General features: G+C 65.0%; 107 protein-coding genes (1 of these 107 only partly in view). 50 read left to right on the top strand and 57 right to left on the bottom strand.

All coding sequences use genetic code 11. The annotated features are described in order from the left end of the window. The 5 genes from LY622_RS08565 to LY622_RS08545 all read right to left on the bottom strand — a co-directional run. Positions 1-670: the 5' portion of a TRAP transporter substrate-binding protein gene (locus LY622_RS08565; protein WP_234290515.1), read on the bottom strand. The gene continues 407 nt to the left of window position 1, outside the view; only the first 670 of its 1,077 coding nucleotides appear in the window; its start codon is at positions 668-670; the stop codon falls past the left edge of the window. 234 nt (positions 671-904) lie between these two features. Next, entirely contained in the window at positions 905-2,035 is a 1,131-nt protein-coding gene (locus tag LY622_RS08560) for a serine hydrolase (protein ID WP_234290514.1), read from the bottom strand. A 35-nt stretch (positions 2,036-2,070) separates the two neighbouring features. Next, on the bottom strand, positions 2,071-3,162 hold the full coding sequence (locus LY622_RS08555; protein ID WP_234290513.1) for an acyltransferase family protein: 1,092 nt from the start codon (positions 3,160-3,162) through the stop codon (positions 2,071-2,073). A gap of 52 nt (positions 3,163-3,214) precedes the next feature. Next, positions 3,215-3,586 (bottom strand): hypothetical protein, encoded by a 372-nt coding sequence (locus LY622_RS08550; protein ID WP_234290512.1) that lies wholly within the window; start codon positions 3,584-3,586, stop codon positions 3,215-3,217. A gap of 65 nt (positions 3,587-3,651) precedes the next feature. After that, on the bottom strand, positions 3,652-4,311 hold the full coding sequence (locus tag LY622_RS08545) for a LysM peptidoglycan-binding domain-containing protein (protein ID WP_234290511.1): 660 nt from the start codon (positions 4,309-4,311) through the stop codon (positions 3,652-3,654). A 339-nt stretch (positions 4,312-4,650) separates the two neighbouring features. On the opposite strand from LY622_RS08545, the gene glnH reads away from it, so the two are divergent. The 6 genes from glnH (at position 4,651) to LY622_RS08515 (ending at position 9,246) form a co-directional block, all read left to right on the top strand. Next, the gene (glnH, locus tag LY622_RS08540; RefSeq protein ID WP_234290510.1) at positions 4,651-5,388 is read left to right on the top strand and encodes a glutamine ABC transporter substrate-binding protein GlnH; all 738 of its coding nucleotides are present in this window, start codon (positions 4,651-4,653) and stop codon (positions 5,386-5,388) included. Positions 5,389-5,440: 52 nt separating this feature from the next. Beyond that, positions 5,441-6,097, top strand: coding sequence for a glutamine ABC transporter permease GlnP (glnP, locus tag LY622_RS08535; protein ID WP_234290509.1), 657 nt, complete (start codon positions 5,441-5,443; stop codon positions 6,095-6,097). Beyond that, complete coding sequence (gene glnQ, locus LY622_RS08530; protein WP_234290508.1) at positions 6,094-6,822, top strand: glutamine ABC transporter ATP-binding protein GlnQ; 729 nt, start codon at positions 6,094-6,096, stop codon at positions 6,820-6,822. Before glnP ends, glnQ begins: the two co-directional genes overlap by 4 nt. Then, positions 6,812-7,864: a C45 family autoproteolytic acyltransferase/hydrolase gene (locus LY622_RS08525; protein WP_234290507.1), complete on the top strand. Its 1,053-nt coding sequence runs from the start codon at positions 6,812-6,814 to the stop codon at positions 7,862-7,864. The genes glnQ and LY622_RS08525 overlap by 11 nt, the downstream gene beginning before the upstream one ends. Next, positions 7,836-8,759, top strand: a complete 924-nt coding sequence (locus LY622_RS08520; protein WP_234290506.1) for a MurR/RpiR family transcriptional regulator — start codon at positions 7,836-7,838, stop codon at positions 8,757-8,759. The genes LY622_RS08525 and LY622_RS08520 overlap by 29 nt, the downstream gene beginning before the upstream one ends. A gap of 79 nt (positions 8,760-8,838) precedes the next feature. After that, entirely contained in the window at positions 8,839-9,246 is a 408-nt protein-coding gene (locus tag LY622_RS08515; protein WP_234290505.1) for a glutaredoxin family protein, read from the top strand. Here LY622_RS08515 and LY622_RS08510 read toward each other — a convergent pair. Continuing rightward, positions 9,234-10,763, bottom strand: a complete 1,530-nt coding sequence (locus LY622_RS08510) for a PH domain-containing protein (RefSeq protein ID WP_234290504.1) — start codon at positions 10,761-10,763, stop codon at positions 9,234-9,236. The genes LY622_RS08515 and LY622_RS08510 overlap by 13 nt on opposite strands. After that, the gene (locus tag LY622_RS08505; RefSeq protein ID WP_234290503.1) at positions 10,760-11,302 is read right to left on the bottom strand and encodes a PH domain-containing protein; all 543 of its coding nucleotides are present in this window, start codon (positions 11,300-11,302) and stop codon (positions 10,760-10,762) included. The genes LY622_RS08510 and LY622_RS08505 overlap by 4 nt, the downstream gene beginning before the upstream one ends. A 223-nt stretch (positions 11,303-11,525) precedes the next feature. On the opposite strand from LY622_RS08505, the gene LY622_RS08500 reads away from it, so the two are divergent. After that, complete coding sequence (locus LY622_RS08500) at positions 11,526-11,996, top strand: aminoacyl-tRNA deacylase (protein ID WP_234290502.1); 471 nt, start codon at positions 11,526-11,528, stop codon at positions 11,994-11,996. 156 nt (positions 11,997-12,152) lie between these two features. Here LY622_RS08500 and LY622_RS08495 read toward each other — a convergent pair whose 3' ends face one another. Beyond that, a complete protein-coding gene (locus LY622_RS08495; protein ID WP_234290501.1) occupies positions 12,153-13,166 on the bottom strand; it encodes a M28 family peptidase in 1,014 nt (337 codons plus the stop codon). A gap of 133 nt (positions 13,167-13,299) precedes the next feature. Between LY622_RS08495 and LY622_RS08490 the strand changes: the two genes are divergently transcribed. Next, positions 13,300-14,166: an SDR family NAD(P)-dependent oxidoreductase gene (locus LY622_RS08490; RefSeq protein WP_234290500.1), complete on the top strand. Its 867-nt coding sequence runs from the start codon at positions 13,300-13,302 to the stop codon at positions 14,164-14,166. A gap of 85 nt (positions 14,167-14,251) precedes the next feature. After that, on the top strand, positions 14,252-15,373 hold the full coding sequence (locus LY622_RS08485) for a site-2 protease family protein (RefSeq protein ID WP_234290499.1): 1,122 nt from the start codon (positions 14,252-14,254) through the stop codon (positions 15,371-15,373). A 44-nt stretch (positions 15,374-15,417) separates the two neighbouring features. Here LY622_RS08485 and LY622_RS08480 read toward each other — a convergent pair whose 3' ends face one another. The 4 genes from LY622_RS08480 to trxC form a co-directional block, all read right to left on the bottom strand. Beyond that, positions 15,418-16,497 carry a methyltransferase gene (locus tag LY622_RS08480; protein ID WP_234290498.1) on the bottom strand — a complete coding sequence of 360 codons (1,080 nt, stop codon included), beginning with the start codon at positions 16,495-16,497 and terminating at the stop codon, positions 15,418-15,420. Positions 16,498-16,629: 132 nt separating this feature from the next. Further along, positions 16,630-17,139 (bottom strand): hypothetical protein, encoded by a 510-nt coding sequence (locus tag LY622_RS08475; RefSeq protein ID WP_234290497.1) that lies wholly within the window; start codon positions 17,137-17,139, stop codon positions 16,630-16,632. A gap of 81 nt (positions 17,140-17,220) precedes the next feature. Next, positions 17,221-17,349, bottom strand: a complete 129-nt coding sequence (locus LY622_RS22450; protein WP_255762516.1) for a hypothetical protein — start codon at positions 17,347-17,349, stop codon at positions 17,221-17,223. A 33-nt stretch (positions 17,350-17,382) separates the two neighbouring features. Continuing rightward, entirely contained in the window at positions 17,383-17,823 is a 441-nt protein-coding gene (trxC, locus tag LY622_RS08470; protein WP_234290496.1) for a thioredoxin TrxC, read from the bottom strand. Between the two features lie 151 nt (positions 17,824-17,974). On the opposite strand from trxC, the gene LY622_RS08465 reads away from it, so the two are divergent. The 7 genes from LY622_RS08465 to yejK all read left to right on the top strand — a co-directional run bounded on the left by LY622_RS08465 (position 17,975) and on the right by yejK (position 23,832). Next, positions 17,975-18,322, top strand: a complete 348-nt coding sequence (locus LY622_RS08465; RefSeq protein ID WP_234290495.1) for a putative quinol monooxygenase — start codon at positions 17,975-17,977, stop codon at positions 18,320-18,322. Positions 18,323-18,429: 107 nt separating this feature from the next. Beyond that, on the top strand, positions 18,430-18,750 hold the full coding sequence (locus tag LY622_RS08460) for a hypothetical protein (protein WP_234290494.1): 321 nt from the start codon (positions 18,430-18,432) through the stop codon (positions 18,748-18,750). A 104-nt stretch (positions 18,751-18,854) separates the two neighbouring features. Continuing rightward, a complete protein-coding gene (locus LY622_RS08455) occupies positions 18,855-19,133 on the top strand; it encodes a peptidylprolyl isomerase (protein ID WP_234281729.1) in 279 nt (92 codons plus the stop codon). Between the two features lie 251 nt (positions 19,134-19,384). Next, positions 19,385-20,308 (top strand): ABC transporter ATP-binding protein, encoded by a 924-nt coding sequence (locus LY622_RS08450; protein WP_234290521.1) that lies wholly within the window; start codon positions 19,385-19,387, stop codon positions 20,306-20,308. Next, complete coding sequence (locus tag LY622_RS08445) at positions 20,305-21,066, top strand: ABC transporter permease (protein WP_234290493.1); 762 nt, start codon at positions 20,305-20,307, stop codon at positions 21,064-21,066. Before LY622_RS08450 ends, LY622_RS08445 begins: the two co-directional genes overlap by 4 nt. A gap of 438 nt (positions 21,067-21,504) precedes the next feature. Next, positions 21,505-22,731 (top strand): GGDEF domain-containing protein, encoded by a 1,227-nt coding sequence (locus LY622_RS08440; protein ID WP_234290492.1) that lies wholly within the window; start codon positions 21,505-21,507, stop codon positions 22,729-22,731. A gap of 84 nt (positions 22,732-22,815) precedes the next feature. Then, positions 22,816-23,832 (top strand): nucleoid-associated protein YejK, encoded by a 1,017-nt coding sequence (gene yejK / locus LY622_RS08435; protein ID WP_234290491.1) that lies wholly within the window; start codon positions 22,816-22,818, stop codon positions 23,830-23,832. On the opposite strand, the gene LY622_RS08430 is transcribed toward yejK, so the two are convergent. Continuing rightward, entirely contained in the window at positions 23,813-24,562 is a 750-nt protein-coding gene (locus tag LY622_RS08430; RefSeq protein WP_234290490.1) for a glutamine amidotransferase, read from the bottom strand. The two genes, yejK and LY622_RS08430, sit on opposite strands and share 20 nt — an antisense overlap. A gap of 156 nt (positions 24,563-24,718) precedes the next feature. On the opposite strand from LY622_RS08430, the gene LY622_RS08425 reads away from it, so the two are divergent. Further along, on the top strand, positions 24,719-26,494 hold the full coding sequence (locus LY622_RS08425; protein WP_234290489.1) for an ABC transporter transmembrane domain-containing protein: 1,776 nt from the start codon (positions 24,719-24,721) through the stop codon (positions 26,492-26,494). Between the two features lie 102 nt (positions 26,495-26,596). Here the strand turns inward: LY622_RS08425 and LY622_RS08420 are convergent, their stop codons facing one another. From LY622_RS08420 to LY622_RS08400, 5 genes are all read right to left on the bottom strand, one after another. Next, positions 26,597-28,162: a sensor domain-containing diguanylate cyclase gene (locus tag LY622_RS08420; protein ID WP_234290488.1), complete on the bottom strand. Its 1,566-nt coding sequence runs from the start codon at positions 28,160-28,162 to the stop codon at positions 26,597-26,599. A 639-nt stretch (positions 28,163-28,801) separates the two neighbouring features. Next, on the bottom strand, positions 28,802-29,083 hold the full coding sequence (locus LY622_RS08415; RefSeq protein ID WP_234290487.1) for a DUF503 domain-containing protein: 282 nt from the start codon (positions 29,081-29,083) through the stop codon (positions 28,802-28,804). Positions 29,084-29,124: 41 nt separating this feature from the next. Further along, positions 29,125-30,066 (bottom strand): pirin family protein, encoded by a 942-nt coding sequence (locus LY622_RS08410; protein WP_234290486.1) that lies wholly within the window; start codon positions 30,064-30,066, stop codon positions 29,125-29,127. Between the two features lie 134 nt (positions 30,067-30,200). Continuing rightward, positions 30,201-30,821 (bottom strand): isochorismate family cysteine hydrolase YcaC, encoded by a 621-nt coding sequence (gene ycaC, locus LY622_RS08405; RefSeq protein WP_234290485.1) that lies wholly within the window; start codon positions 30,819-30,821, stop codon positions 30,201-30,203. A gap of 72 nt (positions 30,822-30,893) precedes the next feature. After that, the gene (locus LY622_RS08400) at positions 30,894-31,763 is read right to left on the bottom strand and encodes a pirin family protein (protein ID WP_234290484.1); all 870 of its coding nucleotides are present in this window, start codon (positions 31,761-31,763) and stop codon (positions 30,894-30,896) included. A 119-nt stretch (positions 31,764-31,882) separates the two neighbouring features. Here LY622_RS08400 and LY622_RS08395 point away from each other — a divergent pair, with 119 nt between their 5' ends. Then, entirely contained in the window at positions 31,883-32,860 is a 978-nt protein-coding gene (locus tag LY622_RS08395; RefSeq protein ID WP_234290483.1) for a LysR substrate-binding domain-containing protein, read from the top strand. Here the strand turns inward: LY622_RS08395 and LY622_RS08390 are convergent. From LY622_RS08390 to LY622_RS08380, 3 genes are all read right to left on the bottom strand, one after another. Beyond that, a complete protein-coding gene (locus LY622_RS08390) occupies positions 32,803-33,564 on the bottom strand; it encodes a metallophosphoesterase (RefSeq protein WP_234290482.1) in 762 nt (253 codons plus the stop codon). The two genes, LY622_RS08395 and LY622_RS08390, sit on opposite strands and share 58 nt — an antisense overlap. A 70-nt stretch (positions 33,565-33,634) precedes the next feature. After that, entirely contained in the window at positions 33,635-33,985 is a 351-nt protein-coding gene (locus tag LY622_RS08385) for a nitrilase-related carbon-nitrogen hydrolase (RefSeq protein WP_234290481.1), read from the bottom strand. Next, positions 33,985-34,848 carry a sensor domain-containing diguanylate cyclase gene (locus LY622_RS08380; RefSeq protein ID WP_234290480.1) on the bottom strand — a complete coding sequence of 288 codons (864 nt, stop codon included), beginning with the start codon at positions 34,846-34,848 and terminating at the stop codon, positions 33,985-33,987. The genes LY622_RS08385 and LY622_RS08380 overlap by 1 nt, the downstream gene beginning before the upstream one ends. 409 nt (positions 34,849-35,257) lie before the next feature. On the opposite strand from LY622_RS08380, the gene LY622_RS08375 reads away from it, so the two are divergent. The 8 genes from LY622_RS08375 to LY622_RS08340 all read left to right on the top strand — a co-directional run bounded on the left by LY622_RS08375 (position 35,258) and on the right by LY622_RS08340 (position 42,221). After that, positions 35,258-36,139 carry an NAD(P)-dependent oxidoreductase gene (locus tag LY622_RS08375; protein WP_234290479.1) on the top strand — a complete coding sequence of 294 codons (882 nt, stop codon included), beginning with the start codon at positions 35,258-35,260 and terminating at the stop codon, positions 36,137-36,139. A gap of 72 nt (positions 36,140-36,211) precedes the next feature. After that, complete coding sequence (gene abiEi / locus LY622_RS08370) at positions 36,212-36,748, top strand: type IV toxin-antitoxin system AbiEi family antitoxin (RefSeq protein ID WP_234290478.1); 537 nt, start codon at positions 36,212-36,214, stop codon at positions 36,746-36,748. Further along, positions 36,738-37,667, top strand: a complete 930-nt coding sequence (locus LY622_RS08365; RefSeq protein WP_234290477.1) for a nucleotidyl transferase AbiEii/AbiGii toxin family protein — start codon at positions 36,738-36,740, stop codon at positions 37,665-37,667. Before abiEi ends, LY622_RS08365 begins: the two co-directional genes overlap by 11 nt. Positions 37,668-37,748: 81 nt before the next feature. Continuing rightward, a complete protein-coding gene (locus LY622_RS08360; RefSeq protein ID WP_234290476.1) occupies positions 37,749-38,603 on the top strand; it encodes an AAA family ATPase in 855 nt (284 codons plus the stop codon). A 2-nt stretch (positions 38,604-38,605) separates the two neighbouring features. Next, the gene (locus LY622_RS08355) at positions 38,606-39,784 is read left to right on the top strand and encodes a vWA domain-containing protein (protein WP_234290475.1); all 1,179 of its coding nucleotides are present in this window, start codon (positions 38,606-38,608) and stop codon (positions 39,782-39,784) included. A gap of 113 nt (positions 39,785-39,897) precedes the next feature. Then, a complete protein-coding gene (locus LY622_RS08350; RefSeq protein ID WP_234290474.1) occupies positions 39,898-40,545 on the top strand; it encodes a hypothetical protein in 648 nt (215 codons plus the stop codon). After that, a complete protein-coding gene (locus tag LY622_RS08345) occupies positions 40,542-41,300 on the top strand; it encodes a DUF3307 domain-containing protein (protein ID WP_234290473.1) in 759 nt (252 codons plus the stop codon). Before LY622_RS08350 ends, LY622_RS08345 begins: the two co-directional genes overlap by 4 nt. Positions 41,301-41,303: 3 nt before the next feature. Continuing rightward, positions 41,304-42,221 carry an N-acetylmuramoyl-L-alanine amidase gene (locus LY622_RS08340; protein WP_234290472.1) on the top strand — a complete coding sequence of 306 codons (918 nt, stop codon included), beginning with the start codon at positions 41,304-41,306 and terminating at the stop codon, positions 42,219-42,221. 60 nt (positions 42,222-42,281) lie between these two features. Here LY622_RS08340 and LY622_RS08335 read toward each other — a convergent pair whose 3' ends face one another. Further along, the gene (locus LY622_RS08335) at positions 42,282-42,716 is read right to left on the bottom strand and encodes a hypothetical protein (protein WP_234290520.1); all 435 of its coding nucleotides are present in this window, start codon (positions 42,714-42,716) and stop codon (positions 42,282-42,284) included. Between the two features lie 142 nt (positions 42,717-42,858). Between LY622_RS08335 and LY622_RS08330 the strand changes: the two genes are divergently transcribed. The 7 genes from LY622_RS08330 to LY622_RS08300 all read left to right on the top strand — a co-directional run bounded on the left by LY622_RS08330 (position 42,859) and on the right by LY622_RS08300 (position 50,565). Further along, complete coding sequence (locus LY622_RS08330; RefSeq protein ID WP_234290471.1) at positions 42,859-43,452, top strand: GNAT family N-acetyltransferase; 594 nt, start codon at positions 42,859-42,861, stop codon at positions 43,450-43,452. Between the two features lie 241 nt (positions 43,453-43,693). Next, complete coding sequence (locus tag LY622_RS08325) at positions 43,694-45,415, top strand: proline--tRNA ligase (protein ID WP_234290470.1); 1,722 nt, start codon at positions 43,694-43,696, stop codon at positions 45,413-45,415. A gap of 4 nt (positions 45,416-45,419) precedes the next feature. Further along, positions 45,420-46,091 carry a lytic transglycosylase domain-containing protein gene (locus tag LY622_RS08320; RefSeq protein ID WP_439649578.1) on the top strand — a complete coding sequence of 224 codons (672 nt, stop codon included), beginning with the start codon at positions 45,420-45,422 and terminating at the stop codon, positions 46,089-46,091. 88 nt (positions 46,092-46,179) lie between these two features. Next, positions 46,180-46,857 (top strand): methylamine utilization protein, encoded by a 678-nt coding sequence (locus LY622_RS08315; RefSeq protein ID WP_234290469.1) that lies wholly within the window; start codon positions 46,180-46,182, stop codon positions 46,855-46,857. A gap of 9 nt (positions 46,858-46,866) precedes the next feature. After that, positions 46,867-49,209: a putative bifunctional diguanylate cyclase/phosphodiesterase gene (locus tag LY622_RS08310; protein WP_234290468.1), complete on the top strand. Its 2,343-nt coding sequence runs from the start codon at positions 46,867-46,869 to the stop codon at positions 49,207-49,209. Continuing rightward, a complete protein-coding gene (locus LY622_RS08305) occupies positions 49,206-50,066 on the top strand; it encodes a DUF3034 family protein (protein ID WP_234290467.1) in 861 nt (286 codons plus the stop codon). The genes LY622_RS08310 and LY622_RS08305 overlap by 4 nt, the downstream gene beginning before the upstream one ends. A 52-nt stretch (positions 50,067-50,118) precedes the next feature. Next, complete coding sequence (locus tag LY622_RS08300; RefSeq protein WP_234290466.1) at positions 50,119-50,565, top strand: group 1 truncated hemoglobin; 447 nt, start codon at positions 50,119-50,121, stop codon at positions 50,563-50,565. A gap of 76 nt (positions 50,566-50,641) precedes the next feature. Here LY622_RS08300 and LY622_RS08295 read toward each other — a convergent pair whose 3' ends face one another. From LY622_RS08295 to rfaH, 5 genes are all read right to left on the bottom strand, one after another. Then, complete coding sequence (locus LY622_RS08295; RefSeq protein ID WP_234290465.1) at positions 50,642-51,790, bottom strand: GGDEF domain-containing protein; 1,149 nt, start codon at positions 51,788-51,790, stop codon at positions 50,642-50,644. Beyond that, the gene (locus LY622_RS08290; protein WP_234290464.1) at positions 51,787-52,269 is read right to left on the bottom strand and encodes a hypothetical protein; all 483 of its coding nucleotides are present in this window, start codon (positions 52,267-52,269) and stop codon (positions 51,787-51,789) included. The genes LY622_RS08295 and LY622_RS08290 overlap by 4 nt, the downstream gene beginning before the upstream one ends. 167 nt (positions 52,270-52,436) lie before the next feature. Next, on the bottom strand, positions 52,437-52,553 hold the full coding sequence (gene ccoM, locus LY622_RS22550; RefSeq protein ID WP_305038517.1) for a cytochrome c oxidase subunit CcoM: 117 nt from the start codon (positions 52,551-52,553) through the stop codon (positions 52,437-52,439). A 144-nt stretch (positions 52,554-52,697) separates the two neighbouring features. Next, positions 52,698-53,204: an FKBP-type peptidyl-prolyl cis-trans isomerase gene (locus LY622_RS08285; protein ID WP_234290463.1), complete on the bottom strand. Its 507-nt coding sequence runs from the start codon at positions 53,202-53,204 to the stop codon at positions 52,698-52,700. 72 nt (positions 53,205-53,276) lie between these two features. Then, positions 53,277-53,816 (bottom strand): transcription/translation regulatory transformer protein RfaH, encoded by a 540-nt coding sequence (gene rfaH, locus LY622_RS08280; RefSeq protein ID WP_234290462.1) that lies wholly within the window; start codon positions 53,814-53,816, stop codon positions 53,277-53,279. Between the two features lie 165 nt (positions 53,817-53,981). On the opposite strand from rfaH, the gene LY622_RS08275 reads away from it, so the two are divergent. Further along, a complete protein-coding gene (locus LY622_RS08275; RefSeq protein ID WP_234290461.1) occupies positions 53,982-55,349 on the top strand; it encodes an AmpG family muropeptide MFS transporter in 1,368 nt (455 codons plus the stop codon). A 35-nt stretch (positions 55,350-55,384) separates the two neighbouring features. Here LY622_RS08275 and LY622_RS08270 read toward each other — a convergent pair whose 3' ends face one another. Together LY622_RS08270 and LY622_RS08265 are read right to left on the bottom strand one after the other, a co-directional pair. Then, positions 55,385-57,199 carry an SEC-C domain-containing protein gene (locus LY622_RS08270; protein ID WP_234290460.1) on the bottom strand — a complete coding sequence of 605 codons (1,815 nt, stop codon included), beginning with the start codon at positions 57,197-57,199 and terminating at the stop codon, positions 55,385-55,387. 381 nt (positions 57,200-57,580) lie between these two features. Next, positions 57,581-58,825, bottom strand: coding sequence for an ABC1 kinase family protein (locus tag LY622_RS08265; protein ID WP_234290459.1), 1,245 nt, complete (start codon positions 58,823-58,825; stop codon positions 57,581-57,583). Between the two features lie 138 nt (positions 58,826-58,963). Here LY622_RS08265 and LY622_RS08260 point away from each other — a divergent pair, with 138 nt between their 5' ends. Further along, positions 58,964-60,892: a DNA topoisomerase III gene (locus tag LY622_RS08260; RefSeq protein ID WP_234290458.1), complete on the top strand. Its 1,929-nt coding sequence runs from the start codon at positions 58,964-58,966 to the stop codon at positions 60,890-60,892. A gap of 7 nt (positions 60,893-60,899) precedes the next feature. Here LY622_RS08260 and LY622_RS08255 read toward each other — a convergent pair whose 3' ends face one another. Next, positions 60,900-61,103: a DUF3185 family protein gene (locus LY622_RS08255; RefSeq protein ID WP_234290457.1), complete on the bottom strand. Its 204-nt coding sequence runs from the start codon at positions 61,101-61,103 to the stop codon at positions 60,900-60,902. Between the two features lie 197 nt (positions 61,104-61,300). Here LY622_RS08255 and LY622_RS08250 point away from each other — a divergent pair, with 197 nt between their 5' ends. Next, positions 61,301-62,191 (top strand): ketopantoate reductase family protein, encoded by an 891-nt coding sequence (locus tag LY622_RS08250; RefSeq protein ID WP_234290456.1) that lies wholly within the window; start codon positions 61,301-61,303, stop codon positions 62,189-62,191. Positions 62,192-62,427: 236 nt separating this feature from the next. Next, entirely contained in the window at positions 62,428-62,889 is a 462-nt protein-coding gene (locus tag LY622_RS08245; RefSeq protein WP_234290455.1) for a hypothetical protein, read from the top strand. A gap of 305 nt (positions 62,890-63,194) precedes the next feature. Here LY622_RS08245 and ppc read toward each other — a convergent pair whose 3' ends face one another. From ppc to cysM, 5 genes are read right to left on the bottom strand one after another with little or no spacing between them, the layout of a single operon-like run. Next, positions 63,195-65,843: a phosphoenolpyruvate carboxylase gene (ppc, locus tag LY622_RS08240; RefSeq protein ID WP_234290454.1), complete on the bottom strand. Its 2,649-nt coding sequence runs from the start codon at positions 65,841-65,843 to the stop codon at positions 63,195-63,197. Next, positions 65,840-66,730, bottom strand: coding sequence for a nucleoside triphosphate pyrophosphohydrolase (gene mazG / locus LY622_RS08235; RefSeq protein ID WP_234290453.1), 891 nt, complete (start codon positions 66,728-66,730; stop codon positions 65,840-65,842). Before mazG ends, ppc begins: the two co-directional genes overlap by 4 nt. Beyond that, complete coding sequence (relA, locus tag LY622_RS08230) at positions 66,727-69,018, bottom strand: GTP diphosphokinase (protein ID WP_234290452.1); 2,292 nt, start codon at positions 69,016-69,018, stop codon at positions 66,727-66,729. Before relA ends, mazG begins: the two co-directional genes overlap by 4 nt. 4 nt (positions 69,019-69,022) lie before the next feature. Then, positions 69,023-70,441, bottom strand: a complete 1,419-nt coding sequence (locus tag LY622_RS08225) for a TRAM domain-containing protein (RefSeq protein WP_234290451.1) — start codon at positions 70,439-70,441, stop codon at positions 69,023-69,025. Between the two features lies 1 nt (position 70,442). Further along, the gene (cysM, locus tag LY622_RS08220; RefSeq protein WP_234290450.1) at positions 70,443-71,339 is read right to left on the bottom strand and encodes a cysteine synthase CysM; all 897 of its coding nucleotides are present in this window, start codon (positions 71,337-71,339) and stop codon (positions 70,443-70,445) included. Between the two features lie 118 nt (positions 71,340-71,457). Between cysM and LY622_RS08215 the strand changes: the two genes are divergently transcribed. Next, positions 71,458-74,181, top strand: coding sequence for an ATP-binding protein (locus tag LY622_RS08215; RefSeq protein ID WP_234290449.1), 2,724 nt, complete (start codon positions 71,458-71,460; stop codon positions 74,179-74,181). 106 nt (positions 74,182-74,287) lie between these two features. Here the strand turns inward: LY622_RS08215 and pdxJ are convergent, their stop codons facing one another. The 10 genes from pdxJ to rpoE all read right to left on the bottom strand — a co-directional run bounded on the left by pdxJ (position 74,288) and on the right by rpoE (position 84,382). Beyond that, positions 74,288-75,091, bottom strand: a complete 804-nt coding sequence (pdxJ, locus tag LY622_RS08210; RefSeq protein ID WP_234290448.1) for a pyridoxine 5'-phosphate synthase — start codon at positions 75,089-75,091, stop codon at positions 74,288-74,290. 30 nt (positions 75,092-75,121) lie between these two features. Continuing rightward, the gene (gene recO, locus LY622_RS08205) at positions 75,122-75,823 is read right to left on the bottom strand and encodes a DNA repair protein RecO (protein WP_234281659.1); all 702 of its coding nucleotides are present in this window, start codon (positions 75,821-75,823) and stop codon (positions 75,122-75,124) included. 54 nt (positions 75,824-75,877) lie between these two features. Next, positions 75,878-76,777 (bottom strand): GTPase Era, encoded by a 900-nt coding sequence (gene era, locus LY622_RS08200; RefSeq protein WP_234290447.1) that lies wholly within the window; start codon positions 76,775-76,777, stop codon positions 75,878-75,880. After that, positions 76,774-77,466 (bottom strand): ribonuclease III, encoded by a 693-nt coding sequence (gene rnc / locus LY622_RS08195; RefSeq protein ID WP_234290446.1) that lies wholly within the window; start codon positions 77,464-77,466, stop codon positions 76,774-76,776. The genes era and rnc overlap by 4 nt, the downstream gene beginning before the upstream one ends. A gap of 74 nt (positions 77,467-77,540) precedes the next feature. Further along, complete coding sequence (gene lepB, locus LY622_RS08190; RefSeq protein ID WP_234290445.1) at positions 77,541-78,344, bottom strand: signal peptidase I; 804 nt, start codon at positions 78,342-78,344, stop codon at positions 77,541-77,543. A gap of 14 nt (positions 78,345-78,358) precedes the next feature. Then, positions 78,359-80,176 (bottom strand): translation elongation factor 4, encoded by a 1,818-nt coding sequence (gene lepA / locus LY622_RS08185; RefSeq protein ID WP_234281653.1) that lies wholly within the window; start codon positions 80,174-80,176, stop codon positions 78,359-78,361. 210 nt (positions 80,177-80,386) lie between these two features. Further along, positions 80,387-81,820 (bottom strand): DegQ family serine endoprotease, encoded by a 1,434-nt coding sequence (locus LY622_RS08180; protein WP_234290444.1) that lies wholly within the window; start codon positions 81,818-81,820, stop codon positions 80,387-80,389. A gap of 69 nt (positions 81,821-81,889) precedes the next feature. Further along, positions 81,890-82,888: a MucB/RseB C-terminal domain-containing protein gene (locus LY622_RS08175; protein WP_234290443.1), complete on the bottom strand. Its 999-nt coding sequence runs from the start codon at positions 82,886-82,888 to the stop codon at positions 81,890-81,892. Next, complete coding sequence (locus LY622_RS08170) at positions 82,888-83,577, bottom strand: sigma-E factor negative regulatory protein (protein ID WP_234290442.1); 690 nt, start codon at positions 83,575-83,577, stop codon at positions 82,888-82,890. Before LY622_RS08170 ends, LY622_RS08175 begins: the two co-directional genes overlap by 1 nt. Before the next feature lie 199 nt (positions 83,578-83,776). After that, complete coding sequence (rpoE, locus tag LY622_RS08165) at positions 83,777-84,382, bottom strand: RNA polymerase sigma factor RpoE (protein ID WP_234281644.1); 606 nt, start codon at positions 84,380-84,382, stop codon at positions 83,777-83,779. A gap of 301 nt (positions 84,383-84,683) precedes the next feature. Between rpoE and LY622_RS08160 the strand changes: the two genes are divergently transcribed. Then, entirely contained in the window at positions 84,684-85,760 is a 1,077-nt protein-coding gene (locus LY622_RS08160; protein ID WP_234281642.1) for a 3-deoxy-7-phosphoheptulonate synthase, read from the top strand. A 132-nt stretch (positions 85,761-85,892) separates the two neighbouring features. Here LY622_RS08160 and dinG read toward each other — a convergent pair whose 3' ends face one another. Further along, positions 85,893-88,040, bottom strand: coding sequence for an ATP-dependent DNA helicase DinG (gene dinG / locus LY622_RS08155; protein WP_234290441.1), 2,148 nt, complete (start codon positions 88,038-88,040; stop codon positions 85,893-85,895). A gap of 366 nt (positions 88,041-88,406) precedes the next feature. Further along, entirely contained in the window at positions 88,407-89,681 is a 1,275-nt protein-coding gene (gene rhlB / locus LY622_RS08150; protein ID WP_234290440.1) for an ATP-dependent RNA helicase RhlB, read from the bottom strand. A gap of 209 nt (positions 89,682-89,890) precedes the next feature. Here rhlB and LY622_RS08145 point away from each other — a divergent pair, with 209 nt between their 5' ends. Both LY622_RS08145 and xthA read left to right on the top strand, forming a co-directional pair. Then, positions 89,891-90,127, top strand: a complete 237-nt coding sequence (locus tag LY622_RS08145; protein WP_223137300.1) for a hypothetical protein — start codon at positions 89,891-89,893, stop codon at positions 90,125-90,127. Beyond that, positions 90,127-90,957 (top strand): exodeoxyribonuclease III, encoded by an 831-nt coding sequence (gene xthA / locus LY622_RS08140; protein ID WP_234290439.1) that lies wholly within the window; start codon positions 90,127-90,129, stop codon positions 90,955-90,957. Before LY622_RS08145 ends, xthA begins: the two co-directional genes overlap by 1 nt. Positions 90,958-90,973: 16 nt before the next feature. Here xthA and LY622_RS08135 read toward each other — a convergent pair whose 3' ends face one another. The 6 genes from LY622_RS08135 to LY622_RS08110 are packed head-to-tail and all read right to left on the bottom strand — an operon-like array spanning position 90,974 to position 95,882. Next, positions 90,974-92,053: a tetratricopeptide repeat protein gene (locus LY622_RS08135; protein WP_234290438.1), complete on the bottom strand. Its 1,080-nt coding sequence runs from the start codon at positions 92,051-92,053 to the stop codon at positions 90,974-90,976. Between the two features lie 4 nt (positions 92,054-92,057). Further along, positions 92,058-92,825, bottom strand: a complete 768-nt coding sequence (locus LY622_RS08130) for an energy transducer TonB (RefSeq protein WP_234290437.1) — start codon at positions 92,823-92,825, stop codon at positions 92,058-92,060. Next, the gene (locus LY622_RS08125) at positions 92,822-93,229 is read right to left on the bottom strand and encodes an ExbD/TolR family protein (RefSeq protein ID WP_234290436.1); all 408 of its coding nucleotides are present in this window, start codon (positions 93,227-93,229) and stop codon (positions 92,822-92,824) included. Before LY622_RS08125 ends, LY622_RS08130 begins: the two co-directional genes overlap by 4 nt. Further along, the gene (locus tag LY622_RS08120) at positions 93,222-93,755 is read right to left on the bottom strand and encodes a MotA/TolQ/ExbB proton channel family protein (RefSeq protein ID WP_234290435.1); all 534 of its coding nucleotides are present in this window, start codon (positions 93,753-93,755) and stop codon (positions 93,222-93,224) included. The genes LY622_RS08125 and LY622_RS08120 overlap by 8 nt, the downstream gene beginning before the upstream one ends. After that, positions 93,739-95,112 (bottom strand): MotA/TolQ/ExbB proton channel family protein, encoded by a 1,374-nt coding sequence (locus LY622_RS08115; RefSeq protein WP_234290434.1) that lies wholly within the window; start codon positions 95,110-95,112, stop codon positions 93,739-93,741. The genes LY622_RS08120 and LY622_RS08115 overlap by 17 nt, the downstream gene beginning before the upstream one ends. Further along, entirely contained in the window at positions 95,109-95,882 is a 774-nt protein-coding gene (locus tag LY622_RS08110; protein WP_369413780.1) for a DUF3450 domain-containing protein, read from the bottom strand. Before LY622_RS08110 ends, LY622_RS08115 begins: the two co-directional genes overlap by 4 nt. Positions 95,883-96,153: 271 nt before the next feature. Between LY622_RS08110 and LY622_RS08105 the strand changes: the two genes are divergently transcribed. The 7 genes from LY622_RS08105 to LY622_RS08075 all read left to right on the top strand — a co-directional run bounded on the left by LY622_RS08105 (position 96,154) and on the right by LY622_RS08075 (position 106,560). After that, entirely contained in the window at positions 96,154-97,032 is an 879-nt protein-coding gene (locus LY622_RS08105; RefSeq protein ID WP_234290433.1) for an ABC transporter substrate-binding protein, read from the top strand. A 208-nt stretch (positions 97,033-97,240) separates the two neighbouring features. Continuing rightward, entirely contained in the window at positions 97,241-99,337 is a 2,097-nt protein-coding gene (locus LY622_RS08100; RefSeq protein WP_234290432.1) for a TonB-dependent receptor, read from the top strand. 167 nt (positions 99,338-99,504) lie between these two features. Beyond that, positions 99,505-100,698 (top strand): MFS transporter, encoded by a 1,194-nt coding sequence (locus tag LY622_RS08095; RefSeq protein WP_234290431.1) that lies wholly within the window; start codon positions 99,505-99,507, stop codon positions 100,696-100,698. 97 nt (positions 100,699-100,795) lie between these two features. Then, positions 100,796-102,547: an IucA/IucC family protein gene (locus LY622_RS08090; protein WP_234290430.1), complete on the top strand. Its 1,752-nt coding sequence runs from the start codon at positions 100,796-100,798 to the stop codon at positions 102,545-102,547. Beyond that, complete coding sequence (locus LY622_RS08085; RefSeq protein WP_234290429.1) at positions 102,544-103,449, top strand: GNAT family N-acetyltransferase; 906 nt, start codon at positions 102,544-102,546, stop codon at positions 103,447-103,449. Before LY622_RS08090 ends, LY622_RS08085 begins: the two co-directional genes overlap by 4 nt. After that, complete coding sequence (locus LY622_RS08080) at positions 103,449-105,260, top strand: IucA/IucC family protein (protein ID WP_234290428.1); 1,812 nt, start codon at positions 103,449-103,451, stop codon at positions 105,258-105,260. Before LY622_RS08085 ends, LY622_RS08080 begins: the two co-directional genes overlap by 1 nt. Then, positions 105,253-106,560 (top strand): lysine N(6)-hydroxylase/L-ornithine N(5)-oxygenase family protein, encoded by a 1,308-nt coding sequence (locus LY622_RS08075; protein WP_234290427.1) that lies wholly within the window; start codon positions 105,253-105,255, stop codon positions 106,558-106,560. Before LY622_RS08080 ends, LY622_RS08075 begins: the two co-directional genes overlap by 8 nt. Positions 106,561-106,658: 98 nt before the next feature. On the opposite strand, the gene fhuF is transcribed toward LY622_RS08075, so the two are convergent. Further along, positions 106,659-107,450, bottom strand: coding sequence for a siderophore-iron reductase FhuF (gene fhuF, locus LY622_RS08070; RefSeq protein ID WP_234290426.1), 792 nt, complete (start codon positions 107,448-107,450; stop codon positions 106,659-106,661). 44 nt (positions 107,451-107,494) lie between these two features. After that, entirely contained in the window at positions 107,495-109,480 is a 1,986-nt protein-coding gene (gene fhuB / locus LY622_RS08065; protein WP_234290425.1) for a Fe(3+)-hydroxamate ABC transporter permease FhuB, read from the bottom strand. Positions 109,481-109,803: 323 nt separating this feature from the next. On the opposite strand from fhuB, the gene LY622_RS08060 reads away from it, so the two are divergent. Both LY622_RS08060 and LY622_RS08055 read left to right on the top strand, forming a co-directional pair. Continuing rightward, entirely contained in the window at positions 109,804-110,082 is a 279-nt protein-coding gene (locus LY622_RS08060) for a hypothetical protein (RefSeq protein ID WP_234290424.1), read from the top strand. Between the two features lie 18 nt (positions 110,083-110,100). Beyond that, a complete protein-coding gene (locus LY622_RS08055; RefSeq protein WP_234290423.1) occupies positions 110,101-110,868 on the top strand; it encodes an ABC transporter ATP-binding protein in 768 nt (255 codons plus the stop codon). 138 nt (positions 110,869-111,006) lie between these two features. On the opposite strand, the gene LY622_RS08050 is transcribed toward LY622_RS08055, so the two are convergent. Continuing rightward, positions 111,007-111,618 carry a superoxide dismutase gene (locus LY622_RS08050; protein WP_234290422.1) on the bottom strand — a complete coding sequence of 204 codons (612 nt, stop codon included), beginning with the start codon at positions 111,616-111,618 and terminating at the stop codon, positions 111,007-111,009. A 219-nt stretch (positions 111,619-111,837) separates the two neighbouring features. Continuing rightward, a partial coding sequence (locus LY622_RS08045; protein WP_234290421.1) for an FAD-binding protein occupies positions 111,838-112,200 on the bottom strand: 363 nt, incomplete at its 5' end.

The raw sequence follows: 112,200 nt of genomic DNA, 5'->3' as shown, positions 1-112,200 counted from the left end.
TGGCCGAGAACAGCTCGCCGAAGGCCATTGGCGTGGGGTTGGCACCCAAGGTCTCCCAGATGGAGAGATGAACCGGGTTCTCCATGGTGCGTACGCTCAGGCCCCGGACATCCAATCCACCCACGTCTTCCGGCGATTCGATAGGCCTGGCGCTGTTGGTGAGCTGACGATAGCCGTTCTCGGAGAAGGTCAGCGCCTTGATGCCGGTGCCCTCGAAGGCATCGAGCATCTCCTGTGCCACGTCGCTGTTCATCACCGCGATGGCAGCTTCACGGGTCGGCAGCAGGAATGGCAGGTCAAAGACCGCCAGCTCCGACACATAGGTGGTGGCCGGCGATGAAGAGGGGTAGCTCATGTCCAGGGTGCCGGTCTGGAGCATCTCCATCATCTGCACATCGTCGCCGAGCTGGCTGTTGGGGAAGATATTGACGGTAATGCGGCCGTCGGTACGCTCGGCGAGGATATCGCCGAAATAGCGGCTGGAGAGGTACTGCGGCGAGGTCTCGGCCAGGCCGATGCCCATGCGGATGGTATGGCTGCCGTGATCGTCGAGCACGGCGCCGTCGATGGCGGGCGGATCGGACAGCTCCGGTGATTGGGCATGCGCCATGCCGAGAGTGAGCGTGGCCGCGCCGGCCAGGGTGAGCGTGCTGCGCCAGTAGCGTGTCATGGCGAATTCTCCAAGGATTGTCGTTGTTGAAATAGGGTCATCGAAGCGTCTTGCAGAGTGCCTGCGCCTGGTCGAGGTGAACCGTCGACCAGGCCAATCGAATGGCAGGTGACAAATACCTTGTTACCGGTAACATCCGATACATTGAGGCTAGTCATAGCGGCGAAAGGTGTCAACGCTTATAGCGCCAACACCACCTAGACTTTCGTTGCATGCAGGGTGCCAAGCAGCGGCTCAGGGGGCGTCGACAAAGACACCCGACTCGTAGAGGGCCCGCCCCACCGCAGCCAGCATCTGTTCGGAGCGCGCCACGTTGAGCACGCCGCGGGTACAGGCCACGATGACCGCCCGCTGGCGCGCACTACCCTCGCCATGGGTGGCGATACCGGCATCGCAGGCGCGCCGGTGCTGGGTACCGGTCTTGTGGGCGAACCGTATGTCACGGCCCAGCCCCGCCTTTAGCCGCCTCTCTCCGCTGTTGGTGCGCGACAGAATCGTCAATAGCTCGCCCGTGGCGTCGCCTCCCAGCGCCCTGCCCTCGCCCAGTGCGGCGAGTAGCTCGGCGAAGGCATCGAGTCGTCCGGCGTTGAGGTCGGTCCCATAGTAGGCGCGGAAGGCGTCATCCAGCGACGGTAGCTGAAGCGCACCGGGCGCAACACCCAGTCGCCTGGCGAGCCACTGGAAACGATGATCGTCGCTTTCCAGCTTGCGCAGCTCGATGAAGTCGAGCCCGGTCAGCCCGAAGGCGTCGGGGTGGAGTTGGCTGTAGACGTGGCGGCGAACGTCCACCAGGGTAGTGATGGGGCCGAGCCCGGCGGGCTCTGTCACCAATGACTGGGCCCGCCGATTGACGCTGTCGAGGCCGAGGAAATCGATCAGCATGTCGCTGGCCGTGTTGTCGCTGACCATCAGCATGGGTTCGAGCAGTTCACGCAACGAGAGTGCGCTGCCGGGCGAGGCCCAGTTGGTAGGCCCCGCACCGTCGACATAATCGCTTCGGCGCAGCACCAGGCGATCATCGAGCGAGGCACTTCCCGCCTCGATCCGCGCCATCAGCTCGATGGCCACCGGCACCTTGATCAGGGAAGCCAGATACCAGGTCTCCCGGTCACGCCAGCCATATCGCTCATCCGGCCGCTCCTGCCCCAACTTCCATACATGGACACCGAGCTCGCCATCGAAACCGGCCTCCAGCAGGGCCAGGCGCGCGTCAAGCCGCTTGGCCCAGGCCGGTACAGTCGCGGCACTGGCGTCGAGCCGGTCCGTCCAGCCGGTGCCGGGCGAGGCCCACAGCGGTGCCGCCAGCAGCGAGAAGGTAAACAACGCAAGCAGCGGCAAGTGCGGCGGAAAAATCCATCGAGACATGGCGGATACCCGTTGCAAGGCAATGATCGAGCCCGTCAGGCGTACTGGCGGAACCAGCGCGTCAGGCTGATCCAGCCCGCCGTGGCGAGTACCAGCGCCAGGCCAAAGCCCAGCACCTGCGGGTAACTAAACACCTGCCAGTACCCCAGCAGGAAGCGAAAGATCAGGAAGATCACCACGATATGGAAGATGAAAGCCATCAGCGCATCGGAGCCGACCACCGTGATCGGTTTCAGCCAGGCTGCCGCCGCGCCTCCCCCCAGCAGGCAGAGCGCGAGGATGACCAGCGCGCCACCCACGCTGAACAGCATGAAGGGCAGCTCCGGAGGGTGCTTGCCAACGTTCCAGGCCACCGCCACCAGCGCCTCGCCGAGCCCGGGCAGCGACACCGCCACGAACCCCAGCAGCAGCGCCGCCCCGATACCCGCCAGCCCCAGTACCAGCCAGCGACGCGCCGCTGGCTGCCAGTAGCAGCGCAGCACCGCCTCACCGATCAGCAGCCCGACCATCACCAGCGGCAGCCGCGAGAGCTGGCCCCAGGTGTAGTGGTCGGCATCCTCGACCAGTATCGCCTTGAGCGGCTCGATGCCCCAGAAGCCGAAGTGACGCTCGAGCCACCCCGCCAGCAGGGCAACCAGCAGTGGGCTGGCCAGGCGCGACCAGAGTGGCATCCTGCGCCACAGGGGCAGCACCCAGGGGATCCACAGCAGTGCGATGGCGTAGAAGCCAAGGATCTCGACCCAGATGGGAAAACGCTGGTAAAGCAGGGTATCGAGAATATCCTCGGGAGCGTAGAGCGGCATCATCTCCACGACGGTCAGCACCTTGTACCAGAACAGCACCTGCAGCCCACGAAGCATCAGCTTCAGGCGCCGTCGTGACCATTCGGGGCTATCGCTCTTCGGCAGGAAGGCCACGGCCAGGGCGATGCCGAAGACGATGATGAACAGCGACGAGGAGAACTTCGTCAGCAGGTGAATCGGCACCATGCCCCAGTCGGGTACCTGCCGAATGCCAAGCAAGCCGCTGACGGCATGGCTGACGATCATCAGTGCGATGGCAAACCCGCGCGCCAGATCGATCGCCTCGATACGTCCCGGCGACGATGGCAGCACGGGGTACTGCATGAGGCCTTCCCTCAATGCCTTCCCTCGCATGTCACGACTTCCTTATCCGCGCTCACTCCGGCGCGCTCAACGGCTCGACATGTTCCAGTGTCAGCCGGCGCCCTTCCGTCGCTGAATACTCGAAATGGCCGACGACACGCACGCGTTCGCCCAGATGCGGCGCGATCTCCTCATGGGGGAAGATTTCGACGCGGTTGAGATCCTGATCCTCGACCCAGTAGTGCAAGGGCTCTTCAAAGTGACGCACGACGCCCTCGGTGGCAACCGTGGCGCCATCATGGGACGCCGGATTCGCCGCCAGCACGGACAGCGTCACTTCCGACACGCCATCGTCGCTCCCGCAGGCCGCCAGGAACAGCAGGCAGGCGCCGGCCAAAAGCCCGACGCGCCCCTTCGCCACGGTTGGCTTTCGCAGACGATTCATCTCGTCCTCCCTCGGCTGCCGGCAATGCCGACAGCCGAATCGCGCACTGATGACAGCCGACTATCTCAGCGGGGTAACACGAGCGTCAGGCCCGGCCAGACCAGATCCGGATTGCGCAGCACATGGGCGTTGGCTTCATGAATCTCCTCCCAGCGATTGCTGTTGCCATAATAACGCCCCGCGATGCCGGCCAGGGTCTCTCCACGCCGTACCTCGTATAGCGTGTCACCACGGCCACGCGCGACCAGAGCCTGGTCCCGTGCCAGTTCCGCGATGAGCTGGTCGATGCTCTCTTCCAGCGCAGCGTCGCTGCCACCGGCCTGGAGCAGCTCACTGCGCGCCGAACGGATCGCCTCGGCCGTCAGCCGAGCCGAATGGACGGCCGAATCGAGATCCAGATCGCCACCCTCCTCCTGCGGCAGGCGCGCGCGCAGTGCGGTCAGCTCACGCTGTGCCTGGCGCAACTGGGCCTCGCGCTCTTCCAGCCGGGCCGACAGCTCATCGGCTTGCGCATCCGTGGCCTGCTCGTCGGTAGTCTCGTCATCCGTCGTTTCGGCGTCACCGTTCTCTTCAGCGGCCATGTCGGCCGTCGCTTCGGCCGCCTCGTCGTCCTGCTGAGCGATGGCCACGCCAGAGAGGGAGAATACCAGCAGGCCGGCCGCCAGCAAGCTGCTGATCGCCACCTGTCGTTTCGGGCCAGTGGATGTGAAGAATGGGTCAATCATGGCAATACCTCTCTGCAACGGTTCTGTCTGCAATGTCTTGTTCTGAGTCGTCAAACGCCTTTCAGCGAAGGCCAGGGGGCCCCGCCTGCGCAGGCGTGCAAGCGCTGCCTACGGATCCAGTATGGACAGCCATGGCTAAAGTTGCCCGCCGGGACTTCAACGTAAATCAGGTCGGGCTGTTTCAGCAGGGCTGCATTTGCCTCTGTCGAACCCATGCAGGCCTCTTCGTAACATTTATTTACGCAAATATCTTGATAAATCTGGCCTTTCAAACAAATATATTTGCAGGATGCCGGCTCCGATATCCTGCACTGCACAACAACGACAAGGGGAAACATCATGAAACAGCTGCTTACCTGGTCTGCCCTAGGCCTGTCACTGGCTCTCGCCTCTAACGCTGCCGCCGATAAACTGATCGTCGCCACCGATACCGCCTTCGTACCCTTCGAGTTCATGCAGGATGGTGAATACGTTGGCTTCGACATCGACATGTGGGCCGCCATCGCCGAGGACAACGGTTGGGACTATGAACTGCGTCCCATGGATTTCTCGGGAATCATCCCTGCCCTGCAGACCAATCAGGTCGACGTTGCCCTGGCCGGTATCACCATCCGCGAGGACCGCGCCGAGGTCATCGATTTTTCCGACGGTTACTACGATAGTGGTTTCACCCTGATGGTCCCGGTCGATAGTGAGATCGAAACCACCGACGACCTGGCCGGCAAGAGAATTGCCCTGCGCATGGGCACCTCCGCCGCCGACTATGCCCAGGAGCACTTCAGCGAGACCGAGCTGCGCCTGCTGCCCAATATCGACAACGCCTATCTGGAATTGCGTTCGGGTCGTGTCGACGCCGCCATGCACGACACACCCAACGTGCTCTATTACATCGCTACCGCCGGCGATGGCGAGGTCAAGGCCGTTGGCGAACAGATGATGGCCCACGAGTACGGCATCGGCTTTCCCAAGGGCAGCGAGCTGGTCGAGGACGTGAACGCATCGCTTGCAGCCATGCGTGACGATGGCCGCTACGACGAGATCTTTGAAAAGTGGTTCGGTTCCCGTCCGGGTGAGTGAAGCGTTCGCCACACTTCCTCAACGACGCCCCTGACGAGATCCGAGGTATACGATGAATACAGATTGGTCCGTCATCGCCACCTTCATGCCGCAGTTGCTGAACGGTGCCAAGATGACCCTTTTCATCACCCTGGTCGGGCTGTCCGGCGGCATGGTGGTCGGCGCAATAGCCGGCCTCATGCGCACCTACGGCAACTGGCTGCTCAACTACACGGCTATGATCTACATTGAGGTGATCCGCGGAACGCCGATCGTGGTTCAGGTGATGTTCCTTTACTTTGCCCTGCCGGTGCTGGCCAGTATTCGCATCGACCCTCTGACGGCGGCGATGATCGCCATCATCGTCAATGCCGGTGCCTATATTGCCGAGATCGTCCGTGGCTCGCTGCAATCGATCAGCCGAGGGCTTGCCGAGGCCGGTCTGGCGCTCGGCCTGCCGCGCTGGAAGGTACTGGTGCATATCGTCGGTCCGCTGGCGTTTCGCCGGCTGATTCCCCCGCTGGGCAACCAGTTCATCATCAGTCTCAAGGACACGTCGCTGTTCATCGTGATCGGTGTCAGTGAGCTGACCCGGACCGGCCAGGAGATCATGGCAGCCAATTTCCGCGCCGTGGAGATATGGAGCGCCATCGCGGTGATGTACCTGATCATGACGGGTTCCCTCACCCTGATGCTGCGCTATATCGAGAGAAGGATGAAGATCCTATGAGCATCATCGAATTCAAGAACGTCTCCAAGCATTTCGGTGCGCTCAAGGTACTCGACGAAGTCGACCTCAATATCGACCAGGGTGAAGTGGTCGTATTGATCGGACCCTCCGGGTCGGGAAAATCGACCCTGCTACGCTGCATCAACGGCCTGGAAATGATCACCGGCGGCGACCTTCTGGTAGACGACATCAGCGTACTGGCTGGCTATGCAAAGCTGCGCGAAATTCGCCAGGAAGCCGGCATGGTGTTCCAGCAGTTCAACCTCTTCCCTCAGTTGACGGCGCTGGACAACGTCGCCTTCGGGCCCAAGCATGTCCGCGGACAATCCACGCATGAGGCCAGGGCCCAGGCCTTGGCGCTGCTCGACAAGGTCGGGCTCAAGGATCGCGCCGACCATTTCCCCAACGAGCTCTCGGGGGGACAACAGCAGCGGGTCGCCATTGCCCGGGCACTCGCCGTCAAACCCAAGGTAATGCTGTTCGACGAGCCCACATCGGCTCTCGACCCTGAACTGAAGCAGGAGGTGCTGAATGTCATGCGCAACCTGGCCGAGGAAGGGATGACCATGGTGGTGGTGACCCATGAAATGTCGTTTGCCAAGCACGTCGGCTCAAGGCTGATCTTCATGGAAAACGGCAAGATCGCCGTGGATGGCCACCCCCACGAGATCCTGGCCGGTGACAGTAACCCACGGCTGAAGGACTTTCTGCGTCATGTCCATTGATTCCTCCTCCATGGCCACGGATGCGGCCGACCTGCCGCTGGTGTCGATCAGCGGTGGGCCTTTCGAGACCGGCCTGACCCTGGGCCGGCACGGGCACCGTGCGGTACACGACAATCTGGTGAAAAGCGATATCTGGCAAGACGTCACCAGTGAGCGGCATCACCGCCGGGTGGCGCGGATGCTCTACCATAGCCTTCGCCATCATCCCGCCGTGGTGGAGGAGATCCATGGGCTGGCCCAGGGCCTGGAGCTGCCCTTCCAGGCAGTCTTCGCCTGGAACTGCCGAGGCGACCTGCTGGCCAACAGCCCCGACGGCTGCACCACCGTGATGCTGCCCGGCCCCGAACCCTGTATCGCTCACAATGAGGATGGCCTGCCGTTCTTCGATGGCGACAGCTTCCTGGCCAGCGTGAAACCCGATGAAGCCCTCGCTTTCATGGCCTTCTGCTATCCCGGCTCCATCCCGGGACATACCTTCGCGCTGACGGCCGCCGGTATCGTTCAAACGGTGAACAACCTGCGCCTGAAGCGAGTTTCACCCGGCGTGCCGCGCATGGTGCTGGGGCGCGCCATGCTCTCGCTGGCCACGCTGGACGAGATCCGGGAACTCCTGCAGCAAGCCCCGGCCAGTGGTGGATTTCACTTCACCCTGGCTCAGCGCGGCGATCCGCGGCTGCATTCGATCGAGGTCGGTGCCGGCCAGGTGTCGCATCGCCACGTGGACAGGGCCATGATCCATGCCAATCACGCGCTCCATCACGAGTCGCGCCATACACGCCAGATCATTACGCGCTCCTCCCATGACCGCCAAGTGCGGGGAAGTGAACTGATTGACGCCGGTGAGCGAGACCCGATCACCATCCTTACTGACACGGGCGGCAAGGGCCTGCCGATCTACCGGCGCAAACCGGACGACCCGGATCGCGAGAACACCCTTGCGACTGGTATATTTCGCCTGCTTAATGACGGCATTCAATGGGAAGTCCACACCCCCGGGAGATGCAGACCACTCCATGGCACCGACAGCTCGCTCTTCGAATAACGGCCCGGCGCCTCGTACTATCGAGGAACTTCAGGCCCTGTCCATCGCGATCTCTCGCGGCGACGCCGACCTCCATCTGGGCCCCCGCGCCCGTGAGGTGCTGTCGCAGTTGATAGAACTGCGTGGCGATCAGTCACTGCTGTCGATTTCCTCCCTGGCCCGACGCCTGAACGTCAATCCTTCGACCATCTCCCGGCTGGCCCGGATGCTGGGTTACGAGCGTTTCGGCGAGCTGCAGAGCCTGCTGCTGAGTTCGGGTTTGACGCCAGCTCGCTCCTTCTATCGCCAACACGCCACCACGGCGCTGGCGGCCGACAAGCAGGACCTGCAAGCCCAGGCCAGGCAGCTATGCGGGGAGCATCAGCTCAATATCGAGCGTTTCATGGAAGGGCTGACCAACGAGGATCTGGGTGCATTCGCCAATGCGGTGATGGGAGCCCGCCGGGTTCGCCTTCATGGCATGCGCCAGTTCCACGCCTTCGCCAGCTTTCTCGCCTATGGGCTGGGCATGATCCGCTCGGACGTGGGCCTGCTCAGCGATGACAGCGTTGGGGTGGCCGAGGGACTCGCCTCCATGGCGGCGGGCGATGTGCTCATCGCGGCCAGTTGCAAGCCCTATACGCGCCATGTGATCGACGTATGTCGAGCGGCACACGATAACGGGATTCGCACCATCGTCGTGACCGACTACTCCAGCTCCCCCCTGGTTCGCCACTCGGAGATCGCCATCCTGGCGCCCCATGAGTCGAGCTTCATTTCCAACAGCATGGTCACGTTCCTCGGCGCAGCGGAGTGCCTGGTCAATGCCTGCGCCACGGTGGGTGGGGACGGCGCAGCCGAAGCACTCTCCCGCCGCGACAAGCTCATCGACCAGCTCGACATCGAAATCGGCTGACCATGGCATCCCGGCGCCGAGAACGGCATCATGGGCACCCTGAGCCCATTCATTCACGACCGAGACCACCCGACACCCCATGAGAATCCTGATTCGCTACTTTTTTCGCGGCGTGCGCCTGGTGCTATCGCCGATCCTGCTGGCCTCCGAGAAACTGAGCACGCCGACCGCAGTGGCGCGCTCCCCCGAAGCGCAGGCCGACGTCGACGAAGCCTGTACCCAGCTGGCGCTCTACCAGTTCCAGAGCTGTCCGTTCTGCATCAAGGTACGCAAGGAGATCGCCCGGCTGGGCTTGAAGATCGAGCTGCGCGATGCCCGCAACGACCCGGCACATCGCCAGGCACTGGAAACCGGCGGCGGCCGCATCAAGGTGCCTTGCCTGCGCATCGCCTCGGAAGACGGCCATGACGAGTGGCTCTACGAGTCCCATGCCATCAACGCCTGGCTGCATCACCGTTTCGGCGATGCGCAGCATCAGGCCGCCTGACCGACCTCCACGCTGGCCAATAGCCGATTGGCCAGCGTCCAAGCCACCCCCTCGGGCAGATACGGCAGGCCAACCCGGCCATTGGCCAGGTCGAGTTGCAGCGTGGCCACGCCACGCCGCCGCTGCAGCCAGCTCTGCTGGACGCTGACCGATACCAGGTTCTGTAGCGGGAAGATGCTGGTACGCTGGCCCCAGAGCCCCTGCCGGATGCGCATGTGCGCGCCTTCCTGCGCCCAGCCCATGGCCATCCAGCGCAACTGCGCCACCCCGGCCGAGATCACCAGCAGTGTGGCTGCTGCCGCTCCCCAGGTCGCAGGGTGGAGCCCACCCGGACCGACCAGGCCAAGCACAGCCAGCAGCAATAGTGACGACCCCAGCAGCAGACGTAGAAACACCACGCGGCGATAGATGACGTCGACCCGGGCCAGCGGCTGCCCCATGCTCAAGCCCGGCCACAGGACGGCGGTCAGCTCCCTGCCCTGCTCCGTCGCCAGGCCAGGCACCAGGAACCGTCGCGACTCTGCCGCCTCGCCACCACCCATCGCGCCGAACTGATGACAGACCAGGTAGCCTCGACCCAGCAGGCGCCCAAGCCCGGTCTGCACCCACTCCACTACCTGAAGGCGCGACAGGGAGAGGGCCTGCTCCTGACGAGCGAACAGGCCGCTGACCTGCACCTGCCGCTCGCCGTCATCGCGCAGGACATAGCCATGAAAGCGCCACCAGGCAGCCATCACGGCAAGCAGCGCCAACACGGCCACTAACCCCAGCACGCCCAGCACGATTGCCAGCAGCGTCGACTCCGGCAGCCATGCCTGCAGATCGAGCTGAGGCAGGCGGTCGTGCATCCAGCGCTCCAACGGCCGGATCAGCGGCGAAAGCATCGCCGCGATGACGTAGATCGAGCGGCTGGTCAGCCCATGGAGTATCAGCGCTCCCGGCGTCAGGGCAAAACGCAGGACGGCGCCCCTGACACCGGTTGGGTCGCTGTCGCTGCCCGGCGAGCCCTTTTCCTCGGCGATATTCGCAGCCCCCCTCAGCCCGTGGCCGAGCGCTTCGGCAAGCCCGCGGCGTATGCCCGGCAGTTGAATGCTCGACGCCTCGCCGGCCAGCGTCTCCACCTCCCAGAGCACAAGACCGAAGGGGCGCATGTAGGCCGGCTGGTGCAGGGCGATATGCTGCACATGGCGGGCCGCCACCTTGAACTCCCGGTGCTCGAAAAGTCCCTTCTGGACAATCAGCACGTCGCCATCGAGTCGAAAGCGGAAGCGCCGGTAGTAGAGCAGGCTCAGCAGTCCGGCCACCAGCAACAACAGCACGCCCCCCAGGGCAAGCTCGCGCAGGCCGACCCGCTCGACCATGGCCAGGCCCGCCCCGGCGCCTAGCAGCAGCGGCATGTGCTGGCGCACCAGCGTCGCCCCGGCACTGATCAGCAGCAGCCCCACGGCCCAGGGGGAAAGCCGCTGCCAGCCGGACAGCGCCAGCCTCTCGTTGGGGGCGTCCTGCACGGGACTCATGACCTATCGGACTCAGGTGATGTCGCGCCCGGCGTCGCCGCCAGGCGCATCAGCAGATGCTGCTTGACCGCTTCTGCGCGCTCCGCCGATAGCCCCTCGAGCAGCAGGTCGGCGCCCCTGCCGCCGGCCGTGAAGCACGCCAGCCTGACCAGGCCAAAGGCGCGCTCCACGGGGTTGCTCAGGGTCTCGACATGCTGCAGCCGCACCAGCGGCAGTACCTGGATACGGCGCACCAGCAGGCCGCGGCGGTAGATCAGGTCGTGTTCACGCAGGCCATAGCCCCGCCGGCGCGTCTCTAGCCATCCCAGAACGATGACCACCACCCCCAGGCCCGCCACACCTGCGGCAAGCCACGGTTGCCACTGCGCCAGCAGCTCATGCTGCACCGGAAAGATCCAGGCTACTGTCACGATGAAGGCCCAGTGGATGAGTCGCAGCAAGGCCTGGCAGGGAGCCAGGCGGCGAGACACCGGCGTGAGCGGTGCGCGCTCCAGCGCCGGCAGGCATTCGGGGTCCAGCGAGGGGTTATCGAACGTCACGGTGTCTCCTGTTGCTTCAACGACCTGGTTGCCAGCGGCTGTCGGTGGCTCTCACCCGACAACATATCAGAAGCGGGCGAACAGGATTTGGCAACCTGGAGACGGCAAAAGGGTGTAGCGAGCCGGATTTAGGAACTACGCTTTGAGTGTGGAGAACCCATGCATTGAAGGGAGGCATATCATTCGCTGATCGACGGCCCTGGAGGCCGAAGGAGACGGTACCATGTCCATCCCGATGACCATACGGGAGTACCTGAGAGCCTGCGATATCGATTACGAGGAGCTCAAGCACCCCCGTGAAGTCAGTACCAGTCGCATCGCCGAGCAGTCGCACATTACCGGTGACCAGCTAGCCAAGGCCGTCATGCTGCATTGCGACTCCGGCTACCGTGTCGCCGTGCTGCCGAGCACCTGCGATGCCGATCTGGAGAGTCTCGCGCGACTGTTCAACGAAAAGGTCGAGCTCGCCTCGGAAGAGGAGATCATGCGCCGCTTCAGCGACTGCGACCCCGGCGCCACGACGCCGGTCGGTCAGGCCTACGGGCTGCAGGTCTATGTCGATGACATGCTGCGCTACCAGCCGGATATCTATTTCGATGCCGGCGATCACGAGACGCTGCTGCACATGAGCGGCTCGGAGTTCGAACGCCTGATGGGCGACAGCCCCCACGGACAGTTCAGTCGCCACCACTGATGCAGTCGGGCTGTCCCTGCATCCTGCCCAGCCACCCTTTCCAACCATGCTTTTCAACCGTACCTTTCAACTCCCCCGGGCCGCGATAAACCCTATCGCAGCCCGGTTTCTTTCCGGACTCCTGGGGAAACGACGCGAATCGAGGCTGGCCGTGCCTCAGCGCCGGGCCATCGCCTCCAGCGCGCTGGCCAGGCCCTCGGTCACCCTGGCCATGGTGTCGTAGTCGAGCCGCTCGGGGGTGTCTTCCGGACCGTGATAGTGGGGGTTACGGAAGTTGGCGGTATCGGTAATCATCATGGCTGGATAACCCATTTCCCAGAATGCCCAGTGGTCCGAGCGACGAATGTCACCGATCAGCTCGGGAGCCGCCAGCCCTTCCGAGGGCACCCGGGCACTCTCCCGGAACGCGCCGATGACCTGGCGTACCAGTGATCGGGAGGAAAGGTTACCGATGAAGGCGACGAAATCACCCCGGTCAGGATAGAAGTGCCCGAGCAATGGCGGGTGATACTGGCTGCCGGGAGCGTCGGTGTAATACCCCAGCATCTCCAGCGATATCATGCCGGTTATCTCCACACCCTCCTCCCGCGCCTGGCGGGCATAACGCAGGCTGCCCATGGCATCGGTGCCAAAGAAGGGCATCTCTTCGTTGACGAAAGCGACCAGATGCAAGGATCGATCGAGCGTCACATCCTGGAGGAGTCGAGCCAGTTCGAGCAGCACGGCCACGCCGGAGGCATTGTCATCGGCGCCCGGGCTGCCCCGCACGGTGTCGTAGTGGGCGCCGACGACCAGCACCTCCGCCCCCTGGCGCTCACCCGGGAGCCGCACCTCGACATTATGGAACTCCCGGTTGCCGGTCGGGACGGCCTGGCGAAGCGGCTCATGGCCGGCCTCCCGGAAAGCGTGCTCGATGTAGTCGGCCGCGGCATGCAATTCGTCGGGATGCCAGTAGTGGCGCTCGCCAATCTCGCCGGCCAGTTGCAGGACATGGTCGTGCAGCCGGTCACGCAGCGCTCGCGCCCCCTCATCCAGCGCTGGCGGGTCACCTCGATAGGACGCCCCCGGCATGTGCAATATCATCCAGTAGCCCCCTCCCAGCAACATCAGGGGAAACAGCAGGAGCAGCCCAAGCAGCATGCTCATGCGCAGAATAGGGTTACGCTTCATGGCCGACCTCCTGTCCGCCTATCGCTATACCGCTCATGCCAGCTCGCCGCCGATTACCATCGACTCGAACCAGGGTCTCCCTCATGGTATACGCTATCGGCGTATCTCACTGGTCAGGGCAAGGAAAACGTACATGGAAGACACGATGGCCTCGGCATCACCGAGTATCCTCATCACCGGCTGTTCCAGCGGTATCGGCCACGCCGCGGCCAAAACCCTGGCGCAGAGAGGGTGGCGGGTCTTCGCCACGGCTCGACGGGAGCACGACGTTGCGCGACTGCAACAAGAGGGCTTCGACGCACTGCTGCTGGACCTGACCTGCAGTGACTCGATCACAGCAGCGGTCGACGAGACCCTGCGGCGCACCGGCGGTCGCCTCGATGCGCTGTTCAACAATGGCGCCTACGGCCAGCCAGGTGCGGTAGAGGACCTCTCCCGCTCGGTGTTGCGTGAGCAGTTGGAAACCAACCTGCTCGGCACCCATGAGCTGACGACGCGCATCATCCCGGTAATGCGGGAACAGGGCGGCGGACGCATCGTTCAGAACAGCTCGGTTCTTGGCTTTTCCGCCCTGCCCTACCGCGGCGCCTATATCTGCTCCAAGTTTGCCCTCGAAGGCTTGACCGACACCCTGCGCCAGGAACTTTACGGCACCGGTATCCATGTCAGCCTGCTGCAACCTGGCCCCATCGCCAGCCGCTTCCGCGAGAACGCCTACCGCGCCTTTCGCGACAACATCAATGCCGCGACAAGCTATCACGCCGCCACCTACTGCGCCCTGGAGGCCCGCCTGGCCGGGGAAGGGCCATCGGCCCCCTTCACCCTCGAAGCCGATGCGGTGACTCGCAAGCTGATCCATGCCCTGGAGAGCCGTCGGCCCAAGGCCCGTTACCACATCACGGTGCCGACCCACCTGTTCGCGGCCCTGAAGCGGATCCTGACGACACGCGGCATGGACCGGGTCCTGCTGCGGGCGACGCGTGGGGAACGGGAAACGTGAGCCCATCGCCTGTGGAGCCTCACGGCCCCACAAGCCTGAGCCCTACAACAAGAATGTCGTCATAACGCCGTCAGGGAGTTTCAATATGTTCAAATCCGTATGGGTGCTGGGTCATTTCCGGGGCATTCGGCTTGAAATCCATGTCAGTTGGCTGATCATCTTCGCGCTGGTGATGGTCAGCATGACCACCGGCCTTCAGCAGCAGTACCCGGACTGGACCACCGCGGATGCCGCCATTACTGCCTTTGTCACGGTACTGGTCTTCTTCGCTTCCATCCTGGCCCATGAACTGGGCCATAGCCTGGTGGCGATTCGGCGCGGCGTGCCGGTTACCGCCATTACCCTGTTCATCTTCGGCGGCATGGCGCAAATGAGTCGTGACCCGGAGCAGGCCAACGACGAATTCTGGATTGCCGTCGCCGGGCCTGCGGTCAGCTTTGCGCTGGCATTTCTGTTCGGCGTCCTGGCTGGCGTGACCGCGGGCTGGTACGAACCGATTCCCGTGGCGTTTGGCTGGCTGTCCATGATCAATCTGGTCGTGGCGATCTTCAACTTGATTCCCGGATTCCCCCTGGATGGGGGGCGGGTACTTCGCGCCCTGGTCTGGAAGGTCACGGGAAGCACTCAGCGGGGCAACGAAACAGCCATCGCCAGCGGCCGCTTTCTGGCCTATGGGCTGTTTGGCCTGGCCCTATGGAATATGCTGGTCATGGGCAATCTGGTCGGCGGGCTGTGGATCATGCTGATCGCCTGGTTTCTTCTCACCATGAACCACGCCCAGAGTCGCATGTACGTCCTTCGCGATCGCCTGGCAGGTGTCCGCGCCCAGGACCTGGCCGACCCCGACGTGCCCTTCGTTGCTGCCGGCCGACCCATCGAGGCGTGGCTGCGCGAGCAGGTGCTGACCTCCGGCCGGCGCGCTTTCCTGGTGGGAAGCCCCACCCAGGTACTGGGCCTGGTCTCGCTGAGCGACACCCGCCGGGTACCCCAGGCGCAATGGGACCGGACCCCGGTGAGCGAGATCATGACGCCGGCAGACAAGCTTCACCATGTCGCCCCCGATGCCAAGGCCGACGACATCCTGCAGTTGATGAACGAGCACAGCCTCAACCAGGTGCCGGTTATGGCACGGAGTCGCGCCAGCGGCTGGATCGACCGCCAGCGGCTGCTGCGGATGATCGAGCTCCACCTCGAAGTGAAGGGTTGAACGGCGGAGAATCGCAGCCATCGGACCACTCTCGAGGAACCCGCTCAGGCGCCGGCCTGGCCACCTGACCTACTGGCTCGCAGCAGCAGGTTGCGTGGTGTCAGCCCCCGGTCGCAGAAGATGCCGAGTTCGGCATCGAATCCCGACTCCGTCAGCAGCATCATGCGATCCAGGGCCAGCCAGACCTCCAGCGGGCGCCGGAACAGGTGACGCACCAGCTCCAGGCGCTTTACCCGGGCCTGACGTTGCCAACCGGCCTCCTCGAAGCCGGCCCAGTCGACGCCCGATGGTAACGACAGGCCCTTCTGCTGCGCCGCCCAGTGGCAGAAGCCGGCAAAGTCCTCGGGCATGCGCCCATAGGCAAGGCTGGGCAAGGGCAGGTAGGCATCGATGCCGCGCAGCTGACGCTGCAGCTCATCGAAGCCAAGTCGCCAGGCGTTGGCCCGCTCTCGGCTTCGCCGCACCCCGCCTGGTGCCGTCACCGTCTCCTGCACCGACATCGCCAGGTCTTCCCTGGAGAACGCCACGCGGTGAGCCTCGCACAGCTCCCCGGCACGACGGGAGAGCGGCTGATAGACCTCGTCCCGAGTGCGCTGGTAACAGCACGGCGCAAGAGTGACCGAACTACCCGTTTCAGCAGCGATCTCGAGCAGTCGCACGTGAAGATCGCCACAGGCGTGCAATGCCACGATGTGGGCCTGCGGCGTCAGCGGCTCAGCCAGGGGGGAAAGCACGTCCTGCTGATGCATGTCCACGGCCACGCCCTGCCGCTGCGCCAGCTGGCGGCCCTCGTCGCAGAGCGTGGCCTGCCACTCCAGGGCGGTGACATCGACGGCATGTTGCCGTGCCAGGGTGCGGGCCAGGTGCCCCTTGCCGGCACACCACTCCACCAGCGGCTCCCGGGCCCTCAGCCTCACCTGTTCGACGAAGGCTTCGATCTGACGCCACTTGCGCCCACCGACATGCTGCCCCCACGCCGGCGGCAACGAGGCCGGTGAAGCGGCCAGTATCGGCAGGTCAACCAGCGCCTCCAGCTCCGCCACCGGCAGCCATTCGGCCAACGGCGAAGCATGAAAGGGGAAATCCTGTAGTCGTGCGGCGTCCTGCTCGCTCAGCCCCAGCAAGGCCTCGCCAAGCTCTGGAAAGTCGTCGAGCCAGGGCAGATGGGGGTACTGAAACGGCAGCGGGCGCCACAGCGGCTGCCAGCGGGAGAGCAGCTCGGAGAGATGGGCAAGGCGATGATGAGCAGACAGAGACTAATACTCGATACGGGAGGCAGTAACATCGAACGTCACGGCGATCTCGATGCCCTCTTCAAGATTCGGCTCCTCGCCAAGGGCCTCCTGCAAGGCCAGGGTGCCCTTCACGTTGCCAACCACGCGCGCAACGCCACCCTCCACCGCGAAGGTATCGAGGATCAGCCGCACATCGGTCCCTTCCGAGGTGTATACGGGCGGCATGGCCGAGGTGCCGATCAGGTTGAGTATATCGTAATGAGCCACCTCGCCGTCCTTGAGTGCCATGCTGATGGAGAGCGAGTCGCGGCTCCTCCTGCCATCGGGGTCGACGAAGCCAACGATGTCGATATGAAAGTCACCTCCACCCATATCGGTAAAGGTGGCGCTGGCATCACCGTCCTCACGCAGGATGAACCACTCCCGCTCGGCGCCATCGAGCTCGCCCTCCAGGCGCTCCGCCATGGCCGGTGCCGACCAGAGTCCAGCGGCCAGGATGGTGCCCAGCCAAATCGCTCGCCATTGCCTCATGCGTTCCCCCCTTGCCTGAATCCGGCGCCTTGCGCCATCGAGCCCCGTGCGCACCTGGAAGCCAGTCCAGGCCTGATAAGCTCAGCCCTGTCGTTCGTGCCAAAGGACACGCCCTATCAGGGTAACCGGAAAGCCCTGGTCCTGCCCTTTCACGTCGATTTCCATCGCTTCGATTTCTATCACTTCGATTTTCACCCCATCGATTTCCATCGGCCTCCCCATTCGTTCGAGCGGCGACGCCGGTCATGTCAGCAGGTAAGGCTTTAGCCATTGGCGCAGTTGGGGCCCCTGCAACAGGCCGGGCTGCCGTGCCAGCTCCTGGCCGCCCCGAAACACGATCAGGGTGGGAATGCTGCGAATGCCGAAACGGCCGGCCAACGCCTGCTGGGCTTCGGTATCCAGCTTGGCGAATCGCATCCGCGGTTCGAGCTCCTTCGCCGCCTCGGCAAATATCGGTGCCATCGTCTTGCAGGGGCCGCACCAGCTCGCCCAGAAGTCCACCACGACCGGCATCTCGCTGCGCTCGACCACGGCACGAAAATTCTCCTGGGTCAGCTCGGCCGGCTCGCCGGCAAATAGCCGATTCTTGCAACTGCCGCATTTCGGGCCATCGCTCAGGCGCGCCTGGCTGACGCGGTTGACGGCGCCGCAGCTGGGGCAGCCAAGAATGAGTGAAGCGGACATGGAGGGAGCTCCTCATCGTGGGTTTGATGACAAGATGATGCCACAGCCCGTGCCCATCAAGCCCGGCTGATTCGTAAGTAACGGTCGACCTGGCCGCCCATGAGGCCTGAGTGTTATCGTCTGCGCTCCAATGATTTCGCAGGGGCGTTCCATGTCACAGAAGATCTACTGCACCGCCAGTTTCCGTCCCAAGCCCGGTAGGGAAGTGGCCGTGTTCAAGGCGCTTCAAGCGCTCGAGCCCAACGCCCATCGTGAGGATGCCTGCCTGCTCTATACCGTCACCCGCCAGATCGACAACCCCTTCGCCCAGGGGGAGAGCTACCCCATCGTCTTCCATGAGATCTGGGCCAACCGCGAAGCCTTCGAGGCGCACTGCCAGCGCCGCGAGATCCAGCAGTTCTTCCAGGCACAGGTCGAGTCTCCCGAGGGTGATATCGAAGCGGCCAATGTCTGCGTCTACACCGACGAACCGATCGATTTCGATGCCCCCCAGCTGTAGCGGTTGATCGCGCACTGTCGCGAAGCGGGTGGGAGCCGCGGCTCTCGCCTGCGGTAGACCTGTGGTATAACCACGCCAGCATACCGCCAGCCTTCAAGGAGATCCCCATGGGGCGCCTGTTTTCCCTTATCGTGATTGTGAGCCTGGCCTATGGCGGGCTCTACTTCTACTACGGCGTGGCGATGAAGCAGGTCATCGAACGGCAGATCGATGACCGAGGCCTGGCTGCTCTGGAGGTGGAAAACATCCATTATGGCCCCCTGGCGCCGGTCAGCTCGGACGCCAGGATCTCGGCCACCGTGAACTACCGCGGCGCCGAGGCCACGCTGAACATCCGGGTCATTGGCCACCCGATCTTTTCGGACGAAATGCGGGTCGAACTCGATGGGCTTCAGGCACTGCGGCTACGGATTGGAACCGGGGAGTGAAGACACCGGCGAAACCGAACCCACCGGTAGCGCCGCCTGGCTTGTCGGCATGATAGAATTGGTCCTCCTTTCATCGGCAAGACGCCAATTTTGGAGAGTGCAACATGGCCAGGGCAACCGCGCGTCATATTCTGGTAAGCAGCGAAGAGAAGTGTGAGGCCCTCAAGGCCGAGATCGAGGGCGGTCGCGATTTCGCCGAGGTGGCGAAAGAGAACTCCTCCTGCCCTTCCAGCGCCCAGGGCGGCGATCTGGGCAGCTTCGGGCCGGGCCAGATGGTTCGTGAGTTCGACGAGGTCGTCTTCTCCGGCGAGCTGAACAAGGTTCACGGCCCGGTGAAGACCCAGTTCGGCTACCATCTGCTGGAAATCACCAGCCGCAGTTGAGCCCGCACGGGGACAGAGAGAAGCCGCACGTGCCCGTCACGGCGGCTTTTTTGGTTCTACAGCCTGTGCCGGGTGACATCTCGCGTTACGATGGTACCCATTGGTTCGTTCTCCAAGGAAGCACTGAACAGAGGTGCGGTGCTTCCCTACGGAAACAGGGACGACGCATGACAATATCATTCAATCACCTGCCCACGGCCACACCGGAAGCTGGCGCTGCCTTGGGAGAGGCCGAAGCCACCGGCTCCCCGATGATCCAGGTGGAGCAGCTCGACAAGGTCTTCGAGGGCGGCTTCCAGGCGTTGAAGAACGTCAGCCTGGAGATCCAGCGCGGCGAGATCTTCGCCCTGCTCGGCCCCAATGGCGCGGGAAAGACCACCTTGATCAGCGTGATCTGTGGGCTGGTGCGGGCGAGCAGCGGCACCGTCAGGGTGGATGGCCATGACAACGTGGCCGACTATCGCCAGGCACGGGCCATGATCGGCCTGGTGCCGCAGGAGCTGACCAACGAGGCCTTCACCACGGTATGGGATACGGTGAGCTTCAGTCGTGGGCTGTTCGGCAAGCCCAGGAACCCTGTACATATCGAGAACGTCCTGCGTGCCCTGACCCTGTGGGAGAAGCGCAACAACCGCCTGCTGGAGCTCTCCGGTGGCATGAAGCGTCGGGTACTGATTGCCAAGGCACTGGCCCATGAGCCCAAGGTGCTGTTTCTCGACGAGCCCACCGCCGGCGTCGACGTGGAACTGCGCCGCGAGATGTGGGAGGTGGTGCGCCAATTGCGCGACCAGGGGGTAACCATCATCCTCACCACCCACTACATCGAGGAAGCCGAGGAGATGGCCGACCGCATCGGCGTGATCCTGCGTGGCGAGCTGGTTCTGGTGGAAGAGAAAGCTGCACTGATGCGCCAGCTTGGCCGCAAGGAACTGACTCTTCACCTGGACCATGCGCTGGAGCAGGTACCCGCAGCACTGGCCGGCCACGACCTGGCGCTATCGGAGGATGGCCATGCCCTGGTCTACACCTATGACGTGACGCGCCAGGAAGAGGGTACCGGTATCGCCGGCCTGCTCGCCGACCTGGAGGCCACCGGCATCCGGGTGAAGGACCTGCATACCCGGCAAAGTTCGCTGGAGGAGATTTTCGTCAGCCTGGTCAGGGAGAGAGCATGAACCTGCAGTCCGTCAAGACCATCTACCTGGCCGAGATGTCGCGTAGCCTGCGCACCGTACTGCAGAGCATCGTCTCGCCGGTGGTGTCCACGTCACTCTACTTCGTGGTTTTTGGCGCCGCCATCGGCTCACGCATCAGCGAAGTGGATGGCGTGAGTTACGGCGCCTTCATCGTGCCCGGGCTGATCATGCTGATGCTGCTGACCCAGAGTGTCTCCACCGCCTCGTTCGGCATCTTCTTTCCACGCTTCTCGGGCTCGATCTACGAAATCCTCTCGGCCCCCATCTCCTACCTGGAGATCGTCCTGGGCTTCGTCGGTGCGGCGGCCACCAAGTCGCTGATACTGGGCCTGATCGTGCTCGGCACGGCACGCCTGTTCGTACCCTTTACCATCCAGTACCCGCTGGTCATGCTGCTCTTCCTGGTGCTCACCGCCCTCACCTTCAGCCTGCTCGGCTTCATCATCGGCATCTGGGCCGACGGCTTCGAGAAGCTGCAGCTCGTGCCGCTGCTGGTGGTCACGCCGCTGACCTTCCTCGGCGGCACCTTCTACTCCATCGACATGCTGCCCCCCTTCTGGCAGACGGTGACGCTGCTCAACCCGATGGTCTACCTGGTCAGCGGCTTTCGCTGGAGTTTCTACGGCAGCGGCGATGTCAGCATCTGGGCCAGCGCGTTCATGATCGTGGCCTTCCTTGGCGTCTCGCTGGCAGTGGTGAACTGGATATTCAAGACCGGCTATCGCCTCAAGCCATGAGCCTGCATCACCTGCCCGAGGAGCCTGTCGGACTTAACGCTGATCTACTGCGAGATCCGGTCTTTCGGCCAATTTCATTCGATCTGATTCGTTAAATAGCGGGCTATTCGCCTCATCAGATCGATAAACTTGTCTCGAAATCCAAATCTCTCGTGACGATCGGTCAAATCCGACAGGCTCCTAGAATCCGCTTGCTGGAGACCTCGGCCGTTTCTTGCGGCCTGCTTGCAACTTTTTACGACTACCGTGTAATTTTGTGTATCGAATATGCACAGGAGCCGCTGGTAAAGTGCAAGACTCGCGTCCATGCTTGATGTGTGCAACGAAGCGGCGCATCCAGGGAACCGGCTCCGCGGACAATAGACAAGAACGATAAACGGAAGGAGTCTAGCCTGGCATCGAGACGCGGCTAGCGCTTCCCTTCCAAGGAAAGAGTCGATGGCTGCTGGCAACGACAAGGCCAGGGAGGCGCCTCTTCTCGACTGGCGCAGCGAGTTTCAGGATGCGGCGCTGGAAGCGTTACACCGTCGCACCATGCTGGCCCAGGATGCCCAGCAGCTTTGCTATGCCCTGTGGGCAATTTCCGGCATTTTCTTCGCCTTCACCCTGGCCGACTTCGCCCTGCTCGGCGCCGGCAGCGAATTTCTCGCACTGCTTGCCATCCGTACGTTCGTTGCTCTTTGCTGCATGGCACTGGCCATGGCGGTCAAGCTGCAACCGGCCTTGGCGCATCGCCGCTTGCCGGTAAACCTGGCCTACTTCGTCGGCATCAGTGGGCTGCTGCTGACCATACCGCTTCACCCGGGTCCTGGCGGCCTGCATATCGCCACCATGGTGGTCGCCTGCACGACGATATACCTGCTGGTGCCCAACCGCCTGCCGTGGATTCTTGCCTGGAATGCCTACCTCGCCCTCGGCTTTGCCGTTTTGCTCGGTTACCGGCCAGATCTCTCCCCTGGTATGTTGGCCAGCGGGCTGTTGCTGCTCGGTTTCGCCAACCTATTGGGCTGGGTGACGCTCAATCGGCTCAATCGTCTTCAGCGCAGGCAGTTCGCCCTGCTGGTGGAGGAGCGAGAAAGCAATCGCCAGCTGCAATCCGAGATCGAGGAAAGGCGATTGCTGGAACAGCAGCTGCGTATCATGGCCAGCACCGACCACCTGACCGGAATCGCCAACCGCCGCCACTTCTTCGAGCTGGCCGAGCGGGAGTTGAACCGCTCCAGGCGTGAAGGGTTACCGCTGGCCATCTGCATGGTCGACATCGACCTGTTCAAGGAGCTCAACGATCATCATGGCCATGCGGTGGGCGATCTTGTCCTGGCCACGGTGGCGTCCTGCTGCGAGTCGGTGCTGCGTGATACGGACATCATCGGCCGCTACGGCGGCGAGGAGTTCGTCATCGCCCTGCCCCAGGCCGATCTCACCACCGCCGCCACCATTGCCGAACGGCTACGCAAGAAAGTGTCCGGACTCTCCCTGCCCATGCTGAGCGATACCGCCGTACTGTCCGTCACGGTGGGCATCAGTCGTGTGGAGGAGGATGAAACGACACTCACCCCGGCCCTGCTCCGCGCCGACGAAGCACTCTATGAAGGCAAGGCGCAGGGGCGCAACCGTGTCGTGCTGGCTGCCTCCCCCTCGTCCCGGGACGCCATCGAAGCCTGAGTGTCCATGTCCAACCCGTTGCCGGGTTGAACTCAGCCCCGTGGCGGGTATCATCGCTTTCCTGCCCTTCTGCCCGGACACTCCATGCCGATACTGCACAGCATCATCCACCGCATCGCCAAGGCATCCGGCGAGCAGCCCGCCACCCTGCATCCGGCGCCTGCCGAACCCGTGGTTTCGGACTCCCTGGAAGATCTTCTGGCCGGCTTCAACGACGCCTACCATGCCAAGCCCAAGGCCTGGGGTCACTTCAAGCTCGAGCAGGACGCCGAGGCAACGCAGGAGCTGCGGTTCCCACTGGAGCTGGCGAGCTACCTGGATGGCCATAGCGACTTCATCGCCTTCACCCGTGGCGTGGCGCAGCGCATCACCGAACTGCTCGATGCGCACCTGTCGATATCGGGACACCTGCTGTTCGTGGATTATCAGCATGGCGACACCCGCTACCTGAGCCTGGCCCTGCTTCATCACCGCGAAGGCTACGCCATTGATGCCGAACACAGCGTAGTGCCCTCAGCACAGCTCAACCTGGCCCAGATGAGCCTGGCGGCGCGCATCAATCTCAACCAGTGGCGCAGCGACTCCCCATCCCGGCAGTATCTCTCCTGGACCCGGGACCGCGGCGGCAAGAAACTGGCCGAGGGCTTTGCCGAACTACTCGGCGCCACGGAGGGCGTGGACGCCACCGGTGAGACACGCACCCTGCTGAAGGCCTTCAGCGACTATGTGGAGCAGGAGGACTTTGCCGAAGAGCAGAGCCGGGAGAAGACCGACGTGCTGCTCGACTACGCCAACGAGCAGGCGCGCAGCGGCGAGCCCATGACCCTGGAAGCGCTCTCGGAACTGCTCGACGAGCAGCAGCCGAAGGCCTTCTTCGACCATATCCGCAACGCCGACTACGGGCTATCGCCCGAGATTCCCCCCGACAAGCGTACCCTCAGCCAGTTTCGTCGCTTCACCGGCCGCTCCAACGGTGTCTCGATCAGTTTCGACTCGCATCTGCTCGGCTCCAGCATCGAATACGACGAAACCCAGGACCGGCTGATCATCAAGAAAGTCCCCAACGGGCTACGGGAGCAGCTCAAGGAGCGGCAGGGATGAGCTGATTGGCCGCGTCCGCAGCCATCAACCACTCCCGGAAGACCTGCTGCCCGCGCCGCTCGATATCCGGCCCCAGCGACAGCGCTTGCTGACGGATCGCTACCGGGTCGACGCCTGCCCCCGCCAGTTCGGTGGCATGGCCGATCAGCCACTGCTCGATTCGCGCCGGGTCAGCCTCGAGATGAAACTGCAGTCCCAGCACGGTATCGCCCAGGGAGAAGGCCTGGTGGGCGCAGTCGTGGCTATAGGCCAGGCGCACGGCGCCGGGCGGGGTCTCGAACATGTCGCCGTGCCAGTGCAATACGGTATCCGGATTGCCGATGTGCCGCAGCGGGCTCTCCTGTCCCTCCCGAGTCAGGCTGACATCGGCAAAGCCGATCTCCTTCTCCGGCATGGGAAACACCCTGCCGCCCAGCGCACGGGCGATCAACTGGGCCCCCAGGCAGATGCCGAGTAGCGGTCGCCCCGAATCGAGCCGGTGGCGAATGGCGTCCAGCTCGGCGCCCAGGAAGGGGTAGAGCGCCTCGTCATTGGCACCGATCGGCCCCCCCAGAACCACCAGGAGTTCCGGGCTCTCCACGTCAAGCGCTTCCAGGGCGTCGGTGCCCAGCATCCCCGGATCCAGATAGCGAATACGGTAACCCAGCTCCTCCAATACCGGCTCGAAGGCCCCCAGGTCCTCGAAGGCCAGGTGGCGAATGGCAACCGCACTCTTCATCCCGCTCGTCATCGTATGAAACTCCCTTTTCAGGTAACCCTTCCAGCTTAAACCGCTTCGAACCGATGCGAAAAGTACAACAGCCGGCCACTTGCCTGCCGCTCCCATGCACTCCCAGGACGGTACTGGTATCGTGTCGGCATGCCCGCCACCAGCGTCGACCCTACCATGACCTCACGTCCCGACCCCCGGGTCCTGCTGCGCCTGCTCAAACTGCTGGCGCCCTATCGTGGCCGCTTGCTCATTGCCGCCCTGGCACTGCTGGTGGCTTCCGCCAGCGTGCTGCTGCTGGGCCAGGGGCTGCGCCTGGTGATCGACCAAGGCTTTCTCGCCCGGGACCGCACCCAGCTCAACCAGACGCTGGCCGCCATGATGGCGGTGGTCAGCGTATTGGCCGCGGCCTCCGCGCTGCGCTACTACCAGGTGAGCTGGATCGGCGAGCGCCTGGCCGGCGACCTGCGGCGGCAGGTCTTCGACCATCTGCTGGACCTCGAACCGGCCTATTTCGAGAGCGCCAGCCACCGCGACCGCGGTGCCGCCGAGATCGCCTCACGGCTGACCGCCGATACCAGCGTGCTGCAGACACTCTTCGGCTCCTCGATCTCGCTGGCGCTGCGCAACCTGGTGATGCTGCTGGGTGCCGTGGCACTGATGCTGGTGACGCAGCCCTGGCTCTCGGCGCTGGTGCTGATCGGCATTCCCGCCACGGTGCTGCCGATCCTGTGGTTCGGCCGGCGCGTCCGTCGTCTTTCCCGCCACAGCCAGGATCGAGTGGCCGAGCTCGGCCGCTACGCCAGCGAGGCACTCGATGGCATCCGCACGGTGCAAGCCTTCACCCACGAAGCGATCGACCGACGCGACTACGGCGAGCGCGTCGAGCAGGCCTTCGCTACCGCCGTGGTGCGCACGCGACAGCGGGCCTGGCTGACCGGCGCGGCCATGATGGCGGTATTCGCCGCCGTGGGGCTGATGCTGTGGCAAGGCGGCCAGGCGGTGCTGGCCGGCGAGATGAGCGCAGGGGAGCTTTCCGCCTTCGTCTTCTATGCGGTGCTTGCAGCGGGCGCGGTGGCGACCCTGGCGGAGGTGGCCGGCGACGTACAGCGGGCTGCCGGCGCCGCCGAGCGTCTGCTCGAACTGCTCGACGCCGAGCCGGGCATTCACCCGCCGGCCCATCCAACGCCGCTGCCCTCGCCACTGCGCGGCGAGATCCGTCTGGAGAGCGTAAGCTTTGCCTACCCCGGGCGCGAGATACCTGCGCTCGATTCCCTCGACCTGTGGATTCGTCCCGGCGAGCGCGTCGCCCTGGTGGGCCCTTCCGGCGCCGGCAAGAGCACCCTTCTCGGCCTGCTGCTACGCTTTCACGACCCCGACAGTGGCCGCCTGACGCTGGATGGCATCGACCTGCGCGAACTCGACCCGAAGGCGCTGCGCGCCGCCATGGGCCTGGTGGCTCAGGAACCGGTGCTGTTCACCGGTACGGTGGCCGACAACCTGCGCTACGGCAAGCCCGACGCCTCCCTCGAAGAGCTGCGCGATGCCACCCGCGACGCCAACGCCCTGGGCTTCGTCGAAGCCCTGCCCTGCGGTTTCGACACCGATCTAGGCCCGGGTGGCGTGCAGCTCTCCGGCGGACAGCGCCAGCGTCTGGCGATTGCCCGGGCGCTGCTCAAGGATCCGCGGGTACTGCTGCTGGATGAGGCCACCAGCGCCCTCGACGCCGAGAGCGAGCGGCTGGTGCAGCAGGCGCTGGACCGACTGATGGCCGGACGAACCAGCCTGGTCATCGCCCACCGGCTGGCCACCGTGACCGCCGCCGACCGCCTGCTGGTGTTCGACGAGGGGCAGCTGGTCGCTGCCGGTCGCCACGCCGAACTGCTCGAACAGAGCCCCCTCTACCGCCACCTGGCGGAACTGCAGTTCGGGCGACACAGAGTGGAGGCTTGAACGAGGGCAGCCCTGCAGAAGGAATGGTGCTTCGCTGCCCAGGTAGCGGCCCAGTTCACGGCAGGACTCGACGTGATGCACCATCAGGCGCGTGGCAACGCGCTATCGACTGCCAGCCCCGCTCCGATCTTCATCGGCAGCGGCAAGCGCCTTCTTGGCCTGGTACATGGCCCTGTCAGCGGCATCGCACAGTTCCATCGCGCCTTGGCCGTGCTCGGGAAACGCCGCCACCCCGATACTGAGCGTCAGGGACAGGGCATGACCGTTGAGTACATCGAAGCGGCTCGATGACACCAGCTTCTCGATACGATTCGCTGTCTCCCTGCCCGCCTCGAATGACATTTCGGGAAGGATGATCGTCAGCTCATCACCACCGTATCGAGCGATGCAGTCCACCTTGCGCAGACTGTCCTTGATCAGCTGACTGACCTGCCGCAGCACCGCATCGCCAGCCAGATGACCATAGCTGTCGTTGATCGTCTTGAAATGATTCAAATCCAGCCAGAGCAGGCTGAACGAGCGGTTATAGCGAGTGGCACGGGCCAGTTCGTCCTGCAGGATACGATTGAACGCCCGGCGATTGAGCAGCCCCGTCAAGGCATCCTGCCCCGCCATCTGCTCCAGCTCCTGCTCCATCCGCTTGCGTTCGGTGATATCGATGATGATCCCTTCCAGGAACGGTTCACCATCGATGGTCACCGCGCGTCCCTGCTCCCAGCACCACACCCAATTGCCGCAGCGCTTGCGAAGCTGATACTCGACGGCGAAAGGCTCTCCTTGCTCAATGGCCTGCTTGACCTGGGCATGGAGTCGCTCAACATCCTCCGGCAGGATGAGGCTGGCCCAGGCAACGGGGCGGCTACCCACGAGCTCCTCTTCCCGGTAGCCGGTCAGCGCCAGACAGGCACTGGAGACGAATCGCATGGTCCATTGGGCATCGTTCAGGCAGCGGTACGCCATGCCCGGCAGGTTGGCAATCAGCGTGGTCAGTTCCCGCTCACGCTTGAACAGGGCCTGCTCGGCGGCTCGCCGTGCCGTGACATCACGACCGATCGCCACCGAACCGACGACACCACCGTTCTCATCGGCCATCTGTCGGGAGTCCCAGGCAATGACCTTGTCCTCACCGCTGCGGGTGCGAATGGTGGTTTCGAAATCCTGGACCTCAGCGCCGTCGCACAGGATCTGCTCCACTTCGCAGGCAATACGCCTGCGATAGCCGGGGTCCGGGTACAGCAGCTGCCAGATCCTGTCGCTGCCCAGCACCTCATCGCGCCGGTATCCACTCATCCGTTCGGCGGCATCGTTCCACAAGGTGACCCGCGCTTCGCGGTCCAGCCCGTTGATCCAGACATGGGCACTTTCGATAACACTCGCCCTGAACTGGCTCAGGGCATGCAGCTCGGCCCGCTGCTGCTGGTTGCGCTGCAACAGTGCTGCATCGGCCTGCCACTCTCGTTTCAACAGGAAAAACAGTGCGACGCTGGTCACGGCCACAAACCCCAACCCTTTCACGGACTGGGCCTGAGTGAGCCAAGACGTTCCCGCCTCACGTCCACCAAGCCACCAGTCGGACACGACAATCCATACACTGGCAACGAGTGCATAGTAGAAGGTCATTCGTGCCGCACGCCTGGCCGGCGTTGCGGGCGAAGCGGGTTTATCCATGCGTACCACTTGTCGTGACACCATTACCCCACGAAGCGTGGAAGCGATGTCATCGTTATCGGGGCATTCCGAGGAATCCAGAGCCCCTTTGCTCAGATTAGTTTGCCATTTTTTTCTATCGTGGGGGCAATATTTGACCGATGCTGCCCATAGCACACAGCTATCGATCACGAACCAAGGATCACGAACCGGCGATCACGGCCGCCTGGCCTCGTCGACTAAAGTCGCATTGCCTTACCGCATGTCGGCGCCGAAGCTATTTCCCGGTCCTGGACAAAGTCCGCACCATAAAAAAAGGCCCCCGAAGGGGCCCAAGTGGAGCACGCCAGCTCACTCTGTTTATCGCCTTTCCTGATGGCGACGTTGAAATCGGTTGCGGGTGTCACCCCGCGGGCCTGTCTAGAAGTGGCCTGTCTAAAAATAGCTTGTCTAGAAATGACTTGTCTATCAGTTACTATCCGAAAAGCATGCCAGCTCAGCAACATATTAAATAATATCAATGACTTGATCATGAGATAGGTACACCCTGCCCACCACGCGCTGCTTTGCAGCAACCCTGCTGCACCAGTTAGGTACCATTTTCCTCACTCCTGCTTCATCAACGCGCAGCCAATAATGCGGTGTTCGGCTCGATGACGCCTAGAGAATCTCCCGGGACACGTCGAGCACGCGACCATCGACCGAGCGCTGCAGTTTCTCCTCGATCTCGCTGCAGAGGGATTCGACCTTCTGCGGTGACATGCCGGTCACCACGAAGGTCCATTCGCTTGCTTCCAGCCGGTCATGTTCACCACTCTCACACACCGCCACCGCGGGATTGCGGCCGAAGCGCTCATGCAGGCCGCCCATACGCTGGCGCTTCTCCTTGAGGGACGCACAGCCGGGCAGTGAAAGGGTCATGGTCAGGATGGTGATGTGCATGGGAGTTATTCCGTTGATCGCGCTCTAGCAGGGCATGCTCACTAGACCTTCCACGGCAGTGGCGCCGGCATCAACCGCTCGCCCGGCCATTGGGGAATACTGCCAAAGCGCTCGCTGCCCGCCTCCCAGTCGCGCTGGGCCTCGGCGATCTCCGCCTTGCTGTGGCCGACGAAATTCCACCAGATCAGCACTTCTTCCCCCAGGGGCTCGCCGCCGATCAGAATGGCACGACCGCCTGCGCTCATCGACAACTCCACCTCATCGCGGCCGCGGCCCAGGTAGGCCAGCTCATTGGCGACAAAGCGATCTCCGTCGATCTCGAGCTCACCGTCCAGGGGCAGTACGGCGTACTCGAAGTCGTCTCGCAGTGGCAGGCCGATCGTTGCGGCCCGGCTAGCCTCGAGGTCGAGACCCACCAGCGGTGAGAACGTCAGGGGCGGCGCCCGACGGCCGTCGAATTCGCCGATCAGCAGGGTCAGCTCGACGCCTTGTGCCTGCCAGCGGGGCAGCTCCGCATAGTGATCGAAGCGAGGCTCGGTATTACGGCTCGCCTCGGGCAGTGCAATCCAGAGCTGGGCGGCATGCAGGTGGCTGGCGCCGGCCACCGACTCTTCGGTATGGCTGATGCCGCGCCCCGCCGTCATCAGGTTGACCTGCCCCGGTCGTATCACCTGCTCGCTGCCCAGGCTGTCGCGGTGCAACACCTCTCCCTCGATCATCCAGGTGAAGGTCTGCAGGCCGATATGCGGGTGCGGCCCAACGCGCAGGCCGGCACTGTCGCTCTTGAAGACCGCCGGCCCGGCATGATCGAGGAAGCACCAGGCCCCCACCAGGCGCCGCTGACGTGAGGGCAGCACGCGATTGACCGGAATACCGCCTACGTCAGCGGTGCGAGCCGAGACATGCTGAACCTGGCGTTTTCCGTCGACCAGCGGGCAATCCAGGGAGGATGAGAGGCTGCCTTCATTGACGAGATTGCTCATGGAACACTCCTTGAGGACGAAGTGAGTCTATCTGCCGAAATGGTGTGGAGTGAAGCCTCGGCGAAACCCCGAGCGGTGATTCTCTCAGCATAGGCCGCGCCTACGCTGCCCGCCCGGGGTTACGCCGCTCCGGATCAGCCCTTCGTTGCGCTATAGCTCTGGATCAGGTTGGCATACTGCGGCAGGTGCCCTGCCAACAATCCACCGAAGCCTTCGATATCGTTGCGCCAGTCGCGATGCAGCTCACAGCCGGCACCGAACCAGGTCACAAGCTGGGCGCCGGCCTGGGACATCCGGTTCCAGGCGGCATCGCGTGTGGTCTGGTTGAACGTACCGGAGGCATCGGTGACCACGAAGACCTCATAACCCTCCTCCAGAGCGGACAGCGTCGGGAAGGCCACGCACACCTCGGTCACCACACCGGCAATCAGCAGCTGCTTCTTGCCGGTTGCTTTCACCGCCGCCAGAAACGCCTCATTGTCCCAGGCGTTGATCTGACCCGGCCGAGCAAAGTACGGCGCATCGGGGAACATCGCCTTGAGTTCCGGCACCATGGGGCCGTTGGGGCCATCCTCGAAGCTGGTGGTAAGGATCGTCGGAATGTCGAAGAACCTGGCGATATCGGCCAGTGCCAGTACGTTGTTCTTGAAGTCATCCGGGCTGAAATCACGCACCAGTGACAGCAGGCCTGCCTGGTGGTCGACCAGCAGCAGGGCGACATCGTCCTTGTCGAGACGGTTGTAGGTATAGGACATGGTCAGTCTCCATTTCACGTCAGGAAAACCCGGCAGCACGGCTGCCGGAATACGCCAGCGGGCCGGTGGCCGCTAGTCGTGCAGGGCGCCGTACTTGCCACGCTGGAAGTCGGCGAAGGCTTGCTGGATCTCATCGGGGCTGTTCATGACGAAGGGGCCATGACCCACGACGGGTTCATCGATGGGCTCACCGCTCAGCAACAGCAGCTTGGCGTCGTTGTTGGCCTCGAGATGCAGTTCGTCGCCCTCTCGGCTGAAGCACACCAGGCCCGGTTCGCGAACCAGCTCGCTGCCATTGACCAGCACCGTCCCGCTGAGAACCGCCAGCAGCGCAGTGTGGCCCTCGGGCACCGGGAGCCGGATGGCCCCACCCGGGCGCAGCCGCAGGTCCCAGACATTGATCGGGGTAAAGGTCTGGGCTGGCCCCCGGTGCCCCTGGTAGTCGCCGGCCACCACCCGCACACGGCCGGCCCTGTCAGGCAGGGGAACTTCCGGTATCGCCTCTGCCAGCAGGGTCTGGTAGGCCGGCGGCGCAGACTTGTCACGCGCCGGCAGGTTGACCCAAAGCTGCACCATTTCCAGAACGCCGCCCTGCTCGGTGAAGGCCTGCGAGTGGAACTCCTCGTGCACGATGCCGGCACCCGCCGTCATCCACTGCACGTCACCGGCCCCGATGAGCCCGCCGCCACCCGTGGAGTCGCGATGCTCGAGCTCGCCCTGGTAAACCAGGGTTACCGTCTCGAAACCGCGATGCGGATGCTGACCCACACCACGGGGCCTTCCACCGGCGGAAAAATCGAAGGGGCCGGCATAGTCCAGCATCAGGAAGGGGCTGATGTGCTGCGCACCCATGCGGTCATAGCTGAACAGCGAACGAACGGGAAAACCGTCTCCGACCCAATGGCCGCGAGCAGCGCTGTATACCCCCTGGAGTGTCTTCATGATGAGGCTCCTGCTTGTTCACAGGGGCACAAGGCCCCGATGCCTCAAGACTAGAGAAGGAACGCAAGGCGCAGTAGAGGGTATAATTCGAACTCACCGTCCCATGAGTGGAACACTGAATGCAGGATCTCAACGATCTCTTCTATTTCGTCAAGGTGGTGGACCATGGCGGATTCGCGGCGGCGGGGCGTGCGCTCGGCATTCCGAAATCGAAACTCAGCCGACGCATCGCGCAGCTGGAGGCACGACTGGAGACTCGCCTGATCAACCGCTCGACCCGGCACCTGTCGGTCACCGAGCTTGGCCAGGCGTATTACCGCCACTGCACCGCGATGCTGGTGGAGGCCGAAGCCGCCGATGAGCTGATCAAGCGCAACCTGGGCCAGCCCCGCGGAACCGTGCGGCTCAGTTGCCCACCCAGCCTATTGCACTACCTGATCTCGCCACTGCTGGTACGCTTCATGAAGCAGTGCCCCGATGTGGAGATACAGGTCGAAGCCACCAGCCGCCGTGTCGATGTGGTCAAGGAAGGTCTCGACATCGCCATCCGGGTACGCTTTCCACCGCTGGAGGACAGCGACCTGGCCATGAAGGTGCTATCGAACAGTCCACAGCGACTGATGGCGTCCCCTGCCCTGTTCGAACGGCATCCACTGCCCCGCTCGCCCGGCGACCTGGCCGGACTGCCAAGCCTGGATTTCGAGCAGGTCGACAAACAGCACTGCTGGCTGCTCGATGGCCCCGAGGGCGTCACCGCCAAGGTCCCTCACCGCCCACGGCTGGTGACCGACAACGCTGAAACCCTGCATCAGGCGGCGAGAGAGGGGCTGGGTGTCGTAAAGCTTGCCCTGCTGGTGGCAGGGAGGGATCTCGCCGATGGCACCCTCATCGACGTGCTGCCAGGCTGGCAGCCACGGGGCGGGATTCTGCATGCCGTCTTTCCGTCACGGCGTGGGCTGTTGCCTTCGGTGCGTGCCCTGCTCGATTTCCTGGGTGACAACATCAACGAGGTGGACTTCACCAGCCATGTGGTCACCGCTCACACCTCGATGACCAGGTCCGGCACAAACAGCGGCGGCTCGAACTCACCGGGGTAGCCCCCGGGGTTGGCAATGACCCGGGTACCGGCGTACGCCATATCCACCGGCTCGTGCACATGGCCGTGAATCCACAGGTCGGCGCGCCCCATCAACCCAGGCAGGTGCGAGGCGAAGGCGGGCGACAGGGCGTCACCCCGGTAGCGTGGGGGGATGCATTCGGCCAGCGGCGCATGATGGCTGATCACCACCCGCGGCCCGCCGAAGGGAACGGCCAGTTCCGCGTCGAGCCAGGCCAGGGCCTCCGCATGCAGCCGCTGGCTCTCCAGGGGGCTGAAGGTCTCCCCCGCCGGCTGCTCGATAATGCTGAAATCCGGCATCATCCAGAGGGCCTTCTGCTCGGTCAACGCCGGGTCGTTGCCGGGCTCGCCGGCATAGAGGGCAAAGTCCGTCCACAGGGTGGTGCCGTAAAAGCGTACCCCCTTCAGCGTGAACGCACGGTTGTCGAGTAGATGGATACCCAACCGCTCGGCTTCGTGGGCAAGCCTGCGACGCAGCGCGGGCATGCTGGTACCGTAGAACTCGTGGTTACCCGGCACATAGAGGACCGGCTGACCGGCAAACCGTGCGGTGGCCCAAGCCAGGCCCTCTGCCTCCCGGTGGATATCGCCAGCCAGGATAACCACGTCCGACGCCACCTCCGGCAGCTCCCGCTCCTCGTCGAAATGTTCCAGATGCAGGTCTGAAAGCACCCTGATCCGCATGACGATCTCCTTAATATAGTGCGCACCGGGCGGTACCTCGCCCATCCCAGGTCACTCTAGTGTGGGACCTTTACTTCGGCTCGGTGATCAAGCCGTAGGTTTCCGGCCAGCGGCGATCGTTGCATAACGCCATCCCCATGGTGCCGCCAAAGGCCTGCCAGGTGCCGAACCCCTGGTTGCCGGGTTCGAAGTAGCGCTTCTCGAGATGCTGGAACGGCCGCCAGGGTTCATGTTCATGGTGCCCGGGCAGGTGCGCCTTGCGGTAGTTGCCGACGATGTCACCGCTGCCATCGACCAGAATCGAGGTATTGAGGTGGCGCGCCTGCCCCACTTCCCAGGCCAGCTCGGCATAGCCCAGATAGAAGCCGATACCCACTTCAGCGATCAGCAAGACGATAGCAAGCCCACTGAACTTGCTCATCACCCCGCTACCGAGCGGCGCCTTTTCATCCGGTACATCTCACCATCCGCATGGCTCAGCAGGGTATCGGCATCCTTCCCGTCCGCGGGATAACAGGCCATGCCGATACTGCAGGAGATCATGCTGATGCCGCCGAATTCAGCACCCAGCGGCTCGGCCATGACCGCGAGAATATGCTCCATCTTCCTGGAAACGGCATCTGCCGACTGGATGTCCGTCAACAGCACAGTGAATTCATCACCGCCCATGCGGGCCACCGTGTCCGTTTCACGTACGCAGCCTTCCAGCCGTCGTGCAATCGTGCAGAGCACACGGTCACCCACCGCATGGCCGTGGACATCATTGATATCCTTGAAGTCATTGATATCCAGAAACAGCAAACCCAGGCTATTCTGGTGGCGATGAGCCCCACGCAGCCCCGAGTCCAGCCGATCATTGAACAGAGATCGGTTAGTCAGCCCTGTCAGCGGATCATGGTGGGCCAGGAAACGTAACTTCGCCTCGGCCTGCCTGAGGGCCGTCACGTCCCGGGCGACACCGATTCGCACCCCCTCCTCCTCGGACCATTGGGCAGACCAGAGGATAAATACGATACCGCCATCCTTGCGAAGATAACGGTTGCAGAAATCGACGTGGGGCTGGCCATTCATGACCCGGTGAATGGAGGCCCGTGTGGCTGCCAGGTCGTCAGGATGCCAATAGTCGGAGATAGAGGTGCCGATCAGCTCGTCGGCACGGTAACCGAGCAGGGCCTCACAGGCATCACTGACAAAGACAATCTGGTCGTGCCCATCGACCACGAAGACCGTGTCCAGCATCAGATGGATCAGCTTGGGGTAGAGTGCATCCAGATCAACGGGCATCAGTCATGGGAATCCGGTTCAAATCATTCAACTGTAGCACGATGGCGAGCGACGAGATGCGCGCCTGTTTCTTCCTGCTGCACCACTACATTCGAAAAAACGTTGTAGGAGCAGCTTCAGCTCGCGACTGGAGGCCGCAGGCCTCCCGGCGGTGTTGCACGCTTCGGCTTAGCTGCAGATAACGAGCTGCCTTCACCGGGCCACGGCCGCTTCCGCTTGTAAAACATTGCTGGGGATCATGTCGCTGTCGGCTTTTGCTTACAGGCAATGGCTTTTTACCTACAACTTTCCGCCTGTTTTGTGCCGCTTTTCCTTATCCTCCCTTACCGACATGCAGTTGATGAAAAACCCTTCCATCACGCATGCTAAGGGTTCTCACTCCCCTGCCCCGCTCACTTGGAGAATCGACATGACACAGCCCCGCCTCGGCTTCATCGGCATCGGCCTGATGGGCGACCCCATGACCCGCCGCCTGCTGGACGCCGGCTTTGCCGTCACGGTGTGGAACCGCACCGCGGAGAAGAGCGATGCCCTGCGCGCTGCCGGTGCCCGGGTGGCGAGCTCCATCGGCGAGCTGGTGGAGGAGGTGGATGTGGTGCTGCTGTGCCTGGCCAATACCACCGTGGTGGAGCGCGTGATATTCGGCGAAGGCGGCGTGGCGGCCCATGGGCGCACCGACCAGCGGCTGGTGGATCTTTCCAGCAGCGACCCGGCCGCAACGCGCATCTTTGCCGAACGACTGGGAGAGGAGTGTGGCATGCGCTGGGTCGATTCACCGGTCTCCGGCGGCGTGGCCGGGGCCGAGACGGGCAGCCTGGCGATCATGTGCGGCGGCGCAGAGGAAGATGTCGATGCCGTGCGCCCCCTGCTCGCCCCGCTGGCGGCGCGGGTCACGCACATGGGCCCGGTAGGCGCGGGCCAGGTCACCAAGGTGTGCAACCAGATGATCGTGGGCTGTCAGGCAGCAGTGATCGCCGAGATGGTGGCGCTGGCGGAGGCCAGCGGCGTGGATGCCTCGCGACTGACCGAGGCGCTGGCCGGCGGCTTCGCCGATTCCAGGCCGTTCCAGATCCTTACCCCGCGCATGGCGGCCAGCGACTTCGATAACCCGGCCTGGCATCTGCGCACCCTGCTCAAGGATCTCGACATGGCGGTGGCCCAGAGCCAGCGCGCGGGCAGTGCCACGCCCATGAGCGTCCTGGCCGCCCAGCTGATGCGCACCCATGTCAGCCAGGGCCATGCCGAGCACGACCCGGCAACGCTGGTGGAAGCTTATCGCCGGAAGCCGTGACAGGGAAACGAACCCTTTCCCCAGACCCAAGTCTACAGATAGACTACTTGGAATATACTTGACTGTAGACTTATGCTTCTTACGACTGCGCAAACCGTCTTGCGAGAGTGGGACCGCCGAGGCCGGCATGTCTTCCTGCATCGCGATTTCGCCAAACTGTTTCCACTCGACAGCCCCAAGACGTTACAGCAGGGGCTCAACCGGCTGGTTAAAAGTGGCGAACTGGTGCGCGCTTGCCGTGGGATCTATGTGAACCCGCATGCCCGCAGCCTGGACGCATATACTTTGGAGCATGTGGCAGTAGCCCTCAGGCGAGGCGAGTACAATTATGTCAGCCTGGAGAGTGCACTCTCGGAGTACGGGGCAATCTCACAGATTCCCGTAGACCGGTTGACCGTCATGAGTACAGGGCGCAGCGGCACCTACCGAACCCCATACGGCGTCATTGAGTTCACCCATACCAAACGGGCGCTGCGCGATCTACTCAGTCGCATGGTCGACGTAGGCCGTCCTTTGCGATTCGCCACCCGGCAAGCCGCATGGGCTGACCTGAAGCGCGTTGGTCGCAACGTTCATCTCGTCGATACGGAGACGCTGGATGCGGATTGAGCCGGAAGACTTCGAAGCTTTGGTCACACAAGCCATGCAGGCACCAGGCCATCAGACGATGCGGCCGGTGATAGAAAAAGAGCTACTGCACTACGACATGCTCTTCGCTCTCGAGCAAGAGGCCTTGCTTGAGAGCCTTACCTTCCAGGGGGGAACCTCGCTGCGACTGTGCCACGGAGCCTCTCGCTTCAGCGAAGATCTCGATTTCGTCGGTGGCCGACACTTTGCTCCTTCACAGGTCACGGAGATCAAGCGTTGCCTGGAGCACTACATTTCCAGGCGTTACCAATTGGACGTCCTGGTGAAGCAGCCAAGCGAGCTGCGTCAGGATCCCGATTACGCTGACATCCGCGTCGACAAGTGGCAACTCTCCATCGTCACGGCACCGGCTCGCAGGGACGTTCCCAAGCAGCGTATTAAGCTGGAAATAGCCAATGTGCCGGCCTACACACGAGAGCCTCGTCCTCTGCTGCTCAACTATGACTTCCTACCAGATGGCTATCGCGACACCTTGGTCATGATGGAGAGCCTCGACGAGATTATGGCGGATAAGTTGGTCTCGCTCGTCAACAACCAGCGCTATATCCGTCATCGAGACATCTGGGATCTTGCCTGGCTGGTGCAGCAGAACGCTTCCATCGACATCAGCCTGCTACGTCACAAGCTCGAAGACTATCGGGTCGAAAACTATGTCGCCAAGGCGAAGCAACGGCAAGACCAACTCTCCGCCATCGTCCAAGGCAGGCCCTTCCAGCAGGAGATGGTGCGCTTTCTGCCCCATGAAGTGCTTGAGCGCACCCTCCACAAGACCAAGTTTTCAGACTACCTTGCCGATACTGTGGCGGGGCTGATTGGCAAAGTGGTTCTTCAACTGGATGATGACCAGGTATCTGAGCCTCCACCTCCGTTCCAGATGTAACCGCACCTGATTTGTCCCCGCCCTTGCCCTTCCGTACACTTGTTTGACTCTCCCCTACACGATGCTACGCCGAGGCACCCCATGGCTTTCGATTCGACTTCCACCTATGTGGCCACCGATGCCCTCAAGCAGGCAGTGAATGCCGCCGTGACCCTTCAGCGCCCGCTGCTGATCAAGGGCGAGCCGGGCACCGGCAAGACCCTGCTGGCCGAGGAGCTGGCGGCCTCGCTGGGCACCCGCCTGATCACCTGGCACATCAAGTCCAGTACCAAGGCGGCCCAGGGCCTGTATGAGTACGACGCGGTGAGCCGCCTGCGCGATTCCCAGCTCGGTGTCGAAGGCGTGGAGAACGTCGCCAACTACATCAAGCCCGGCAAGCTGTGGGAGGCCTTCACCGCCGACGAGCGGGTGGTGCTGCTGATCGACGAGATCGACAAGGCCGACATCGAATTTCCCAACGACCTGCTCCAGGAGCTGGATCGCATGGAATTCCATGTCTACGAGACCGGCGAGACCATCGCCGCCCGCCTCCGGCCGATCATCGTCATCACCTCCAACAACGAGAAGGAGTTGCCCGACGCCTTCCTACGCCGCTGCTTCTTCCACTACATCGAGTTCCCCGACCGCGAGACAATGCAGGCCATCGTCGACGTGCACTTCCCCGACATCGCGCCGAAGCTGGTCGGCGAGGCGCTGGAGGTGTTCTTCGACCTGCGCCAGGCCCCGGGGCTGAAGAAGAAGCCCTCCACCTCGGAGCTGGTGGACTGGCTGAAGCTGCTGATGAGCGACGACCTGGCCCGGGAGGCGCTCTATAACCGCGACCCGGTGAAGGCGATTCCCCCCATGGCCGGTGCCCTGGTCAAGAACGAGCAGGATACCCAGCTGCTGGAGCGGCTGGCCTTCATGCTGCGTCGTCAAGGCAACCAGAGGCGCTGAGCATGTTCATCGGCCTGTTCGAGACCCTGAAGCGTGCCGGTGTGCCGGTCTCGCTGCGCGAGCTGCTCGACCTTCACGCCGTGGTCGAACATGGCGTGGTCTTCGCCGACATGGAGGCGTTCTACCAGGTGGCGCGCACCGTGATGGTCAAGGACGAGCGGCACTTCGACCGCTTCGATCGCGCCTTTTCCGCCTGGTTCGAGGGGCTCGAGAGCCTCGACGCCGCCATCGAGGCGCTGATTCCCGACGACTGGCTGCGTCGCGAGTTCGAGAAGCAGCTCTCCGAGGAGGAGAAGGCGCAGATCGAGTCCCTGGGCGGGCTCGAGGAGCTGATCGAGACCTTCAAGAAGCGCCTCGAGGAGCAGAAGGAGCGCCACGCCGGCGGCAACAAGTGGATCGGCACCGGCGGCACCAGCCCCTTCGGCGCCTACGGCTACAACCCCGAGGGCATCCGCATCGGCCAGGAGGGTTCGCGCCATCGCCGGGCAATCAAGGTCTGGGACGAACGCCGCTTCCGCGACTACGACGATTCGCTCGAGCTGGGCACCCGCAACATCAAGATGGCACTGCGCCGGCTGCGCAAGTTCGCCCGCCAGGGTGCGGCAGAGGAGTTCGACGTCGACGCCACCATCCGCGACACCGCACGAGACGCCGGCCTGCTCAACGTGCGCATGCGCCCGGAGCGCCACAACGCGGTGAAGGTGCTGCTGTTCCTCGACGTGGGCGGCTCCATGGACGACCACATCCGCGTCTGCGAGGAGCTGTTCTCCGCCGCCCGCTCCGAGTTCAAGCACCTGGAGCACTACTACTTCCATAACTGCGTGTACGAAGGTGTCTGGCGCAACAACCATCGCCGCACCAGCGAGCGCATTCCCACCATGGACGTGTTGCATACCTACGGCAGTGACTATCAGGTGTTGATCGTCGGCGATGCCGCCATGTCGCCCTATGAAGTGACTCACCCCGGCGGCAGCGTGGAGCACTTCAACGACGAGGCCGGCGGCGTGTGGCTCAAGCGGCTGGCCGCCAAGTTCCCTCGGCTGGCCTGGCTCAACCCCATGCCGCCCCGGGCCTGGGAGTATACCCACTCCACCCAGTTGATCCGCCAGTTGATCGACGACCGCATGTACCCGATGACGCTGGAAGGGCTGGAAAACGCCATGCGCGAGCTGGCTCGCTGATCATCAATAGCCCCACAGGGCGATAACGCACAAATATAGCCCTTAAGGGTTATTTAGTTGCCAAATAGCCTTTTTCGGCTATGATGAAGTCGACCCTCCATGGAGCGCTTGCCATGACCCAGCGAATCGCCGTGCTGACCGGCGATGTAATCGACTCACGCAAGATCCAAGATCGTCAGCGGCTCTATGCACTGCTGGACCAAACCCTGGCCGGACTGGCCGCCCGGCATGGCGGACGCAGCGAACGCTTCCGCGGCGATGGCTTCCAGCTGGCCCTGCCCGGGGCCGCAGCCGCCATGGAAGTAGCTATCACCCTGCGTGCGGCGCTGATCGAGCACTCCGAGGCCGACCAGCGCTGGGACGCCCGCGTTGCGGTGGCGGTAGGGCCGGCAAGCTGGCCGGGAAACGGCCGGCTCGCCACGGCGGATAGCGAACCCTTCGTGCGCTCCGGCCACGACCTGGATGCCTTGAGCGAAGGCAGCTCGCACCTGTCGCTGGCACTGCTCGACGAAATGGACGATGGTAGCCTGGCCCTGTTGACGCGCTACCTGGACGACATGGTGGCAAGCTGGTCGCGCTACTCGGCCGAGGTGGTCAGGCTCAGCCTGGAGAGCGAGACCTCCCAGCAGGCCATGGCCGATCACCTGGGTATACGCCAGCCCAGCGTGCACAAGCGACTGCGTGCCGCCCGCTGGCCGCTGCTGGCCGATACCCTGACCTACCTGAACGAGCGGCTGGCGGAAAAGGATAAACGCCGATGAACCCCAACGATCTCTCCCTGCTGATGGGGCTGGTGCTGGCCCACCTCGCCGGCGACTTCCTGCTGCAGCCGCGCCACTGGGTCGACGAGCGGGTGCGTCGCCTGCATCGCTCGCACCACCTGCTCTACCACGTGCTGGTTCACGCCGGGCTGACCGCCCTGGTGCTGATGGTCGCATCCTGGCTGCTGCCGGGTTCCCCCGGCCCGCTGGGAGTGCTCGCCGGTGCCGCGGCGGTGGCCGCCAGCCACTGGCTGATCGACCTGGGCAAGGCGAAGCTGCCCGCCGGCCGGCTGCGCTGGTTCCTGCTCGACCAGCTGCTGCACCTGCTGGTGCTGTGCGCGGTGTGGCTGGCCTGGCTCGGCAGCCTGGCCCCACTCGAAGCGCTCGGCGCCTGGCTGCTCACGCCGACGGTGCTGGGCGTCGCCACCGCCTACCTGATCGTGACACGGCCCTTCTCGTTCGCCATCGCCATGGTGATGAAGCGCTGGAGCAGCCAGCTCGAGGATACCGGCACCCTGGCCCGGGCCGGTGCCCGCATCGGCATGCTGGAACGCCTGCTGGTGCTCTCCCTGGTGCTGCTCGACCAGCTTACCGCGGTGGGCTTCCTGCTCGCCGCCAAGTCGGTGCTGCGCTACGGCGACCTGCGCGAATCGAAGGATCGCAAGCTGACCGAGTATGTGTTGCTGGGCACCCTGGTAAGCGTGGCCTCGACCCTGGTGCTGGGACTGACGCTCAGACTGCTGCTGGAGAGCTGAACCATGTGGCGCAAGCGTGCTGTCGCTGCATCCCTGCCCTTGCTCCTCGCCGCCTGTGCGGGGCCGGGGATAGGGCCGGAAACAGGACCCCTGGAGCCACGCCCCGGCTATGTGGTGGACCACACCCATGTGGCACCTTCCCACAACAGCCGGGTACGGCACCTGGTGATGCACTACACCGATGTGGACGAAGCGGAGTCTCTCGCCGTGCTCACCGGCTCCCGGGTCAGCAGCCACTACGTGCTGCCGCTACCGGCACGGGAGCATCGCGGCGAGCCGCTGGTCTACCAGCTCGTCGACGAGGAGCGCCGCGCCTGGCACGCCGGGGCCAGCGCCTGGAAGCGCCGCACCAATATCAACGATACGTCCATCGGCATCGAGATCGTCAATACCGGCCCCGATCGCCCCTACGCCGAGGTGGAGCGGCTGCTGGAGCAGCACCCCGAGGCGACGGTGGAGATCGGTTGGGCACCCTACCCCGAGGCACAGATCCAGGCGCTGATCGCCCTGTCGCGGGATATCATCGAGCGCCACAATATCCATCCCACCGACGTGGTGGCCCACTCGGATATCTCGCCGACGCGCAAGATCGACCCGGGCCCGGCGTTTCCCTGGCATGCCCTTTACGAAGCGGGTATCGGCGTATGGCCCGAAGAGGCCACCGTGGCGCGCTATCGCGACCGCTTCGACCAGGCGCTGCCCGAGCTCTCCACGCTGCAGGCGGCGCTCCAGGCCTGGGGCTATCCGCTGGCGGTAAGCGACGAACTGGATTCACAGACTCGCGCGGTACTTCGCGCCTTCCAGATGCGCTTTCGCCCCACCGACTATCGCGGCCTGCCCGATGCCGAGACCGCCGCAATCCTCTGGGCACTTCTGGCACGCTATCGACCCGATGAACTCACAGCGCTGGAGCCCCGATAGCAAAACGCCACCCCTTGGAGTGGCGTTTCAGGCATGACGCTGTTGGCACGAGGCCGCCCGTTACATGGTCGCCAGGCGCTCACTGTCGTTGATGCCGGACATGCGCACAAGGGCCAGGGCCTCGTCGAGTGAATCGACCTCCTCGACCAGGAGCAGCCCGCTATCCAGGCTGACCCTCTTGCCGGTCTTCTCGGAAAGCAGCTGTTCCAGGGCGGCGACATCCATGTTCTCGTCGAGCGGCATCGCATCCACACCGGCGGTCTGGGTGCCTGGCAGATAGATGGTGCCGTTGGAGAAGTCCACCGCGTAGGCAATCACCCCGGGCAGGATAAAGAACAAAAGGCCCACGCCATTGGCGATGGCCACCACGGGGTCGATGCGCCCGCCCATCTGCCCCTTTCGTTCGGGATGGAAAAGGGTGCCGCAGCCTGACAGCGCCGTAATGGTAATACCGACCACCAGGCCGTTCAGGGTACGACGAAGCCTGGGCTTCATGGCTGGGCTCATGACAGGATCTCCGGATAGGGATGTCATCGATACCGTGGCATTGCCGGACGGGGCACCGAGAGGCAGAATCGGAGCGAGTCTACCATAGCCGTTCTTCATACAAGCGTTTAGCATTTTCACGGAGGCACCCATGGCCGAGATCGCCATCAGTACCTGCCAGGGGAGCGCCATCACGCCCCACCTCGACGACCTGGCCCGGTTGAGGATTCGCGTCTTCCGCGACTTTCCCTACCTCTACGACGGCGACCTGACCTATGAGGCCGACTACCTGCGCCGCTATGCGGAGTGCCCCGAGAGCCTGTTCGTGCTGGCCTTCGAGGGCAACGCCCTGGTGGGCGCGTCCACCGGCATGCCGCTGGCCGACGACATGGCGGAATTCCGCGCCCCCTTCGAGCGTGCCGGCTTCGATATCGGCAGCGTGTTCTACTATGGCGAGTCGGTGCTCTTGTCGAACTACCGTGGCCGCGGTATCGGCAAGGCCTTCATGGAGGCCCGGGAACGGCATGCCGCCGAGCGTGGCTTCTCGACCGTGGCCTTCTGTGCCGTGGAGCGCCCCGACGACCACCCGCTGAAACCCGAAGGCTACGTGCCTCTTCACGGCTTCTGGCGCTCGCGGGGCTACGAGCGCCACCCCGAGCTCGCCACCACCTTCCACTGGAAGGACGTCTGCGAGCCCGAGGAGACCGACAAGCCGATGGTGTTCTGGCTGAAGTCTTTGGCATGATATTCGCCCGGAGCTGATCCGACGACAGGCCTGCGAGGAGGCGCTGTGAACCCCTCCCTGGGCGCTACATTTGCCATCCATGGCAAATGACCTCCTCTTCGGCCTGTCCTCGGCGCTCCTCGCCTGTTCACCAGCTCACTCTTTTGCCGCCGCTACCCGTTGCCCGTACAATGCCCCGAACGCCGCTCGTCGCGGCACGCCGACTCATGTCAAGCCCATGCTGGAAGGAAACGCCGGACCCATGCGCGCCACCCAACTGTTGATCGCCACCCTGAAGGAAACACCCGCCGACGCCGAAGTGATCAGCCACCAGCTGATGCTGCGCGCCGGCATGATCCGCCGCCTCACTTCCGGCCTCTATACGTGGCTGCCGGTCGGCCTGCGCACGCTGCGCAAGGTGGAGCGAATCGTGCGCGAGGAGATGGACCGCGCCGGTGCCCAGGAGGTGCTGATGCCGGCGGTGCAGCCCGCCGAGCTGTGGCAGGAGTCCGGCCGCTGGGAACAGTACGGCCCCGAGCTGCTGCGCCTGAAGGACCGCCATGAGCGCGACTACTGCGTCGGCCCCACCCATGAAGAGGTGATCACCGATCTGATGCGCCGCGAGCTGGCGAGCTACAAGCAGCTGCCGGCCAACTTCTACCAGATCCAGACCAAGTTTCGCGACGAGATCCGCCCGCGTTTCGGGGTGATGCGCTCCCGCGAGTTCATCATGAAGGACGCCTACTCCTTCCATATCGACCAGGCCTCCCTGAAGGAGACCTACCAGGCGATGTACGATGCCTATGTGCGCATCTTCACCCGCCTGGGCCTGGACTTCCGTCCCGTACTGGCCGACACCGGCGCCATCGGCGGCACCGACTCCCACGAGTTCCACGTGCTGGCCGACTCCGGCGAAGACGCCATCGTCTTCTCCAACGAGTCCGACTACGCCGCCAATATCGAGAAGGCCGAAGCCCTGCCGGCGCCGCTGGGCTCCAATCCCGAGCGCGCCGCGCCGAGCGAAGCGCTGCGCCTGGTCGACACGCCCAATGCCAAGACCATCGCCGCCCTGGTGGAGCAGCACGGCCTGCCCATCGAGAAGACCATCAAGACGCTGATGGTGCGTGCCGCGGAGGGCGGGCTGATTGCCCTGCTGGTACGTGGCGACCACGAGCTCAACGAGATCAAGGCGGTGAACCTGCCCGAGGTGGCCGAGCCGCTGACCATGGCCACGGAGGAGGAGATCCGTGCCGTGGTGGGTGCCGGCCCGGGCTCGCTGGGCCCGGTGAATCTCGACATGCCGATCATCATCGACCGCAGCGTGGCGCTGATGAGCGACTTCGGCGCCGGCGCCAACGTCGATGGCAAGCACTACTTCGGCATCAACTGGGAGCGTGATGCGCCCCTGCCCCAGGTTGCCGACCTGCGCAACGTGGTCGAGGGCGACCCCTCGCCGGATGGCAAGGGCACGCTCTCCATCAAGCGCGGCATCGAGGTGGGCCACGTCTTCCAACTGGGCAAGAAGTACTCCGAAGCCATGAACGCCACGGTGCTCGACGATAACGGCAAGGCCGCCCACCCCTGGATGGGCTGCTACGGCATCGGCGTGACCCGCGTGGTGGCCGCCGCCATCGAACAGAATTACGACGAGAACGGCATTATCTGGCCCGACGCCATCGCCCCCTTCCACATTACCCTGGTGCCGATGAACGCCCACAAGTCGCAGCGGGTTCGCGAGGAGTCCGAGCGTCTCTATGCCGAACTCACCGCCGCCGGCTTCGACGTGTTGCTGGACGATCGCGACCTGCGCCCGGGCGTGAAATTCGCCGACCAGGAGCTGACCGGCATCCCCCACCGCCTGGTGGTAGGCGACCGGGGCCTGGACAACGGCGAGCTGGAGTACAAGGGGCGGCGCGACAGCGAAGCGACCATGGTGCCGGCGGACAGTATCCTCGCCTTCCTGCGCGAGCGGTTTGAAGGCTAGGCCAATGCCGCCGCTCGCCGCCTGGCTGGTGGTCGGATTCATCGCCCTGCCAGGCGGCGGCGCCCAGGCGAACGAAGGGGCCGGCGTCGATGAGGCGGGTTTCCTCGGCGCGCTGTCGACCAACACGCTTTCCGCGAACGATCTGCCGACGCAGCCCCGGGTTCAGGTGCTGCCGGACATTCCCCCCTCGCTGCGGGCGACCCTCGACGCGGTCACCACGGCGGAGCTGCCGGCGGAGTCGGTATGGGCGGCACGCCAGTGGATGAACGAGATGGAGCCGCGCCTGGCCCGCTACGTCTCGGACGCCGAACTGCGCAAGGAGATGCTGGGGCGAATCTATCACGAGTCGCGCCTGGCGGGCCTGTCGCCGGAAATCGTGCTCGCGGTGATCCAGGTGGAAAGCGCCTTTCGGGCCGACGCCGTCTCCTCGGCCGGTGCCGTGGGGCTGATGCAGATCATGCCCTTCTGGATTCGCGAACTCGGCCGCCCGGCGGATGAGCTCAAGGACCCCTGGCTCAACCTGCGCTACGGCAGCACCATCCTCGCCCACTACCTGGCCGTGGAGCGCGGCGATCTCACCCGGGCGCTTGCCCGCTACAACGGCAGCCTGGGGAAGACCTGGTACCCGGAACGGGTGATGGCCGCCTGGCGCAGCCACTGGTGGATTGCTCGCTGAACCTGAGCCCCTGTTCAAGATTTCAGGCGCACCTGCCGATATGGGATAGGCAACATGCCCCGACGATTCTCAGCCATAGGAGCCCCCCATGACCCACCCGTGCGGCACACTCGCCAGGGCCGCCTGGCTGTTTCTTTGCCTGGGACTGCTGGCCCCGACCGCACAGGCCACCCGCATCGTCATCATCGATGCGGACAGCGGTGACCCGCTTGAGAATGCCGTGGTCGAGATCCAGACCGGTACAGCGGAGCCGACGCAGTCTGCCGAGGTCATGCAGCGTGACGCGGCCTTCCACCCCCACGTTTCGGTCATTCCTACCGGCAGCGCAGTGAGCTTTCCCAACCGCGACACCACCCGGCATCACGTCTACTCATTCTCCCCGGCAAAGGTCTTCGACCTTGAGCTCTATCTGCAAGAGACACCGCCTCCGGTGCACTTCGACCGTCCCGGTGTCGTGGTGTTGGGCTGCAACATTCATGATCAGATGCAGGCCTTCATCGTCGTCAGCGATGCCCTGCATGTCGCCGTCACCGCCGATGATGGCGTGGCCGAGTTCGATGGCTTGCCCGCAGGCAGCCACGATGTACGCGTCTGGCATCCTCAGCTATCGGATACGCACCAGCAATGGTGGGAAGGCAGCGTGGCGTTCGGTCAGTCACTGACGGTGTCGCTGTCACTCGAGGGAACGCCGCCGCCGCCAGAGACGCTTTCCCCCCTGCAGCAACGCTTCCGCGATGCCGCCCAACAGCACGCCGAGCAGAACTGAGATGGCGATATGACATTCCGCTTGCGCCTATTGGTGGTCATGCTGCTGGTTGTGGTGGTGTCACAGCTGGTCACCGGCGGTGCACTCCTGCGCGCGATCACCCAGGATGCGCTGGAAAAAGGGAATCGCGACCTGGGCGTCGGGCTCCGCGTCCTCGAGCAGGTGCTCGACGAGCGCGGCCGATTCCTGCAAGGCAACGTCGAGATCCTCGCCAATGATTTCGGCTTCAAGAGTGCTGTCGCCACCCGGGACACCGGCACGCTGCAGTCGGTGCTCGCCAATCACGGCGATCGCGCCGGTGCCGACATGGTATTGCTCGGCGACCTCGACGGCACGCTGCTGGCAAGCAGCCACCACCCCCAGGGAACGGCAATGCCCTTCCCCGCACTTTGGGAGCAGGCGCGGGAGACGGGTGCAGCCGTCGAGGTCGTTATTCAGGAGGGTAAGCCCTACGAGTTCGTGTTGTTGCCGGTTCGTGCTCCCAACCTGATCGGCTGGGTCGGCATGGGTTTCATGATCGACCAGGCACTGGCCAGCGAGATCCACGCCCTGACCCGATTGGACATCAGCTTCATCACCCACCGGAATAGCAGCGGTGGGCCGGGGCACCGGGTTTCGTCGCGGGAGGACCTCGACGCCGCAGCCCTCCGACGACTCACCGCCGAGCTCGACTCCGGGCGCTTCCTTCAGACGAGCGCCTTCACCGAGGACGATCGCTACCTTACTCGTGCACAGCTCCTGCAAAGTGATGCCGGCAACCAAACCTATGCGGTCGTCCAGGCATCCCGCTCCAGCCTCCTCGGCGCCTATCGCGATCTGCAGTGGCAGTTGGGTGGCGTCATCGCCGTGATCCTGCTCTTAACGGCGGCCCTGGCGGCCTGGAGTGCTAGAAGCATGAGCCGCCCCTTGAGCGTACTGGCCGATGCCGCCAGGAATATCGGTCGGGGACAGAATCTGAAAAGCGTGGATGTAACCCCGCATGGCGAGATAGGCCTTCTGGCGGGTACGCTGCTCTCCATGCAGGAAGACATCCGCCAGCGCGAGCAGAGCCTGTTGCATCAGTCCCGCCATGACCGGCTTACCGGCCTGCCCAATCGCAGCTCGGCCCAGGATGATATCGAGGTTCTGGTCCGCCAGCAGACCCGGTTCAGCTTGCTACGCATGGAGATACTCGATTTTCGGCGCATCAATGACACCTTTGGCTACGCCCTTGGCGATCGCGTACTGATCACCCTGGCCCAGCGGCTCAGAGACCTTCCTTCCCCCGTGCGCAACGCCTACCGCCTCGGTACGGACGAGTTCCTGCTGGTGGTCGATGTCTCGGCATGCGATGACCGCTGGGTCGAGTCACTTCGGGCAGGGCTCTCGCAACCCATCGACCTCAATGGATCGCCAATCCATCCGGACCTGCTCGTTGGCGAAGCGAATTACCCTGACCATGGCAACGACGTCAACCTGCTGCTGCGCCGGGCCGATATCGCCCTGCATGCGGCGAGTGCTCGACACCAAAGCCATCAACGCTACCTCGAGGGCCAGGACGAGGAGCACCTGCGCCAGCTCACTCTGATCCGCGACCTGCAGAGCGCCGTGACCTGCGATCAGCTGCACATGGTCTACCAGCCCAAGATCGATGCCAGTAGCGGTGAAGTGGTGGAATTCGAGGCCTTGATGCGCTGGCAGCACCCCTCCCTCGGTTTTATTTCTCCCGATGAGTTCATCACTCTGGCCGAGCGCTCCGGCAACATACGGCCATTGAGCCGCTGGATGTTCAACGCCGTATGCAGCCAGCTTGCCGCCTGGCAGCGCCAGGGACAGCATCTCTCCGTGGCGATCAACCTCTCCGCCGCGGACCTCGGCGATACCGACCTGGTCGACCTGCTGCTCAACCACCTGCGCCACCATGGCTTGCAAGCCGACCAGCTGGCACTCGAGATCACCGAGAGCGCCGTCATGGAGGACGCGACCCTGGCCAGCCAATCACTCAACCGCCTGCGGCAGGCGGGCCTGACAATATCCGTAGACGACTTCGGCACTGGCTACTCTTCGCTGGCACAGCTCAAACGGCTGCCGGTTGGCGCACTCAAGATCGATAAATCCTTCATCCTCCAGCTCGACAGTGAAGATGATGACGCCACGATCGTGCGCTCCACCATCGAAATGGGCCATAGCCTGGGGCTACGCATCGTGGCCGAAGGGGTCGAGAATGAAGCCAGCGCGGGGCTTCTGAAGGAGTACGGCTGTGACTTCCTGCAGGGGTATTGGATCGCTCGCCCCCTGCCCGCCGACAGCGTGATCGAATGGCTGGGTGGCAATAACCCATTCCCCCTCTCCGCGACGAGGCATGCCAAATGACGACTTGCCGCTCCGTCCTGCCGGCATGGATGCTGGCCAGCGTACTGCTCGCCCTGTGCCTGATCAGCGGCCCCGCCCTCGCCGGTAGCCGCCTGCTCGCCACCGGCGGCGTCAGCCAGATCGAAGGAGCCGCCGGTGGCGGCCTGTCGCCATGGGGAGTACTGGCGGGCAACGCCAGCGAAGGCGAACTGGCCGCGACCGCCTTCGCCAGCGTCGCACCACTGAGGGACTATCGACTGACGGTGGGCGGTGTTGCCCTCAACCTGCATGACCGCCTGGAACTCAGTCTTGCTCGCCAGCGCCTTGACCTGGACACGCTGGGTGGTCGCCTCGAGCAGCAGGTCGCGGGCGCCAAGTTGCGGCTGGTCGGTGACCTGATCTACCACCCCTGGGGGATATGGAGCCTGGGCGTGCAACATAAGCAACTGGAGGACGGCACCCTGCCATTGGCAGTGGGCGCCACCAGCACGCGGGGAAGCGACATCTACCTGAGCGGCAGCAAGCTGTTGCTTGCCGCCGTGGCCGAGCGAAACCTGCTACTCAACCTCACCCTGCGCTCGACGTCTGCCAACCAGGGTGGCCTGCTGGGGTTTGGGGGCGATAGGGAGGGGGGACGCTCACTGGTAGCGGAAGGCGCGGCCGGGATGTTCCTGACCCGGCGCTGGGTCGTCGGGGCGGAATATCGACAGATGCCCGACAACCTCTCCTTTGCCCGTGAAGACGATTGGCGCAGCCTCTACTCGGCCTACTTCTTCAGCCCCCACCTGTCGCTGACAGCTGCCGCACTGGACCTTGGCTCGATCGCCGGGCTCGAGCGTCAGCGCGGCGGCTATCTATCGATACAGTTCGCCTTCTGAGCCCTATGGGTGCTGAATCATATTGGTGATGAATGTTACCGGAGAAAAGCGCATGAAAGCCCTGTGGACGACAGCCCTTGCAATGGTGCTATTGCTGGGCGGCTGCGCTCAACGCCCAGCCGAGCCCACACTTTACCAGCAGCTCGGTGGCAAGCCGAGGCTGGCCATGGTGGTCGAAAACCTCATGTATCGCATCGCCGACGACCCACAGCTCATCGGCTTTTTCACCCACACCAATATCGACCACTTCGTCGCTTCGCTGGAACAGCAGCTATGCGACCTGGCCGATGGCCCCTGCCGCTACCAGGGCCCGCCCATGGATCGCGCGCATCAGCACATGGGCATCGACAACGCCGACTTCAATCGTCTGGTTGGGCATATGGAACAAGCGTTGATTGACGAGGGGATTCCTCTGGGGGCGCGTAACAGGCTGCTGCGGCGCCTGGCGCCGTTGCATGGTGAGATCATGCGTTATCAAACCCCGCCACCGACCACCTGACGTACCGGCACACAGACGGCGGGGCGAATTTTGCTCACGACGCGCATTGGCTGGTGCCTGGCTGATACCGTCAGCATCAACTGCGTTCGAGCTTCAGGTCGCCGTTGTCAGCGACCACTTTCGCTTCTGCCACCTGCCACCCGTCGCGCCCTCCGGCCTTGACCCGGTAGAGGGCCTGGTCCGCGGCGGCATAGCCGGCATCGACACCGGCCTGGCCGGCGATGAAGCGTGCCGCCCCCACGCTGAAGGTGACGGTGGCGGCGCTGGGATGGTCAGGATGGTGCAGGGCCGCCTCGCGCAGGCCACCCACCAACCGCTCGCAGTGCCCGGTCAACACACCATCGTCGGCACAGTCGAACAGGGCGGCGAATTCATCGCCGCCCATGCGATAGAGTCGCGCCTGTCCACCCAGCGTCTCGTCGATGAGCCGAGCCAGGTCGCGCAACAGCTTGTCCCCGTCGGGGTGCCCCAGGCAGTCGTTATACTGCTTGAAGAAGTCGATATCGATCAGAATCAGCCCCATGGGTTGGCCCTCGCAGGCCAGCACATCCTGATGAAGTGCGCTGCGATTGCCAACGCCTGTGAGCGGGTCGCTGAGTGCACGCGTCATCCACTCCAGGCTTTCCCGGGTGGCACGCTCGGCACTGCGTCGATGTCGCTCGTGCATCCACCAGAAGGTCAGCCCGAGGAGGAAGATCACCAGGCTGCCGATCAACACCTGCCCCTGGTGCCGGCGAGTGTCTTCAACAAAGGCTGCCGTGACGCTGTTGCGCCGATCCAGCTGGTGCATCTCGATTTCGGTGAGACAGCGAATCGGTGCCAGCAGGCTGTGGCGGAGGTCACTGGCCAGCACGCCCTGACCCGAGCGGAGCTTCACCTTCAGCTCATCGAGCGCGGCCAGGCTCGGCCGCGTACAGCTGTACTCGTTGCGATACAGGCCGATGTCAAACAGGCTATAGGCCAGTTCCAACTGGAAATGCGCCTGATGTCGGTTCTCCTCGTTCAACGAATCCTCCAGCAGGAGATCCAGGCTCTCCTGCAGGTAGTCGCGGGAACGCGTGGCCAGTTGCTGGCCGGTCAGGTTACCGGCCTGACTGAAGTAGGCGTGTATCTCGGGATAGACCCAGCGGGTCTGGTAGGCGATCAGCAACATCAAGAGCGTAAAGCTCATCAGGCTGAGCCACAGCCACCCCAGATGCCGTCTCCAGCGAGGAGCCGGTTTCACGGCACCGCCTCGATGCGCTTGATCATCCAGATCCAGTCGTTGAAATTGCGCAGATTCCCGGGATCCCGGTCACCGTAGTCGCGCTCAACCAGCCTTACCGGGCCCCGCTCACGCAGCGACAGAGGCTCGCCATCCTGATGCGTGACCAGTATCCAGTTGTCATCGTTCCAGCCACCGAGGGCAACGTCATACTCGTCCCAGGCATAAAAGTGCAACGTTTCCGGCACGTCGCCCAGGTGTGCCGTCAGCAGGTCACGGAAGATCAGGCCGCGTATCTCGACCTCTTCCGCCAGGTAGGGATCGTAGAAGGAGAACTCGACATCGGCCTGCTCACGAAGCTCATGGACGGAGAGAAGGATCTCCGTCCCGTTGTGCTGCAACACGATCTGATCGGGGCTGGCTGCGGCAACGGGAGCAGCCAGCAGCAGGCCTGCTGCCAACCATGCCGCCAGACAGATGAAAGGTCGCGAAGATGACATGGGCTGCCTCCGTCCTTCATGTTGTAACGCTGGTTTATTGTTGTTGCGGATTGTTGTTACCGGACTTTGGCAGAGTCTATCACGAACAAAAAAATGCCGGCCCTGACGGGCCGGCTACTGGGGGGATAAAATCCCCCCTCCCCTGACGACTTGCTGTGCAGCTTGGCTCAGTGCTTCTTCTTGCGACGATGGTCGCGGATTACGAAACCGACCCAACCTGCCATGAATGCGATCATCATTGCGACGGTGACCAACCCGAAAATAACTGCGTCATCCCAGTACATGGTGTTTTCCCCCGTCTCTGATGCGATGACTGCACTGTAGCGCGTCGCCGCGGGGGGAAAACTGACCTGTATCAATTTTGTACCTGCCTGACCTTCGGCACGGCTTCGGATTTGATGCAGGTCAGTTTTTTGAGCCTTTCGGCGTCAGGGGAGCTTGCGGTCCTCGACCTGGGAGGGGTCGACATCCGGCGACAGGGGGTGGCCCTTGGCCAGTTCGGCGCGATTCGCTTCACGTACCGAGAGGACCTCGAGCCGATAGTGCAGGGTGTGCCCGGCCAACGGATGGTTGGTATCGATCCGCACCGTGTCGCTGCCGACATCCAGGATGGTGACGATCTGCGGGCCGTCATCGCCCGGGGTCTGGAAGCGCATCCCGGGGGCCAGGTCATCCATGGGAAAGGCGGCGCGGCCCACTTCCTGTACCAGTGCCTCGTTGCGCAGCCCGTAAGCTTCGGCTGGCATCAGGGTCACCGTGAGACTGGCGCCTTCCTGCTGACCCTCCAGGGCACGCTCCAGTCCGGCCATGATGTTGTCATGGCCATGCAGATACTCGAGCGGCACCCCGCGGGCCCGCGAGTCATCGAGTACGGCGCCCTGCTCGTCACTCAGCACGTAGTGCAGCGTCACGACCCGTTGCGGGGCGATTGTCATGGCTTTCTCCTTCAGGTATCGGATTTCGGCGCCAGCACCAGGCAAGCGAGCGCACCTGCCGGCCCTGGCATCTCAGCCCTGGGGGCGCAACTGGGCCACGGGCATTATCAGCCGCTGCTGGCGGTTCAACAGGTTGAGCAGGACGATGGCGCGCTCCTCGCCCTTGTGGCTGGCAAAGACCGCCTGCAGGTCCTTGAAGGGCCCCTCGGTGATCTCGACGATCTCGCCGGCACGAAAGTAGACATTGGCGGTGGCGTTCTGGTCCTCGACGCCCTTCTCGCGGAGCATGTCGACCAGGGCATCCTCTACCGGCAGCGGCTTGTCACCGAAGGTGACGATCTTCAGGACGCCGCGGGTGGAACGAATCGGACGCCAGTTGCTGGCCACGCGGTCCAGGCGAATGAAGAGGTAGTGGGGAAACAGCGGTTCATTCAACCAGACCAGCTTGCCCCCGCGCTTCTTCTGCACCTCCAGCACCGGGTGAAAGAGGTCGTAGCCTTGGTTTCCCAGATGCTCGGCTGCACGAAAGGACTCACCTCCCTTGCACTGAATGACGTACCAGCGCGGCAGGTTATCGTCGACGTCGACCGGGGGGTATTCGAAATCGCTCATGAAGGGCTCCTGATCGAGACATCCTGCTGGTATCGCTGCCGGGGCTCTGCAACAATCGGACAGCCATTGCATACCGCTCGCCCGTCGAGCGGTGGCCATTCTACCATTGTTGACCGCTATCGGGCGGCCTCCAAGGCCACCGAGCCAAAAGGAGCAGCATACCGAATGTCCACCCCCATCGCCCGCCGCAGCTGGCGTTCCGCCCTGGCCATATACCTGCGCGCGCCCGTCATCACCATGCTGTTTCTGGGTTTTTCCGCCGGATTGCCCTTCCTGCTGGTGTTCTCGACCCTTTCCGCCTGGCTGCGCAGTGACGGGGTGGAGGTGGCGGCCATCGGCTTCTTCTCCTGGATCGGGATCCTCTACTCCATCAAGTTCTTCTGGGCGCCCATTGTCGACCGCCTGGCCCTGCCCGTACTGACCCGCAGGTTCGGCCAGCGGCGTGGCTGGATGCTGCTGGCTCAGGCCATGATAGCCGCCGGCCTCATCGGGCTTGCCAGCCTCGACCCCAACCAGAACCTGATGCTGGTGGCCGCCTTCGCCCTGCTGGTCGCCTTCGGCTCGGCCACCCAGGATATCGCCATCGATGCCTTTCGCATCGAGTCCGCCCCGGACGATATCCAGGCGGCCATGGCGTCGACCTATATCATCGGCTATCGCGGCGGCCTGCTGGCCGCCGGCGCCGGCGCCCTCTACGTGGCGTCGTGGATCTCCTGGGAGGCCGCCTACCTGACCATGGCCGCCCTGGTGGGTGTCGGCGTGATCACGGTACTGGTACGCCCCGAACCGGAGCGGCTGTCACTGACGACGCAGCTGATTCACGAGCCCCGGGTGCGCGCTTTCATTCGCGCCAGCCGCGGCCAGCCGCGCCACCTGCGCCGCCTGGGTGCCTGGTTGATCGGTGCCGTGGTCTGCCCCTTCACCGACTTCCTCTCGCGCCATCGACTCAAGGCGCTCTGGCTGCTGGTGTTCATCGCGGTATTCCGCATCAGCGACCTGGCCATGGCCTCCATGGCCAATCCGCTCTACATCGACCTGGGCTTTTCGCTGGCCACCATTGCCAATGTGACCAATGTCTTCGGTATCGCCATGAGCATCAGCGGTGGCATCCTGGGGGGGCTGCTGGTGGCACGCTACGGCATCGGCCCGATACTGGTGCTGGGCGCGGCGGCGGCCACTCTGACCAACCTGCTGTTCGCGGCCCTGGCGCTGGCCGGCCAGAGCCTGCCGATGCTGGTCATGGCCATCGTCGGCGACAACCTGGCCAATGGCCTGGCCAGCGCGGTATTCATCGCCTTCCTGTCGAGCCTGACATCGCGGGCCTACACGGCGACCCAGTACGCGCTCTTCTCGTCACTGATGACACTGCCAGGCAAGTTCCTGAGCGGCTTCGGCGGCCTTGTGGTGGCAGCGGAGGGCTACGCGACGTTCTTCGTCATCGCCACGGCCCTGGGGCTGCCGGCCATCGCACTGGCGATCTGGATCAGCCGCGACCAGGAACTGGTACCTCGCCCCACGGCACCGGCCGCCTGACACCTTGCGTGGCCTGCCCAGGCAGGCCACGCAAGTCAACGGGACAGGTTGGCCTGGAGCCAGGCCAGGGCGCCGGGGGTGGCGCGCCACTGGTCGCGCATCAGGGTGCGGTACTGCCAGGCTTCGGCGCGGGTACCCGGCTCGGCCACGCTGTCCGGCCCCGTGGGTACGGGGCGGGGGTTCTCGGCACAGAGCATGGCCAGGGCATGGGCGTTGTGACGGGTTATTTCCTGCAGCACCGCCTCTGCCTCCTCCTGCTGCGAGAGGCGATAGAGAGCCAGCGCCCGCCCCATCAGCATGCCCAGCACCGGGGACTCCTCATGCCGAGCCTCGGTCATCTCCAGCGCTTCCTGGTCGCGCCCTTCGCGCAGGAGCTGGTCGAGGACCAGCTCCTGCAGCCCCAGGCTGTCCTGGTCGTCCAGGGTCAGCAACCGCTCGGCCAGTCGACGCGAACGCTCCCGGGCGCCACGCTCCATGCCCACCACCAGCGCCAGGCCGGTACGCAGCAGCACCGCGTTGTCGGCACTGTCCCACAGGAAGGGGCCGTCACCCTCGCCGCGGATGCGTTCGAGCCAGCGCTCCAGGCGGTCGGCAAGCGGTTCGAACAGGCTCGGTGACATCCACGGCAGGCTGCCGAAGCGGCTGGTCAGCGCCAGCGCCAGCGACTGGACGACACGGGGCGAATCGAGCCATTCGGGGTGGGCGCAGAGCTGGCGCAACCAGGTACCGGCTTCGCCCCAGGGGTCACCCTCGAAGCCCAGGGCGCTCTCCTCATCGACGGCCACCTCGAAATGCACCTGCCAGGCGGCAAAGAGCGTGTCTTCGCGAGCACTGCTGTGATATTCCAGCTCACCCTTGCGATGGCGGATATCCAGGCCCGGCGCCGGCGGCAGCTCGGCCAGCAGAGCCTGCAGCGCTGCCAGGGGTTCCGCCAGGTCCTCCTCGGCGTTGAGCAGCTGATCGGCCAGGGTGGCGCCGGGATTCTCGGCCAGGTCGGCCAGGAACTGCAGCTGGTCGGGCTCGAGTTCGCCCTGGCGCTCCAGGCGGCGGAACCAGAAGCGTGCTCGCTCCGTGGCCTCCTTCTCATGGCCTTCGTGGAGCAGCAACATGGCTTCGATATAGGCCAGGGTGGGCGAATCGGGCAGCGCCTGCTGGGCGCGCACGAATGCCTCCCGGGCGCTGTCCAGGTCGTCGCTGTCCAGGTGCATCAGGCAGAGGCGCTCCAGTGCCACGCCGCGAAGGAACAGCGGGCCTCGGTCCAGCACTTCGTCGAGCAGGTCCGCTCGCTTGCGGTTGAAACCACGCTCCTGGTAGAGGTCGACCAGCAGCTCGAAGGCCGGCTCGGCCTGTACCGGCAGCCGCGACCAGTCGCCGCGGTGAAACAGCGACTCCAGGATCTGCTGGGCACGCCCACGCTGGCCGGTCTCGGCCGCGATCAGGCCCGCCTCGAGCAGGGCCTGGGCCGGGGCACGCCCGCTCGCCAGGGCGGCCTTGAGAGTCGGCCCCTTCCAGTCACGCAGCGACAGCATCCACATCAGATGATCGGGGACGTCGGCAGGCATCGCCACCGCACCGCAGCAGTGCTTGGTCTTGCGCCCTGAATCGCACCAGCAGGGCTCATTGCGCCCCGGGCGCGCCAGGGGCTCGCAGGCAAAGTCGGCACGTTCGAGCGGGGTCTGGCACCACAGCTCGGGAGCCAATGCCTGGGCCATGGCCAGGTCGCCGCCCATGAGTACCGCGCCCTCTTCCCGGGCCCAGGCCATGAACGCCGGATACTGCTCGTCCTCACGGATCGCCGTCAGTGCCCCTGAGGCAAAGCCCAGAAGCTGTTCCACCCATACTGCCAGCATCGCAGTCTCCGCCAATCCCGAAAGCCGCATATTCTAACAGGGAAGCGCCGTTTCATGTGGCTTGCAAATGCATGTTCAAGCACCTGGCCTTGGGTCGCCCCCTCAGGGAAATGCTGCACAAATCGACGAGCGAGATGAAGCGGCTAGGTTCGTTCCCGACGAACCAACGCACTTCCCACATCCCTGTGGGTCGCAAGGCGCACGGAGCACAGAACCGAGCGAAGCGACAAACAGCCGTAGGCTGGCCCCGAAGGGGCGAGAAGCCGAAGGCTGCGAGTCAACCGGAGCATATGGGGTATATGTGAGGATTCCGACCGGGCTGGCGCACCAGCACCGCGCAACGCAGCGATTCGCTCGCACAGTCATTTGTGCAGTGTTTCCTCAGCCCCGCGCCCACTCCAGTAATGGCCGGGTGCGAGCATCCATGTCCAGCCTTGCGCCGAGACGCACGAGATTCCAGTAGTGGCCGTTGAGGGTGCGCGACAGGAGCAGGATGTCTGCCGGCGGCTGCAGGCGATCCATGGCGGCCCACACCTTGGGGCTGAGCTCCCGGAGCCGTCGATGCATCCGCACATCGGCAAAGTCCTGCTCACCCGGCTGAAACAGCGGCGCCACCGCCTCGGCAGCCTCGCGATACAGCGCCAGGGGCGCTCCCTGCCCCTGACGTCCACCAAGCTGTCGCAGGGCATCGTCCATGGCCATGGGGTCGTTGGCCAGGGAGGCATCGAGCAGCGCCATCATCGCCTTCAGATGAGCATCGGAGACCGGTATCACCGCCCCCAGGTCATAGATCACCAGCCGCCCCTGCTCGTCGGCGGCGAAGTTGCCGGCATGGGGGTCGGCATGCAGCTCGCGGTGGGTGAACAGCTCTTCGGTGAGCCAGTCGGCCAGCGTCGTGGCGATCCGCTGGCGCGTGGCGTCGTCTCCCGCCTCCAGTTCACGCAGGGGCGTGCCTGCCACATGGCGCATGGCCAACACCCGGGGACCGGAAAGCTCGGGGAGCGGCTCGGGAATCACCAGGCCGTCGAGATGCGCATAGCGTTCCCGGTAGCGAGCCAGGGCACGGGCCTCGGCCTGGTAGTCCAGCTCGCTGCGCAGGCTGGCGGCCAGCTCTTCGAACAGCGCATCGAGCCGTGCCTGGGGCACCTTGAGCCAACGCCCTAGCCGCATCATGCGCCGCACCTGCGCCAGATCGCCCTCGAGGATCTCGGGCAGCCCCGGATACTGCACCTTGAGCACCAGCGTCTCACCGCCATGGGTGACCGCCCGGTGTACCTGCCCCATGGACGCGCTGGCGAAGGGACGCGGCTCGATCTCGCGAAAGAGCGTGTCCAGGTCGCCGTACTGCTCGACCAGGGTGCGCCGGATGCCCTCCCAGGGCATGGGCTCGGCCTGGCGCTGGAGGCGCGCCAGTTCGTCGACGAGATCCGGCGGCAGCAGGTCGTCCCACTGTGCCATGATCTGCGCCAGCTTCATCGCCGGCCCCTTCAGCTCGGAGAGCCCCTCGAACAGCGCTTCGCCCAGCGCGCGCCAGTCCGCCTGGCCACCGAGACGCGTGCGAATCACGGCGCCACCCGTGCGGGCGCCAAGGCCCAGCAGACGTCGTGTTCTTCCGCGTTCGCGCATATCGCCACTCCCTTCTGGTTGCCTCGAAACCGCAGCTCAATGATACAGGAATTGTACAGCGAGAAATCAGGACGAGATCTGGCGGACGCCATCCATTACTGTAAGAATGTCCATACCTTGAATTCCTGTGGCGCCGACATGCGATTGATCATTGCCGAAAAACCCAGCCTCGCCCGGGCCATCGCCGACGCCCTGCCGGGCAGCGCACGGCGTGAAGAGGGCGCCCTCCACGCCGGCGACACCGTGGTCACCTGGTGTCTTGGGCACCTGCTGGAGCAGGCACCGCCCGACGCCTACGACCCCGCCTACAAGCAGTGGCGGCTGGACCACCTGCCAATCCTTCCCGAGCGCTGGAAGCTCGCCCCCCGCCCCAAGGCCCGGGGACAGCTGGCGGTGATCCGTCGACTGCTGAAGGGCGCGCGCGAGGTGGTGCATGCGGGAGATCCCGACCGGGAGGGGCAGCTGCTGGTACAGGAGGTCATCGAGCACCTGGGCTGGAAGGGCCCGGTATCGCGGCTGCTGGTCAGCGACCTCAACCGCCCGGCCGTGGCGCGCTCCCTGGCCCGCCTGGAGGACAACAGCCGCTATCACGCGCTGTATCGAGCCGCCGAGTCCCGGGCCCGGGCCGACTGGCTCTATGGTATCAACCTCACGCGGGCCTGGACCTTGACCGGACGACAGGCCGGCCACGAAGGGGTGCTCTCCGTCGGCCGCGTTCAGACGCCGGTGCTGGGGCTTGTGGTCCGCCGCGACGCGGAAATCCGCGACTTCGTCCCCTACCCCTTCCATGTGCTGTGGGTCGACCTCGCCGTCTCCGGTGGACAGCTACGCGCCTGGTGGCAGCCTGCCGAGACGCACCGCCTGGACGAGCAGGGGCGGCTGCTCGAACGCCCCCCCGCCGAGGCCCTGGACGCTCGCCTGCCCGACGCCGAGGGCCGCCTGGCCTCCCTCGACGCTCGCCAGAAGCGCCAGGCCGCCCCGCTGCCCTATTCGCTCTCGGCGCTGCAGGTGGACGCCGCCCGCCGCTTCGGGCTCTCGGCCAAGGGGGTGCTGGATATCTGCCAGCGACTCTATGAGCGCCACAAGCTGATCACCTACCCGCGCTCCGACTGTCGCTATCTGCCCGAGGATCATCTTGCCCAGGCACGCCGCACCCTGGAGAGCGCCTGTCACAGTGACGCCACGCTGCAGCAGTGGCTTGCCGGAGCGGACTTCACGCTGCGCTCCAAGGCCTGGAACGACAAGAAGGTGGGCGCCCACCACGCCCTGGCACCCACCGGCAAGCCGGCGGACCTGGGGCGCCTGGAGAAGGCCGAGGCCGATGTCTTCCGATTGATAGCCCGCAATGTCCTCGCACAGTTCTACCCCGCCCTGGAGACCCGCGAGGTAAAGGCCGAGTTCGTGATTCTCGACGAGCGCTTCCGGGCCAGCGGGCAGGTACTGCTGCAGCCCGGCTGGAAGCCGCTGTTCACCACCCGCGATGAAGCGCCGCCACTGCCGCCGCTCAGCGAAGGAGAAGCCTGTCGGGTAACGGACTGTGCCGTCGAGGATCGCGAGACCCGCCCCCCGGAGCCCTTCACCGATGCCAGCCTGATCAAGGCGATGATGAATATCGCCCGCTACGTCGACGACCCGGCCGTTCGCCGCACGCTGCGCGAACACGACGGCCTCGGCACCGAGGCGACACGTGCCGGCATCATCGAGACGCTGCTGGAACGGGGCTATCTGGTCCGTTGCAACAAGGCGCTGCGCGCCACGCGGCTGGGCAGCGGCCTGATCGCCTCGCTACCCGAGGCAGCCTCCCGCCCCGAGCGCACCGCGCTGTGGGAACAGCGGCTGGGCGCCATCGCCGAGCAGGACGCCGACCCCGCCCCCTTCATGGCCTCGCTGATCGCCGACCTGCAAGCGCTGCTGGCCAGCGCCGATGCCGCCCGGCTGCGCAGCGCCATGGCGGAAGCCCGGGGAGAAGCGGGGCCGACCGTGTCGGCGTCCCGGGGAAGAAGCAGCGGCAAGCCCCGCCGCAGCAGGAGCCGAGCCGCACCCACTCGCAAGCGACGCACCCGCTGATCGAGGGTCAGCCTTTCCGCAATAGCAAACCGATACCGGCGACGGCGGCAACGGCACCGGCAATAAACAGCCAAATTGTGGAATCGGTGAATCGGCCAGTGAATGTCTCGTACACCTGATCCTCGAGGCCCTGGGAAGACTGGTATCCGAAATACAGCAAGATCGCACCGACCACGAGTAGTACAAGGCCGATGATCTGGTTGGTCGACATAGGGATCGCTCCTGTTTCTGCTGAGGTATCGGGAGGCATCCACCCGTCAGAAGGGCCCGGGGTGTACGACGCTTGTACATTCCCAACCCACTCGTCATATTAAACCATAGTAGTAGCAACATTATCTGTTAAGAATCCAACCCTGAACGCAGCGGCACGCAACCTACTGAAAACATCAGAACCGGAACAGGCCTATCATGTCGACCGCTTCACACCTGATCGTGGGACCTGGGGCGCTGGGCCGGCTGCTCGCACTCCACCTCGCCGGCAGCCAACCGGTGGTGCTGGCCGGACGCAGGCCACTCCCCCTGGAGCAGACCCTGATCACCCCGGAGGGCGGACACCGAATACACCGCCTGGCCATGGCCGACAGCCGCCGGCTACCGCCGCTGGCGCCCGCCTTCCTGCACCTGACGACCAAGGCCTACGCCACAGAAGCCGCCTATGCCAGCGTGGCCGCCCAGCTGCCACCGGCGACCCCGCTGGTACTGTGGCAGAACGGCTATCAGGTCCAGCCGACGCTGAGCCTGCGTCACACCGGGCCGGTACTCTGCGCCTCCACCACCGAGGGCGCCTGGCTCGCCGGCGATACCGGGGTGATACATGCGGGACATGGCTTCACCTATATCGGCGATCTCGATAACCGTTACCCCGAGCTTTGCCGGGCGCTAGCCGCGACCCTCACCGACACGGGCCTTCAGGCCAACGCAGTCGACGATATCCGCATTCGGCTTTGGCACAAGCTGGCGATCAATGCCGCCATCAACCCGCTGACCGCCCGCTACCGCATTCGTAACGGCCAGCTGCGCGACCGCCCCTTCCGGCCAATGGTGAATCAGGTGATCGAAGAGGTCGCCGCCATCATGGCAGCCGAGGAGATCCCCGCCCCGGAGGCGGGTTGGCATGGGCTGGTCTGGCAGGTGGTGGCGGGCACCGCCAATAACCGCGCCTCCATGCTGCAGGACGTCCTTGCCGGGCGTCCCATCGAGCGAGAGGCCATTCTCGGGCCGCTACTGGCTGCGGCCAGGCGCCACCGAATCGCTACCCCCTCTCTTGTGGCACTCGATACCGCCCTCGCCGAGCCCTGACGGCGCCTCGTTGAGCACCCGTTTGGCAGAAAGACGCAGAGCCTGCTAGCCTGTAAGGGCTAACTATATTGGAGCAGGGTCCGAGCATCCGAGCAGAGACCGCCTGCCGAAGGTCAGGGATCATGAAACCGGGTTTACCGATAGCCGTCGCGCTGGTAGCCAAGCTGTTTTTCCTTGCGTCACCGCTCGTGGCGGCTGACGGAGCACCTTCCTATGCCGGTAAATCCAGCGAACTCATGTATCTAGACAATGGGGTGGTGCTGGAGGGCAGCGGCCTTGAGACGCCCGATGGCTATACCTCCGGCTTCCGCTTTACCGCCGGCTTCTCACCGGTGAACATGCCGCTGCTCGACCTGGGTGCCGAATTCAGCTACCGCGAGAGCGATGAAGTGCCAACCCACTTCGACGACCAGCCCATGATCCTCAATACGACCAGCCTGGGCGGCAGCCTGGTGGCCGGTGTTCGCCTCGGACAGCTGGGGCTCTATGCCAAGTCCGGCTTCACCGAATGGGAGGGTGACCCGGTAACACGCAGCGACGAACTGCTGTTCGCCACCGCCGGCACCACCCGGGTACAGGGCTTCGGTGCCCGTCTGCAGCACAACCGCCTGATCAGCCGGCTGGAGTTCGAAGAGTTCGATGCCCCCAGCATGGCCCATTTGAACCTGATCACGGCCTCGATCCACTACCCCTTCTAGCGTTTACGTTCAGCGTTATCCTTCAGCTTGTCCCTTTAGCTTTCCTGATTACGCATAAGACTCAGCAGGCACTTGGCGGAGTCCGTCGTGTTATCCGCTATCACCCACGCCGGGCATCACCGCCGGGAGGCCTTCGGCCTCCAGTCGCGAGCTGAAGCTGCTCCGACAGCGATGAAGCACCGTCAGTGGAAGATAATCGCTGTCTATCTCGCCCAGCTTTCGTCTTGCCGCCAGCTTTCCAGCCTCGACGACATCGCCCGGCCAATGGCCGGGCGATGTCGTTGCGGGCTATGGCCGAGGTGAGATCAGCCGGTATTGCGCAGACCCGCGGCGATACCTGCCATGGTCACCATCAAGGCGCGGGTGAGTTCGCCGCTGATGGCGCCATCGGCATCGCGGTTTCGCTGCAGCAGCTCTGCCTGCAGGCCATGCAGCGGGTCGATATAGGGGTTGCGCACGGCAATGGCCTGGCGAATCAGCGGCGTCTGCTCCAGCAGCGCTTCCTGGTCGAGGATCCTCAGCAGCACGTCGTGCAGCCGGGTGAAGCGTTCCCGCAGGTCCTCGCCCAGCGCCTTCAGCGCGGGCTCGTCCACCAGGCGCCTTTCGTAATAGCTGGCGATAGACACATCCGCCTTGGCCAGCAGCATCTCCAGCATGTCCAGGTAGGTGCCGAAGAAGGGCCACTGGTCACGCATCTCGCGCAACGTCTCCAGGCCACCCTCTTCCTCGAGGCGGGTGCAGAACGCTTCGCCGCTCCCCAGCCATGCCGGCAGCATCAGGCGAATCTGGGTCCAGGCGAAGATCCAGGGGATCGCGCGCAGGGTTTCCACGCCGCCATCCTGTCGGCGCTTGGTGGGACGCGAGCCCAGCGGCAGTCGACCCAGTGCACCTTCCGGCGTCACCGCGCGGAAATAGGGCACGAAATCGGGGTTTTCGCGCACCACGCTGACATAGCCCCGGTGGGCAATCCCGGCCAGACGGTCCATCTCCTCGCGCCAGTGCGGCTCGGGCGACGGCGGCGGCAGCAGGCTCGCTTCGAGTACCGCACAGGCATAGATCTCCATGGAGCGCAGGGCAATATCGGGCTGGCCGAACTTGAAGCGAATCATCTCCCCCTGCTCGGTGACGCGAAGACTGCCGTTCACCGAACCCGGCGGCTGGGAGAGAATGGCGGCATGCGCCGGACCGCCGCCACGGCCGACGGCACCGCCACGGCCATGGAACAGCGTGAGGGAAACGCCGTGGCTCCGGCACACCTCGACAAGCCGCTCCTGGGCCCGATACTGGGCCCAGGCCGCCGCCAGCTGACCGGCATCCTTGGCCGAATCGGAGTAGCCGATCATCACCTCCTGGGATGTGCCGGCCAGCGCCCGGTAGCCCGGCAGCGCGAGCAGGCGGTCGATGACATCGCCGGCGCGGTTGAGGTCATCCAGCGTCTCGAACAGCGGCGCGATGGGCAACGACACTTCGCCTCCCACCTCCTTCATCAGCAGCGCCACGGTCAGCACATCGGAGGGCTGCGCCGCCATGGAGATGATGTAGGTGCCCAGCGCCTCGGACTGCTCGTTGGCGATGACCCGAAAGGTGTCGAGCACTTCTCGCGTCTCGGCCGAACACTCCCAGCGCCGCGGAATCAGGGGGCGGCGCGACTCCAGTTCCGCCAGCAGGAAGGCCTGGCGCTGCTCTTCGCTCCAGTCGCGGTAGTGGCCCAGTTCCAAGGTCTCGGTGAGCTCTTCCATCACCAGGGCGTGACGGCTCGCCTCCTGGCGAATGTCCAGCTTGGTCAGGGTAACGCCGAAGATGGCGACACGGCGCAGCGTATCCAGCAGCGCACCGTTGGCGATGGTGTCCAGGCCGACATCGCACAGCGAGCGATAGCAGGTCAGCAGCGGCGCATAGAGCTGATCGCTGCTCTCGATGATGGGGCCTCCCTCGAAGCTGCGGCCATCGAGTTCCGCCTTGGCCCAATCGCGGGTCGCCTCCACCCGTTGCACCAGTCGCTTGAGCAGCTCGCGGTAAGGCTCCGCCACACCACCCACTTCGGCTCGCAGCGCACTGTTGGATTTCCACATGGAGAGCTCGGCCTTGAGCTGCTCCAGGTCGCGCAGGTAGAGGTCCGCCGCCATCCAGCGGCCCAGCAGCAGCACCTCGCGGGTGACCCGAGAGGTGACGTTGGGATTGCCATCGCGATCCCCGCCCATCCAGGAAGCGAAGACGATGGGTGCCGCATCCAGGGGCAGGCGCTCGCCGGCGGTCTCCAGCAGCAGCGTGTCCAGGTCGCGATGAAAGGCGGGCACCGCCTGCCACAGCGAATTCTCGATGACCGCAAAGCCCCATTTGGCTTCGTCCACCGGGGTCGGCCGCTCATGACGGATCTCGTCGGTGTGCCAGGCCTGGCTGATCAGCTCCTCGAGCCGCCCCCGGGCGCGGCTGGCCCGCTCGGGGTAGTCGCTGGAGGATTCGATGACCGAGAGACACTCGTCGATGGCGTCGTACTTCTGGATCAGGGTCCGGCGTATGACCTCGGTGGGGTGAGCGGTGAGCACCAGCTCGACGCGCATGGTGGCAAGGCTCTCGACCAGCTTGCGCGGGGCATGTCCGGCCTGCCTCGCCCGCGTCAGCAGCTCCCCCAGCATCGGCTGGCTACCTGGCCGGTAGTCCTCCACCCGGCGGTAGCGGGCGCGATAGTGCTGCTCGGCGATATTGGCCAGGTTGAGGAACTGGTTGAAGGCCCGGGTCACCGGAAGCAGGTCACGATCGGGCAGCTTGCGCAGGTACTCGATGAGTTCACGGCTGCTCTGGACATCGCCCTGCCGGCCGCTCTTGGCATAGCCGCGAATGGCCTCGATCCGATCGACGAAGCCCTCGCCGAGGTCATCGGCGATGGTCCGGCCCAGGCTGTCGCCCAGTATGCGTACGTTGTCACGCAGCGATTCGTGCAGATCGTCGCTCATGGCCGGCGGTCTCCTGAAGGCGGTTCGGAAATGGGGGTGTCGTGCAGTTTGGCCTGCTGCCAGTAGTGTTCCATGGTGCCCAGGTCGACATCACTCGTGGTCACGCCCCGCGCATCCAGGGCCGCTTCCACATAGCGGAAGCGGCGCTCGAACTTGGCATTGGTCTCACGCAGGCAGCGCTCGGGGTCGGCCTTGAGGGTGCGCGCCAGGTTGGTCACGGCGAACAGCAGGTCGCCCACCTCCTCGGCCGCATGGACGGTGTCGTTCTGGGCCAGCGCCTCCTCGACCTCCTCGAGCTCCTCGCGGATCTTGGCGATCACACCGCGGGCATCGGGCCAGTCGAAGCCCACCCGGGCGGCGCGCTTGGAGAGCTTGGCGGCCCGTGACAGCGCCGGCAGGGTTCGTGGCACATCGTCTAATACCGAATCCGCTGAACCGTCGGAGGCACGCTGGGCGCGCTCTTCGGCCTTGAGGCTTTCCCAGCGGCTGCTTATGTTTTCAAGTTCAGCTTGGTGCGCCTCAACCTGCTCGGCGCTGACGCCGGGCGGGCGGCGCGAAGCCAGGGTGCCCTCGGGAAAGACATGGGGGTGGCGACGCAGCATCTTGTCGGTAAGGGCGTGGACCACGTCATGAAAGTCGAAGCGCCCCTCCTCCTCGCCGAAGCGACTGTAGTAGATCACCTGGAACAGCAGATCGCCGAGCTCACCGGGCAGCTCATCGAAGGCACGCCGTTCGATGGCATCGGCGACCTCGTAGGCCTCTTCCAGGGTATGGGGCACGATGGAGTCCCAGTCCTGCTTGATGTCCCAGGGGCAGCCTGCGACCGGATCGCGCAGCACGGCCATCAGCCCGAGCAGGTCGTCGATGCCGTAACGGCTCTCGCTCATGCCTTCCTCCCCTTGTTTTTTGTCCCCTGGCGCTTCATCCCCTTGGCACCGCTGCGCAGGCGCTGGACCTCGATGACGTTGGAGAGCTGCTGGATACGCGAGAAGAGCCGACCCAGGGTTTCCAGGCCATCGACTTCCACGGTGATTCGCATCCGGGCGATGCCGTCGCGGGTATCGGTGAGCGTATTGACCGAAAGCACATTGACCTTGTCATGGCTGAGTATGCCGGTCACGTCGCGCAGCAGGCCGGAGCGATCCCAGGCCTGGATCTCGATATCCACCGGGTACTGGGTGCGCGCCCGCTCGCCCCACTCCACTTCGATGACGCGCTGGGGCTCGTCGACGCGCAGCTGCAGGATATTGGGGCAGTCCTGCCGGTGCACGGTGACACCGCGGCCCTGGGTGATGAACCCGACTATGGGCTCGCCGGGCACCGGGTGACAGCAGTTGGCCATGCTGGTCTTGAGGTTGCCCACCCCCAGCACCGTGATATCGCTGCTGCCCCCCCTGCCGGCATCACGCCGCGGCTTGGCCAGCAGGCGATCGAGCTGCTCCTGGTCGTCGGTCTCGCCGAACAGCTGCTGGGCCTGGTGCAGCACCTGGCCGACCCGCAGGTCACCGGCGCCCAGCGCGGCGTACATGTCGTCGGGGGTGGTGTAGTTGACCTTGCGCGCCAGGGTATCGAGATCCATGTCCTCGACGTCCAGGCGCTTCATTTCCCGCTCGAACAGCGCCTTGCCCTCTTCGAGGTTCTGGTCGCGGGCCTGGTGCTTGAACCAGGCCTGGATCTTGGCCCGTGCCCGGGACGTCCGGACGTATCCCAGGCTGGGGTTGAGCCAGTCGCGGCTCGGCCCGCCCTTGCTGGCGGTGAGGATTTCCACCTGCTGGCCGGTCTTGAGCTTGTAGGTGAGCGGCACGATGCGGCCATCGACCTTGGCGCCACGGCAACGGTGGCCCACCTCGGTATGCACCCGGTAGGCGAAGTCGATGGGCGTGGCGATGCGCGGCAGGTCGATGACGTGGCCGTCGGGCGTGAAGACGTAGATGCGATCCGGCGCCACGTCGCTGGAGAGGCCTTCGCGCAGGTCGCTGAAGTCGCCGACCTCCTCCTGCCATTCGAGTACCTGGCGCAGCCAGGCGATCTTCTCCTCGTAGCTGGAGCTCTTGCCGCCGGTGTCGTGCCCCTTGTAGCGCCAGTGGGCGCAGACCCCCAGCTCGGCTTCGTCGTGCATGGCGAAGGTGCGGATCTGGATCTCCAGCACCTTGCTTTCGGGACCGAACACCGCGGTATGCAACGACTGGTAGCCGTTCTTCTTGGGGTTGGCGATATAGTCGTCGAATTCGTTGGGCACGTGCCGCCAGCGGGAGTGCACCAGGCCCAGCACCGTGTAGCAGTCGGCCACCTCCGGCACCAGGATACGCACCGCACGCACGTCGTTGACCTGGGAGAAGTCGATGCGCTTGCGCTTCATCTTCCGCCAGATCGAATAGATATGCTTGGCGCGGCCGCTCACCTCGCAGGGAGTGATGCCCTGGGCCTCCAGCACCCCCTGCAGCGTCTCGACCACCTCATGGATATAGCGATCGCGATCCAGCCGCTTTTCGGCCAGCTGCCGTGCGATGGTCTTGTAGTCATCCTCATGCAGGTAGCGGAAGGATAGATCCTCCAGCTCCCACTTGACCTGGCCGATGCCCAGGCGATGGGCCAGCGGCGCGTAGATATCGAACACCTCGCGGGCCACCTGCAGGCGCTTCTCCCGCGGAGCGTCCTTGGCTTGACGCAGGGCGCAGGTGCGTTCGGCGATCTTGATCAACGCCACGCGCACGTCGTCGATCATGTTGACCAGCATCTTGCGCAGGTTGTCCTGCTGGTCGTGCTGGACCATGCCCTGGCTCGGGGTCTGGGCATTGCTGATGGCGGCCATCTGCAGCACCCCTTCGATCAGGCCCGAGACCTCGCTGCCGAAGCGCTTGCTCACCCCATCAACGGCGATCTGCCCTTCACGTACGGCCCGGTAGAGCACGGCCGCCTCCAATGCCGGCTGGTCCAGCTTGAGCTGGCCTAGGATATCGGCCATCTCGAGACCCATGCGAAAACTGGAAGCCTCCGGCAGCCATGCCTTGTGGGGGCGCTCCGCCCGATGGGACAGATGCTGGGCAAGCTCGCAGGCTTCCCGCATCTCGGCGGGATCACGCAGCTTGGTGTCTTCCTGCAGCCGCGCAAGCCAGTGGCCGATGTCGACTTCGCCCGCATCGGTCAATGGCTGGTCATCGCGCACTTTCACCATCTCTCTAGACTCCTTGCGATGGTGGCTGCCGTTCGCAGTGCTCGAACAGCAGGATGGATTCCAGATGCGAGGTATGCACGAACATGTCGGCTACCGCCGCCCGGGTGATGCGATAACCCCCATGCACGAGTCGTGCCGCATCCCGTGCCAGGGTGGCGGGGTCACAGGCCACATAGACCAGCCGAGGCACCGGACGTTCCACCAGGGCACGACAGGCGACGGCTGCACCATCACGGGGCGGATCGAGCACGACGGCGCCGGGCTCGATGCCCTCCAGCAGGGCGACGACCGCCGCCTCGCGGCTCAGGTCTGCCTGGCGAGCATCGACCGGCAGCCCATTGATCCTGGCGTTGTCGACCAGTCGCTCGACCATGGCCGGGTTGCCCTCTACCGCGGTGACATGCGCCCCATCGGCCGCCATCGGCAGGCTGAAGTTGCCGACACCGGCGTAGAGATCGAGCACCCGCTCGCCATCCAGGGGGGCCAGCCATTCCCGTGTCGTGGCTACCAGCTGGGCATTGACCGCCTCGTTGACCTGGAGGAAGTCGCCGGGGCCGAAGCACAGCTTGAGATCACCGCCGCTGCCGGGCAGGCGATAGGCGAGATCGGGCGCACTGCCCAGCCACTCGAACACGGGCGCGTCGCGCCCCGCCAGGTGACCCACTGCCACCCCCTGCTCCCGGGCAAATGCCAGCCAGTGCTGGCGGTCGGCGTGGTTGTCACGCAGCTGACGCACCACCACCACGGCCACATCGTCGGCGGCGACCAGCTCCAGGTGGCCGACCTGGCGCGGTGCCTCCAGCCGTGCCAGCAGCTGGCGCAGCGGTACCAGCAACGCCTCCAGCGAAGGCAGCAGCACCAGGCAGTGTTCCACATCCACCAGGCGACTGGCGTGGTGGACGCGGAAGCCCAGGTGAGCCCGCCCCTGTGCATCGACCTTCACGCCCAGTCGGGCACGGCGTCGATAGCCGGCCGAAGCGCCTGCCAGGAGAGCCGGCGGCGCCGACAGGCTGATTCCTTCGCGTGCCAGCAGATCGACCAGCACCGCCTGCTTGTGCTGCCGCTGGGCCGCTACGGCCAGATGCTGGAGATCGCAGCCGCCACACTGAGCATAGTGGGGACAGGGAGGTTCGACACGCTCGGGAGAAACCTCGAGGAGTTCGCGAACATGGGCTTCGTCGAATCGCTTGCGCGAACGGTGCACCGCCACTTCGAGACGCTCCCCGGGGAGCGCACCCTCGATGAACAGTGTCTTGCCGCTGGCCGAACGCGCCACGCCGCGGCCATCGTGCGCCAGGCGCTGAACCGTGACCGCCGTCACCTCGGGGTCGGTCGTCCGTACGGGGGGCTCGCTGCTCCGCCCCTGAAGGCCGGAGACACCCGAGCGTTGGCGCGACGGCCGGCGCTTGCCAAGCATCGCCACGTCAGGCTTCCGGGGCAAACAGGCCGGTGGAGAGATAGCGATCGCCGCGGTCGCAGACGATGAAGGCGATCACCGCGTTCTCCACCTCCTCGGCGATACGCAGTGCCCCCGCCAGGGCACCGCCGGAAGAGACCCCGGCCAGGATTCCCTCCTCCCTGGCCAGCCGCCGCATGTGCTCCTCGGCCTCATACTGGCCGATATCGAGCACCCGATCGACGCGGGAGGCGTCGAAGATGCTCGGCAGGTACTCCTTTGGCCAGCGCCGGATACCGGCGATACTGGCACCATCCTCCGGCTGCAGGCCTATGATCTGAATAGCGGGATTGCGCTCCTTGAGGTAGCGCGATACCCCCATGATGGTTCCCGTCGTGCCCATGGAGCTCACAAAATGGGTGATCGTGCCGTCGGTCTGTTCCCAGAGTTCAGGACCGGTACCGAGATAGTGCGCCAGCGGGTTGTCGGCATTGGCGAACTGGTTGAGCGGCTTGCCCTCGCCCCGTGCGATCATCGCCTCGGCCAGGTCACGCGCCTCTTCCATGCCGCCCTCCTTGCTGACGGTAATCAGCTTGGCACCAAAGGCCGCCATGGCCTGCTTGCGCTCGCTGGAGGCACTCTCCGGCATGATCAGCACCATCCTGTAGCCCTTGATGGCCGCCGCCATGGCCAGCGCGATACCGGTGTTGCCCGAGGTGGCCTCGACGAAGGTGTCCCCCGGCTTGATCTCACCGCGGGCTTCGGCCTGTTCGAGCATCGACAACGCAGGACGATCCTTCACCGAGCCGGCGGGGTTGTTACCCTCCAGCTTGGCCAGGAGCGTGTTGTTGCGACCCGCCGTGATACGCTTCAGCCGTACCAGCGGCGTATTGCCGACGAGGTCCTCGATGGTAGGAAAATGCATGTAACCGTCCTTATGGAAACGCCTTTTCAGCATTATATCCGTGCCGCCTCCCACTGGACAGGCATCCCGGTCGGCTGTGGCATACTGCAACATGATTCACCGTGATAAGGGATCACCGATGTCGCTCGGAAACCGCTTGACGCTCTGGTTGCTGTGCCTGCCGCTACTGGTATTGATGGTCGTCGTGACACTTGGCCTGCATCAGGAGTCCGAATGGCGCAAGTCGGCGCTGCGCGATCGACTGACGACCGCCGCAGAGCTTCAGGCGCCGGCGCTCGCCCAGACACTGATAGCTCACGAAGAAACACAGCTGAACAGCCTGGCCCATCGCCTGCTCGATATCGACGAAGCGAGGGGGGTCGGTGTCTATACCGAAACCGGCACGACGATTCTCGAGCTGGGGCGCAGCCGTGCCCAGGTGGCCATGGCGCCGCCCCAGGAGACGCAGCTCGATACCCGGGGGGACCTCTGGCGATTGATGGTCCCCCTGGACCTCCCCGAGAACAACGGCGTCGTCCAGGGGCTCGCCTGGCTCGAGATCGACATCGATTCACGAGCACTGTCCCTGGATCATTACCGCCGCCTGGCCAGTGCCGGCCTGGGGCTGCTGATTCTCGGCCTGCTGCTGTTCGTGCTGGCATCCTCGCTGGGGCGGCGCCTGGATACCAACCTGAACCGTGCCACCGAAGCGCTGCGACACCTGCGCGGTGGCGATCTCCACACTCGCCTCGCCGAGGAAGGCCCGCCGGAACTGCGCCAGCTGGCCCGACAGGTCAATGCGCTGGGCGACGAACTCGAGCACTCCCGGGACAACATGCAGCGCCAGATCGAGCAGACGACCGTCGACCTGCAGGAGTCGATGGAGACCATCGAGATCAAGAACATCGAGCTCGACCTGGCCCATCGTCGCGCCCTGGAGGCCAACCGAGTCAAGTCGGAGTTCCTGGCCAGCATGAGTCACGAGATTCGCACACCGCTCAACGGTATCGTCGGCTTCTGCCGACTGCTGGGTCGCTCGCGCCTCGAGCCCCGGCAGCGCGAATGGCTCGACCAGGTTCAGCTGGCTTGCGACAACCTGCTGGCCCTGGTCAATGACGTACTGGACTTCTCGCGTATCGAGGCCGGACGCCTCGAGCTCGACCGGGCAGAGGTGGATATGGTGTCGCTGGTGGACGAAGCGCTTGGGCTTCAGGCGCCGCTGGCCCACCAGAAGGGCCTTCATCTGCTGGGCCTGGTCTATGACGACGTACCCTCACCGCTGCGCGGCGACCCGCTGCGTATTCGCCAGGTTCTGATCAACCTGGTACACAACGCCCTGAAATTTACCGAACGGGGTGAAGTCATCGTACGGGTGATGGTCGAGGATCACTCCCATCAGGATCAGGTCCTGCTGCGGGTCAGCGTCAGCGACACCGGCATCGGGCTGACACCACAGGAGCAGCACGATCTCTTCCAGGCGTTTCGCCAGGCAACGGCGGGGCACTCCCGCCAGTACGGTGGTTCGGGGCTCGGCCTGGCCATCAGCCGGCAACTGGTGGAGCAGATGGGGGGGCGCATCACCGTCGAAAGCGAGCCGACCAAGGGCTCCACCTTCGCCTTCAGCCTGCCGCTGGAGGTGATCGGCAGCATGGATGCATTGCCCGAGCGAATACTCGACGGCGAGCAGATCGCCCTGTACGAACCACACGCCCCCACCCGCCACGCGCTCAACCACCTCCTCACCCGCTGGGGTGCACAGGTGGTCGAGGTGCCCCATCCTTCGGTGCAGTCGCCACCCCCGGCCCTGATGGTGGCCGGACTTCCTACCTTACTGACCGATGCGGTGCTCGAGGAGTGGCAGACCTGGCTGGACACCTGCCCTTGCCCGGTTCTGCTGCTGGTCAACGCCACGCCGCTCGAACTGCCGAAGCTCGTCCTACCCTGTGGCGGTGAACTCCTGTGCAAACCCGTCTCGCGCCAGGCGCTGGCCGAGGGGCTGCGGCGCTGTGGCTCGCTGCGTGGCGAGGTCGTGGTGTCACCCAGCCTGAGCCGGCTTCTGGTGGTGGACGACAATGCCAGCAACCGACGCCTGCTGAAGGACATGCTGCAGCGGCCGGGCCTGTGGATCGAGGAGGCGGGAAGCGGCGAAGAGGCACTGGCCATCGCCGAGCACGAGCCTTTCGACCTGGTGCTGATGGACATCCGCATGCCGGGAATGGACGGCGTCGAGACGACCCGGGCACTGCGACGGCTGGGCGGATCCTGGGCGCACTGCCCGGTGATCGCCGTGACGGCCCACGCCCTGGAGGATGACCGGCAGCAGCTGTTGAACAGCGGTCTTCAGGAAGTCCTGATCAAGCCGGTGGATAGCGGTGCCCTGGAGACCATCCTTCAGCGGCACCTGCGCGTCACGCCGGCTATCAGTCACAGGGAGCCCGAGACAGCGGAGCGCCAGGAGCAGAGCGAGGCCCTGGACGTGGTCGACCTGGCTCTTGGCACTCGCCTGGCCAATGGCAGTGAACCCCTTGCCCTCGAGCTGCTGCAGGAACTCGCCGTCTCACTCCCTGCCAGCGCCAGGGAACTGCAGGCAGCCCTGTCGACCGAAGACTCGGAGGCCCTGCTGGATACGGTGCATGCCCTGAACGGCGCCTGCCGCTACTGTGGGGCGCCGGAGCTGGCACTGGTAGCAGAAACCCTGGAGACGCGGCTGCGCTCGAAGGGCATGACCGATGTCGAGCCGTTGATCGATGACCTCTTCCGGGCGATGGACCGGCTGCGGGCCTGGCATGCCCAGGCAGAGCATCAGTCCTCCGGCACGACCACCGCCAACGCCGGCTCGGCCTCATCGCTCAGGGACCGGTGAATCGATGCCACGCCCAGCAGCCGCTAGGCGAAGCGTACGACGTGTCGCGCCATGGCAGTCTCGCAGCGAGCCTCCCCGGCAACCAGATCCGTTCCGATACCGACGATCAGCCGGTTTCGCTGTGGTCCTGGTCGTCATGGTGGTGATCGTGCTCTTCCAGTGAGGCGAGGAAACCCGCCTCCTGGCCGGCGATGATCAGGCGCTTCATGTCGGCCACGGCCTCCTTGAGGCCCACGAAGAGGGCACGCGCAATAACGGCATGGCCGATATTGAGCTCATGCAGGCCGGGAATCGCGGCGATGGGCTCGACATTGTGGTAGTTCAGCCCGTGACCGGCGTTGACCACCAGGCCAAGCTCCAGGGCCATTTCCACCGCCGCCGCCAGCCGGGCGTGCTCGCGGCGAGCCGCGTCACCGGCCAGCTCGGCATAGGCCCCCGTATGCAGTTCGATGACCGGCGCCCCCGCCTTCACCGCGGCCTCGATCTGGCTAGGCTCGGGATCAATGAACAGCGAGACCTCGCAACCTGCCGCCGCCAGCCGTCGGCAGGCCTCGGTGATGGCCGGAAGCGCGCCGACCACGTCGAGGCCGCCCTCCGTGGTCAGCTCTTCGCGCTTCTCCGGCACCAGGCACACATGGGCGGGGCGGATCTCCTCGGCCAGGGCGAGCATCTCCTCGGTGACCGCCATCTCCAGATTCATGCGCGTGTTCAGGACCTCGGCCAGCAGGCGCACATCGCGAGGCTGAATATGCCGCCGATCCTCGCGCAGGTGCACGGTGATGCCGTCGGCACCGGCTTCCTCGGCCAGCAGTGCCGCCTGAACCGGATCGGGATAGCGGGTACCGCGGGCCTGACGCAGGGTCGCGATATGATCGATATTGACGCCGAGCAGGATGCGCGGGGGATGCATGGTCTCTCTCCAAAGCCGATAAAAACGGGATCAGTGTGGGCCGGCACGGCGCCTCTGGGCAAGCTGGCGCATCAACTCACGTGAGCGCAGTGGCCGAGTTCCCAGCAGGGGCGCCAAGGCGGCCCGGGTGATGGCCTTGGCGGGGCCGCCAAGACCGGGCTCGGTCCAGTCGCCGCCGGCAAGCAGCCGAAGTGTGCGGCCGTCGATACCGGGCTCGCCGGGAACGAAGGCCCGCGATGCGATATCGAAACGGTAGTGGCAGTGGGGATCGAGTTCGCGCCCATCGGGTTCGGTGAAACGCGGCGCCGCATCCAGGGCCTCGAGCAGCGCCACCTCCAGCCGGCGCAGCGCCCCGGCACGCCCCTCGGGGCGTGGCAACGCCTCCAGCAGCGATCCATAGAAGGCGAACGCCTCGGCTACCGGCAGCTCGACCGGCAGGGTCCGGGTCAGCAGCTCGTTGGCATAGAGCCCGCAGAGCAGCCCCTCCCCCACCAGCAGTGCCGCCGAGCCGCGGCTTTCCATCAGGCGCAGTCGCTTGAGCTCTCCATCCCCCACCCAGGTCACGTGCAGCGGGGCAAAGGGCTGAAGCCGGCCACGCGAGCGCGAGCCCGGGCGCTGCACGCCCTGGGCCACCGCCCGCACTCGACCGTGCTCGAGGGTCAGCAGATCGACCAGCGCACTGGTTTCACGATAGGGACGCTTGTGCAGGAGGAAGGCCGGCTGTGGCTGCATGTCAGGCACCCGACAGACACCAGGGCCTCGCCAAGCGAGGGCCTTGGATCGCCATCAGTCGAGGTTGTAGCCAAGGCTCTTCAAGGCCCGCTCATCGTCGGACCAGCCCCGCTTCACCTTGACCCAGAGATTGAGCATCACCTTGGCGTCGAGCGCACGCTCCATGTCCAGGCGCGCCTCGCGACCGATGCTCTTGATGCGCTCGCCGTTCTCGCCGATCAGGATCTTCTTCTGGCCCGAGCGCTCCACCAGGATCAGGGCGCTGATATGTACCACACGCCCTTCATCGCGGAACTCTTCGATCTCCACCGTCACCTGGTAGGGCAGCTCGTCGCCCAGCTGGCGCATGATCTTTTCCCGCACCAGTTCGGCAGCCAGGAAGCGCTGGCTCTTGTTGGTGACCTGGTCCTCGGGAAAGTGGTGAACACCCTCCGACAGGTGCTTGGCCACCTCGGCCTCGAGCTCCGGCACGTTGGTGCCGTGCTTGGCGGAGATGGGGATGATGGCGGCGAAGTCGCGCCGCGCCCCCACCTCGCCCAGCCATGGCAGCAGCGTGCTCTTGTCCTCGAGCCGGTCGACCTTGTTGACGGCCAGGATGACCGGCGCCTGAACGTGCTCGAGGCGCTGAAGCACGACCTGATCCTCATCGCTCCAGCGGGTGCGGTCGATGATGAAGACCACGCAGTCCACGTCACGCAGTGCCTGGGTCGCTGCCTGGTTCATGAAGCGGTTGATCGCCTTGTTGCGATCCTTCGCCATGATATGAATGCCGGGCGTATCGACGTAGATGAACTGCGCATCGCCCTCGGTCTTGATGCCCATGACCTGGTGACGCGTGGTCTGTGGACGCCGCGAGGTGATCGAGATCTTCTGGCCGAGGATCCGGTTCATCAGGGTGGACTTGCCCACGTTGGGGCGCCCCACGATGGCGACAAAGCCGCATGTCTGGCTCATTTGCTACGCCCTCCTCGGGTCTCGAGCTGCGACAGAGCCATCTCCGCCGCCTGCTGCTCGGCATGACGACGGCTGGCCCCGACTCCCAGGGTGTGCTCGTCCAGCAGTTCGATATGGCACTCAACGGTGAAGGTCTGATCATGCGCCTCCCCTTCCACCGACACCACCTCATAGCGAGGCAGAGGGACCTGGCGCGACTGAAGAAATTCCTGGAGGCGGGTCTTGGGATCCTTCTGGGTATCCTGCAGGTCGATGGCTTCCAGGCGTTCGGCGTACCAGGCCAGCACCCGGGTCCGCGCCACATCCATCCCGGCGTCCAGGTAGATGGCGCCGAGCACGGCCTCGACGGCGTCGGCGAGAATGGAGTCACGGCGATGACCGCCGCTCTTCATTTCGCCGGAGCCGAGGCGCAGGCACTCGCCGAAGGACATCTCCCGGGCCAGTTCGGCCAGCGTCTGGCCACGCACCAGTCGGGCACGCAGCCGCGACAGCTGCCCTTCCCGGGCCTGAGGGAAGCGCTGGTAGAGCGCTTCGGCGATCACGAAGTTCACGATGGAGTCACCGAGGAACTCGAGTCGTTCGTTGTTCTGGCCTCCGAAGCTGCGATGGGTCATGGCCAGTTCCAGCAGGGTGTCATCCCCGAAGGTGTGGCCGATGCGTCGGCTGAAGGCGTTGAGGGAGTTGCTCACGAAGCTCCTGCTATTTACAAAAAACGGGCTGCCTACCGGCAAGAATAAGAACCGTCGCCGAGAGACGCCAAACGTCAATGGATACGGCGAACATTGGAGAAGCTGGGTAGCCCCCCGTCCCACTGCATCCAGACGGCAAAGGCACGCCCGACGATATTCTCTTCGGGAACGAAGCCCCAGTAACGGCTATCGTTGGAGTGGTCGCGGTTGTCGCCCATGGTGAAGTAGTGGCCATCCGGCACCACCAGTTCACGCACTCGCGGCCCCGGGTCACGGGGATTATTGTAGATTCGGTGGCTTATTTCACCCAGTTGCTCTTCCATCAGCCACTCTTGGGGTGCTGCGGCCGGGCCCTCTTCGATCAGGCGCTTGGGTACCGGCTCGCCGTTTACAAAGAGCTGCTTGTTCTCATAGCGCACGGTATCGCCCGGCAGCCCCACCACACGCTTGATGAAATTCACCGAGGGCTCGTTGGGAAAGCGAAAGACCATGACGTCACCGCGCTGGGGGTCGTCCATTTCGACGAAGCGGGTATGGGTCACCGGCAGGCGCAGGCCATAGGCGTACTTGTTCACCAGGATGAAGTCACCGACCTCCAGGGTGGGCCGCATGGAGCCGGACGGAATCTGGAAGGGCTCCACCAGGAAGCTGCGCAGCAGCAGCACGACCAGAAGGACCGGGAAGAAGGAGCGCGCGTAATCGACCGGCCAGGGCTCCTTGAGCACCTTGGCACGCGTCTCCTCATCGAGTCCTTCGGTCGTTTCGGCTTCGGCGGTGGCCAGGTTCCGGCGCCGGGCCGGGCGCAGCAAGATCAGGTCGAGCAGCCATATCAGACCGGTGACTGCCACAGCAATCACCAGCAGAAGTGAAAAATCCATAGTATCGTCGGTCCCTAGTCATTCACCTTGAGTACGGCCAGGAAAGCATCCTGGGGAATTTCCACCCGACCGACCTGTTTCATGCGTTTCTTGCCCGCCTTCTGCTTCTCCAGCAGTTTCTTCTTGCGCGAGACGTCGCCACCGTAGCACTTGGCCGTCACATTCTTGCGCAGGGCCTTGACGGTGGAGCGCGCCACGACCTGGCCACCGATGGCGGCCTGAATCGCCACGTCGAACATCTGGCGAGGAATCAGCTCCTTCATCTTTTCCACCAGCAGGCGCCCGCGGCCATGGGCGTGATCGCGGTGGATGATGACCGCCAGCGCATCGACCTTGTCACCATTGATCAGTACGTCCAGGCGCACCAGCTTGGCCGCCTGGAAGCGTTCGAAACCGTAATCCAGCGAGGCATAGCCCTTGGAGATGGATTTTAATCGATCGAAGAAGTCCATCACCACCTCGCTCATGGGCAGCTCATAGACCAGCTGGATCTGGCTGCCCAGGAACTGCATGTCGCGCTGGGTACCGCGGCGATTCTCGCACTCCATGATCACGTTACCGACGTACTCCTGGGGCACCAGGATACTGGCACGCACGATGGGCTCGCGCATCTCCTCGACATCGGCCATGTCCGGCAGCTTGGAGGGGTTGGAAACGTACTTGACGTCGCCATTCTTCATCGCCAGCTCGTAGACCACGGTGGGCGCCGTGGTGAGCAGGTCCAGGTTGTATTCACGCTCGAGGCGCTCCTGGACGATCTCCATGTGCAGGGTGCCGAGGAAACCGACACGGAAACCGAAACCCAGGGCATCGGAGTTCTCGGGCTCGTACTCCAGCGAGGCATCGTTGAGTGCGAGCTTCTCCAGCGCGTCGCGGAAGTCCTCGTAGTCGTCGGCGCCCACCGGGAACATGCCGGCATAGACCTGCGGCTTGACCTTCTGGAAGCCCGGAAGGCGTTCCACGTCCGGGGTCTTGGCATGGGTGATGGTATCCCCCACCGGCGCGCCCTGGATCTCCTTGATCCCGGCCACCACGAAGCCGACCTCGCCGGCACGCAGAATACCGGTCTCCTTGCGCAACGGGGTAAAGATCCCCACCTCGTTGGCCTGCCAGTCACGGCCGGTGGACTTGATGCGGATCTTCTGGCCCTTCTTGAGGGTGCCGTCGAAGACGCGAACCAGCGAGACGACGCCCAGGTAGTTGTCGAACCACGAATCGATGATCAGCGCCTGGAGCGGTGCTTCCCGGTCGCCCTTGGGTGGCGGAATATCGCGCACCAGGCGCTCGAGCAGCCCGTCGATGCCCAGCCCACTCTTGGCCGAGACCTGGCAGGCATCGGTGGCATCCAGACCGATGATCTCCTCGATCTCATGGGCCACCTTGTCGGGATCGGCCTGGGGCAGATCCATCTTGTTGAGTACCGGCAGCACTTCGAGACCCTGCTCGATGGCGGTATAGCAGTTCGCCACCGACTGGGCCTCGACGCCCTGGGCCGCATCGACCACCAGTAGCGCTCCTTCGCAGGCGTAGAGCGAGCGCGAGACCTCATAGGAGAAGTCCACGTGTCCCGGCGTGTCGATGAAGTTCAGCTGATAGGTGTTGCCGTCATCGGCCTGGTAGTCCAGCGTCACCGACTGGGCCTTGATGGTGATGCCCCGCTCACGCTCGAGGTCCATCGAGTCGAGCACCTGCTCCTTGAGCTCGCGCTCGGTAAGTCCACCGCAGCTCTGGATCAGGCGATCCGCCAGGGTCGACTTGCCATGGTCAATGTGGGCAATGATCGAGAAATTCCGAATATACTTCAGCTTTTCGTTGCTTGCGTCGTTGCTCATCTAGCCCAGTCCGGTGTTCGTCACGTGCGCAGAGGCGGCCGATTCGGCCGCGCCCCGTTCACGTCAAATGAATTCAATGGCGGGTATTGTACCGGCATGGCGGGGGGTTGGACAGCGAAGCCGTGGGCCACTGCCCGGAACGAAGGCGCCCCTCACCGGGAGATGAGAGGCGCCTCGAGGGTAGCAGCGGGCACAGGGTCCCGCCGCGAATCAGCTCTGACCCAGCCTCAGGGCGACGAACAGAGAGCGCCCATCGCGATAGAGCCGTACCGGGATGGCACGGTCCGTCGGTAGCTCCTCGACCAGCTCCAGCAGCTGTGAGCCACTCTCCACGGCGTGATGGTCGATACTGACGATGACATCTCCACGGCGAATCCCGGCCAGGGCAGCCGCCCCTTCAGGCTCGACGTCACGCACCATCACGCCGGCCTCGATCCCCAGGCGCTCGCGCTCGGCATCATCGAGCTCACTGACCGCAATCCCCAGGCGCGCCTGGGCACTCCGCTCGTCACGGGTATCGCGCGGCTCGTCGCTTTCCGGCCAGTCGCCAATGGTCACGGTGACCTGCTCACGCTGACCATCGCGCATGATGGTCAGCTCCGCATCGCTGCCTGGCGAGACGCGACCGATCAGACGCGGCAGATTGCGCGAGCGCTCCACCTCCTCGCCGTCGACCTCGAGAATGATGTCACCGGCGCGAACGCCACCCTCGGCCGCCGGTCCTTCCGGGTCCAGGTCGGCGATCAGCGCGCCGCTGGCACTGTCCATGCCGAACGACTCGGCCAGATCCCGCGAGACCGGCTGGATCATCACCCCGAGCCAGCCACGACGCACGCGACCGTCATCGCGCAACTGGCTGGCCACATCCATGGCCACGTTGATCGGCACGGCGAAGGAGAGGCCCATGAAGCCACCGCTGCGGGTGAATATCTGGGCATTGATCCCCACGACTTCGCCATCAAGGTTGAACAGCGGCCCGCCCGAGTTGCCGGGGTTGATGGCGACATCGGTCTGGATGAAGGGTACGTAGGCATCCCGCGGCAGGGTGCGGTTGATGGCACTGATGATACCGGCGGTCACCGAGTGATCGAAGCCGAAGGGCGAGCCGATGGCAGCGACCCATTCGCCGACCCGGAGCAGATCGGAGTCGCCGGTCGGCAGGGTCGGCAGGCCCTCGGCATCCACCTTGAGCACCGCGACATCGGTCTGGGTATCGGCGCCGACCAGCTCCGCCGCCATTTCACGACGGTCCGCCAGACGGACCAGTATCTCATCGGCCCCCTCGACCACGTGGGCACTGGTCAGTATGTAGCCGTCCTCACTGATGATGAAGCCGGAGCCCAGAGACTGACGCTCCTGGCCTGGGCCGGGACCCGGTACAGGTCCGCCTGGCCCTCCCGGTCCGCCCGGAAAACGATCGCCGAAGAAGTGGCGGAAGATATCGGGAATGTCCTGCCCGCCGAAGCCCTCGAAAGAGTGACCGCGCTCCACCGTTCGCGTCGTGGAGATATTGACCACCCCGGGAGCCGCCTGCTCGACCAGGCTGGCGAAGTCGGGGAGATCACGAGCAAGGGCCGATTGCCAGGGAAGCAGCAGCGCCAGCAAAAGCGCCCACAGGGGAAAGGATCGGGTCATAGGTTTCATGAAAAACTCCTGCGTCATTGCGTACGTTTTACATGTCGGCTGTCACGCCGTTATTCGGCTTTTGCTCAGTCACTCATCTTCGGAGACTTCCTCCCAGATCAGGCTGTCCGCGACCTGAGCCAGTACACGAGGTGGCAGCTCTCCCATCACCACCACCTGCATCGGCCCCTCCTCCATCGTCAGGTGGCGCACGACAGCCAACGAGATGCCCAACCGATGAAGGCCGGGTATCAGCCGCTCCCGCCCCTCCTCGATCGGCTCGACGAACAGGCTCAGCGTAGAAAGTCCGTCGCTATAGATTCGGTGCCCCACTTCCTCGCCATGACGCTCGCTACGCGTATCCACCGGCTGGCTGACGAACCCTTCCGGCAGCCATTCGGGACGCCAGGGCTGCCGAGGCGGGGAACGGACATCGTCGAGAAAGACGCTGCCGTCATGCAACTGCGGCGACTGGAGTTCGGTAATCTGGAAGGTTTCGACCACTCGGCCGCGATCGTCGAGCAGCTCCCGCTTCAGGGGCAGGGCCGTGGTGGAATCGAGCCAGACTCGCTGGCCGAAACGCATCCCGTCGAGAGGCTCGATGTCCAGGCGCACGGCGGAGCGATTGGCGATTCGCTCGCCGCTCCCCAGGCCAAGCCGATAATACTGATCGAGATGCCTGACCACCCCTGCCGGCGAGACGGGTGCCTCGTCGTCATTCTCGGCCCACCCCAGTCGACCGATACGCCCACGGCGCTCGAAGAAAACCTGAGGGCCATCGAGAAAGCGTGCGACCTCCCGTTCGACGCCGTCCTGGATGTCGTGGGAAAGGGCCAGCGTCCTGACGCCATCGATGCCGATACGCACCGCCCGCGCCTGGAAGATGTAGCAATGATTGGCCCACAGGCTACGTTCGAACCAGTCGATCGCCGATTCCGGCGCCTCCCAGTCGGATAGCTGGCGACAGTCAAACTGCTCGTTGGCTATCTCGGCACCGCGTGGCGTGTCGGCGGCCAGCGGCAGCACAATGAAAAGGCCACCGATGCCGCAGAGTACTGCCAGGCGACGCAGGGTCCGCCCGGCCCTCATCAACGTTGCCCCAGTGTCTCACTACCGGAAGCGCGCAATAGCGGCATCCAGACATCGCCACTGTGATAGGCGGCACCCTCTGAGTGTCGATCGAGGTAGGACTGCAATAGCCTTGCCTGCTCCTGGTCGGAACTCGGGGGCTGCTGCGACTGGGGTGACAAGAACAGCGGGTTATTGAAGCTGGCACCCACGGGCATGATACCGGCCTGCCCACCACCGACGGCCGCCGGCGAGAACAGGGGCGCGCCCTGACCGCCTGCCGGGGTGGCAAGGCTTCGCTGCGGCTGCTCCGATGCGGTACGGGGCTCGGTTCCGGCGACCGGCGACTCGCCGGTGCTGGCGAAGTCGCTGCCGTTGTAGAACTGCACCCCGGTGATCACCATCAGCGAAACGGCGGCCGCGATGCCGGCACCACGGGCAAAGGAGGGAGCGCGTCGCGGCGCCAGGGGCGTCGTTTCCAGAACCGGTACCGGTTCCTCCTCGAGGCGGGCCATGATACCAGCCGAAAGGTCCTTGCTGACATCGATGTCATGATCCCGACGCATCAGGCTGCGCATCAAATGATAGCGCCGCCAGGCATCAGCCGCATCGGGGTCGTCCTCCAGGGACTTCAGCACCCGACGCAGCTCGAGATCATCACCTTCGTTGTCCATCAGGGCAGAAAGCGATTCCCGTGCGTTCTGACTCATTCTCACACCCCCACACTGTCAAGGCACCCTGCCTTGCGTTCAATGAAATCCGGTATTTCCTGACGCACCATACCGGAAATACCTCTCAGCTCACCTACCCATGCAAGCGTTGTAACGTAACAATCACTGCTTCTGACGCCGCTGACGCCAGACAGTTCAGCGCCAGCGCAAAATCCTTCGCATTTTCTCACTAGGCCCTTCACTCGATCATCGATTCCCGGGTCCGTGACGTGGTCACTAGCGGCTGGATATGCTGGTCCACCGCCTCGCGGGCACGAAAGATCCGCGAACGCACGGTCCCTACCGGGCACTGCATGATGTTGGCGATGTCCTCATAGGAGAGTCCATCGAGCTCCCGCAGGGTAATCGCCGTGCGCAGGTCATCGGGCAGATTCTCGATCGCTTCGAAGACCGCGGACTCGAGCTGGTCCCGCGCCAGTGAAGCCTCCGGCGACTCGATATCGGCAAGGCGGCCACTATGATCGAGTATTTCGGCATCGACGATATCGAGGTCGCTGCCCGGCGGGCGCCGCCCCTTTGAAACCAGGTGATTCTTGGCGGTATTGATGGCAATGCGATACATCCAGGTATAAAAGGCGCTCTCGGCGCGAAACTTGCCCAGCGCCCGGTACGCCTTGATGAAGGCCTCCTGGGCCACATCCTGTACTTCGCTGTGATCCTGTACATAGCGCCCGATCAGTCCGATGATCTTGTGCTGATATTTCCTTACCAGCAGGTCGAACGCACGGGTGTCGCCCTGCTGGGCACGTTCCACGAGTTGTTGGTCGGTCTCTCGGCTGCCCATTCACGCCCCCCCCGACCGGGAGAGAGGCTGTTGACTGGCGGATAAACGAAACATCGTGATGGATTCTGCATGCATGGTGTAAACCTGGTGCCTGTTGGCAGCTGAGTGTCCCTGGAGTATTGCCCCATCGAAACGGCAAGTGTTCCTGTTTATTGGCCGCGCATCAAGCCGGCTGCCATGCGCCGGCATTCAGACAGCCCTCGTAGCCCGGGGTTCCTGCCACAATTGATATTTTCTCTCTCCGCGGGTGTATAGTAGATCATCCTCCCAGCCTTCAACGCATCACGATACAGGTAGCAAAATGTCAGATCAGCAGGTCAGTAACCTCAACGTTCTCTCCCAGGACGTTCTGATCACCCCCGAAGCCCTCAAGAATGAAATACCGCTCGGTGAAACCGCCGAAAGGACGGTACTCGAGGGGCGTCGGACCATCCAGAACATTCTCGATGGCACCGATCCCAGGTTGCTGGTGGTGATCGGTCCCTGCTCTATCCACGATGTCGATGCCGCCCTGGATTATGCACGTCGCCTGCGCCGCCTGGCCGATGAGGTGAAGGATAGTCTCTATGTGGTGATGCGCGTCTACTTCGAGAAGCCACGCACCACCGTTGGCTGGAAGGGCCTGATCAACGACCCGCACCTCAACGGCTCGTTCGAGATCGAGGAAGGGCTGCATATCGCTCGTCGGTTGCTGGTGGAGCTCTCCGAGATCGGGCTGCCCCTGGCCACCGAGGCGCTCGACCCCATTTCACCCCAGTACCTGCAGGACTGCATCAGCTGGTCGGCGATCGGCGCACGCACCACCGAATCCCAGACCCACCGCGAGATGTCCTCCGGCCTGTCGAGCCCCGTCGGGTTCAAGAACGGCACCGACGGCAGCCTTGACGTGGCCGTCAACGCCCTGCAGTCGGTGGCGCACCCGCATAATTTCCTCGGCATCAACCAGAGCGGCCAGGTGTCGATCATTCGCACCCGCGGCAATGCCTATGCCCATGTCGTGCTGCGCGGCGGCAATGGCAAGCCCAACTACGACAGCGTCAGCGTCGCGCTGGCCGAGCAGGAGCTGCGCAAGGCCGGCATCAAGCCCAACATCATGATCGACTGCTCCCACGCCAACTCCAACAAGGACCCGGCGCTGCAGCCCCTGGTCATGGAGAACGTCACCAACCAGATCCTCGAGGGCAACCGTTCGATCATGGGCCTGATGGTGGAGTCCCATATCGGCTGGGGTAGCCAGAAGATTCTCGACGATCACAGCCAGATGCAGTACGGCGTCTCGGTGACCGATGCCTGCATCGACTGGGACACCACCGAGGAGGCCATGACCCGCATGGCCACGAAACTGAAGCCGGTCCTTGGATCCCGTGGCGACGCCTGATCCCATGTAGTGGCGTATCGGTATCAGGCCCGCCTTACCGGCGGGCCTGATGCATGAGTGCCTTACTTACCCTCTCTAACACACACCCTCTCACGCACCCTCTGTCACACCCCCTCTGTCACACCCCCTCTGTCACACCCCCTCTGTCACACCATCGATCTCACGCACGAAGGGCGGTAGCGCATCGAGCAGTGCCCGTCCGTAGCGACGCGTCAACACCCGGCGGTCGAGCAGGGTGATACGCCCCCGATCGGCCTCCTTGCGAATCAGTCGGCCACAGGCCTGCACCAGCTTGATCGATGCATCGGGAACGCTGATGCGCATGAACGGATTGCCGCCCTGGCTCTCGATCCACTCTGCCAGGGTCGCGCCGACCGGGTCGTCGGGCACCGCGAACGGCAGCCGGGTGATCACCACATGGGTCAGGTAGTCACCGGGCAGGTCGATCCCTTCGGCAAAGCTCGCCAGACCGAAGATGATGCTGCCCTTGCCGGCATCCACCCGGGCCCGGTGCCGCTCGATCAATTCACGCTTGGGCAGCCTGTCCTGGGCCAGCACCCCCTCACGCTGTGCCGAGGGCAAGGCCTTCTCGACGGCGCGCAGCTGCGCCCGTGACGAGAACAGCATCAACACCGCCTCATCGGCGCCAAGGCCGCCGACGAAATCGATGATGGCTCGCTCGTGCGCCTCGCGATCGGCCGGATCGACCGCCTCCCGAGGCACGCTGAGTACCGCCCGGGAATAGTCGAACGGGCTCGGCAACCGTTGGTAGCGATAGCGGTTGGCCAGGCCGGCCCGCTCCTGGAGCCGCTCGAAACGACCTAGCGCGGTGAGCGTGGCCGAAGTCACCACGGCGCCGTAGCAGCTTCCCCACAGCGTCCTCGCCAGGGTAGGCGCGGCGGAGACGGGACTCGCCGAGAAGGTGAGCTCCGGGTCGCCGCCGAAGCGCTCCAGGGTCATCCAGCGTGCCTGTGGCGGCTCGCCACCGGTATCGGCTTCGGCATAGGCCTGCCATAGCCCATGGGCCTCCAGCGCGCGACCGTGCAGCAGTGCCATCAGCGGCAGCCAGGCTTCCGCCTGCTCCCGGGCAAGCCCCGTGTGCTTGTCCGGGTCGAGGCTCTCGCGCAGGATGTCGCTCAAGGTCTCCAGGGTCCGCGTCAGCTCGGCGAAGGCGGTTACCAGCGAGCCGGCATGTTCGCGCAGCGCATCGGGCGTTCGTCCCATTTCGAAGCGGTGCTGATGACTCTCCTCCCCGTCAGCCAGACCCTGAGGGCGCCCGGCAAGCTGATGGCCCAGGGAGAACGCCTCCCCCAGACGCGGCTCCAGCGCCGCAATGGCTTCCGGAAGCGTGCCCAGCAGCCTGGCCACGGTGGGCTGGATGGCCAGCGCCTGGTTCAGCTCGGTAAGCGACTTCTTCAGGCTGCCGAGCCAGCGCAGCGAACCGCTGACACCGACCCGGTGGGCGAAGTGGTTGAGCGCCTTGTCCGGCAGGTGGTGCCCCTCGTCGAAGACATAGATGCAGTCACCGGGCGGCGGCAGCACGACACCGCCGCCCAGGGACAGATCGGCCAGCACCAGATCGTGATTGGCCACGACCACATCGGCGGTCTCCAGGTCACGGCGCGCGCGGAAGAAGGCGCAGGCGGCGAAGTGGCCGCAGCGCCGGTTGGTGCACTGCCGGTGATCGATGGTCAGGCGACGCCAGTCGGTGTCATCGATCGACTCGGACCAGCTCTCGCGGTCGCCTTCCCAACTGCCGCTGCCGTAGGCCTCGGCCATGTCGCGCACCAGGGCCTGGAAATTGTCGCCGGATTCCTGGACCAGGCTCTGCTCGAACAACGACAGGGTGGGATTGCCCGTCACGCCGTCCAGCTCCTGCTCGAGGCGCGCCACGCACAGGTAGCGACCGCGCCCCTTGGCCAGGGCGTAGTGGAAGTCCAGGCCGCTATGGGCCTTGAGGGCGGGCAGGTCCTGATGCAGCACCTGCTCCTGCAGGGCCACCGTGGCGGTGGCGATGACCAGCCGCTTGCCGCGAGCCTTGGCCACCGGCAATGCGGCCAGCAGGTAGGCCAGGGTCTTGCCGGTGCCGGTGCCGGCCTCGAGCACGCAGACATGCTCATCGGAGATGCGCTTGCCCGAGTCGTCGGCCACGATGCCGCTCAGCGTGCGAGCGATCTCGGCAATCATCAGCCGCTGGCCGTAGCGTGGCGTTAGCCCCTGGGCCTCCAGCACGCGACGATAGGCGGCCTGTATCTCGCCCTTGAGGGCCTCGTCCAGCATGGCCTCACTCTCTAGAGAACTTTGAGGGGAATGGCTTGGAAACACTGCCCAAATGCCTGCGCGAGCGAATCGCTGCGTTGCGCGGTGCTCGGAATCCTCACATATACCCCATATGCTCCGGTTCCTGTGCTCCGTGCGCCTTGCACTTCATCTCGCTCGGCGATTTGTTCAGCGATTCCAAAAGCGCATCGGCACTTGACCACCACGCGGGAGCCGGGGACAGGTTGAAGAGGAGGTCTTTTGCCAGGGATGGCAAAAGTAGCGCCCAGGGAAGGGTTCACAGCGCCTCCTCGTAAACCTGTCGACGGCTCAAAGCCACCACCACCGCAGGCGTTCCCCAGGCAGCAGCCGCTGGGGAACAAAGCGTTACAGCAGCCCCTCGGGCGGATGCTCGCAGGGCAGCTTGCCGTTGATGTAGCGCTCGATCTCGGGCAGCGAGAAGGCATCCTCTTCGCCGACGAAACTGATCGACACCCCGTTGGCGCCGGCGCGGCCGGTACGGCCGATACGGTGCACATAGTCTTCCGGGTCTTCCGGCAGGGTGTAGTTGATCACGTGGCTGACATCCTCGATATGGATGCCGCGGCCCGCCACGTCGGTGGCCACCAGCACCTGGATCTCCCCTTCGCGGAAGCTCTCCAGCGTCTTGATGCGCTGATTCTGGGGCACGTCACCGGAGAGCATCGCCGCATTGATGCCAGCTTTTCTGAGCAGCTCGTCGAGCTTGCGCACCAGGTCACGACGATTGCCGAAGACCATCACCCGGTCGAAGCTCTCCTGGCGCAGCAGGTTGACCAGCAGTCGCTGCTTGTCATCGTCGCTGACCATATAGACCCGCTGATCGATGTTGGCGGCGTTCTCCACCGTTACCTCGATCTCGACGTGCGCAGGCTCATGGGTCCACTGGCTGGCCAGGTTGAGGATGTCATGGGAGAAGGTGGCCGAGAACAGGAAGGTCTGGCGCTCCTCCTTCTTCGGCGTATGCCGGATGATTCGCTTGACGTCGGGAATGAAGCCCATCGACAGCATGCGGTCCGCCTCGTCGAGCACCAGCACCTCGACCTGGGTGAGGTCGACGTCGCGCTTCTCGTGGAAGTCCAGCAACCGGCCGGGCGTCGCCACCAGGATATCGACCTTGCGCCCCAGGGCATCGCGCTGCTTCTGGTAGTCCATGCCGCCGACTACGCTTGCCACGTTGAGCGACGTGAAGCGTGCCAGGGCCTTGGCGTCCTTCTCGATCTGCAGCGCCAGCTCGCGGGTCGGCGCCACGATCAGGGCACGAGGCGCACCGGTCTTCTGGGCGTTCGGCTCTTCTTCCTCGAGGAAGTAGGCCATGATCGAGATCAGGAAGGCCGCGGTCTTGCCGGTACCGGTCTGCGCCTTGCCGACCACATCGCCACCCAGCAGGGTCTGGCTCAGGGCCTCCGCCTGGATCGGGGTGCAGTACTCGAACCCCAGGGCGTGGATGGCTCGCATCAGCGGCAGCGGCAGATCGAAGTCGTGAAAGCGCCACTTGCCCGCCTCGACAGGCACCTGGAACTGGCGAAGATCCCAGTTCGATTGGCGGCGGCGCGGCTTGCGACGACGACGTTTGGGCTTGCGGTTCTCGGCCGGTGCTGTGGTCTGTTCCGACTCGCTCATAGGCTATGTGTCTTGTCCGTAGCAATGGATGAAGGAAACACTACACGAATGCCTGCGCGACCGAATCGCCCGTCGATTCGTTCAGCGTTTCCTGAACTTCGTACAGCCGCATATTGTACCAGCCTATCGCGATGAGGGCGCGCCTGGTGCAATGGACTGATAGAATAACGGTCTATGCCACCCCTCGACACCCAATGGAGTCCGGCCCGATGACACGCCGCAAGAAGACCCGCTCGCTGGCCGACAAGGTGACAATCCGCACCGGCAAGCGCAAGGATTTCAAGCAGTGGCGCCACGAGAATCCCGATCAGGTGACCTCGTCGCGCCGCTTCACCCAGAAGAAGCGCCAGCAGCGCAAGCTGCAGGCGGCACGCAAGCAGGCCCGCCAGGAAACGGGGCAGTCCATTGCCATCCACCCGGAAAACCGCGGGGAGGCGCCGGAGTAATGCGCCTGGTATCCTTCAACATCAATGGATTGCGCGCCAGGTTACACCAGCTCGAGGCGCTGATCGAGTCTCATGCCCCGGCCGTGATCGGCCTGCAGGAAACCAAGGTCCACGACGACGAGTTTCCCCGCGAGGCAGTCGAGGCCATGGGCTACCGCGTCTACTTTCATGGCCAGAAGGGACACTACGGCGTGGCCCTTATGTGCCACAGGGAGCAGTGCCCCGGCGAACCCGAAGCCGTCCACTACGGCTTTGACGATGATGACGAGCAGGCCCAGCGGCGCATGATCGGGGTGACGCTTCGCACCGCCGATGGCGAGACGCTGACGGTATGGAACGGCTACTTTCCCCAGGGAGAGAATGTCGACCACCCCACCAAGTTTCCCATCAAGCGGCAGTTCTATGCACGCCTGGCCCGATTGCTGAAGGAGGCTCATCGACCCGACGAGCGGCTCGTGATCATGGGCGACTTCAATATCTCCCCCGCCGATATCGATATCGGCATCGGCGAGTCCAACCGCAAGCGCTGGCTGCGGGAAGGCAAGACCAGCTTCCAGCCGGTAGAGCGGGAGTGGCTCGACGGCATCAAGGCATGGGGGCTGACCGACAGCTACCGGCTGCACTACCCGGACGTGGACGACCGCTTCAGCTGGTTCGACTACCGCTCACGCGGCTTCGAACGTGAGCCGAAGCGTGGCCTGCGCATCGACCATATCCTGGTCACCCCATCGTTGGCCGAACGCGTGCGCGACGCCGGCATCGATTACGACCTGCGCGGCATAGAGCGACCCTCGGATCACGCACCGGTCTGGACCGAACTCGACCTATGATCGGCGCCACAGGCGGCTAGCGGGAAGAGAGCCAGCGTTCGTCGACTTCGACGCCCCGCGCCTGGGCCTGCAGCATGGCGTCCTGCGCCACCTCACCTTGCCCCCAGGCATGGGCCAGCAAGCCCAGGCGCCGCCAGTCGCTGCCCGCGTCGCTACGCTCGGCGACCTCACGCCAGGCCGCCAGCGCGCGTTCACGCTCCCGCGCTTCTTCCCATGCGCGGGCCAAGAGCCGCCGGTTGTCCAGGTTATCAGGCAGCGTCTGGTCGGCCAGCGCCACTGCCAGATGCTCGCCGGCCCGGGCCGGCGTGCCGGCGGCCAGATGCAGCTCGACCCGCTGACGCAAATCCTCCTCTCCCGCCAGCGCCCCAGCGTGCCAACCGGCTTCCCAAATGGCCGCCGCCCGCCGCACATCACCGAGCCCTTGGGCCAGCGCCGCGGCCCGCCGCCATACCTGGGGAGCAGCCTGCTCACTCAGCGAGGCCTCCAGGCGAGCCAAAGCCTCCGCGCCTCTCCCGGCACGCTGGAAGACGGTGGCTGCCAGGGCCTGTCGGCGCTCCTCAGGATCAGGATCATCGGCCAGCGCCCGCTCGACCCAGCTCGCGGCATCCTCCCAGCGCTCCAGTTCCGCCAGGGCGCGGGCCAGGCGCCAACGGTCGTCGACGCTTCCATCATGCCGTTCATGCCAATCGAGCCATAGCGATACCGCCTCTTCAGTCTGCCCCGCTGCCAGGCGTAGCCTGGCCTCTTCGCGCAGCCAGCGGTCGCGCTGACGCAGAGGCGCCGCCTGCGTTCCGCGGGCCTGGCGCAGATGGTCGGCGGCGGCTTCGCTGCGCCCCGCCCCGGCGTCGGCCCCCGCAGCGAGCTGGCGGTAGAGCGAGCTGGCCCAGCGATCGGCTGCATTACCCCCTTCGAAACGACTCGCCTGCGCCAGGGCTCGCTCCCGCACGCCGTCGTGCTCACCCTGCTGCAACTGACGCTGGAGCCGCTCCAGATCGGCGATGATATCGCCAGCCAGCGGCGGCGCATCGGCCATCGCCGAAGCGGCCAGCAGCCACCCGACACAGGTCACCAGGCGAATCGCGAGCCGAGTCTTCATGTGGTCACCTCAACTGGAACTCGAGGCGCTGCCGGGCACGGCGCACCCCATTGGCCGGCTCGAACTGCCAGCGTGCCACGGCCTGCTCGGCCGCAGAATCGAAGACGTTACGCGGCTGCGCCTCGATGACCCGAATCGACGAACGATCGACGCTGCCGTCGGGGCGAATCAGGAACTGCAGCTCGACATGCCCTTCCAGCCCACGCCGCTGGGCACGCGGCGGGTACTCCGGCGGCACGCGACTGGTCGGGGTGATCTGGCCGACATCCACCGGCCCCTGCTCGGCGGGTGCGGCCTGTTCGGTCGCCGGACCCGGTGCAGGTGCGGTACTCGGAGGCGTCGGTGATGGACTCGGCTCGGGAGTTGGCGCTGGCTGGGATGTCGGTTCCGGGGACGGCTCGGGTTCGGGCCGTGGCTCCGGAGTAGGCTCGGGCGGCGGTTCGGACTGCACCTCGGCAAGCTCGGGCAGGCTGGCGTCGAATTCCAGCGGCTCCATCCGCTCCGGCGGAAGCTCGGGGTCCGGCATCGTGATGGAACTCTCCAGCGGCGGCAGCGGCTCCGGCTGGGGCGGCGGCGGCTCGGCACTGGGCTCGGCCAGCTCCTCCTGCTCATTCTGTATTGGGGGCTCCGGGGCCTCGACCATGTTCATGGTCATGGCTGCATCGAGCACATCGAACTCCTCCTCCGGCGGCGTCACCAGCAGCGCCAGCAGCCAGAACAGCAGCAGCGCCAGGGCCCCCCCTCCCAGCGAGGAGAAGGGGATTCGGATCATGACCGGCTCCGGCTGGCGGCCACCGCCATCTGCTCCACGCCGGCCTCACGGATGCGGTCCATCACCTCTATCAGCAGGCCGGTGGTCGACTCGCGATCGGCCTGGATCACCACCGAGCCATCCTCGCTGACCAACCCGGCAACCTCGCTGCCGACGCGGTGCAGGTCCACCGCGCGGCCATCGACCCACACTGCCCCTTCAGGGGTGATCGCGACCATCACCTGGGCGTCAGGCCGGGGCGTGGCGGCGCTGGACTCGGGTCGTTCGATCTCCACCCCGCTCTCCTTGATGAAGCTGGTGGTGACAATGAAGAAGATCAGCATGATGAAGACGACGTCCAGCATCGGCGTCAGGTTGACTTCACTGGCTTCGCCATCGTCGGCGCCAAGGCCGCGTCTACGCATCGGTATCCTCCACGGCGCGGGCCAGACGGTCATGCAACCGCTGATCCTCGCGACGAATGATCTGCTCAAGGCGGCTGGTGAACATCAAGCCCACCACCGCCACCGCCATGCCGGCCAGGGTCGGCAGTGTGGCCCGCGCCACGCCATCGGCCATGGCCCGGGCCTGGCTGGTATCGGTCATCGCCAGGCTGTCGAAGACGGCAATCATGCCGGTCACGGTACCCAGCAGCCCCAGCAACGGGCACAGCGCCACCAGCAGCTTGAGCCACGGCAGCGTGCGCCGCAGCCGCCCGATCAGCTCCCGTGCCCAGACGTCACGCAGGGTCAGCGCACTCCAGCTAAGGTGATCCCGGCGCGCCGTCCAGCGCGAGATCAGGGCCCGCCGCGCCCGGCGGTAGGTGATACGGAAATACCACACCCGCTCCAACGCCAGGCTGAACAGCAGCATCGCCACCAGGGCGATGACGACCAGGACCGAGCCGCCCGCCTCGACCAGCCTCTCCAGCGGCTCAAGCCAGTGCGGCATCGCGACGCGCGCTCCCGGAGACGCCATCGGGCCCATGCGGGCGGTGCTCGAGCTGCTCGGCCAGGGCGGCACTCGCCTGCCCTTCCACCAGCCCGGCCAGGTGTCGGCTGCGACCGGCAAGCGCCGTATGGGCGAACAGCAGCGGCACGGCGGTGATCAATCCCAATACCGTGGTTACCAGCGCCTGGCTGATACCGCCGGCCATCAGCTGCGGATCGCCGGTGCCGAACACGGTAATCGCCTGGAAGGTCACGATCATACCGGTCACGGTGCCCAGCAGGCCCAGCAGCGGCGCCACCGCCGCCAGCAGCTTGACCAATGGCTGACCGCGTTCCAGCTTCGGCAGCTCGGCCAGCACCGCCTCGTCGAGCCGCGCTTCCAGCGCCTCCGGAACGGGGTCATCCTGCAGCTTGCGGAAACGCTGCAGCACGCGCCCCAGCGGATTGTCCCCACGCAGGGCGGTCAAGTCGCGCAGCTGGCGGCGCATGGCCAGGCTCACCTTCAGCAGGTAGGCATATTGCAGCAGCGCCACCAGCAGGCCAATGGCACCGAGCCCCACCACCACGTAGCCCACCGCGCCTCCCTGATGGAAGCGCTCAACCAGGCTCGGTCGCTGGGCCAACGCCGCCATCACCTGGCCGCGTGTCGGATCCAGCGCCAGCGAGCGCGATTCACCGGCATGGAAGTCCGCCAGGCTGGCAGCCACTTCCCGCGGCGTGCGCTCGACCACCGACAACACACCATCGTCGGCGCCACGGCGCAGCAGATGGTCGTCGGTGAAGGCGGCAAAATCGCCCAGCCGGATGACCTGCCGCGGGATGATCTCGCCGCTGGCCGCCGCCACCGGCGACTCGAAGCGCACCACGCGAGCCGTATCAACCGTCAATGCCACCAGGCTCTCGGCAAAGGCCTCGAGATGTTCGAGCTCGAGCACCTCGGCATCCTCCAGCCGCGGGGGAAGGCCGGCACCTCCCAGCGTCAGCCAGCTTTCGGCCAGGTCGTCACGCAGTTCGCCGCTGTGCCGGACGAGCGAGGCCAGTATCGCCTCGAGATCGTCGCCCTGCTCCTGCTGGCGGGCATCGAGTTCGGCCTGCCGCTCGCTCGATGCCTGCGCCTCGGCCTGCAGTTCGGCGTTGCGGGTTTCGGCCTGATCGTGTGCGGCGCGAGCCTCCTCGAGGGCGGCTTCCAGGGCGCCGCGATCCTCGAGCAGCTCGGCCAGCCGCGCCCGGTCATGAGCCTCGGCGGCCTCTCGCTCGGCACGTAGAGAACTCAACGGCTCGATCTGGGCCTGGAGGCCAGGAGAAACACTCATCAACACCGCCAGCAGCAGCCCGACCGTGAAACGTGACAGACTCATGCGTCCTCCTCCCCGGTCCGTTCCAGCGGCTGCGAAATCGGCAGCGTGAGGAGCTCGGGGGCCCGGCGATCACGCGCCATGCGCAGGCCATTGCGGACTTCGCGGCGCTGTGGCTCGTCGAGTGCTACCCAACTGCCCGCATCGGCCTGCCACACCCCACCGGCGCGGCCGTCCGGGCTGAGATAGTACAAGCCCAGGCGCCCCAGGCGCAGGTAGTCAACCTCGCGGCGGGACTCTCCTTCACCGAGATAGCCGCGCCAGGCATCGATGTCGCGTCCGTACTCCAGCTCGGTGCGCCAGGCCTCGACCACCCGCTCCCAGCGCTCGGCGGTGGAAAGCTCGCTGGCATGGGAGCGCAGGCTGGCGACCCGAGCCTGACGCTCCTGGCTCAGGAAGGGCATGTCGTTGTCGACCCACTGCGCCAACCGCTCGACCAGGCGTTCCTGCAGCTTCGGCAAGGCCTCGCGGGTATCGGCCAGGGTATCCAACGCCGCCTCGCGTCGATCCAGGGCCTCGGCCTGGCGCTCGAGTCGCGGGGCGAGCTCGGCGTTCTCGCGCACCAGGCGAAGCTCGGCACGCTCCAGTTCACGCAACTCCTCGAGCATGGCCCGCGCCTCATCATCGGCGGCGTCGATGTGCGACTGCAGCTCGGCCTGGCTGCGCTGGGCGCTACCCGCCTCCTCCAGCAACGCCTCCGCGAGTGTCACCGGGGCAGCCACCAGGAGGCCGAGGGCCATGCCAAGCATGAGCGGATGTCGAAACGTCACCACGACCGGACTCCCTTGAAGTTCATACGATTCGTTGATTGGACGAGTGGCTGGCCCGGAAGGCAAGCGGCCAAACCATGCCAACAATGAAAACAATTATCAATCATGACAAGACGACATGCCCTCGGCGCACAGGAAGAAGGATTGGACAGCTCGAACAGTATACGATAATACGTCTCATTTAAATATATCCCATCATGGCGACCTCGCCGCTCGGGTAGAAGCCATCGAGCTGGCCTGTCAGTTGCCATGAACCTTGCCTCGAGACTATCCAATGCTCGTATTACCTTACCAAGCCCCACGCCTGACCGCCCTGCTCGCCTTGCTATGGCTGGCAACCACTCCGGCAATGGCCAGCGATAGCGGTGGCCTGGCCACGCTCGACTGGACCCTGGCCGAAACATTGATGGCACTCGAGGCGCCGCCTCGCGGCGTGGCCCAGGTCGGCGCCTATCACGACTGGGTCGGTCAGCCTCGCCTGGCAGACCGGGTGATCGATCTCGGGCTACGCTCCCAGCCCAACCTGGAGCTACTGGCCCAGCTCGACCCGTCGCATATCCTCATCTCATCCATGTTCACCCACCTGGCCCCTCGTTTGAGTCAAGTCGGTGACGTCGACACCTTCAGCCTCTACACAGGGGAACATGAGGCCTGGGATGGAGCGGTGGCCCTGACACACGCACTTGGAGAGGTGACCGGGCGCCCCGCTGCTGCCGAATCGCTGGTCGAGGAGACCGCAGCGCATATCGAGTCGCTACGCCAAGGATTGCCCCAGGGCATCCCGCCACTATTGATCATCCAGTTCATGGACGATCGGCACGTGCGCGTCTTTGGCGAGCACTCGCTATACCAGGCGGTACTGGAACGGCTTGAACTGGAGAATGCTTGGCAGGAGCAGACCAACGCCTGGGGCTTCAGTCTCGTCGGCCTCGAGCGCCTGATCACCCTCGATGCTCAGCTGGTGGTGATAGAGCCCTACCCGACCGGCGTCGAGAAGAATCTCCGCCACAGCGCATTGTGGCAGCATCAGTCCAGCGTCCGTGACGACACCTTGATCACGCTGCCAGCGGCGTGGAGCTTCGGCGCCCTGCCCTCGGCGAGCCGCTTCGCCGAGCTTCTGGCAGCCGCCCTGGCTGCCGCCCCCGAGGCCTGAGAATACGCTGATTCGCTTGTAACTCCGGCCGACCGTCGCGTCGACCCTCTGCCGACACTGGCGCCCCCACCGCATCACGATCGGCGGCGATGCCCCTCCCCGATCTTGCCATTAATACGAATGAGTATCATTGATATTATATTTAGCAATGCTATGCTTGCCCACTTTCAGCAAGAACCATTCACATCTTCCAGGCAAGGGAACCCCCATGAAGAAGCGAGTGACCCTCGGTTTCGCCATGGCCGCCGGCTCGGCGACCATGATCCTTCACGCTCAGGAACCGCAGGAAACCATGGTCGTGGTGGGGTCACGCACCCCCACCCAGATCAGCCAGATACCCGGTGCGGCATGGATACTCGAGAAGGAGGAGCTGCAGCAGCAGATTGAAACCGGCGCCGATCTCAAGACCGCCCTGGGCAGGCTCGTCCCCGGGCTCGACATGGCCCCCCAGGGGCGCACCAACTATGGCCAGAACCTGCGTGGGCGCAGCGTGCAGGTGCTGATCGACGGGGTGTCGATGAACAGCTCCCGGGGCCTGTCCCGCCAGTTCGACGCCATCGATCCCTTCAACATCGAGCGCATCGAGGTACTCTCGGGGGCCAGCAGCCTCTATGGCGGCGGCGCCACCGGCGGCATCATCAACATCATCACCCGCAAGGGCCGGTCCGGCGGCCCGGACTGGCGCACCGAGGCCGGCATCACTACCGGCTTCAATGACAGCGACGACCTCGACAAGCGCATTGCGCAGTCGGTCAGCGGCGGCAACGAGCGGGTTCAGGCTTACCTGGGCACCGCCTTCCAGGACAACGGCCGCCAGTTCGACGGCCGCGGCGACGAGATCTTCCCCGATATCGCCCAGACCGACCTGCAGGACAACCGCAGCATCGACGTGCTCGGCAACCTCACCTTCAGCCTGGACGACAATCAGACCCTGGAACTGGGCGCCCAGCTCTACCGGTCGGGCTACGAGGGCGACCGTGGCGTCTACTTCCCGCACCTCGCCGCCGACAGCCCCAGCCTGGAGGATGCCCAGATCCGCGACGGCTATCGCTCCGACCGCGATCCGGCCACCGACCGCAAGATGCTCAACCTGCAGTACCATCACGGCGACCTGCTGGGCCAGAACTTCTACCTGCAGGCCTTCCATCGTCAGGAGGAGGCCAGCTTCCAGGCCTTCCCCTACCCCGTCAGCGGAGGCTCCGAATTCCGCGCCTCCCAACAGAATACCGACCTCAGCGGCCTCAAGGCGCTGTTCGACGCTCGCTTGACCGATAGCGTCGGTCTCACCTACGGCCTGGACCTCGACCGAGAACGCTTCGATGCCAGCCAGATGACCTTCGACAAGGCCGTGTCCGATGCGACCGGCGGCCTGGTACAGGAGCAGGCCAGCATCGCGCCGCGCTATCCCGGTTACCGGGTCGACAGCCTCGCCGCCTTCGCCCAGGCGAACTGGCAGGCGACCGACGCCCTCAAGCTCTCGGCCGGCGTCCGTCGCCAGCACTCCGACGTCGAGGTCGACGACTTCAACGGCATTCCCGGCGGCGAGAACGACTACGACGCCACCCTGCTCAACGCCAGCGTGCTCTACGACTACGGCAACGGCCACCAGAACTGGCTGCGCTACAGCCAGGGGTTCGAACTCCCCGACCCGGCCAAGTACTACGGTCGGCCGGGCATCAGCGTCGACGAGAACCCGCTCTCCGCCATCGAGACCGATCAGGTCGAGCTCGGCTGGCGCTACCGGGGCGGGGACTGGGTGGCCCAGGCGGCGGCCTACTACTCCTGGTCCGACAAGGCCCTGGAGGTCAACAGCGGAGACCTCAGCGTCGACGTGATCGACGACAGCAAGCGCGACTACGGCTTCGAGGGCGCACTCACCCGCTACTTCGACAGTGGCTTCGAAGCCGGCGGCACCCTGCACCTGGTGCGCTCCGAGCGGGAAAACGACGCGGGCAAGTGGGAGAAGCGCGACGCCCGCGACTCCTCGCTCTCCTCGGCCACCGCCTTCATCGGCTGGTCGGATCGGGTTCGTTCGGCGCGCCTGCAGGCCAACCACACCTTCGATCTAAAGGATGACGCCGATCGCGAGATCGACGGCAATACCACCCTGGACCTGGCGCTCAGCCGGCAGACCGACGTCGGCAGGTTCAGCCTCGGCGTGCAGAACCTGCTCGACGAGAGCTACTCCACCGTCTGGGGCCAGCGCGCGGCGATGTTCTATTCGCCCTACTACGGCCCGGAGTACCTCTACGACTACCAGGGCCGCGGGCGTACCTACAGCCTGACCTGGTCGATGGACTACTGACCCCCGCCTTCATCGCGATGCCACGCGTTCGCCTCACGCCCACCCTCGTGGTGGGCGTTTTTCGTGACCGCTCACGCCCCCTCTTTCACAAGCCGAAACATTTCCCGCCTTGACGGCAATTGCTTAAATACTAACAATTCTCACTTGTATTTACCAAGGAGCCGGCCATGCCTCTTCCTCCCCTGTGGCGAATCAGCGCCTGCGCGGCGCTGCTCGGCCTCGGCCAGAACGGCCTGCTGGTCGCACTGCCGGTGCTGGTGGAAGGCTTCGGCCTGCCACTCTCGCAGTGGGCCGGTTTGATCCTGCTGGGATCGATGCTGTTCCTGCTGGGCAGCCCCTTCTGGGGGCGGGTCGCCGACCGCCACGGCGCACGAGGCGTGGTGATCCAGGCCCTGCTGGGCTACGTGATCAGCTTCGCCCTGATCGGCCTTGCCCTGTGGGGAGCGGCTCGTGGCTGGCTGAGCGACGGTGCCCTGCTGGTCGTGGTGGCCCTGGCACGGGTGCTATATGGCCTGACGGTCTCGGGCATGGTGCCGGCCTGCCAGCAGTGGTCGCTGGCCCTGCATGGCGGAGAGGAGCGGGTCAAGGCGCTGGCCGCCATCAGCGCCGGCCTCAGCAGCGGTCGGCTGCTGGGGCCACTGGTCGCTGCCGCCAGCCTTAGCCTCTCCGCCCATGCCCCCTTCGTGGTGATGCTGCTGTGCGGCGCGCTGGCCCTGCTGCTGCTCCAGGGGGTACCGGCCCCCCGCGTCCCGCCATCCGCCGGCCGGACCGTTCAACGGTCACCACGGGCCCTCGACCTGCTGCCCTGCCTAGCCATCGCGCTGCTGCTGGCGATGTCGGTATCGCTGATGCAGCTGGCCCTGCCCGGGGCCCTCCAGGGCCGGCTCGCCATCGATGCCACCCGGGCCGGCCACCTGATGGGGATCCTGCTGTCGCTCGGCGCCCTGGGCGCACTGGCCACGCAACTGGGGATCACGCGCCACTACCGGCTGTCGGGTTACGCCCTGCTGGCCCTGGGGGCGCTGGGGCTGGTGGCCGGCTACGGCCTGCTGGCGACGACCGCCGGCCTGGCCGGGTTCGGCCTGGGCGTGGTGATCGCCAGCGTCGGCGCCGCCCTGGCCGTGCCCGGCTATACCGACGCCGCCACGCGTCACCAGGCCCCAGGCGCCAGTGCCGGCCTGCTGGCCATGGCCCATACCCTGGGCTACGGCGCCGCGACGCTGGCGGTGAGCCTGGTCGCCGCCTCCCGGTTGCTGCCGCTGTCCCTCGCCGCCGCTTGCATCCTGTTGCTGCTCGTCCCCATGACCCGGGGCCGCTTCCAGGCCACGCCGGCAACCTCAAGCGTCACCACCCACGACTGAATCAGGCCCGCATGCCGGGCCAGGAGGGAACCCAACCGACTCACAAAAGTTAAGAATTCTCATTAGCTTTATTATTTTCAACAAGGAGGTTGCCGCCATGGCAATAGCTACCGATGCTCCCCACCTGCCCGAGGTCGACCCGGCCGCATGCTGCTTCTTCAATGCCCTGCTGCGCGAGACCCGCGGTTGGCGGCTCGACAATACGGCTCATGGAGAGATAGCGCGCCTGCCCGTCGACGACGGCGAACTGCAGCTGCGACTGCGCCACCGCAGCGCCAGCGGTGAATGCCGCTTCCAGTGGCCCATCCTGTGGCACAAGGAGGGCGCTCCCAGAGCGGTCGACTTCGCCACCGCCCTGGAACGCATCCTGGCGACGCCGGCCCTGGTGGGCACACTCGATGCCGCCACCCGTGACGCCTTCCGCGAGCGGGTGCTGGAGAGCCGGGCCAATACCCAGGCCAGTCTCGACGACCGGGAGGATCTCGCCCACCTGCAATGCGGCCCGCTGACCTTCGCCGAGGCGGAGCAGGGCCTGCTGGCCGGCCACGCCTTCCACCCGGCCCCCAAGTCCCGCGCCCCGTTCAGCGAAGCCGAGGCCCGCGCCTACTGCCCCGAGCACCGCGCCCGCTTCGGACTCGCCTGGTGGGCGGTGGCCCCGGAGCTCGCGGCCGGCGACTCCAGTCGCGGCACCAGCGCCACCGGCCTCGCCCTGGACCTGCTGCCCGCGAACCTCGCTGCACGCCTGCCGGCCGGCTTCACCGCCCTGCCCATGCACCCTTGGCAGGCACGGCAGCTGCGCCGCCGGCCCTGGGTCCAGGCCCAGGAGCGGCGCGGCGGGCTGCAGTGGCTGGGCAGCAGCGCCGCGGAGTGGTGGCCGACCTCATCGCACCGCTCGCTCTACGCGCCCCGGGCCCCCTGGATGGTCAAGGGCTCGCTGTCGGCACGCCTGACCAACTCGCTGCGCCTGCTCAGCGTCAAGGAGGTCCGGCGCGGCCTGCACCTGGACCGCTGGATGCGGGAACTCGACGTCACCCGGCGTTTTCCCGGCTTCGCCGTGATGCAGGAGCCGGCCTGGCTGGGCTGGCGCGATGCCGCCGGCGACATCGATCCCGCCAGCCTGGTGGTGCTGCGCGAGAACCTGCTGCTAGGAGCGGAAGATGCCGAGGCGGTGGTACTGGCCACCCTGACGCAGCAGCCTCTCGGCCCCGGCCACCAGACCCTGCTCGCGTCGCGCCTACGCGCCAGGGCCCAGGGCCTGGGCGAGCCGCTGCCCCGGGTGGCGCGTGTCTGGTTCGCCGCCTTCTGCGAGCGCGTGCTGACGCCCCTTTTCGGCCTGGCCGTGGAGGACGGCATCGTGCTGCTGGCCCATCAGCAGAACATCGTGCTGCGGCTCGACGATGGCTGGCCGGTGGGCATGTTCTACCGCGACTGCCAGGGCAGCGGCGTGGGTGACCGCTTCCTCGAACGGCATCCGCACCTCGAGCGTCCGCCGGAGAACCACTGGCCGCGGGCCACCCAGCGTCGCTATTTCCTCTACTACCTGCTGATCAACTCCACCTTCGCCGTCACCAGCGCCCTGGCGGCCGACGGGCTGATCGACGAAGCCACCCTGCTGTTCGACCTGCGCGCCCACCTCGAGGGATTGCGCGAACGACTCGACGGCGACCTCGACTGCCTGGACCACGCCCTGCTTGCCACCCGGCTGGAGGCCAAAGGCAACTTCTTCTGCTACCTGAGCGGCATCAACGAGGCCACCCTCGCCGAGCCGGCGCGCCTCTACCTGCCGCTGGACAACCCCCTGGCGGCCGCTGCCGCCACCACCAACCGCCACCAAGGAGTCCCGGCATGAGCATCACCCTGGACGCCCGGCCGCGTGCCGATATCGCCCTCGCCCCGCTGCAGGACGAAGCGGCCCGCCTGGACCGCGACGAGACGACGGGCTCGCTGATCGAGCGCATCGATGCCGTCTTCGCCCACCATCCCGGCCTGGCACTGCTGGTCCTGGAGCCGGCCGACTGGCAGGATCATGCCGACTGGCCTCGGCTGATCGAGGCGCTCGGCGGCGGCCGCATCCTGCGCGGCGACTTCTACCAGCAACCCTGGCACTGGCTGCGGCATCCGCCCGCCCGACCGGAGCAGACCCCCTTCGAGGTCTCGAGCGGGCACCCCAGGCGTCCCGCCGAGCCGAGCGGCCTCGTCTATCGGCGCGCCGATCCACGCCTCGGGCGCACCTTCTCGCTGCGCCTGATCGAGCCCGAACGCGACCTCGAGCGCTTCGTGCACTGGATGCACCTGCCGCGGGTCGCCGAGTTCTGGGAACAGGCCTGGCCCGCGGACGAGCTCGCCGACTTCGTCGCGCAGCGCCTCGCCGATCCGCACACCCTGCCGCTGATCGGCGAGTTCGACGGCCGCCCCTTCGGCTACTTCGAGCTCTACTGGGCCGCCGAGGACCGCCTCGCCCCCTACTACCCCTGGGCCTCCTTCGACCGCGGTCTGCACCTGCTGGTGGGCGAAGAGGACGTCCGCGGGGCGCATTTCGTCGATGCCTGGCTGGGCGCGCTGTCCCACTATGCCTACCTCGCCGAGCCGCGCACCCGTCGCCTGGTGCTGGAGCCGCGCCACGACAACCGCCGCCTGTTCCGTCACCTCGAGCGGCTGGGCCTGTCGCGGCTGCGCGACTTCGACTTCCCCCACAAGCGCGCCAGCCTGGTGATGGGGCAGCGCGAGCGCTTCTTCCGGGAGGTGCTGTGATGGAACCGCTCGACACCTGCCTGGCGCCCTACTGGGAGGCGGCCAATCGCGACCTGATCGCCAAGATGATCGGCGAGCTGGCCTATGAACAGGTCATCGCCCTGACGCGCGACGGCGACGGCCATCGGCTCGACCTGGGCGAGGCCGGGGCCTGGCGCTTCCGGGCCAGCGTCAACCTCTGGCGGCAACCCCGGGTCGACCCCGCGAGCCTGCTGCCCCCCGCCGGCGCCTCCCTCGAGGTCGCCGATTTCCTCCTCGCCCTGGCGCCGGCGCTCGGCATGAACGACACCCAGGTCGCCGAACACCTGGAAGACCTGTTCGCCACCCTGCGCGCCGACTGCCGGCTGCGCGAGGCCCGCCGCGGACTGGGCGCCGATGCGGCCATCCGGCTGCCCGAACCGCAACGCCAGCGCCTGCTCGACGGCCATCCCAAGTTCCTGTTCAACAAGGGCCGCCGCGGCTGGGGGCTGGAGGCCCTGGCGCGCTTCGCCCCGGAACACGGCAACGCCTTCCGCCTCGGCTGGGTGGCCATCGCCGCCGATGCCCTGGCATGCGGCGGCGGCCCCGTCGACGCCGCTCCCCTGCTCGACTCGGCGCTGGACGAGGACGAGAAGGCCCGCCTGCACCGGGCACTGGCCGAGCGGGTGGTGGACCCCGGCGCCTATCGGCTGCTGCCGGTCCACCCCTGGCAGTGGCAGCAGTGGCTCGGCCCCCTGCACGTCGCCGACATCGCCCATCGTCGCCTGGTCCATCTCGGCGAGTTCGGCGATGCCTACGTGCCGCAGCAGTCGCTGCGCACCCTGACCAACGTCAGCCGGCCGTCGGCCTACGACATCAAGCTGCCGTTGACCATCATGAACACCTCCTGCTACCGCGGCATTCCCGGGCGCTTCCTGCTCGCCGGCCCCGCCGCCTCGGCCTGGCTGAAGGCCCGGGCAGGCGACGACGAGGAGTTCGCCCGCGTGCACCTGGAGGTCCTCGCCGAACCTGCGGGGGCCGTACTGCCCCATGCCCAGTATGGCCGCCTGCCGCAGTCGCCCTATCGGTACCGCGAGCTGTTCGGGGTGATCTGGCGCGAGGCCCTGGCACCGCGCCTGGCGGCCAACGAGCAGGCATTGCTGATGGCCGAGCTGATGCAGGTCGACGAGGATGGGCGGCCCTGGCTCGCCGCCTACCTCGCGGCCGCCGGCGCCCATGACACCCACAGGGCGCAGGCCTGGCTCACCCGGATGTTCGAGGTCACCCTGGTGCCTCTCTGGCACCTGATGTGCCGCTACGGCGTGTCACTGATCGCCCACGGCCAGAATCTGACCCTGATCCTGCGCGACGGCTGGCCCCATCGCCTGGCCCTCAAGGACTTCCAGGGCGACCTGAGGCTGGTCGACGAGGACTTCCCGGAGGCCCACGACCTGCCCGCCGAGATCAAGGACGTCACGGTGCGCCTACCGCCGGAGAAGCTGATTCATGACCTGCAGACCGGCCACTTCGTCACCACCCTGCGCTTCATCGCCCCCCTGGCCGAGGCCTGCGGGATCTCCGAGGCGCCTTTCTATCGCCTCTGTGGCGACGTGCTCGCGGCCTACCGTGCTCGGCATCCCGAGCTGGCCGGGCGCTTCGACCGCTTCGAGCTGTTCGCCCCGCGCATCCTGCGCCTGACCCTCAACCGCGCCAAGTTCCTGCACGCCACCGATGCCGCTGCCGAGCGCATGCTCGCGGAGATGGAGCTGCGCGTCGACAACCCGCTGCACTTCGTCCGTCAGCCGGCCGATGTGGCCGGCACCACCACGACACAGGAGGTGTCCGATGTCTGACCCCGACGTTCTCGACCTGGCCGGCCTGGGCGCCGGGCCCTTCAACCTGAGCATCGCCGCGCTGGCCGACTCGCACCTGCCACGGCTCGCCACGCGCTTCTTCGAGCGCCGCCACGACCCGGTCTGGCACCCGGGGCTGATGCTCCCCGACACCCACCTGCAGACCGGTTTCCTCAAGGACCTGGTTACCGCCGTGGCCCCGGACAGTCGCCACTCCTTCCTCAGCTACCTGGTCGAGCACCGCCGCTTCTACCGCTTCCTCAACGCCGAGCTGGGCACCGTCAGTCGCGCCGAGTTCTCCGACTACCTCGGCTGGGCCGCCCGGCGCCTGGACAACGTCGCCCTCGGCGAGGCGGTGCGGGAGGTCCAGCTCGACGGCCGCGGCTTCCGGCTGCGCACCGACGCCGGCGACTACCGCGCCCGCCACCTCAGCCTGGGCACCGGCAAGCGCCCCTGGCTGCCGGACTTCGCCGAGGCGCTGCGTGGCCCCCACTGCCTGCATGCCGCCGAGATCGCCAGGACACGGCGTGACTTCGGCGGGCGACGGGTGGTGGTGATCGGCGGCGGCCAGAGCGGCGCCGACATCTTCCTCAATGCCCTGCGCGGGCACTGGGGCCAGCCGCGGGAGCTGCACTGGGTCTCGCGGCGGCGCAACTTCGAACCCCTCGACGAGACCACCTTCACCAACGAGTACTTCACGCCCGACTACACCCGCCGCTTCCACGGCCTGCCCCGTGAGGTCCGCGAGCGTGAAGTGGCGGCCCAGAAGCTGGCCAGCGACGGCATCACTCCCGCCGCCCTGCAGTCGCTCTACCGCGAGCTCTACCACCGGTTCGACGTGCTCGGCGAGCCCCGCTGGGCACGGCTCTTTCCACACCGCGAGGCCACCGCCCTGGACCGCAACGGCCTCGGCTTCACCCTGACCACCGAACATGGGCTCACCGGCGGCCGGGAACGCTTCAACGCCGACGTCGTGGTCTTCGCCACCGGCTTCTGTTCGCACCTTCCTGACTGCCTCGGCGACCTGACCCCGCGCCTGGAACGCAATACTCATGGCGAGCTGGTGCTGGGCCCCCACTTCGAAGCGAGCTGGGACGGGCCCTCGGCACACCGAATCTATGCGGTCAACGCCGGCCGCCACAGCCACGGCATCGCCGAGCCGCAGCTGTCGCTGATGGCCTGGCGCTCGGCGACCATCCTCAATCATGTCGCCGGCCACCAGGCCTTCGACCTGCACGAAGACGATGGCCCCATCGACTGGCAGCCCACAGCCGAGCTGCGCTGGGTCCAGGCAGTCTGACCTTGACTTGACTGCATGGTCTCGTTGCCCAGTGTCGCGGCCCGCCCGTCCATGGACAGGCGGGCCACAATATCGCTAAGGTCCGGAAAACGCCCGCGTTACCGACAGCCTTCACGGCGGCGGTTGGCCGGGCGGTTCTCCGGCTTCAGCGGGCAGCCGCCACACAGCGCCTCATCGGGCAGGCGATACTTGACGCAGCACAGACGCCGCACCCTCTTGGGCGCCTCGCCGCCCAGATCGAGATAGCGCACCGGCTGATAAAGCGGATTACGCCGTCCATCCGGCAGGATGCGCGTGTCGAGAAAGCGCAGCAGCGGCTCCCCGGCACCGGGAAAGCGCGGATGCCGCGAGCAGGTCTTGGCGATATATTCCACGTAATGACCGAGATTGCTCCAGAACACCTTGGGCGAAAGTCCCGACTCAGCAGCCAAGACCCCAATCACCGGTGCGCAGAGGTCATCGAACAGCGTTGTGAATCGTTCATCGGAGGCCAGTGACGCCAGGGGCTGCCCGCCATCGCGCAGCCACAGCCGCATCACCTCTCCCCGCTCGCCCAGCTCGACGCGCAGCGCCTCGGGCCGCACCGGTAACGCCCGCCCCAGCAACAGGTTGGCCACCAGTGTGGGGATCGAGACCAGGCTGAAGAGATACTTCGACCAGATCGACGTCGCCGCCTTCTGATCGGCCCCCTCGCCGAAGGTCGCCGTAAAGCGCTGCAGCAACCCATGCAGCGTCTCTTGGTCGAGGAGCGCGGCGGCAGTCAGCGTCTCTACCTCGTGGGTCCCGAAGCCCGGCGGCCTCAGGCTGTCCAGGGGCGGCTGACGATAGAGCGCCAGCAGCGCCTCGGCCGGATCGCCCAGGCGAGCGGGGTATTCCATCATTGCCGTCATACGCGACCTCCTGTCTGGGTGACGGATCGCCCGCCACGCATTCCTTACAAGCGCCGCAGCCCCCACATGAAGTAGGCACCGCCGATCAGCGAGGCGACCAGGCCCGCGGGTATTTCGTAGGGAAAGATCACCTGGCGACCCACCCAGTCGGCCAGCACCATCAGCAGCATGCCCACCAGTGCCGCCCCCAGCAGATGCTGGCGGGCCCGCGACAAACCCAGCAGCCTGGCCATGTGCGGTGCCAGCAGCCCGATGAAGGAGAGCGGCCCCACCACCAGGGTGGCGCAGGCGGTCAGCAGGGCCACCAATAGCAGCAGCAACAGGCGGGCACGGTTCAAGGCGATACCCAAGGAACTCGCGGTGGGGGCGCCCAGCGGCAGGATGTCCAGCCAGCGGGTGAGCGGCAGGGTGCACAGCGCCAGCAGCGCCGCCAGCGTCCCCACCACCAGGGCGCTGGTGAGGTCGACGTAGTAGGTGGAACCCGCCAGCCAGGCGATCACCTGCTGCCCGCGCGGATCGCCCCCTGCCAACATCACGCTGCGCACCGCATCGAACAGCGCCGTTACCGCCACCCCGGTGAGCAGCAAACGCTCGGGCACCAAGCCGCTGCGACGATTGAGTGCCACCAGGATCAGCAGGGTGGCGAAGGCGCCCAGGGTACCGATGCCCACCAGCATCCCACTGGTGGGCGCCGGAAGCAGGAAGAGCCCCAGGATCAAGGCGATGGCGCAGCCACCGCTGATGCCCAGCACCTCGGGGCTGGCCATGGGATTGCCGGAGAGGCGCTGCAGCAGCGTACCGGCCACTGCCAGCATCAAGCCGCTGGCGGCCGCCGCAAACACCCTGGGCATCCGCCACTGCATGACGTCCCAGCTGTCCAGCGACAGCCAGTACCAGCCATTCACCCCCTGCCCCAGCAGCAGCCCCAGCCCCGCCGCCAACAGCAGCCCGATGGCCAGGCGAGTGGCCAGGCGCCCAGGGGCGGGATGACGGTTGGCCAGCACGGCAGCCGGCTGTGGCGCCCGATCGCCCTGCAGCTTAAGGCGCGGGATCAACCACATCAGCAGCGGCGCGCCCAGGGCGCCGGTCACCGCACCGGTGGGGATCAGCGTTGGCAATACGCCCGTGACGTTCTGCAGCAGCAAGTCGGTAGTGGCCAGCAGCACCGCCCCCAGCAGCGTGCCCCACAGCAGGCGTTCGCCGAGACCCCGCGCCCCGGCAATGCGCACGATATTGGGCGCCGCCAGGCCGATGAAGCCGATGATCCCCACCACACTGACGATGCTGCCGGTGATGAAGACCGCCAGCCCCATACCGGCGAAGCGAAGATAGGTGAGCGATACGCCCAGGCTCTTGGCGCTGGCGTCGTCCAGTTCCAGCACCGCCAGGGGGCGCAGCAGGAACCAGGCCGCCACGCCTGCAATGGCCAACCGCGGCCAGAGGATCGCCACACCATCCCAGCCATTCTGGGCCAGCGATCCGGCTCCCCAGATCAGCAGCCCCGACAGCGCCTCGTGATTGAACAGCAGCAGCGCCGTGGCCAGCGCCCCCAGATAGAGATTGACCACCAGCCCAGCAAGCACCACCACGATGGGCGCCAAGCCCCGCCGCCAGGCCAGCATGAACACCAGCCCCACCGCCAGCCCGCCACCGGCCAGCGCCACCCACTCGCGACCCACGACCAACAGCCCGGGCGCCAGCAACGTCGTCGCCATCAGTGCGAGATTGGCTCCCGACGCCACGCCCAGGGTGGTGGGCGACGCCAGCGGATTGCGCAGCACCTGCTGCATCAGCACCCCGGCCAGGGCCAGCCCCCCTCCGGCCAGCAGCGCGATCGTCAACCTGGGCCACCAGGCGTAATACAGCAGCAGCTCGCCGACTTCCTTGAAGGACGGCGCTACCAGCGCCTTCAAGCCCAGTTCAAAGCCCCCCTGCCCCTCTAATCCTAGCCAGAACAGTATCAGCAGAGGCAGACTCAGCAGCAGACAGGAACGGGCTGGCGAGAGAACGCGGCGCGTGTCCACCGTCATCTGCCAGGCCCCTCTCGCTGTGCGTCCACTTCCTGGTTCACGTCGTCGACCATGCTCCACCATGTTTATCCATCGTCACGGACAGAGGGTAACTGAAAACGATTATCAGTAGAATTAAGATTCGCTCCGCATTTGACGGCGCGCCCTCTTTTGGACAAAATGCAAATCAGTCTCATTGAGATTTTACATGGTGTCCCATGACGACGGAACGCTCTCAGCTCTATTACACATGCGTATTCCTGCATGTTTCTTTTCAGGCCGTCCACAATGCAGTGGCAAGCAAACCCAAGGGGGACGATACGCCCTGCTGGCTGGATGCCCAGATGCTGAGGATGCTGTACGACGAGCTGCAGCGTTGCCGGTGGGAGGCCTCGCCCTTCAAGGACGTCCGTGAGTCACTGGATACTGCCATCTACCATTGCGGCCTGCTCATGGCACAGTGCCCTGCCGCCCTCAACCGCCAGCTTTGCCAGCACCATCTCAAGGCCATCATGGCGCCGCTGCAGGAGGCCTCGCTGCTGCTATCGGGCGATATCCGCCGGATGACGGCCACCCAGCCTGCTTCGCCCGGCCAGCGGCTGCGTCATTGGCTCGGTTGGTAGCATCACCAAGGATTCATCATGCTCGAAGTCAAGGGCGCCACCTTCGAAATCAACGGGAAACCCCTGCTGAAGCCCCTCGAACATTGCTTCGAGGAAGGCAAGGTCTACGGTTTGATCGGCCACAACGGCTCGGGAAAGTCGACATTGATCAAGCTGCTGGCCCAGCAGCAACCCATCACTCGGGGCGAGGTCCTGCTCGAAAAGCGCCCTCTGCATGATTGGGGTAAAAGAGAGTTCGCCCGTCGCGTCGCCTATCTGCCCCAGCATCTGCCCAGCGCCGAGAATCTGACCGGTCGCGAACTGATCGGCTTTGGCCGCTACCCCTGGCACGGCCTGCTGGGGCGCCATACCTCCGGGGACAAGGCCGCTATCGGGCGGGCCATCGAGCTCAGCCACACGGAAGCCTTCGCCGACCGCCTGGTGGATACCCTTTCCGGTGGCGAACGCCAGCGCGTGTGGCTGGCCATGCTGCTGGCCCAGGAGAGTCGCTTCCTGCTGCTCGACGAACCGCTGGCCGCGCTGGATATCGCCCATCAGATGGAGGTGTTGGCCCTGATCCGCAAGCTGTGCGACGAGCTGAAGCTATGCGTGATCATCGTGCTGCACGACATCAACATGGCCTCGCGCTACTGCGACGAGCTGCTCGCCCTGCACAGCGGCCGGGTGCTGGCCCACGGCTCCCCCGAGGCGATGATGACCGATGCCACGCTGGAGGCTATCTACGGCCTGCCCATGCGGGTCATGCCCCACCCCAGCGGTGAACACCGTATCGCTGTCGCCCACTGATCGAAGCGCTCTTACGATGCTCCAGTTGGCCAGCTTGCCTCGCAGGGCGGCCATGTTCCTATCGCTGTCGCGCAGGCCTAACGCAATCGCCGCAGCCAAAGGCTGCGGCGATTGTCGGTAAGCGCGTTTGCGCGCTGGTCAGGAGGTGGCTTGCTGGTAGCGGCGCTCCACGTCCTCCCAGTTGACCACGTTGAAGAATGCCTCGACATAATCCGGGCGCTTGTTCTGGTACTTCAGGTAGTAGGCGTGCTCCCACACGTCCAGGCCCAGCACCGGCGTGTTGCCGTGCATCAGCGGGCTATCCTGGTTCAGGGTGTTCTCGACCACCAGCTTCTTCTCCGGGGTCACGCTGAGCCAGGCCCAGCCGCTGCCGAAGCGCCCAAGGGCCGCCTTGGTGAAGGCCTCCTTGAAGGCATCGAAACCGCCAAGTTCGCTGTCGATGGCCTGGGCCACCTTGCCCTGGGGCTGGCCACCGCCGCTGGGCGCCATCATCTGCCAGAACTTGGAGTGGTTGGAGTGGCCACCACCATTATTGATGACCTCCTGCCGCTTCTGCTCGGGTACCCGGTCGATATTGGCCAACAGCTCGTCCACCGGCATATCTTCCAGGCCGGTACCTTCCAGAGCGGCATTGAGCTTGTCCACGTAGGTCTTGTGGTGACGCGAGTGGTGTATCTCCATGGTCATCGCATCGATATAGGGTTCCAGCGCATCATAGGCGTAGGGAAGTTCGGGTAGTGTGTGCGGCATAGGTCAGCTCCTCCATGAAGCAAACGAAATAGGGGCCGAAGCCCTCGACTCATCGGTACAGCATGGCAAAGCCTGACACTTAATGCTAATAGCTATTGTTACTGTCTTGTATAGCCAAGCTTCATAAAATCGTATCGCCATGACCAGCAAGGCCTGACAACGAAAGAAGCCGACCCTCGCTTGAGGGTCGGCTTCTTCCGGTATGCAACTGCCCGTTCTTTACAGCTTGCTCTCGAGCTCCGGCAGGATCTCGAACAGGTCACCGACTAATCCATAATCCGCGACCTGGAAGATCGGCGCCTCCTCGTCCTTGTTGATGGCGACGATCACCTTGGAGTCCTTCATGCCGGCCAGGTGCTGGATGGCTCCCGAGATACCCACGGCGATGTAGAGCTCGGGTGCGACGATCTTGCCTGTCTGGCCCACCTGCATGTCGTTGGGCACGAAGCCGGCATCCACCGCGGCGCGGGAAGCACCAATGGCGGCCCCCAGCTTGTCGGCAATGCCGTCGAGCAGCTTGAAGTTCTCGCCGCTGCCCATGCCGCGGCCGCCGGAGATGACCACCTTGGCCGCGGCCAGCTC

Source organism: Halomonas alkalisoli, assembly GCF_021412585.1.
Lineage (GTDB): Bacteria > Pseudomonadota > Gammaproteobacteria > Pseudomonadales > Halomonadaceae > Halomonas > Halomonas alkalisoli.
This window is presented reverse-complemented; position numbering and strand designations above follow the sequence as displayed.

What these genes read in the sequence shown, in the direction of transcription:
- cysM (WP_234290450.1), bottom strand. Translation starts at nt 71,339, where the DNA reads ATGCATTTTCCTACCATCGAGGACCTCGTCGGCAATACGCCGCTGGTA.
- glnP (WP_234290509.1), top strand. Translation starts at nt 5,441, where the DNA reads ATGAATACAGATTGGTCCGTCATCGCCACCTTCATGCCGCAGTTGCTG.
- dinG (WP_234290441.1), bottom strand. Translation starts at nt 88,040, where the DNA reads ATGCTGGACGAGGCCCTCAAGGGCGAGATACAGGCCGCCTATCGTCGC.
- LY622_RS08385 (WP_234290481.1), bottom strand. Translation starts at nt 33,985, where the DNA reads ATGAGCAAGTTCAGTGGGCTTGCTATCGTCTTGCTGATCGCTGAAGTG.
- LY622_RS08415 (WP_234290487.1), bottom strand. Translation starts at nt 29,083, where the DNA reads ATGCACATCACCATCCTGACCATGACCCTTTCACTGCCCGGCTGTGCG.
- LY622_RS08335 (WP_234290520.1), bottom strand. Translation starts at nt 42,716, where the DNA reads ATGAAGCCCAGGCTTCGTCGTACCCTGAACGGCCTGGTGGTCGGTATT.
- abiEi (WP_234290478.1), top strand. Translation starts at nt 36,212, where the DNA reads ATGCTTCTTACGACTGCGCAAACCGTCTTGCGAGAGTGGGACCGCCGA.
- LY622_RS08290 (WP_234290464.1), bottom strand. Translation starts at nt 52,269, where the DNA reads ATGTCATCTTCGCGACCTTTCATCTGTCTGGCGGCATGGTTGGCAGCA.
- rpoE (WP_234281644.1), bottom strand. Translation starts at nt 84,382, where the DNA reads ATGGGCAGCCGAGAGACCGACCAACAACTCGTGGAACGTGCCCAGCAG.
- LY622_RS22450 (WP_255762516.1), bottom strand. Translation starts at nt 17,349, where the DNA reads ATGGAAATCGATGGGGTGAAAATCGAAGTGATAGAAATCGAAGCGATG.
- LY622_RS08270 (WP_234290460.1), bottom strand. Translation starts at nt 57,199, where the DNA reads ATGCTGGCAGTATGGGTGGAACAGCTTCTGGGCTTTGCCTCAGGGGCA.
- ppc (WP_234290454.1), bottom strand. Translation starts at nt 65,843, where the DNA reads ATGAGCGACGATCTGCACGAATCGCTGCGTGACAACGTACGCATACTG.
- LY622_RS08365 (WP_234290477.1), top strand. Translation starts at nt 36,738, where the DNA reads ATGCGGATTGAGCCGGAAGACTTCGAAGCTTTGGTCACACAAGCCATG.
- LY622_RS08130 (WP_234290437.1), bottom strand. Translation starts at nt 92,825, where the DNA reads ATGATCCGAATCCCCTTCTCCTCGCTGGGAGGGGGGGCCCTGGCGCTG.
- LY622_RS08465 (WP_234290495.1), top strand. Translation starts at nt 17,975, where the DNA reads ATGTCACAGAAGATCTACTGCACCGCCAGTTTCCGTCCCAAGCCCGGT.
- LY622_RS08475 (WP_234290497.1), bottom strand. Translation starts at nt 17,139, where the DNA reads ATGAGGCAATGGCGAGCGATTTGGCTGGGCACCATCCTGGCCGCTGGA.
- yejK (WP_234290491.1), top strand. Translation starts at nt 22,816, where the DNA reads ATGCCGATACTGCACAGCATCATCCACCGCATCGCCAAGGCATCCGGC.
- LY622_RS08250 (WP_234290456.1), top strand. Translation starts at nt 61,301, where the DNA reads ATGTCGACCGCTTCACACCTGATCGTGGGACCTGGGGCGCTGGGCCGG.
- LY622_RS08395 (WP_234290483.1), top strand. Translation starts at nt 31,883, where the DNA reads ATGCAGGATCTCAACGATCTCTTCTATTTCGTCAAGGTGGTGGACCAT.
- recO (WP_234281659.1), bottom strand. Translation starts at nt 75,823, where the DNA reads ATGCAGCCACAGCCGGCCTTCCTCCTGCACAAGCGTCCCTATCGTGAA.
- LY622_RS08345 (WP_234290473.1), top strand. Translation starts at nt 40,542, where the DNA reads ATGAACCCCAACGATCTCTCCCTGCTGATGGGGCTGGTGCTGGCCCAC.
- LY622_RS08460 (WP_234290494.1), top strand. Translation starts at nt 18,430, where the DNA reads ATGGGGCGCCTGTTTTCCCTTATCGTGATTGTGAGCCTGGCCTATGGC.
- pdxJ (WP_234290448.1), bottom strand. Translation starts at nt 75,091, where the DNA reads ATGCATCCCCCGCGCATCCTGCTCGGCGTCAATATCGATCATATCGCG.
- trxC (WP_234290496.1), bottom strand. Translation starts at nt 17,823, where the DNA reads ATGTCCGCTTCACTCATTCTTGGCTGCCCCAGCTGCGGCGCCGTCAAC.
- LY622_RS08430 (WP_234290490.1), bottom strand. Translation starts at nt 24,562, where the DNA reads ATGACGAGCGGGATGAAGAGTGCGGTTGCCATTCGCCACCTGGCCTTC.
- rfaH (WP_234290462.1), bottom strand. Translation starts at nt 53,816, where the DNA reads ATGAGCGATTTCGAATACCCCCCGGTCGACGTCGACGATAACCTGCCG.
- LY622_RS08360 (WP_234290476.1), top strand. Translation starts at nt 37,749, where the DNA reads ATGGCTTTCGATTCGACTTCCACCTATGTGGCCACCGATGCCCTCAAG.
- xthA (WP_234290439.1), top strand. Translation starts at nt 90,127, where the DNA reads ATGCGCCTGGTATCCTTCAACATCAATGGATTGCGCGCCAGGTTACAC.
- ccoM (WP_305038517.1), bottom strand. Translation starts at nt 52,553, where the DNA reads ATGTACTGGGATGACGCAGTTATTTTCGGGTTGGTCACCGTCGCAATG.
- LY622_RS08145 (WP_223137300.1), top strand. Translation starts at nt 89,891, where the DNA reads ATGACACGCCGCAAGAAGACCCGCTCGCTGGCCGACAAGGTGACAATC.
- LY622_RS08500 (WP_234290502.1), top strand. Translation starts at nt 11,526, where the DNA reads ATGTCCATCCCGATGACCATACGGGAGTACCTGAGAGCCTGCGATATC.
- LY622_RS08175 (WP_234290443.1), bottom strand. Translation starts at nt 82,888, where the DNA reads ATGAGGGCCGGGCGGACCCTGCGTCGCCTGGCAGTACTCTGCGGCATC.
- LY622_RS08555 (WP_234290513.1), bottom strand. Translation starts at nt 3,162, where the DNA reads ATGCAGTACCCCGTGCTGCCATCGTCGCCGGGACGTATCGAGGCGATC.
- LY622_RS08440 (WP_234290492.1), top strand. Translation starts at nt 21,505, where the DNA reads ATGGCTGCTGGCAACGACAAGGCCAGGGAGGCGCCTCTTCTCGACTGG.
- fhuB (WP_234290425.1), bottom strand. Translation starts at nt 109,480, where the DNA reads ATGACGGTGGACACGCGCCGCGTTCTCTCGCCAGCCCGTTCCTGTCTG.
- LY622_RS08125 (WP_234290436.1), bottom strand. Translation starts at nt 93,229, where the DNA reads ATGCGTAGACGCGGCCTTGGCGCCGACGATGGCGAAGCCAGTGAAGTC.
- LY622_RS08215 (WP_234290449.1), top strand. Translation starts at nt 71,458, where the DNA reads ATGTCGCTCGGAAACCGCTTGACGCTCTGGTTGCTGTGCCTGCCGCTA.
- LY622_RS08075 (WP_234290427.1), top strand. Translation starts at nt 105,253, where the DNA reads ATGTCTGACCCCGACGTTCTCGACCTGGCCGGCCTGGGCGCCGGGCCC.
- LY622_RS08255 (WP_234290457.1), bottom strand. Translation starts at nt 61,103, where the DNA reads ATGTCGACCAACCAGATCATCGGCCTTGTACTACTCGTGGTCGGTGCG.
- LY622_RS08485 (WP_234290499.1), top strand. Translation starts at nt 14,252, where the DNA reads ATGTTCAAATCCGTATGGGTGCTGGGTCATTTCCGGGGCATTCGGCTT.
- LY622_RS08425 (WP_234290489.1), top strand. Translation starts at nt 24,719, where the DNA reads ATGACCTCACGTCCCGACCCCCGGGTCCTGCTGCGCCTGCTCAAACTG.
- LY622_RS08180 (WP_234290444.1), bottom strand. Translation starts at nt 81,820, where the DNA reads ATGAAACCTATGACCCGATCCTTTCCCCTGTGGGCGCTTTTGCTGGCG.
- LY622_RS08100 (WP_234290432.1), top strand. Translation starts at nt 97,241, where the DNA reads ATGAAGAAGCGAGTGACCCTCGGTTTCGCCATGGCCGCCGGCTCGGCG.
- LY622_RS08315 (WP_234290469.1), top strand. Translation starts at nt 46,180, where the DNA reads ATGACCCACCCGTGCGGCACACTCGCCAGGGCCGCCTGGCTGTTTCTT.
- LY622_RS08420 (WP_234290488.1), bottom strand. Translation starts at nt 28,162, where the DNA reads ATGGATAAACCCGCTTCGCCCGCAACGCCGGCCAGGCGTGCGGCACGA.
- LY622_RS08050 (WP_234290422.1), bottom strand. Translation starts at nt 111,618, where the DNA reads ATGCCGCACACACTACCCGAACTTCCCTACGCCTATGATGCGCTGGAA.
- LY622_RS08545 (WP_234290511.1), bottom strand. Translation starts at nt 4,311, where the DNA reads ATGATTGACCCATTCTTCACATCCACTGGCCCGAAACGACAGGTGGCG.
- LY622_RS08285 (WP_234290463.1), bottom strand. Translation starts at nt 53,204, where the DNA reads ATGACAATCGCCCCGCAACGGGTCGTGACGCTGCACTACGTGCTGAGT.
- mazG (WP_234290453.1), bottom strand. Translation starts at nt 66,730, where the DNA reads ATGAGCGAGAGCCGTTACGGCATCGACGACCTGCTCGGGCTGATGGCC.
- LY622_RS08320 (WP_439649578.1), top strand. Translation starts at nt 45,420, where the DNA reads ATGCCGCCGCTCGCCGCCTGGCTGGTGGTCGGATTCATCGCCCTGCCA.
- LY622_RS08445 (WP_234290493.1), top strand. Translation starts at nt 20,305, where the DNA reads ATGAACCTGCAGTCCGTCAAGACCATCTACCTGGCCGAGATGTCGCGT.
- LY622_RS08550 (WP_234290512.1), bottom strand. Translation starts at nt 3,586, where the DNA reads ATGAATCGTCTGCGAAAGCCAACCGTGGCGAAGGGGCGCGTCGGGCTT.
- LY622_RS08560 (WP_234290514.1), bottom strand. Translation starts at nt 2,035, where the DNA reads ATGTCTCGATGGATTTTTCCGCCGCACTTGCCGCTGCTTGCGTTGTTT.
- rhlB (WP_234290440.1), bottom strand. Translation starts at nt 89,681, where the DNA reads ATGAGCGAGTCGGAACAGACCACAGCACCGGCCGAGAACCGCAAGCCC.
- LY622_RS08390 (WP_234290482.1), bottom strand. Translation starts at nt 33,564, where the DNA reads ATGCGGATCAGGGTGCTTTCAGACCTGCATCTGGAACATTTCGACGAG.
- LY622_RS08400 (WP_234290484.1), bottom strand. Translation starts at nt 31,763, where the DNA reads ATGAAGACACTCCAGGGGGTATACAGCGCTGCTCGCGGCCATTGGGTC.
- LY622_RS08060 (WP_234290424.1), top strand. Translation starts at nt 109,804, where the DNA reads ATGCTGAGGATGCTGTACGACGAGCTGCAGCGTTGCCGGTGGGAGGCC.
- ycaC (WP_234290485.1), bottom strand. Translation starts at nt 30,821, where the DNA reads ATGTCCTATACCTACAACCGTCTCGACAAGGACGATGTCGCCCTGCTG.
- LY622_RS08380 (WP_234290480.1), bottom strand. Translation starts at nt 34,848, where the DNA reads ATGCCCGTTGATCTGGATGCACTCTACCCCAAGCTGATCCATCTGATG.
- LY622_RS08245 (WP_234290455.1), top strand. Translation starts at nt 62,428, where the DNA reads ATGTATCTAGACAATGGGGTGGTGCTGGAGGGCAGCGGCCTTGAGACG.
- LY622_RS08450 (WP_234290521.1), top strand. Translation starts at nt 19,385, where the DNA reads ATGATCCAGGTGGAGCAGCTCGACAAGGTCTTCGAGGGCGGCTTCCAG.
- LY622_RS08260 (WP_234290458.1), top strand. Translation starts at nt 58,964, where the DNA reads ATGCGATTGATCATTGCCGAAAAACCCAGCCTCGCCCGGGCCATCGCC.
- era (WP_234290447.1), bottom strand. Translation starts at nt 76,777, where the DNA reads ATGAGCCAGACATGCGGCTTTGTCGCCATCGTGGGGCGCCCCAACGTG.
- lepB (WP_234290445.1), bottom strand. Translation starts at nt 78,344, where the DNA reads ATGGATTTTTCACTTCTGCTGGTGATTGCTGTGGCAGTCACCGGTCTG.
- LY622_RS08520 (WP_234290506.1), top strand. Translation starts at nt 7,836, where the DNA reads ATGGCACCGACAGCTCGCTCTTCGAATAACGGCCCGGCGCCTCGTACT.
- LY622_RS08085 (WP_234290429.1), top strand. Translation starts at nt 102,544, where the DNA reads ATGAGCATCACCCTGGACGCCCGGCCGCGTGCCGATATCGCCCTCGCC.
- LY622_RS08095 (WP_234290431.1), top strand. Translation starts at nt 99,505, where the DNA reads ATGCCTCTTCCTCCCCTGTGGCGAATCAGCGCCTGCGCGGCGCTGCTC.
- LY622_RS08120 (WP_234290435.1), bottom strand. Translation starts at nt 93,755, where the DNA reads ATGCCGCACTGGCTTGAGCCGCTGGAGAGGCTGGTCGAGGCGGGCGGC.
- LY622_RS08355 (WP_234290475.1), top strand. Translation starts at nt 38,606, where the DNA reads ATGTTCATCGGCCTGTTCGAGACCCTGAAGCGTGCCGGTGTGCCGGTC.
- LY622_RS08515 (WP_234290505.1), top strand. Translation starts at nt 8,839, where the DNA reads ATGAGAATCCTGATTCGCTACTTTTTTCGCGGCGTGCGCCTGGTGCTA.
- LY622_RS08090 (WP_234290430.1), top strand. Translation starts at nt 100,796, where the DNA reads ATGGCAATAGCTACCGATGCTCCCCACCTGCCCGAGGTCGACCCGGCC.
- LY622_RS08330 (WP_234290471.1), top strand. Translation starts at nt 42,859, where the DNA reads ATGGCCGAGATCGCCATCAGTACCTGCCAGGGGAGCGCCATCACGCCC.
- LY622_RS08265 (WP_234290459.1), bottom strand. Translation starts at nt 58,825, where the DNA reads ATGCGCGAACGCGGAAGAACACGACGTCTGCTGGGCCTTGGCGCCCGC.
- LY622_RS08340 (WP_234290472.1), top strand. Translation starts at nt 41,304, where the DNA reads ATGTGGCGCAAGCGTGCTGTCGCTGCATCCCTGCCCTTGCTCCTCGCC.
- LY622_RS08510 (WP_234290504.1), bottom strand. Translation starts at nt 10,763, where the DNA reads ATGAGTCCCGTGCAGGACGCCCCCAACGAGAGGCTGGCGCTGTCCGGC.
- LY622_RS08325 (WP_234290470.1), top strand. Translation starts at nt 43,694, where the DNA reads ATGCGCGCCACCCAACTGTTGATCGCCACCCTGAAGGAAACACCCGCC.
- LY622_RS08305 (WP_234290467.1), top strand. Translation starts at nt 49,206, where the DNA reads ATGACGACTTGCCGCTCCGTCCTGCCGGCATGGATGCTGGCCAGCGTA.
- LY622_RS08495 (WP_234290501.1), bottom strand. Translation starts at nt 13,166, where the DNA reads ATGAAGCGTAACCCTATTCTGCGCATGAGCATGCTGCTTGGGCTGCTC.
- LY622_RS08300 (WP_234290466.1), top strand. Translation starts at nt 50,119, where the DNA reads ATGAAAGCCCTGTGGACGACAGCCCTTGCAATGGTGCTATTGCTGGGC.
- LY622_RS08525 (WP_234290507.1), top strand. Translation starts at nt 6,812, where the DNA reads ATGTCCATTGATTCCTCCTCCATGGCCACGGATGCGGCCGACCTGCCG.
- LY622_RS08310 (WP_234290468.1), top strand. Translation starts at nt 46,867, where the DNA reads ATGACATTCCGCTTGCGCCTATTGGTGGTCATGCTGCTGGTTGTGGTG.
- LY622_RS08080 (WP_234290428.1), top strand. Translation starts at nt 103,449, where the DNA reads ATGGAACCGCTCGACACCTGCCTGGCGCCCTACTGGGAGGCGGCCAAT.
- LY622_RS08115 (WP_234290434.1), bottom strand. Translation starts at nt 95,112, where the DNA reads ATGAGTCTGTCACGTTTCACGGTCGGGCTGCTGCTGGCGGTGTTGATG.
- LY622_RS08275 (WP_234290461.1), top strand. Translation starts at nt 53,982, where the DNA reads ATGTCCACCCCCATCGCCCGCCGCAGCTGGCGTTCCGCCCTGGCCATA.
- LY622_RS08455 (WP_234281729.1), top strand. Translation starts at nt 18,855, where the DNA reads ATGGCCAGGGCAACCGCGCGTCATATTCTGGTAAGCAGCGAAGAGAAG.
- LY622_RS08170 (WP_234290442.1), bottom strand. Translation starts at nt 83,577, where the DNA reads ATGAGTCAGAACGCACGGGAATCGCTTTCTGCCCTGATGGACAACGAA.
- LY622_RS08410 (WP_234290486.1), bottom strand. Translation starts at nt 30,066, where the DNA reads ATGAGCAATCTCGTCAATGAAGGCAGCCTCTCATCCTCCCTGGATTGC.
- LY622_RS08105 (WP_234290433.1), top strand. Translation starts at nt 96,154, where the DNA reads ATGCTCGTATTACCTTACCAAGCCCCACGCCTGACCGCCCTGCTCGCC.
- LY622_RS08135 (WP_234290438.1), bottom strand. Translation starts at nt 92,053, where the DNA reads ATGAAGACTCGGCTCGCGATTCGCCTGGTGACCTGTGTCGGGTGGCTG.
- LY622_RS08350 (WP_234290474.1), top strand. Translation starts at nt 39,898, where the DNA reads ATGACCCAGCGAATCGCCGTGCTGACCGGCGATGTAATCGACTCACGC.
- LY622_RS08055 (WP_234290423.1), top strand. Translation starts at nt 110,101, where the DNA reads ATGCTCGAAGTCAAGGGCGCCACCTTCGAAATCAACGGGAAACCCCTG.
- LY622_RS08160 (WP_234281642.1), top strand. Translation starts at nt 84,684, where the DNA reads ATGTCAGATCAGCAGGTCAGTAACCTCAACGTTCTCTCCCAGGACGTT.
- fhuF (WP_234290426.1), bottom strand. Translation starts at nt 107,450, where the DNA reads ATGACGGCAATGATGGAATACCCCGCTCGCCTGGGCGATCCGGCCGAG.
- lepA (WP_234281653.1), bottom strand. Translation starts at nt 80,176, where the DNA reads ATGAGCAACGACGCAAGCAACGAAAAGCTGAAGTATATTCGGAATTTC.
- LY622_RS08490 (WP_234290500.1), top strand. Translation starts at nt 13,300, where the DNA reads ATGGAAGACACGATGGCCTCGGCATCACCGAGTATCCTCATCACCGGC.
- relA (WP_234290452.1), bottom strand. Translation starts at nt 69,018, where the DNA reads ATGGTGAAAGTGCGCGATGACCAGCCATTGACCGATGCGGGCGAAGTC.
- glnQ (WP_234290508.1), top strand. Translation starts at nt 6,094, where the DNA reads ATGAGCATCATCGAATTCAAGAACGTCTCCAAGCATTTCGGTGCGCTC.
- glnH (WP_234290510.1), top strand. Translation starts at nt 4,651, where the DNA reads ATGAAACAGCTGCTTACCTGGTCTGCCCTAGGCCTGTCACTGGCTCTC.
- LY622_RS08375 (WP_234290479.1), top strand. Translation starts at nt 35,258, where the DNA reads ATGACACAGCCCCGCCTCGGCTTCATCGGCATCGGCCTGATGGGCGAC.